This window comes from Sphingomonas soli NBRC 100801 (genome assembly GCF_001591025.1).
In the GTDB taxonomy this organism is placed as follows: domain Bacteria; phylum Pseudomonadota; class Alphaproteobacteria; order Sphingomonadales; family Sphingomonadaceae; genus Sphingomonas; species Sphingomonas soli.
Window position 1 is genome coordinate 111,213 of sequence record NZ_BCTZ01000001.1, and the last position, 111,879, is coordinate 223,091.

The 111,879-nt window shown below is 65.6% G+C and carries 107 protein-coding genes and 2 tRNA genes (2 of these 109 running past the window's edge); 71 read left to right on the plus strand and 38 right to left on the minus strand.

Going from position 1 to position 111,879, the window contains the following annotated elements:
- From SSO01S_RS00540 to SSO01S_RS00555, 4 genes are all read right to left on the minus strand, one after another.
- Nucleotides 1-590, minus strand: the 5' portion of a protein-coding gene (locus tag SSO01S_RS00540; RefSeq protein WP_066793591.1) for a GntR family transcriptional regulator. The gene continues 4 nt to the left of window position 1, outside the view; the window shows 590 of its 594 coding nt (coding positions 1-590); it begins with the start codon at nt 588-590; its stop codon lies off the left edge, out of view.
- A 10-nt stretch (nt 591-600) separates the two neighbouring features.
- Complete coding sequence (locus SSO01S_RS00545; protein ID WP_066793594.1) at nt 601-1,476, minus strand: phytanoyl-CoA dioxygenase family protein; 876 nt, start codon at nt 1,474-1,476, stop codon at nt 601-603.
- A 14-nt stretch (nt 1,477-1,490) separates the two neighbouring features.
- Nucleotides 1,491-2,111: an acyl-homoserine-lactone synthase gene (locus SSO01S_RS00550; protein ID WP_066794213.1), complete on the minus strand. Its 621-nt coding sequence runs from the start codon at nt 2,109-2,111 to the stop codon at nt 1,491-1,493.
- A gap of 89 nt (nt 2,112-2,200) precedes the next feature.
- Entirely contained in the window at nt 2,201-2,947 is a 747-nt protein-coding gene (locus SSO01S_RS00555) for a LuxR family transcriptional regulator (protein WP_066793596.1), read from the minus strand.
- A gap of 360 nt (nt 2,948-3,307) precedes the next feature.
- Between SSO01S_RS00555 and SSO01S_RS00560 the strand changes: the two genes are divergently transcribed.
- Nucleotides 3,308-3,547, plus strand: coding sequence for a transcriptional regulator domain-containing protein (locus tag SSO01S_RS00560; RefSeq protein WP_066793598.1), 240 nt, complete (start codon nt 3,308-3,310; stop codon nt 3,545-3,547).
- 10 nt (nt 3,548-3,557) lie between these two features.
- Entirely contained in the window at nt 3,558-4,097 is a 540-nt protein-coding gene (locus SSO01S_RS00565) for a DUF2285 domain-containing protein (protein WP_066793600.1), read from the plus strand.
- Between the two features lie 217 nt (nt 4,098-4,314).
- Here SSO01S_RS00565 and SSO01S_RS00570 read toward each other — a convergent pair whose 3' ends face one another.
- A complete protein-coding gene (locus SSO01S_RS00570; RefSeq protein ID WP_066793603.1) occupies nt 4,315-5,223 on the minus strand; it encodes an endonuclease/exonuclease/phosphatase family protein in 909 nt (302 codons plus the stop codon).
- Between the two features lie 459 nt (nt 5,224-5,682).
- Between SSO01S_RS00570 and SSO01S_RS00575 the strand changes: the two genes are divergently transcribed.
- Both SSO01S_RS00575 and SSO01S_RS00580 read left to right on the plus strand, forming a co-directional pair.
- Nucleotides 5,683-6,078 (plus strand): DUF2958 domain-containing protein, encoded by a 396-nt coding sequence (locus SSO01S_RS00575; protein WP_066793606.1) that lies wholly within the window; start codon nt 5,683-5,685, stop codon nt 6,076-6,078.
- Nucleotides 6,079-6,139: 61 nt separating this feature from the next.
- Nucleotides 6,140-7,900: a ParB/RepB/Spo0J family partition protein gene (locus tag SSO01S_RS00580; protein ID WP_066793609.1), complete on the plus strand. Its 1,761-nt coding sequence runs from the start codon at nt 6,140-6,142 to the stop codon at nt 7,898-7,900.
- A 122-nt stretch (nt 7,901-8,022) separates the two neighbouring features.
- Here SSO01S_RS00580 and SSO01S_RS17840 read toward each other — a convergent pair whose 3' ends face one another.
- Complete coding sequence (locus SSO01S_RS17840; protein ID WP_066793611.1) at nt 8,023-8,358, minus strand: excalibur calcium-binding domain-containing protein; 336 nt, start codon at nt 8,356-8,358, stop codon at nt 8,023-8,025.
- Between the two features lie 118 nt (nt 8,359-8,476).
- Between SSO01S_RS17840 and SSO01S_RS00590 the strand changes: the two genes are divergently transcribed.
- From SSO01S_RS00590 to SSO01S_RS00620, 8 genes are all read left to right on the plus strand, one after another.
- Entirely contained in the window at nt 8,477-8,911 is a 435-nt protein-coding gene (locus SSO01S_RS00590; RefSeq protein ID WP_066793613.1) for a Ros/MucR family transcriptional regulator, read from the plus strand.
- Between the two features lie 347 nt (nt 8,912-9,258).
- Complete coding sequence (locus SSO01S_RS00595; RefSeq protein WP_066793615.1) at nt 9,259-9,561, plus strand: DUF736 domain-containing protein; 303 nt, start codon at nt 9,259-9,261, stop codon at nt 9,559-9,561.
- A 173-nt stretch (nt 9,562-9,734) separates the two neighbouring features.
- A complete protein-coding gene (locus SSO01S_RS00600; protein WP_066793618.1) occupies nt 9,735-9,968 on the plus strand; it encodes a helix-turn-helix domain-containing protein in 234 nt (77 codons plus the stop codon).
- Nucleotides 9,965-10,492 (plus strand): S26 family signal peptidase, encoded by a 528-nt coding sequence (locus tag SSO01S_RS00605; RefSeq protein WP_083942749.1) that lies wholly within the window; start codon nt 9,965-9,967, stop codon nt 10,490-10,492. Before SSO01S_RS00600 ends, SSO01S_RS00605 begins: the two co-directional genes overlap by 4 nt.
- Complete coding sequence (locus SSO01S_RS00610) at nt 10,480-11,088, plus strand: lytic transglycosylase domain-containing protein (RefSeq protein ID WP_066793624.1); 609 nt, start codon at nt 10,480-10,482, stop codon at nt 11,086-11,088. Before SSO01S_RS00605 ends, SSO01S_RS00610 begins: the two co-directional genes overlap by 13 nt.
- Nucleotides 11,085-11,663, plus strand: a complete 579-nt coding sequence (locus SSO01S_RS17845) for a hypothetical protein (RefSeq protein WP_245646535.1) — start codon at nt 11,085-11,087, stop codon at nt 11,661-11,663. The genes SSO01S_RS00610 and SSO01S_RS17845 overlap by 4 nt, the downstream gene beginning before the upstream one ends.
- Before the next feature lie 264 nt (nt 11,664-11,927).
- Nucleotides 11,928-12,527 (plus strand): hypothetical protein, encoded by a 600-nt coding sequence (locus tag SSO01S_RS18050; protein WP_369404231.1) that lies wholly within the window; start codon nt 11,928-11,930, stop codon nt 12,525-12,527.
- Between the two features lie 6 nt (nt 12,528-12,533).
- Nucleotides 12,534-13,901, plus strand: coding sequence for a DUF3363 domain-containing protein (locus SSO01S_RS00620; RefSeq protein ID WP_369404232.1), 1,368 nt, complete (start codon nt 12,534-12,536; stop codon nt 13,899-13,901).
- 138 nt (nt 13,902-14,039) lie between these two features.
- Here the strand turns inward: SSO01S_RS00620 and SSO01S_RS00625 are convergent, their stop codons facing one another.
- Nucleotides 14,040-14,873 (minus strand): hypothetical protein, encoded by an 834-nt coding sequence (locus SSO01S_RS00625; RefSeq protein WP_157073567.1) that lies wholly within the window; start codon nt 14,871-14,873, stop codon nt 14,040-14,042.
- A gap of 170 nt (nt 14,874-15,043) precedes the next feature.
- Between SSO01S_RS00625 and SSO01S_RS00630 the strand changes: the two genes are divergently transcribed.
- The 4 genes from SSO01S_RS00630 (at nt 15,044) to SSO01S_RS00645 (ending at nt 20,307) form a co-directional block, all read left to right on the plus strand.
- Nucleotides 15,044-16,345 carry an SLC13 family permease gene (locus SSO01S_RS00630; protein WP_066794216.1) on the plus strand — a complete coding sequence of 434 codons (1,302 nt, stop codon included), beginning with the start codon at nt 15,044-15,046 and terminating at the stop codon, nt 16,343-16,345.
- 97 nt (nt 16,346-16,442) lie between these two features.
- Nucleotides 16,443-17,150 carry a trehalose-phosphatase gene (gene otsB, locus SSO01S_RS00635; protein ID WP_245646536.1) on the plus strand — a complete coding sequence of 236 codons (708 nt, stop codon included), beginning with the start codon at nt 16,443-16,445 and terminating at the stop codon, nt 17,148-17,150.
- Nucleotides 17,147-18,943, plus strand: coding sequence for a glycoside hydrolase family 15 protein (locus SSO01S_RS00640; RefSeq protein ID WP_066793635.1), 1,797 nt, complete (start codon nt 17,147-17,149; stop codon nt 18,941-18,943). Before otsB ends, SSO01S_RS00640 begins: the two co-directional genes overlap by 4 nt.
- Entirely contained in the window at nt 18,940-20,307 is a 1,368-nt protein-coding gene (locus SSO01S_RS00645; RefSeq protein ID WP_066794218.1) for an alpha,alpha-trehalose-phosphate synthase (UDP-forming), read from the plus strand. Before SSO01S_RS00640 ends, SSO01S_RS00645 begins: the two co-directional genes overlap by 4 nt.
- A 284-nt stretch (nt 20,308-20,591) precedes the next feature.
- On the opposite strand, the gene SSO01S_RS00650 is transcribed toward SSO01S_RS00645, so the two are convergent.
- Genes SSO01S_RS00650 through SSO01S_RS00660 form a run of 3 tightly spaced genes read right to left on the minus strand, consistent with a single transcriptional unit; the run spans nt 20,592 to nt 22,221 of the window.
- Nucleotides 20,592-21,377, minus strand: a complete 786-nt coding sequence (locus tag SSO01S_RS00650; protein WP_066793638.1) for a sulfite exporter TauE/SafE family protein — start codon at nt 21,375-21,377, stop codon at nt 20,592-20,594.
- Nucleotides 21,378-21,383: 6 nt separating this feature from the next.
- Complete coding sequence (locus SSO01S_RS00655; RefSeq protein WP_066793639.1) at nt 21,384-21,902, minus strand: rhodanese family protein; 519 nt, start codon at nt 21,900-21,902, stop codon at nt 21,384-21,386.
- A 4-nt stretch (nt 21,903-21,906) separates the two neighbouring features.
- Complete coding sequence (locus tag SSO01S_RS00660; protein WP_066793642.1) at nt 21,907-22,221, minus strand: ArsR/SmtB family transcription factor; 315 nt, start codon at nt 22,219-22,221, stop codon at nt 21,907-21,909.
- A gap of 72 nt (nt 22,222-22,293) precedes the next feature.
- Here SSO01S_RS00660 and SSO01S_RS00665 point away from each other — a divergent pair, with 72 nt between their 5' ends.
- The 14 genes from SSO01S_RS00665 (at nt 22,294) to SSO01S_RS00730 (ending at nt 35,506) form a co-directional block, all read left to right on the plus strand.
- Complete coding sequence (locus SSO01S_RS00665) at nt 22,294-23,163, plus strand: MBL fold metallo-hydrolase (RefSeq protein WP_066793644.1); 870 nt, start codon at nt 22,294-22,296, stop codon at nt 23,161-23,163.
- A gap of 274 nt (nt 23,164-23,437) precedes the next feature.
- Nucleotides 23,438-25,465, plus strand: a complete 2,028-nt coding sequence (locus tag SSO01S_RS00670) for a conjugal transfer protein TraG (RefSeq protein ID WP_066794220.1) — start codon at nt 23,438-23,440, stop codon at nt 25,463-25,465.
- A 2-nt stretch (nt 25,466-25,467) separates the two neighbouring features.
- Entirely contained in the window at nt 25,468-25,869 is a 402-nt protein-coding gene (locus SSO01S_RS00675) for a CopG family transcriptional regulator (protein ID WP_066793647.1), read from the plus strand.
- Nucleotides 25,866-26,852: a P-type conjugative transfer ATPase TrbB gene (gene trbB / locus SSO01S_RS00680; RefSeq protein ID WP_066793650.1), complete on the plus strand. Its 987-nt coding sequence runs from the start codon at nt 25,866-25,868 to the stop codon at nt 26,850-26,852. Before SSO01S_RS00675 ends, trbB begins: the two co-directional genes overlap by 4 nt.
- 56 nt (nt 26,853-26,908) lie before the next feature.
- Nucleotides 26,909-27,217: a TrbC/VirB2 family type IV secretion system protein gene (locus tag SSO01S_RS00685; protein WP_066794224.1), complete on the plus strand. Its 309-nt coding sequence runs from the start codon at nt 26,909-26,911 to the stop codon at nt 27,215-27,217.
- Nucleotides 27,214-27,486, plus strand: a complete 273-nt coding sequence (locus SSO01S_RS00690; protein WP_066793653.1) for a VirB3 family type IV secretion system protein — start codon at nt 27,214-27,216, stop codon at nt 27,484-27,486. The genes SSO01S_RS00685 and SSO01S_RS00690 overlap by 4 nt, the downstream gene beginning before the upstream one ends.
- Nucleotides 27,480-29,918 (plus strand): conjugal transfer protein TrbE, encoded by a 2,439-nt coding sequence (trbE, locus tag SSO01S_RS00695; RefSeq protein ID WP_066793656.1) that lies wholly within the window; start codon nt 27,480-27,482, stop codon nt 29,916-29,918. The genes SSO01S_RS00690 and trbE overlap by 7 nt, the downstream gene beginning before the upstream one ends.
- A gap of 5 nt (nt 29,919-29,923) precedes the next feature.
- Nucleotides 29,924-30,667: a P-type conjugative transfer protein TrbJ gene (gene trbJ, locus SSO01S_RS00700; RefSeq protein WP_066793659.1), complete on the plus strand. Its 744-nt coding sequence runs from the start codon at nt 29,924-29,926 to the stop codon at nt 30,665-30,667.
- A gap of 113 nt (nt 30,668-30,780) precedes the next feature.
- Nucleotides 30,781-32,091 (plus strand): P-type conjugative transfer protein TrbL, encoded by a 1,311-nt coding sequence (gene trbL, locus SSO01S_RS00705; RefSeq protein ID WP_066793662.1) that lies wholly within the window; start codon nt 30,781-30,783, stop codon nt 32,089-32,091.
- Nucleotides 32,091-32,888: a conjugal transfer protein TrbF gene (gene trbF / locus SSO01S_RS00710; protein ID WP_066793671.1), complete on the plus strand. Its 798-nt coding sequence runs from the start codon at nt 32,091-32,093 to the stop codon at nt 32,886-32,888. Before trbL ends, trbF begins: the two co-directional genes overlap by 1 nt.
- Complete coding sequence (gene trbG / locus SSO01S_RS00715; RefSeq protein WP_245646537.1) at nt 32,885-33,829, plus strand: P-type conjugative transfer protein TrbG; 945 nt, start codon at nt 32,885-32,887, stop codon at nt 33,827-33,829. Before trbF ends, trbG begins: the two co-directional genes overlap by 4 nt.
- Nucleotides 33,826-35,040 carry a TraB/TrbI/VirB10 family type IV secretion system protein gene (locus SSO01S_RS00720; protein WP_066793677.1) on the plus strand — a complete coding sequence of 405 codons (1,215 nt, stop codon included), beginning with the start codon at nt 33,826-33,828 and terminating at the stop codon, nt 35,038-35,040. Before trbG ends, SSO01S_RS00720 begins: the two co-directional genes overlap by 4 nt.
- Nucleotides 35,040-35,249, plus strand: a complete 210-nt coding sequence (locus SSO01S_RS00725) for a DUF2274 domain-containing protein (protein ID WP_066793681.1) — start codon at nt 35,040-35,042, stop codon at nt 35,247-35,249. The genes SSO01S_RS00720 and SSO01S_RS00725 overlap by 1 nt, the downstream gene beginning before the upstream one ends.
- Complete coding sequence (locus SSO01S_RS00730) at nt 35,249-35,506, plus strand: helix-turn-helix transcriptional regulator (protein WP_066793683.1); 258 nt, start codon at nt 35,249-35,251, stop codon at nt 35,504-35,506. Before SSO01S_RS00725 ends, SSO01S_RS00730 begins: the two co-directional genes overlap by 1 nt.
- Nucleotides 35,507-35,522: 16 nt before the next feature.
- Here the strand turns inward: SSO01S_RS00730 and SSO01S_RS00735 are convergent, their stop codons facing one another.
- From SSO01S_RS00735 to SSO01S_RS00760, 6 genes are all read right to left on the minus strand, one after another.
- Nucleotides 35,523-36,263, minus strand: a complete 741-nt coding sequence (locus SSO01S_RS00735; protein WP_066793686.1) for a hypothetical protein — start codon at nt 36,261-36,263, stop codon at nt 35,523-35,525.
- Nucleotides 36,264-36,476: 213 nt separating this feature from the next.
- Nucleotides 36,477-36,551: transfer RNA gene (locus tag SSO01S_RS00740), tRNA-Thr, on the minus strand.
- A 54-nt stretch (nt 36,552-36,605) separates the two neighbouring features.
- Complete coding sequence (locus SSO01S_RS00745) at nt 36,606-37,889, minus strand: tyrosine-type recombinase/integrase (protein WP_083942750.1); 1,284 nt, start codon at nt 37,887-37,889, stop codon at nt 36,606-36,608.
- Between the two features lie 275 nt (nt 37,890-38,164).
- Complete coding sequence (locus tag SSO01S_RS00750) at nt 38,165-39,028, minus strand: hypothetical protein (RefSeq protein ID WP_066793691.1); 864 nt, start codon at nt 39,026-39,028, stop codon at nt 38,165-38,167.
- 134 nt (nt 39,029-39,162) lie between these two features.
- The gene (locus SSO01S_RS00755) at nt 39,163-39,510 is read right to left on the minus strand and encodes an MmcQ/YjbR family DNA-binding protein (RefSeq protein WP_066793693.1); all 348 of its coding nucleotides are present in this window, start codon (nt 39,508-39,510) and stop codon (nt 39,163-39,165) included.
- On the minus strand, nt 39,503-40,822 hold the full coding sequence (locus tag SSO01S_RS00760; protein ID WP_066794227.1) for a replication-associated recombination protein A: 1,320 nt from the start codon (nt 40,820-40,822) through the stop codon (nt 39,503-39,505). The genes SSO01S_RS00755 and SSO01S_RS00760 overlap by 8 nt, the downstream gene beginning before the upstream one ends.
- Before the next feature lie 219 nt (nt 40,823-41,041).
- Between SSO01S_RS00760 and SSO01S_RS00765 the strand changes: the two genes are divergently transcribed.
- A complete protein-coding gene (locus tag SSO01S_RS00765) occupies nt 41,042-41,359 on the plus strand; it encodes a DUF2218 domain-containing protein (RefSeq protein WP_066793695.1) in 318 nt (105 codons plus the stop codon).
- A 4-nt stretch (nt 41,360-41,363) separates the two neighbouring features.
- On the opposite strand, the gene chrA is transcribed toward SSO01S_RS00765, so the two are convergent.
- Nucleotides 41,364-42,548, minus strand: a complete 1,185-nt coding sequence (gene chrA / locus SSO01S_RS00770) for a chromate efflux transporter (protein WP_066793698.1) — start codon at nt 42,546-42,548, stop codon at nt 41,364-41,366.
- Nucleotides 42,549-42,650: 102 nt separating this feature from the next.
- Nucleotides 42,651-43,802: a glycosyltransferase family 4 protein gene (locus SSO01S_RS00775; RefSeq protein WP_066793701.1), complete on the minus strand. Its 1,152-nt coding sequence runs from the start codon at nt 43,800-43,802 to the stop codon at nt 42,651-42,653.
- An 84-nt stretch (nt 43,803-43,886) separates the two neighbouring features.
- Between SSO01S_RS00775 and radA the strand changes: the two genes are divergently transcribed.
- The 6 genes from radA to SSO01S_RS00805 all read left to right on the plus strand — a co-directional run bounded on the left by radA (nt 43,887) and on the right by SSO01S_RS00805 (nt 49,350).
- Nucleotides 43,887-45,254, plus strand: coding sequence for a DNA repair protein RadA (gene radA / locus SSO01S_RS00780; protein WP_066793704.1), 1,368 nt, complete (start codon nt 43,887-43,889; stop codon nt 45,252-45,254).
- A gap of 323 nt (nt 45,255-45,577) precedes the next feature.
- Complete coding sequence (locus SSO01S_RS00785; protein ID WP_066793707.1) at nt 45,578-46,135, plus strand: lipocalin family protein; 558 nt, start codon at nt 45,578-45,580, stop codon at nt 46,133-46,135.
- Nucleotides 46,136-46,168: 33 nt separating this feature from the next.
- Nucleotides 46,169-46,735 (plus strand): CvpA family protein, encoded by a 567-nt coding sequence (locus SSO01S_RS00790; RefSeq protein ID WP_066793708.1) that lies wholly within the window; start codon nt 46,169-46,171, stop codon nt 46,733-46,735.
- A gap of 67 nt (nt 46,736-46,802) precedes the next feature.
- Complete coding sequence (locus SSO01S_RS00795) at nt 46,803-47,222, plus strand: iron-sulfur cluster assembly scaffold protein (RefSeq protein WP_066793709.1); 420 nt, start codon at nt 46,803-46,805, stop codon at nt 47,220-47,222.
- Nucleotides 47,222-49,015, plus strand: a complete 1,794-nt coding sequence (locus tag SSO01S_RS00800) for a cation:proton antiporter domain-containing protein (protein WP_066793711.1) — start codon at nt 47,222-47,224, stop codon at nt 49,013-49,015. Before SSO01S_RS00795 ends, SSO01S_RS00800 begins: the two co-directional genes overlap by 1 nt.
- Nucleotides 49,012-49,350 carry a DUF423 domain-containing protein gene (locus SSO01S_RS00805; RefSeq protein ID WP_066793713.1) on the plus strand — a complete coding sequence of 113 codons (339 nt, stop codon included), beginning with the start codon at nt 49,012-49,014 and terminating at the stop codon, nt 49,348-49,350. Before SSO01S_RS00800 ends, SSO01S_RS00805 begins: the two co-directional genes overlap by 4 nt.
- 4 nt (nt 49,351-49,354) lie before the next feature.
- Here SSO01S_RS00805 and SSO01S_RS00810 read toward each other — a convergent pair whose 3' ends face one another.
- The 3 genes from SSO01S_RS00810 to SSO01S_RS00820 all read right to left on the minus strand — a co-directional run bounded on the left by SSO01S_RS00810 (nt 49,355) and on the right by SSO01S_RS00820 (nt 53,117).
- Nucleotides 49,355-51,229, minus strand: coding sequence for a M1 family metallopeptidase (locus SSO01S_RS00810; RefSeq protein ID WP_066793716.1), 1,875 nt, complete (start codon nt 51,227-51,229; stop codon nt 49,355-49,357).
- A gap of 251 nt (nt 51,230-51,480) precedes the next feature.
- Complete coding sequence (gene aroB, locus SSO01S_RS00815; protein ID WP_066793719.1) at nt 51,481-52,581, minus strand: 3-dehydroquinate synthase; 1,101 nt, start codon at nt 52,579-52,581, stop codon at nt 51,481-51,483.
- A complete protein-coding gene (locus tag SSO01S_RS00820) occupies nt 52,578-53,117 on the minus strand; it encodes a shikimate kinase (RefSeq protein WP_066793722.1) in 540 nt (179 codons plus the stop codon). The genes aroB and SSO01S_RS00820 overlap by 4 nt, the downstream gene beginning before the upstream one ends.
- 86 nt (nt 53,118-53,203) lie before the next feature.
- On the opposite strand from SSO01S_RS00820, the gene SSO01S_RS17665 reads away from it, so the two are divergent.
- The 4 genes from SSO01S_RS17665 to SSO01S_RS00835 are packed head-to-tail and all read left to right on the plus strand — an operon-like array spanning nt 53,204 to nt 57,006.
- Nucleotides 53,204-53,341: a hypothetical protein gene (locus SSO01S_RS17665; protein WP_169798292.1), complete on the plus strand. Its 138-nt coding sequence runs from the start codon at nt 53,204-53,206 to the stop codon at nt 53,339-53,341.
- A 25-nt stretch (nt 53,342-53,366) separates the two neighbouring features.
- Nucleotides 53,367-55,133 carry a hypothetical protein gene (locus SSO01S_RS00825; protein WP_245646538.1) on the plus strand — a complete coding sequence of 589 codons (1,767 nt, stop codon included), beginning with the start codon at nt 53,367-53,369 and terminating at the stop codon, nt 55,131-55,133.
- Nucleotides 55,130-56,047: a tyrosine recombinase gene (locus SSO01S_RS00830; protein ID WP_281178657.1), complete on the plus strand. Its 918-nt coding sequence runs from the start codon at nt 55,130-55,132 to the stop codon at nt 56,045-56,047. The genes SSO01S_RS00825 and SSO01S_RS00830 overlap by 4 nt, the downstream gene beginning before the upstream one ends.
- 11 nt (nt 56,048-56,058) lie before the next feature.
- Nucleotides 56,059-57,006: an acetyl-CoA carboxylase carboxyltransferase subunit alpha gene (locus SSO01S_RS00835; RefSeq protein ID WP_066793725.1), complete on the plus strand. Its 948-nt coding sequence runs from the start codon at nt 56,059-56,061 to the stop codon at nt 57,004-57,006.
- A 297-nt stretch (nt 57,007-57,303) separates the two neighbouring features.
- Here SSO01S_RS00835 and SSO01S_RS00840 read toward each other — a convergent pair whose 3' ends face one another.
- A complete protein-coding gene (locus tag SSO01S_RS00840; protein WP_066793728.1) occupies nt 57,304-57,471 on the minus strand; it encodes a Flp family type IVb pilin in 168 nt (55 codons plus the stop codon).
- 131 nt (nt 57,472-57,602) lie between these two features.
- A complete protein-coding gene (locus tag SSO01S_RS00845; RefSeq protein WP_083942751.1) occupies nt 57,603-57,767 on the minus strand; it encodes a Flp family type IVb pilin in 165 nt (54 codons plus the stop codon).
- 85 nt (nt 57,768-57,852) lie between these two features.
- Between SSO01S_RS00845 and SSO01S_RS00850 the strand changes: the two genes are divergently transcribed.
- Nucleotides 57,853-58,254 (plus strand): (deoxy)nucleoside triphosphate pyrophosphohydrolase, encoded by a 402-nt coding sequence (locus SSO01S_RS00850; protein ID WP_066793731.1) that lies wholly within the window; start codon nt 57,853-57,855, stop codon nt 58,252-58,254.
- Here the strand turns inward: SSO01S_RS00850 and SSO01S_RS00855 are convergent.
- Entirely contained in the window at nt 58,226-59,071 is an 846-nt protein-coding gene (locus SSO01S_RS00855; RefSeq protein WP_066793734.1) for a methyltransferase domain-containing protein, read from the minus strand. The genes SSO01S_RS00850 and SSO01S_RS00855 overlap by 29 nt on opposite strands.
- Before the next feature lie 50 nt (nt 59,072-59,121).
- Between SSO01S_RS00855 and SSO01S_RS00860 the strand changes: the two genes are divergently transcribed.
- From SSO01S_RS00860 to SSO01S_RS00880, 5 genes are all read left to right on the plus strand, one after another.
- Nucleotides 59,122-59,841 carry a ComF family protein gene (locus SSO01S_RS00860; RefSeq protein ID WP_066794239.1) on the plus strand — a complete coding sequence of 240 codons (720 nt, stop codon included), beginning with the start codon at nt 59,122-59,124 and terminating at the stop codon, nt 59,839-59,841.
- A 34-nt stretch (nt 59,842-59,875) separates the two neighbouring features.
- Complete coding sequence (grxC, locus tag SSO01S_RS00865; RefSeq protein ID WP_066793736.1) at nt 59,876-60,133, plus strand: glutaredoxin 3; 258 nt, start codon at nt 59,876-59,878, stop codon at nt 60,131-60,133.
- Nucleotides 60,130-60,954 (plus strand): carbon-nitrogen hydrolase family protein, encoded by an 825-nt coding sequence (locus SSO01S_RS00870; protein WP_066793738.1) that lies wholly within the window; start codon nt 60,130-60,132, stop codon nt 60,952-60,954. Before grxC ends, SSO01S_RS00870 begins: the two co-directional genes overlap by 4 nt.
- Nucleotides 60,951-61,379: a DUF1178 family protein gene (locus SSO01S_RS00875; protein ID WP_066793740.1), complete on the plus strand. Its 429-nt coding sequence runs from the start codon at nt 60,951-60,953 to the stop codon at nt 61,377-61,379. The genes SSO01S_RS00870 and SSO01S_RS00875 overlap by 4 nt, the downstream gene beginning before the upstream one ends.
- A gap of 35 nt (nt 61,380-61,414) precedes the next feature.
- Nucleotides 61,415-61,491: transfer RNA gene (locus SSO01S_RS00880), tRNA-Arg, on the plus strand.
- A gap of 36 nt (nt 61,492-61,527) precedes the next feature.
- Here SSO01S_RS00880 and SSO01S_RS00885 read toward each other — a convergent pair.
- From SSO01S_RS00885 to SSO01S_RS00905, 5 genes are read right to left on the minus strand one after another with little or no spacing between them, the layout of a single operon-like run.
- The gene (locus SSO01S_RS00885; protein ID WP_066793748.1) at nt 61,528-62,517 is read right to left on the minus strand and encodes an alpha/beta hydrolase; all 990 of its coding nucleotides are present in this window, start codon (nt 62,515-62,517) and stop codon (nt 61,528-61,530) included.
- Between the two features lie 11 nt (nt 62,518-62,528).
- Nucleotides 62,529-63,293 (minus strand): hypothetical protein, encoded by a 765-nt coding sequence (locus tag SSO01S_RS00890; RefSeq protein ID WP_157073568.1) that lies wholly within the window; start codon nt 63,291-63,293, stop codon nt 62,529-62,531.
- Entirely contained in the window at nt 63,293-64,768 is a 1,476-nt protein-coding gene (locus tag SSO01S_RS00895) for a hypothetical protein (RefSeq protein WP_245646539.1), read from the minus strand. Before SSO01S_RS00895 ends, SSO01S_RS00890 begins: the two co-directional genes overlap by 1 nt.
- Before the next feature lie 35 nt (nt 64,769-64,803).
- A complete protein-coding gene (locus tag SSO01S_RS00900) occupies nt 64,804-67,509 on the minus strand; it encodes a TonB-dependent receptor plug domain-containing protein (RefSeq protein WP_066793754.1) in 2,706 nt (901 codons plus the stop codon).
- 28 nt (nt 67,510-67,537) lie between these two features.
- Nucleotides 67,538-69,016 (minus strand): carotenoid oxygenase family protein, encoded by a 1,479-nt coding sequence (locus SSO01S_RS00905; RefSeq protein ID WP_169798293.1) that lies wholly within the window; start codon nt 69,014-69,016, stop codon nt 67,538-67,540.
- A 215-nt stretch (nt 69,017-69,231) separates the two neighbouring features.
- On the opposite strand from SSO01S_RS00905, the gene SSO01S_RS00910 reads away from it, so the two are divergent.
- From SSO01S_RS00910 to SSO01S_RS17070, 4 genes are read left to right on the plus strand one after another with little or no spacing between them, the layout of a single operon-like run.
- Nucleotides 69,232-70,389, plus strand: a complete 1,158-nt coding sequence (locus SSO01S_RS00910) for a 2-hydroxyacyl-CoA dehydratase subunit D (protein ID WP_066793761.1) — start codon at nt 69,232-69,234, stop codon at nt 70,387-70,389.
- Entirely contained in the window at nt 70,386-71,684 is a 1,299-nt protein-coding gene (locus tag SSO01S_RS00915) for a 2-hydroxyacyl-CoA dehydratase family protein (protein ID WP_066793764.1), read from the plus strand. The genes SSO01S_RS00910 and SSO01S_RS00915 overlap by 4 nt, the downstream gene beginning before the upstream one ends.
- A 5-nt stretch (nt 71,685-71,689) precedes the next feature.
- On the plus strand, nt 71,690-72,895 hold the full coding sequence (locus tag SSO01S_RS00920; protein ID WP_066793767.1) for a CaiB/BaiF CoA transferase family protein: 1,206 nt from the start codon (nt 71,690-71,692) through the stop codon (nt 72,893-72,895).
- A gap of 37 nt (nt 72,896-72,932) precedes the next feature.
- Entirely contained in the window at nt 72,933-73,892 is a 960-nt protein-coding gene (locus tag SSO01S_RS17070) for a PaaX family transcriptional regulator (RefSeq protein ID WP_083942753.1), read from the plus strand.
- Here SSO01S_RS17070 and SSO01S_RS00930 read toward each other — a convergent pair.
- Genes SSO01S_RS00930 through SSO01S_RS00945 form a run of 4 tightly spaced genes read right to left on the minus strand, consistent with a single transcriptional unit; the run spans nt 73,807 to nt 79,984 of the window.
- Nucleotides 73,807-75,153, minus strand: coding sequence for an MFS transporter (locus tag SSO01S_RS00930; RefSeq protein ID WP_066793775.1), 1,347 nt, complete (start codon nt 75,151-75,153; stop codon nt 73,807-73,809). The two genes, SSO01S_RS17070 and SSO01S_RS00930, sit on opposite strands and share 86 nt — an antisense overlap.
- Nucleotides 75,154-75,175: 22 nt before the next feature.
- On the minus strand, nt 75,176-77,704 hold the full coding sequence (locus SSO01S_RS00935) for a pyruvate formate lyase family protein (protein WP_439646549.1): 2,529 nt from the start codon (nt 77,702-77,704) through the stop codon (nt 75,176-75,178).
- Nucleotides 77,625-78,392 (minus strand): OmpA family protein, encoded by a 768-nt coding sequence (locus SSO01S_RS00940; protein WP_066793780.1) that lies wholly within the window; start codon nt 78,390-78,392, stop codon nt 77,625-77,627. Before SSO01S_RS00940 ends, SSO01S_RS00935 begins: the two co-directional genes overlap by 80 nt.
- Complete coding sequence (locus SSO01S_RS00945) at nt 78,392-79,984, minus strand: hypothetical protein (RefSeq protein WP_157073569.1); 1,593 nt, start codon at nt 79,982-79,984, stop codon at nt 78,392-78,394. The genes SSO01S_RS00940 and SSO01S_RS00945 overlap by 1 nt, the downstream gene beginning before the upstream one ends.
- Nucleotides 79,985-80,189: 205 nt before the next feature.
- Here SSO01S_RS00945 and SSO01S_RS00950 point away from each other — a divergent pair, with 205 nt between their 5' ends.
- The 7 genes from SSO01S_RS00950 to SSO01S_RS00980 are packed head-to-tail and all read left to right on the plus strand — an operon-like array spanning nt 80,190 to nt 89,866.
- Entirely contained in the window at nt 80,190-82,658 is a 2,469-nt protein-coding gene (locus SSO01S_RS00950; protein ID WP_066793786.1) for a pyruvate formate lyase family protein, read from the plus strand.
- On the plus strand, nt 82,642-83,928 hold the full coding sequence (locus SSO01S_RS00955) for a spinster family MFS transporter (RefSeq protein ID WP_083942755.1): 1,287 nt from the start codon (nt 82,642-82,644) through the stop codon (nt 83,926-83,928). Before SSO01S_RS00950 ends, SSO01S_RS00955 begins: the two co-directional genes overlap by 17 nt.
- A gap of 36 nt (nt 83,929-83,964) precedes the next feature.
- Nucleotides 83,965-86,253 (plus strand): TonB-dependent receptor, encoded by a 2,289-nt coding sequence (locus SSO01S_RS00960; protein ID WP_083942756.1) that lies wholly within the window; start codon nt 83,965-83,967, stop codon nt 86,251-86,253.
- Nucleotides 86,253-87,242, plus strand: coding sequence for an aldo/keto reductase (locus SSO01S_RS00965; protein WP_066793792.1), 990 nt, complete (start codon nt 86,253-86,255; stop codon nt 87,240-87,242). The genes SSO01S_RS00960 and SSO01S_RS00965 overlap by 1 nt, the downstream gene beginning before the upstream one ends.
- A 7-nt stretch (nt 87,243-87,249) precedes the next feature.
- Nucleotides 87,250-88,233 carry an aldo/keto reductase gene (locus SSO01S_RS00970; RefSeq protein ID WP_066794243.1) on the plus strand — a complete coding sequence of 328 codons (984 nt, stop codon included), beginning with the start codon at nt 87,250-87,252 and terminating at the stop codon, nt 88,231-88,233.
- Nucleotides 88,220-88,948: an SDR family NAD(P)-dependent oxidoreductase gene (locus tag SSO01S_RS00975; RefSeq protein ID WP_066793795.1), complete on the plus strand. Its 729-nt coding sequence runs from the start codon at nt 88,220-88,222 to the stop codon at nt 88,946-88,948. Before SSO01S_RS00970 ends, SSO01S_RS00975 begins: the two co-directional genes overlap by 14 nt.
- Before the next feature lie 45 nt (nt 88,949-88,993).
- A complete protein-coding gene (locus SSO01S_RS00980) occupies nt 88,994-89,866 on the plus strand; it encodes an alpha/beta fold hydrolase (RefSeq protein ID WP_066793798.1) in 873 nt (290 codons plus the stop codon).
- A 4-nt stretch (nt 89,867-89,870) separates the two neighbouring features.
- Here the strand turns inward: SSO01S_RS00980 and SSO01S_RS00985 are convergent, their stop codons facing one another.
- From SSO01S_RS00985 to SSO01S_RS00995, 3 genes are read right to left on the minus strand one after another with little or no spacing between them, the layout of a single operon-like run.
- The gene (locus tag SSO01S_RS00985; protein ID WP_066793801.1) at nt 89,871-91,079 is read right to left on the minus strand and encodes a CaiB/BaiF CoA transferase family protein; all 1,209 of its coding nucleotides are present in this window, start codon (nt 91,077-91,079) and stop codon (nt 89,871-89,873) included.
- Entirely contained in the window at nt 91,076-92,314 is a 1,239-nt protein-coding gene (locus SSO01S_RS00990; RefSeq protein ID WP_066793804.1) for a CoA transferase, read from the minus strand. Before SSO01S_RS00990 ends, SSO01S_RS00985 begins: the two co-directional genes overlap by 4 nt.
- A complete protein-coding gene (locus SSO01S_RS00995; protein ID WP_066793813.1) occupies nt 92,311-93,198 on the minus strand; it encodes a maleylpyruvate isomerase family mycothiol-dependent enzyme in 888 nt (295 codons plus the stop codon). The genes SSO01S_RS00990 and SSO01S_RS00995 overlap by 4 nt, the downstream gene beginning before the upstream one ends.
- 78 nt (nt 93,199-93,276) lie before the next feature.
- On the opposite strand from SSO01S_RS00995, the gene SSO01S_RS01000 reads away from it, so the two are divergent.
- Nucleotides 93,277-94,215, plus strand: coding sequence for a LysR family transcriptional regulator (locus tag SSO01S_RS01000; RefSeq protein WP_245646540.1), 939 nt, complete (start codon nt 93,277-93,279; stop codon nt 94,213-94,215).
- On the opposite strand, the gene SSO01S_RS01005 is transcribed toward SSO01S_RS01000, so the two are convergent.
- The gene (locus SSO01S_RS01005) at nt 94,212-94,616 is read right to left on the minus strand and encodes an ExbD/TolR family protein (RefSeq protein ID WP_245646541.1); all 405 of its coding nucleotides are present in this window, start codon (nt 94,614-94,616) and stop codon (nt 94,212-94,214) included. The genes SSO01S_RS01000 and SSO01S_RS01005 overlap by 4 nt on opposite strands.
- Nucleotides 94,617-94,734: 118 nt before the next feature.
- On the opposite strand from SSO01S_RS01005, the gene SSO01S_RS01010 reads away from it, so the two are divergent.
- The 5 genes from SSO01S_RS01010 (at nt 94,735) to SSO01S_RS01030 (ending at nt 103,055) form a co-directional block, all read left to right on the plus strand.
- The gene (locus tag SSO01S_RS01010; RefSeq protein WP_083942759.1) at nt 94,735-95,697 is read left to right on the plus strand and encodes an ABC transporter ATP-binding protein; all 963 of its coding nucleotides are present in this window, start codon (nt 94,735-94,737) and stop codon (nt 95,695-95,697) included.
- Nucleotides 95,690-96,544: an ABC-2 transporter permease gene (locus SSO01S_RS01015; RefSeq protein ID WP_066793819.1), complete on the plus strand. Its 855-nt coding sequence runs from the start codon at nt 95,690-95,692 to the stop codon at nt 96,542-96,544. Before SSO01S_RS01010 ends, SSO01S_RS01015 begins: the two co-directional genes overlap by 8 nt.
- Before the next feature lie 253 nt (nt 96,545-96,797).
- Nucleotides 96,798-97,739, plus strand: coding sequence for a hypothetical protein (locus tag SSO01S_RS01020; RefSeq protein ID WP_066793828.1), 942 nt, complete (start codon nt 96,798-96,800; stop codon nt 97,737-97,739).
- Nucleotides 97,740-97,815: 76 nt separating this feature from the next.
- Nucleotides 97,816-100,134, plus strand: coding sequence for a penicillin acylase family protein (locus SSO01S_RS01025; protein WP_439646545.1), 2,319 nt, complete (start codon nt 97,816-97,818; stop codon nt 100,132-100,134).
- An 89-nt stretch (nt 100,135-100,223) separates the two neighbouring features.
- Entirely contained in the window at nt 100,224-103,055 is a 2,832-nt protein-coding gene (locus tag SSO01S_RS01030) for a M16 family metallopeptidase (protein ID WP_066793831.1), read from the plus strand.
- On the opposite strand, the gene SSO01S_RS01035 is transcribed toward SSO01S_RS01030, so the two are convergent.
- Entirely contained in the window at nt 103,056-104,219 is a 1,164-nt protein-coding gene (locus SSO01S_RS01035; protein ID WP_066793835.1) for a serine hydrolase domain-containing protein, read from the minus strand. It lies immediately after the preceding gene.
- 56 nt (nt 104,220-104,275) lie between these two features.
- Between SSO01S_RS01035 and SSO01S_RS01040 the strand changes: the two genes are divergently transcribed.
- The 7 genes from SSO01S_RS01040 to dacB form a co-directional block, all read left to right on the plus strand.
- Nucleotides 104,276-105,160 carry a LysR family transcriptional regulator gene (locus SSO01S_RS01040; protein WP_066793838.1) on the plus strand — a complete coding sequence of 295 codons (885 nt, stop codon included), beginning with the start codon at nt 104,276-104,278 and terminating at the stop codon, nt 105,158-105,160.
- 68 nt (nt 105,161-105,228) lie between these two features.
- Nucleotides 105,229-106,221, plus strand: coding sequence for an N-acetyltransferase DgcN (gene dgcN, locus SSO01S_RS01045; protein ID WP_066794252.1), 993 nt, complete (start codon nt 105,229-105,231; stop codon nt 106,219-106,221).
- Nucleotides 106,221-107,204 (plus strand): N-acetyl-D-Glu racemase DgcA, encoded by a 984-nt coding sequence (gene dgcA / locus SSO01S_RS01050; RefSeq protein ID WP_066793841.1) that lies wholly within the window; start codon nt 106,221-106,223, stop codon nt 107,202-107,204. The genes dgcN and dgcA overlap by 1 nt, the downstream gene beginning before the upstream one ends.
- Nucleotides 107,204-108,766: an N-acyl-D-amino-acid deacylase family protein gene (locus SSO01S_RS01055; protein ID WP_369404233.1), complete on the plus strand. Its 1,563-nt coding sequence runs from the start codon at nt 107,204-107,206 to the stop codon at nt 108,764-108,766. The genes dgcA and SSO01S_RS01055 overlap by 1 nt, the downstream gene beginning before the upstream one ends.
- A gap of 106 nt (nt 108,767-108,872) precedes the next feature.
- Complete coding sequence (locus tag SSO01S_RS01060) at nt 108,873-110,117, plus strand: dicarboxylate/amino acid:cation symporter (protein WP_066793844.1); 1,245 nt, start codon at nt 108,873-108,875, stop codon at nt 110,115-110,117.
- A gap of 10 nt (nt 110,118-110,127) precedes the next feature.
- Nucleotides 110,128-110,754 (plus strand): peptidylprolyl isomerase, encoded by a 627-nt coding sequence (locus SSO01S_RS01065; protein ID WP_066793847.1) that lies wholly within the window; start codon nt 110,128-110,130, stop codon nt 110,752-110,754.
- An 82-nt stretch (nt 110,755-110,836) separates the two neighbouring features.
- Nucleotides 110,837-111,879 carry the 5' portion of a D-alanyl-D-alanine carboxypeptidase/D-alanyl-D-alanine endopeptidase gene (gene dacB, locus SSO01S_RS01070; RefSeq protein WP_066793850.1) on the plus strand. Its footprint extends 388 nt past the window's final position, so the window shows 1,043 of its 1,431 coding nt (coding positions 1-1,043); its start codon is at nt 110,837-110,839; the stop codon falls past the right edge of the window.

Sequence of the window (111,879 nt, forward strand, 5' to 3'; positions counted from 1 at the left end):
CTTTGCGGGCGATAGACCTGCCGGACGATGTCAGGGACCGCGGCGATTCGCCGGCGGTGATAGCGGCCGAGCAGCCCGCGCAGGGTGCGGAGATCGGCTTCGAACATGTCGGCGAGTTCCTGGCCGACCTGGACAAGCACTGCGAGTTCGGCGCGGCGCACGGCATGGAGCCGGTCGTTGAGGCGCTCGATCGCAATCAGCTGCTCGCGATTGTTGGCGGCGGCGGCGATCGCCGCGAACAGCGCCTCGGCGATGTCGGCGGAATGCGCCTCGGGCGGCGGCGGGGGCAGGAAGCCTGCGCGGCTGCGCGTCGAGCTCCTGAGCGCGAGCAGCAGCAGCTGGTGGTTCCAGGCATAGAGGTCGCGCAGGTCCGGTTCGCTCAGCATCGGCACATGAAAGCCGTCGCTGGTCGTTGCCACGAGCCGTTCGCCTGCCAGCCGGTGCAGCGCATCGCGCACCGGCGTGATGCTGGCCGTCAATTGCGCGGCGAGCGGCGCCGGGTCGAGCCGCGTTCCCGGCACCGCCTGCCCCTCGTGCAGCATCGCCTTGAGTCCGGCATAGACGCGTTCGAAGACGGGGGCGGCATTCATCGTCCGTGCCTCATTCGACGCTGCGCCGGAATGCGGCCGCCATCTCGGCCTGGTCGGGCCGGAGCGCATCGACTGCGCCCCAGCGCTCGGGGAGCGCGTCCTCGAGCAGCACCGACGGGCATTGGCCTTCGACATTGCCGAGGTTGGGGCGGTGCTGGCGATAGCCGACCAGCGCGGCGAGCTCGGGCGGGAAGTGCCGCGCGACCGACGGCGGATAGGCGAGCCACTGATTCTCATAGGGCTTGAGCCAGCCCAGGCAGTAGGAAACGATCATGCCGCGGCGGATCGCCGGGGTGCGGTTGGCACCGGCGCCGTGGAGCGTCGAGCCGAGGAACAGCAGCGCTGAGCCCGGCGCCATTTCCGCTGCGAATGCGCCTTCCGGCTCGCCTTCGGTCAGCGCGCTTGCGCCGTGGCTGTCGGGATAGACGATCGTGGCGCCGTTCTCGGCGGTGAACGGCGTGAACGGCCACATCACATTGACCAGATACTCGACCTCGCCCTTCACGCCTTGCCACATATCCTGGTCGCGGTGGGGGAACTGGCGCGGCGCGCCCGGATGGATCTCGATCGCCTGGGTCAGGTTGAGCTGGACGGTGTCGCACCAGGGCGCCAGCACGCGCTCGACGATGTCGAGGACGTGGGGATGGCGGACAAAGGCGTCGGCATGCTCCGAGCGCGCCAGCAGGCTGCCGAGCCTTTTGGTACGGTGGCCGTAGAAGTCGCCCTTGCAGAACAGGGTGCGGTCGAAGGCGGGACGGAGATCATCATCGAGTGCTTGCACCAGCCCGGGCGGGACGGCATCGGACAGCACGCACCAGCCTTGGGCGAGCAGCTCTGCGGTCCAGCTGCCAACGGCATCGGGGCGGGGAAGGGGACGGCTTGCCATGGTCGTTCCTCCGTTCAGGCCGCGTGCCGCGCGTCGGCGGCCGACAGAACGGCGTCTGGCACGATCCCGGCGCGGCGGAGCAGCGCGGGTGTGTCGGGCGTGACCGCGATGCTGAGCGCCCCGAGCATCGTCTGGCCGGACCGGTGGGGGAGGCCGAGCGGTTCGCAATCCCAGCCGAAGGCGAGGATCTGCTGCAGCCAGCCGGTCTCCGCGACGCCGGTATAGCCGGTGAGCCCGGTCTCGAGCGCATGGGCGGCGAGTGCATGGACGAGCGTGTCGCGGGTGCGGCGGCGCTGGCGCGCATTCTGGCGCGGATCGAGGCAGAAGCGGGTGATCTCGCGGATGGCCGCGCTGCGCGGGATCGCACCCTCGCACAGTTCGGGGAACAGCGTGTCGAGGATGTGCGGGCGCGTCGTCTCGAGCAGTCGCGCCGAGCCGAGATGATTGCCCGCGGCATCGCTCAGGACGAGATAGGTGGCGTGCGGATCGTCGAACTGGTCGATCTCGTAGCGATCGGCGAGCACGGGCACGTCCCAGCCGAGCAGGTCGACGAACACGCGCTTGCGCGCTTCGAACATGGCGCGGAGGATCGCATCCCCGGTGCCGCCGGCACCGGATCCGATGGTGAGAAACATGTGATTGGCTCCCGTGGGATTGAGCGCCAGCACTCACCAGAATGGCGGATTTCGGGGTATCCCCGGAAATGGGGAAGGGCCAGGCGCCGCTAGCGTCCGAACACGTCGGCGAAGCTGATATGTCCGTCGAACAAGGCGCGGACCGCGAGCTGCGGCCGCTTGGCGACATCGAAGCGCTCGCGTGCCGTGTTGAGATGCTGGGTGCACGTCTCTGGACTGAGCCCGAGGATCTGTGCCATCTCCCAGTCGCTCTTGCCGCGGGCCATCCACAGCACGCAGTCGCGCTGGCGTTCGGTCAGGGTCGGCGAGTCGGCCTCGACCAGCCGGATCTGGTTGATCCGTCGGGCCGCTTCGAACGCGAAGGCGCCGACCAGTTGCGCGATCGGCAGATGGTCGTCGCAGACTTGGCTGGAAGGCGCGACCGCGAACGAGCAGGATCCGCTCGCCTCGCCCGGGATATGCGCCGGAACGGTGAAGCCGTCGCCGATACCTTCGCCGCGTGCCCTTTCGAGCACATCGCGATCGGCCGTGGTGAGCTTGATCATGCCCGGCACCCGGTCCCACAGGAACCCGGCACTGGTGATCTGGCTTGCGCGATGGACCGGGTCGGTCACGCCCAGCCCGTTCTCGTCGAACCACGCCACCCAATTGGGCGGATAATTGTGAAGCCGCACCGCATCTGTCCCGCGCGCGGTGAAGTCGACATGGTGGGTCAGCGCGAAATAGTCGAAGCCCATCGCCGCGCACACGATCGCCAGCGCCTCGTACAATTCATGGTTGGTCGTGGCATGCCGGACCAGATCGAGAAATTCCTTGGCTGCCGCCAGGTTGATCATCGCAAATATGATCGATCGAGGGGGCGTTTCCCAAACCGCCGTAGCCCATGGATCGCCTTGTTTGTCCCGGTCCGCGTCTCTCATCTCGCGGACTGGAGGACGTTACGCTTACTCGCCTATGGCGTTCTTCCTTCGAATTCTACCGCATGCCGCAGTGCACCATCGCTCTCGTCATCCCCATTTCCGGGGAAGGCGCGCATTCTTCCAATGTGTTCTGGCTGGGACGCCTCGCTTTCAAGGTATGTATGATGCGTTCTTCAGTGCCATTTCTTTCCAATCTCCCAATTTCGCCAATATTTCCAAGGGTTGATATCCCAACCGGCGTGAATCCGGCACATCCGGTCGTCGGAGCGCTGGATCATGGCTGAGGGCCGTCAGGTCGGCGTCCCTGACGGCGCCGACGGTGAGGCCTATCGCTGGCTCGAGCGGCTCGACCGCACGGGCTGGGCCTGGGAATGGCTGCGCCGCGATCTCGGCTATCGCGGCGGCGCAGGGCGGCGCGAGGCCATCCCCTGCGGACCAACGATCGTTCCGCGCGACGCCCCGGACCCAGAGCGGGGGCTCCTCTTTCGCCGAGGATCCCGCGCTTCCTGCCTCTGAGGCGACCATCTTGTTCGACGCCGCGGTCGATAGCTCGGTGCTCGCCTGCGAGGTCGTCGAGGCCGATATGGAAGGGTTCGACCTTTGCCGTGCGGGTTGCTTCTCCGCGCTGTTGCGGGGCGACGATCCGCGGGAGCATCTCGTGCTCGGCGACGGCCTGCGGCGGCTGCGGCTCGACATCGCCGGCGGGTCGCTGCTCGGCGGGCCGGTGCGGCTGCGCTTCCGGCTCGAGGGGTTGCGCGCGATCGAAGCGCCGCTGCTGACGCTTCGCCGGCTGGTGGCGTTCGACCGGCTTGGCCGGATGCCGCAGGGACTGTTTCCCGCACAGCGCCCCGTCCGTCGCTGGATCGCGGCGCTGCGCGCGTTCGATGCGCATCGCGCCGGCGCGTCGCAGCGCGAGGTCGCCGAGACCGTGATCGGCGCTGGCCGGGTTCGGTCCGACTGGAATGCCGGCAGCGACTATCTGCGCTCACAGGTTCGCCGCCTGCTCAGGGGCAGCGAGCGGATGACCCGGGGCGGGTGGCGCAGCCTGTTGTCCAAGGGCGAGTAATTGTCCTTGGGGGAACGCGGGGGACCAAGGGAGCGCACACTGGCGGACTTCTGCGAAGCCGCCAGGGGTCGCGCGTCTATCTGGCCCGCGTGGCACGCTCGGCGCGCCTTGGGGACGCGGCGGCGGCTGGCGCACGAGGTGGCGCGCGCACGCCGCCGCGCCTTTGGCGGCGCTTTTCGAGAGTGCGTTGCTTGTTGGCGCGGCCTGTGGCCGCGCGTCAGCGGGCGAGCTGGACCGCGATGGGGCAATGGTCCGAATAGCGGGTGGCGGTGGCGTAGGGCGTCTCAGCAAAGGCATTGAAGTCCAGGGTGGCGCGCCGGTCGAGGACGATATGGTCGATAAAGTCCTGGTAGCGCGGATCGCATTTGGGACGGATGCCTTGGTCGGCAAGCATCAGGTCGGCATTGGCGGGGTCGCCGTCGTCGAGTTCGGCCCAGACTGGGTCGTTTGGACCGGCGAGGCGGCGGTTCCAGTCGCCGAGCACGATGAAGCGGGTTGGCCCGGCCGCAGCGGTATCGATCCAGCGTTCGAGGACCGGGACCTGGGGCAGGAAGCTCTCGCACGCCGGACCCTGACTGCCCGCGAAGCAGCCTGACTTGAGGTGAATGGACAGCAGCCGCAGCGGCTGGCCGTTGGCGGGACGCACGGTGATGTCGACGGCGGAGCGCAGGTTGGGATTGCCGAGCTGCAGGTCGGTCACATCGGCGTGGCGGTCGAACTTCAGGTCCTTGCGGATCGCGAAGCCCACGGCCTGGCGGATGAACATCTGGCTGGCATTGTTGCCGCCGCAGGTTCCGCTGACCACGCCTGGACGCTTTTCCATGACGATCGTGTAGCGCTCGGGATCGAAGACGCGCGCCGCGGCGGCGATGCTCTCGGCTTCCTGGAAGGCGATGACATCGGCGTCGAGGCCGTCGGCGATCGCGCGCATCGCGGCATAGTCGGCGCCGGTGCGCGGCTTGCAGCCCGCGCCGTCCTTCTCCGCCAGGAATTCGAGATTCCAGCTGGCGACCTTGAGACCTCTGGCCGGAGCCTGTGCGCTGTCCTGCGGCGGCGGGGCAGGGGGGATGGCGCAGCCGGCAAGCAGGGCGGCGAGGGCGAATGCGAGGGGCAGGCGGGCGATCATGGATCGTGATTAATCGCTGGGAGCCCTAGGCGGCAAGGTGGCAGTCACGGCGCCTCGCGCAGCTTCCCCTTGCGCGACCGCGTGCTACGGCGCTCGTTGGCCTGACGGCCCTGCGCGCCGCCGAGCCCTTCGGTCTCGGCCATGCGGTGACGCCCGCTGGCGCAGATGCGGTGGCTGCTGGCGCAGCCGCGTTCTCGGTTGTGCCTCTCCCGTCGAGCGGGAGGTGGCCGGCGCTCCCGGCTAGGCCCGCAGCGCCCGGCGGCAACCCGGCCTTGCCGGGTGCTCCACTGCGTTTCGCCCTGATCGGTGCCGCCCGCCGCTTTGCGCGGGCCTTCTCCGTCCGCCTCGCCGCCCACCCCCCGCTCTTCCGGCGAGGCATGTTTTTGGCGGCGTGGAGGATGCGATGCGCAGAGCCGCTGGCCGTGATGCCCAGACCCAAGCGAGGGAAGGGGGCGCGGCATGATCCGGCTCCCCGACGATATGTTGGCCGCGCTGCTCGCCAATGGCGCGGCGACCCGCGCGGCGCAGCGGCGCGATACCCGCGAGCCCGACCCGGTGCCGGTGTTGAAATTGTTCAATCCGGTGGGTGCCGCGACATGGCTCGCGACCGAGCTGGACGAGGACGGCGACACGCTGTTCGGCTTGGCGGACCTCGGTTTCGGCTGTCCCGAGCTTGGCAGTTTCAGCCTGTCCGAGATCGGCTCGGCCCGGCTCCCCTTCGGCCTCGGCATCGAGCGCGACGAGGATTTCTCGACCCCGTTCGCGCTGTCGGTCTGGGCCGACCGGGCGCGCCGCGAAGGCTCGATCATCGCAGCCGAGGCCGTGCTGCGCAGCGAAATTCCACCCGGACCCTGAGTCCGGCGGAGCGGCGCGTGGCGCGCCTTTCCGCCGCATCCACGTTCAAGGAGTGAACCTCATGAAACTCGCCTTCATCGCGCTCGACCGGCTCTCGGTCAGCAAGTCCAACATGCGCCACGCCAAGGCCCCGCCCGACGTGAGCGATATCCTCCCGACCATCCGCAAGCGCGGGGTGATCCAGTCGCTGCTGGTGCGGCCCGGCCCGGAGGAGGGGCATTTCCAGATCGATGCCGGGAGCCGCCGCTTCCACGCCGCCGGGATCGACGCCGCCGAAAAGGAGATCGCGCCCGCCGACTATCTGCTGCCGTGCGGCATCCTCGAAGACGGCGACGATGCCGCCGCGCTCGAAGCCTCGATGATCGAGAACATGGCGCGGCTCGACCCCGACGAGGTGCGCCAATGGGTCAGCTTCACCGGCCTTGTGAAGGGCGGGCAGACGCCTGAGGAGATCGGGCTGACGTTTGGGATTCCGGAGTTGGCGGTGCGGCGCATCCTCGCGCTTGGCAATCTTCTGCCGCGCATCCGCGATCTCTACAGCCGGGACAAGATCGACCGGGTGACCATCCGTCATCTGACGCTTGCCAGCAAGGCGCAGCAGAAGAACTGGCTGGCGCTGTTCGACGACCCCAAGGCCCATGCGCCTACGGGTGCGAATGTGAAGTCGTGGCTGTTCGGCGGATCGACGATCCCGACCGCGAATGCGCTGTTCGACGTCGCAGCCTATGGCGGCGCGGTGGTCGCCGACCTGTTCGGCGAGGGCGGCTATTTCGGCGATGCCGATGCCTTCTGGACTGCCCAAAACGCCGCGATCGATGCGCGCCGCGCCGCCTATCTGGAGCAGGGCTGGGGCGAGGTCGTGCTGCTCTCGCCGGGCGAGCATTTCCACAGCTGGGAATATGAGAAGACGCCCAAGAAGAAGGGCGGGCGCGTCTATATCGTCGTGCGCGCCAATGGCGAGGTTGCCTTCCACGAAGGCTATCTCAGCCGCCGCGAGGCGTCCAAGCGCTCCAAGGGGGAGGCCCCCGATGCGGCCAAGCCCGCCCGCGCCGAGATCACGAGCGCCATGCAGGCCTATCTCGACCTGCACCGCCACGCCGCCGTGCGCGCGGCGTTGCTCGCCAAGCCCGGCGTGGCGCTGCGCATGATGGCGGCGCATGTGATCGGCACCGGCGCGGCGCAGTGGAACGTGCGCCCCGATCCGCGCAGCGCGCCGAGCGATGCCATTGCCGAAAGCGCCGAATGCGCGCCGGGCGAGGCGCTGTTCGACACCAAGCGCCGCGCGGCGCTCGCCGTTCTCGGCTTTGGCGAGGACGAAGCCAATCTCGCGCACGGCTATGGCGTCGGGCACGAGGTGACTGCCGTGTTCGAGCGGCTGCTGAAGCTTCCGGACCCCGTGGTACTGGAACTGGTCGCGGTGGCGATGGGCGAAACCCTGGCGCGCGGTTCCGCCGAGCTCGAGGCGCTGGGGCTGTGCCTGGGCGTCGACATGGCCGACTGGTGGGAGGCGGATGCGGCCTATTTCGACCTGATCCGCGACAAGGAAGTGCTGGGGTGCATCGTCGCCGAGGTCGCGGGCAAGCAGGTCGCCGACGCCAATGCAGGCGAGAAGGCCAAGACCTTGAAGACCATCGTCACCGCGCATCTGGAAGGCGCGGACGGACGTCCCAAGGTCGAGCGCTGGGTGCCCCGCTGGATGGCGTTCCCGCCCGCCGCCTATACCGCGCGCGGCGGCGTCGGCACCGTCAAAGCGCATGCCCGGATGATCGGGGCACGGTCCACCGAACCGGACCCCGAGGTCGAGGAGAAGCTTGCCGCCTGAGCGACGTGCGGGGGCGGTTTTGCCGTCCCCGCATTGCCGGAACCCACGAAAAATCGGCCGCGCCGCGCACCCCTTCGGGGACACGCGGCGCGGCATTTGTTTGTGTGGGTCACGGGTCTGGGTCAGCGATAGGGTTCGCAGGCGATGCCGTCCAAATCGCCGTCCATCGCCTCGCGATAGCCTGGCTGGCCGCGATAGATCGGCGCGGCGCCCGCTGCTCGCGCCGCGTCGCAATTGCGGTAATAGGCCGACCGCTCGACCTCGGCGCGCTGCTCGGGCGTCATCGCCATGCGCTGCGACACCGCCGCCAGCTGCGGCATCCCGAACCAGATCGCCGCCGCGATTATGGCCCACAAGGCCAGCGCCCCGATGCAGAATTCGCCGCGCGTCTCGCGTCGGCCGCGCGGTCGGTAGCGGCGCGGGCGTCCGCCTTGCCGGTGATGAAGTCGGCTTGCCATGGCTCGCGAGCATTGCACCGCCCACTTGCCAATCGCTTAAGACGGGCCCAGGCGTTCGCGGCGATCTGCTCGGCTTTGGATGCGTTTCCAAAGGGCCGGCGACAGTAAAGGATTCCCGATGTCCGAAGATAGCGACGAGATGCTGTTGACCCTGACCGCTGACATTATTTCGGCGCATGTCAGCAACAACACCGTCCCGATCGCCGAGCTGGGCGGGCTGATCCAGAATGTACATGACACCTTGTCCCGGCTCGGATCCGTCGCCGCCGCGCCGGAGCCTGAGGCCGACCAGAAGCCAGCCGTTTCGGTCCGCTCATCGGTCAAGCCCGACGCGATTACCTGTCTCGACTGCGGCCGGAAGCTCAAGACGCTCAAGCGCCACCTCGCGACCGACCACGGCATGACCCCGGCGGAGTATCGCGGCAAATGGAAGCTGCCCGCCGACTATCCGATGGTCGCTCCCGCCTATGCCGAGGCGCGCCGGACCATGGCGAAGAAGATCGGCCTGGGCCGCAAGCTTGGCGAGAAACGCAAGCCGGCCAGGCGCAAATAGTCCAGCCCGACCGCGCCGCCACCATCGGGTGGCGGTGCCGCGCCTGCTCATGCCGGGCGAGGCTATCACCCGAACGAGGCCGTGAGGCTAGGATCGGCCGGCAGACACCGAAGCGGTGCGGTTGTGCGCGGACCCGCGCCGAACCCTCCCGATAATGCTGGCTTCAGCCGCGAAGCGTCCTCCTCGAGATGGCACTTGGCGGCGCGCGGCCTTCATGCCTGCAACGGCTTCGCCGTCCTCCACTGCGTTTCGGCCCTTCGGGTGCACGCAGGCCGCTTGCCCCGCCGGTCAGATGCCATCGAGGCCGCAATTTCGCGGGCTTCGAGACCAAGCATCTGGAGGTTCACATGGCACAGATTGGCAGCTTCACCCGCGACGATGCCGGCGTCTTTTCCGGCACCGTCTGCACCTCGGTCCTCAAGTTCAAGGCGGTGATGAAGCCTTGCGCGAGGGACAATGACAAGGCGCCCGACTACCGGATCACCACGTCCAATGGCGCCGATGTCGGGGCCGGCTGGACCAAGGCGGCACGCGAGACCGGCGCCGAATATGTCTCGGTCAAGCTCGACGACCCGGCCTTCCCCGCGCCGATCTACGCGACGCTCGTGCAGGGCGATGGCGGTGAGCACAAGCTGATCTGGTCGCGCTGATCCCGCCGCCGCGGCGCTCCCTTTGGGGGTGCCGCGGTCAGGCCTGTCAGGGGTGTCGAATAGGGCTGTCGATTTCCGGGGGGTGGCGTTTTCGACCCTCCGCCGATCCTCGCCCGTCCGGCAACTGCTCGCGTCAGCCGGGCCCCGAGCCCGCCACTGACGGGACTTGCTTCATGGACGCCGACGAGCATGACCGGGCCGAGCGCGCCAAGCGCGGCAGCCCCTATCTGACCACCGCCCAGGCCGCGCATTATCTCGGCATTTCCGAGCGCACGCTTCAGCGGATGCGCGGCGGGAAGCTCAAGGACCCTGGTCCCACGCCGCGCCGCCATGCCCGCATGGTCCAATATCATATCGACGATCTCGACGCCTGGTCGCGCGGCTCCTTCGAAGGGAAGAAGGCATGACCCCGCAGGAATCGCGCGAATTCGCGCGCGCCTGGCGCTGGATCCTGGCCGGCCTTGCCTGTTTCTGGGCGACGGTCGCGACGATTGTCTTTCCGCCCGCGCCGCGACTCATCTGGAACGCAAGCGACAGCGCGCCGCGCGGGCTCTACCGCGTCTTCCCCGGCGTGGCGCCGGGGCGCGGCGACATGGTGGTCGCCTGGGCGCCGGAACCCTGGCGCAGCCTCGCCGCCGGGCGCCATTATCTTCCGTCGAACGTGCCGCTGGTGAAGCGGGTTGCGGCGCTGGACGGCGACCGGGTCTGCGCGATCGGCCCTGCCATCCTCGTCAACGCCCGCCGCGTCGCAGCCCGGTCGGCCACGGATGGCCGCGGCCGCCCCATGCCGTGGTGGGAGGGCTGCCGGACCCTCAAGCCGGGCGAGTATCTGCTGCTGATGCCTGCGCCAGCGTCGTTCGACGGGCGCTATTTCGGGATCAGCCGCGAGGACCAGCTGGTCGGCAAGGCGAGGCTCCTATGGGCCCGCTGAGACTTGTCCTGGCGCTGCCCGCACTTGTCCTCGCGGTCCCCGCCGCCGCCGATCCGGTGGCGCGCTGGCAGCCCTTCATCGCCGAGGCGTCGCTCCGCTTCGGCATCCCAGAGGCCTGGATCGCGCGGGTGATGCGCGCCGAAAGCGGGGGAAAGACACACATCGGCGGACGCGCGATCCGCTCGCCCAAGGGCGCGATGGGGCTGATGCAGCTGATGCCGGGCACTTGGGGCCAGATGCGTGCGCGGCTCGCACTCGGCACCGATCCCGATGATCCGCGCGATAACATCCTCGCGGGCACATTCTATCTCAGGCTGATGTACGACCGGTTCGGCTATCCCGGGCTGTTCGGCGCCTACAATGCCGGGCCCGCGCGCTACGCCGCCTTCCTGGCCGGGCGGTCGAGACTTCCAGCCGAGACGATCGGCTATCTGAAGAGCGTCGCACCGCGCGCGGAAGGCGCGCGCGAGCCCGCCGTGCCAGCGCCTCCGCCGACATTGTTCGCGGTCCCGAACCAGGCTGCCGCGCCCCGCGCCGCGACCGGGATCGAACCGCCAGTCCCGAGCCTGTTCGCGGTCCGGAAGGAACCGCAATGACGGTCCGGTGGGGAAGGGGCTCGTCGTGGTCGTCCCAGCATGACGGGCGCCGCGACAGCTATCAAGGCCTGCGGGTACCCCCCAATTTGCTGCGCAAATCGGTTCCCCCCGCATCCGCTTCGCGGCGCCTGCGCTTCGCTCCGGCGGCCCTGACAGCCGCCGCGCCGCCCGTCGTCGAGGCCGCGTCCTCATTCAAGAGGGCGTTCAAGCGGAGACGGAACATGACCTATCAACCCATCGGACAAGCGGCGGATCGCGTGGTTTCGACGCTGATTTCGGGGCTCGAACTCGAGTTCGGACGCGGGGCCGGCGAGGCCTTGGCGCAGCGGTTTCTGGCGGCCGAGGAGGTCGAATTTCACTGGGATGCGCGCGTGGAAGAGCGCTGGATCGGGACGTTCGAAGGGTTGCCCGAGGACGTTCTTGAGCTCGATCGGATACGGATCATGGGGCGCCTGGATGGCCGCTGGTTCGTCGCGGTGATGATCGTCGACGGCGACGGAAATGCCCATGGGATGATGGGCAAGCGCGTGTTTTCCAGCCGGGCCTACGCGGTCCGGGCATTCGCGGATGCGTGACGGCAGAAGGCCGGGATGCGGTGCCGGACAGGCGTTCGCGTCCCGGCCTATTTTTGCGCGCCGAGGGGAGAGAAGGGGTGGCAGGAGAGGGAGGAAGGGAATGCAAGAGAAAGGCAATGTCTCGCGAGACTTGCTATGTGATTGTCTGCACATCGTTTTTTCGCGAGACATGCGATCTGCGGCGCGAGACATCCTCGCCAGAAATGGCGGAAATCCGCCATTCTTCATGGCCGTTTGCGAGACTCTGCCCGTGGGTTCGCCGGCATGAGCGAGGACGACGATTTCACCCCGCGCCTGGGCAAGATCCGCAACCGGGGCGGCGGCAAGCGCGCCCGGCGCTACCTCGCGACCGTGGTCGTCGCCGCGGTCCGCTCGGCCGAGAAAGGCGCGATACGCAGCCGCCGCTTCGACGGCAGCCGGATCGGGCGCGGCGCGAGCATGGGTAGGCTGTTGTCGAGCCGCGACCGGCTGGCGGCGTTCCGGTCGCGCCGCGCAGTGGTCAAGACGCGGCTGGTCCGGCTCGGCGGCAAGGGCCTGTCGGCGGCGCGCGCGCACCTGCGCTATATCCAGCGCGACGGCGTCACGCGCGAAGGCGAGCCGGGCCAACTCTATTCCGCCGAGCGCGACCGCGCTGACGGCAAGGCGTTCCTCGAACGCTGCGACGGCGACCGCCACCAGTTCCGCTTCATCGTCTCCGCCGAGGACGGTTCGGAATATCCCGACCTCAAGCCCTATATCCGCCGCCTGATGACGCAGATGGAAGCCGATCTCGGCACGCGTCTCGACTGGGTCGCGGTGGACCATTTCAACACGGCGCATCCGCATACCCACATCATGCTGCGCGGCGTCGACGACCGGGGCTAGAATCTTGTGATCGCCCGCGAGTATATCTCGCACGGAATCCGCGAGCGCGCCGCCGAGCTGGCGACGCTCGACCTGGGGCCGCGGACGACCCAGGAAATCGAGGCGCGCTTGCGCCACGATATCGGCGAGGAGCGTGTGACCGCGATCGACCGGCGGCTGCTCCGTTCGATGGACGCCGATCGCATCGTGTCCTCGGCCGACCGCGATCCATTCCAACAGTCGCTTCGCGCCGGCCGGTTGCAGAAGCTGGCGAGCCTCGGTCTTGCCGAGAGCCTGGACGGTGGGCGCTGGCAGCTCGCCGGCGATCTCGAGGCGACGCTTCGGACGATGGGCGAGCGCGACGACATCATCCGGACCATGCAGCGCGAGCTGACGGCGCGCAGGCTCGAACGGCCTTGGATCGGGCGAAGCCTGCTCGGTAGCGGAGATAACGAGCCTGTTATCGGGCGCGTCATCGCGCGCGGCTTCGCCGACGAGCATCGAGATCGCCATTTCCTTCTGGTCGACGGCGTCGACGGCCATGCTCATTATGTCGATATCGGCCGCGGCGATGCGCTAGGTCAGATCGCCGAAGGCGCGATCGTGCTGGTGAGCGCGCGCAGCCTCGAGGTTCGCGACGTCGACAGGGTCGTGGCCGAGGTCGCCGCCGCCAATGGTAGACGCTATTCGGTCGATCTCCATCTGCGGCACGATCCGACCGCGACCGAGGCGTTCGCGGAGAGCCATGTCCGGCGGCTCGAAGCTATGCGCCGGGCAGGTGCCGGCGTCATACGCGAGCCTGACGGCAGTTGGACGATCCCGGCGGATCATCTCGACCGTGCGGCGGCCCATGCGGCGCGCTACTTCCGCGATCACCCGGTCCAGGTCGAAACCCTCTCGGCCGTGCCGCTGGACCAGATGAAAGGCGCCGAGGCGGCAACCTGGCTCGACCGAGAACTTGCCGATGGGGCGCCGCATGCCGTGCGCGATGCAGGGTTCGGGCGGGAACTGCGCGGTGCGCTGGCGGCGCGCAGGCAATGGCTGATCGAGCAGGAACTTGGCGGCGGGGAGGGCCGTCGCTTCCGGCTGCGCGCCAATGCGCTGGCGATCCTCCAGCGGCGGGAATTGCTGCGGGTCGGGGAACGGCTAGCGGAAACTCTGGGCAAGGCATTTGTTGAGGCGCAGACCGGTGCCGCGATCGACGGGCGCCTCGCGCGTCACGTCGATCTCGCCAGCGGGCGGTTCGCCGTGCTGGAGAAAAGCCGGGAGTTCACGCTGGTGCCTTGGCGCCCCGTACTTGAGCGGCAGCTGGGCAATCAGGTCGGCGGAATCATGCGGGCGGGCGGGGTTACCTGGCAGCTCGGGCGCGGACGGCTGGGGCCGGAGGTCAGCTAACTCTGATGGATCTGGCTGCTTTGCGCCCCAGTTTCGGCCGCTCAACGTCGATTGTGGCGACCCAAAAAGCAGCCGATGTCCGATATTGGCGAAGAGGCCTTCACCTGGCGGGCGGGCGTTATGGCAGGCGTGGCTCACTTATTCCGATTGCCGCGCTCCCGCCACCGCCCACGTCACCAACGACTCTCCGCTAACCGGATTTTCGATTGTTACTTTGTCCAACGTCGTTGCGATCAGGCAGATTGGCCGCTGTTCCGGGCCGCCAGGCTGACGGCATGCTGTCGCGCCGCCGCCTGGGACAGCGGCGATATGGCCGGTCAACTGGACACGGAAACCCTGTTCCGGTCGGAAAGCCTCCGTCGCCACGCGCACAACTGCTGTATAGGGTCTCCCGTCGCGGCGGCGTTGGCGAGCACCTCCGGCAGCAAAGAACTGACCGATCGCCAGGGTCTGCCCGGGCAGTGTGACCGGGTCGGTAGCGTTCGGTGCGCCCGTGTCGCCTCCGGATGGGCATGACTCGCTCAGGGTCCAGGGCCGCGCGATCCAGAAGCCTTCGATCGCCTCGATATCGGAACGGGCAGCTTCCGGCCACCAATCGGTCGGCGCTAACGCCACGGGAGCGACATGAAAGCGGAGGGCTTCCGCCTCTTCGTCATACCGCCAGCGCATTGGAGCATTGCTCGACTCGCCGGCCGGGCCACCGCATCCAAACGGCAAGGCGATCGAGAAGCGCTTGCCGACTGCCTCGTCGAGTTCCGGTGGTCGTGCCGCGCCCTGTGCCGTCGCATCGGCTGCAATCGACGCCAGCGCTATCAGGGCGGCGCGATCCAGGGTGCGGCTCGGCGGTTCGGCGGGAGTGGCGGTCGGCACCGGCGTAGCCAGAGGCGCTGGCGTGGGTGCTGGCACCTGATCCTTCGCCGCGCGTTGTCCGAACAGGAACCCGCCTCCACCGACCACGATCACGGCGGCCAATCCTGCGGCGAGGGCAAGACGGCTGGCGCGGGGACTTGGTTCATTCATGGACATGGCATAGCAAATTTCGGCAATAGCTCCATCATGAAGCCGTCTTTTCTTGAGCCGGAGCGGGCCGGGCAGAGATGCTCGCTGCGCGCTCGCCCCTGTCGCAGCGCGAAGTTCAGCTTGTGAATATCGATCAGATCCTGACCTTGGTCGTGCTGGTCTGCGTCGTCGCGGCGCTGATCTGGGACAAGGTCCGCTCTGATGTCGTGGCCCTGAGCGGCGCGGCGGTATTGCTTATGACCGGCGTCGTCCGTCCAGTGGAAGTGCAGGGCGCGTTCGCCAGCCCCGCAATCCTCGCGCTCGCCTCTTTGTTCGTGATCGCCTACGCACTCGAACTGTCCGGACTGCTCGATCTGGCGATCGCGGCTGCGGTGAAGATGTGCAAGCGGATGGGCGCGGCTGGGCTTTGGATGCTGCTCGCCGCGATCGGCTGCTTTTCCTGCTTCCTCAACAGCACACCGATCGTGGTGTTGGGGGCACCCGTCGTTCGCGACGTGGCGAATGCCTTGAAGCTGTCGCCGAAGCGCTATCTGATGCCGCTTTCCTATATCACGGTGCTCACCGGCTGCTGCACGCTGATCGGCACCTCCACCAATCTGCTGGTGGACGACATGGCGCGCGTTGCGGGACAGCCCCGCTTCGGGATGTTCGAGATCACCCCCGTCGGCCTGCCGATCGCGCTGGTCGGCGGGTTATTCCTGTTCCTGTTCAGCGGCAGGCTGATGGGACGGGCGCTGACTGATGCGCCGATTGAGCCGCGCGCGGTGGATGTCCCGATGCGCGGCGCACAAGTCGGCGATGCCAGCCTGTTTGCCGAGCCGCGCCCCTTCCAGCCGGCCAAGGCAGCGGCGGCGGCGGCGATCTTCGTAGGGGCGATCGCAGTCGCAGCGCTGAACATCGCGCCGATCGCGGCATCGGCCTTTGCCGGTGCGGTACTGCTGATCCTGTTGCGCGTCATCACGGCGGACCAGGCTTATGGCGGGCTCCGACCCCAGATTCTGATCCTGATCGCCGGCATGGTGGTGATCGGGATTGCGATGGAGGAAAGCGGGCTGGCCGGCGCGGCGACCTCTGCGCTGGTGGGGTCGCTGCACGATTTCTCGCCCTTGGTTGCGTTGATCATCCTCTACGCGTTGACGATGATCCTGACCGAATTGCTGTCGAACGCGACCGTGGCTGTACTGGTGACGCCGATCGCGGTGGCGCTGGCCGAAAGTCTGGGCGTCAGTCCGCGTCCGTTTCTCGTCGCCGTGATGATGGCGGGGAGCGCGGCGTTCGCAACGCCCTTTGGATACCAGACGAACGTGATCGTCTATCAGATGGGCGGGTATCGCTACATGGACTTCTTGCGGGTCGGGCTGCCGCTCAATCTGGTGACGTTCGTGGTCGCCATCATTGCGATCGAGCGCTTTTTTCCCTTCTGACAAGGCCGGGCACGGTTCGCATTGGGCCGTTTGCGGCTAAGGGTTGCCAATGCCTTCCCCGTCTTTCCCCGAAGCGGTGCTCGCACCGCCGCCGCCGTTGATCCCGCTGCGACACACCCTGCTACTCGATTTCGACGGCACCCTGGTCGAACTGGCCGAACGCCCCGATGCCGTCGTCATCGATCGCCCGTTAAAGGCGCTGATCGGTCGATTGGCGGGAACCTTTCGGGGTCGCTTTGCCTTGGTAAGCGGTCGGTCGGTCGCACAGTTGGAGGGATTTCTGGGTGAAACGCTAGAAGGCGTGGCTCTGATCGGCAGCCACGGCGCCGAAATCCATATCGGGTCTAGCCGCGTGACGCCGGTGCGCCCGCCGGCATTGATCGAAGCGGAACATGCCATCCGGGCGATGTTCACAAATCGGGAGGGGATCGTCGTGGAGGTCAAAACGCTCGGCGTGGCGGTGCATTACCGCCTTGCCCCGGAAGCCGAGCCGGCCACGCGAGCGCTCGTCCAGAGCCTCGCGATCGATAACGGCCTGGCCGTGCAGGAAGGAAAGATGATGATCGAACTTCGCGCCGCGGGGCACGACAAGGGGAGCGGTATCGCCGCGCTGATGAGGCAGCCTCCCTTTGCGGGGACCGTGCCGGTGTTCGCCGGAGACGATGTGACCGACGAAGCGGGCTTCGTGGCGGTCGCTGTGCTGGGCGGACTCGGCGTGCTGGTCGGCCCCGAGCGAGAGACGTCCGCGCGCCATCGCCTCGACGATGTGTCGGCGGTCCGGGCCTGGCTCGAGCAGGCTGCATGACGGCGACGCTCGATCTCTGGCCGATCGGGAATTGCCAGGTCTCCGCACTGGTCGATCGTGCGGGCCGCTTCGTCTGGGGATGCACGCCGCGCGTGGATGGCGACCCGGCCTTTTGCTCGTTGCTCGACGATGCCCCGCCAGCCGGGGATACTGCGTATGGATTCTGGGAAATCGATCTCGATGGCGTCGTGGAGACGACGCAATCCTATCTCCGCAACACACCGGTGCTCGTCACCCGGCATGTCGATGGCCAGGGCAATGCGATCGAAGTGATCGACTTCTGCCCGCGCTTCAAGCGCAACGGCCGGATGTACCGGCCCGTCGCCTTCGCCAGGATCGTCCGACCGGTGGCGGGCAGCCCGCGCATCCGCGTGCGGCTGCGCCCGGCGCGTCAATGGGGGTCATCGCAAGCGGCGACGACGCGCGGATCGAACCATATCCGCTATCTGGTCGAAGACAGCGTGTTGCGCCTTTCGACCACGGCGGCGGTGGGCTGGATCGAGGATGAACGGCTGTTTCGCGTCGAACGGCCCCTCTATTTCTTCCTCGGCCCCGATGAGAGCTTCTCGGATGAGATCGGTGTCGCGCTCGAATCCATGCTCGACCACACCATCGATGAGTGGCGCCATTGGGTGCGCGGGCTGGCGACCCCGTATGAGTGGCAGCAGGCGGTGATCCGGTCCGCGATCACGCTGAAGCTGTGCCAGCACGAGGAAACCGGTGCGATCGTCGCGGCGCTGACGACGTCGATCCCCGAACATTCCGGATCGGGCCGCAACTGGGACTATCGCTACTGCTGGGTGCGCGATGCATATTATACCGTGCAGGCGCTCAATCGGCTCGGCGCGCTCGACGTGCTCGAAGACTATCTCGAATATCTGCGCAACATCGTCGATAATGCGGCGCGGGGCCATATCCAGCCGCTCTACGGCGTCGGCGGCGAGGCAAGGCTGGTCGAGTGGGACGCGGCGGCGCTCAACGGCTATCGCGGCATGGGGCCGGTGCGCGTGGGCAACCAGGCATATGAGCAGGTCCAGCATGATGCTTATGGCCAGATCATCCTGTCCAACGCCCAGGCATTTTTCGACCATCGCCTGTTGCGGATCGGCGGCGTCGAGGATTTCAAGGCGCTCGAGCCGATCGGCGAGCGGGCGTGGGAAAAGTTCGACCAGCCCGACGCCGGATTGTGGGAGCTGCGGACCAAGAGTCATGTCCACACCTATTCGGCTGCGATGTGCTGGGCGGCGTGCGATCGGCTGGCGAATGTCGCGGAGGTGCTGGGGCTTCCGGATCGCCAGGCATTCTGGCGCGACCGTGCGACGGCGATGCGGACGCGGATCGAGGATGCAGCATGGCGCCCGGACAGCGGAAGCTTGTCGGCCACCTTCGCCGGCAATGACCTGGATGCCAGCCTGCTGCAATTGCTCGACCTGCGCTTCCTGGCACCGGGCGATCCCCGTTTCCTGGGGACGCTCGCGGCCGTCGAGGGCGGGCTCCGGCGCGGATCGCACATGCTGCGCTATGCGACCGAGGATGATTTCGGCCTGCCGCACACGGCGTTCAACGTGTGCACCTTCTGGCTGATCGAGGCGCTGCACTTCACCGGGCGCAATGCGGACGCGCGCGCGTTGTTCGACGAGATGCTGTCGCGCTGCACCCCGGCCGGTTTGTTATCCGAAGATATCGATCCGGTAACCGGAGAATTATGGGGCAATTATCCGCAGACCTACTCGCTGGTCGGCATGATCAATTGCGCGGTGTTGCTGAGCAAGCCGTGGAGCGCGATCCGGTGAGCCGACTGATCGTGATTTCCAATCGGGTTTCGGTGCCCACCGCGGAGCAGCCCGGCGCGCAGGGTGGCCTGGCCGTCGCGCTGACCGCTGCGCTGCGCGAGGCCGATGGCATCTGGTTCGGTTGGTCCGGCGAGACCGGCGAAACCGGCGACCTCAAATTCGAAACCTATGACGGCGTCACTTCCGCGACGATCGACCTGCCCGAACAGGACGTCGAGGAATATTATGACGGCTATGCCAATCGAACGCTGTGGCCTTTGTTCCATTATCGCCTGGGCCTGACCGAGTTCGAACGCGATTTCCAGGGCGGATATGAGCGCGTCAATCGCGTGTTCGGCGAGGTCATCGGGCCGCACATCCTGCCCGACGATCTGATCTGGGTGCACGACTATCACATGATCCCGCTGGGCTGGGTGTTGCGCCAGCGCGGGCTGACCAACCGGCTCGGCTTTTTCCTGCACATCCCCTGGCCACCCACGCGGCTGCTGACCGCTTTGCCGGAACATCGCCGCCTGGTGGAAGCGCTGTTCGCCTATGACGTTGTCGGTTTCCAGACCGACGAATGGCTGGAGACCTTTCACGATTATGTCGTCCGCGAAATGGGCGGTTCGATTGGCGAGGACGGACATATCACTGTCGGAGGGCGCACCATTCGTGCGATCGCCTGCCCGATCGGCATCGACGCGCAAGAGTTCATTGCCAGTGCCAGCAGTCCTGGGGCGATGGCGACGCATGCCCGGATGGTAGAAAGCTCCATCGGCCGCAGCCTGATCGTCGGCGTCGATCGCCTCGATTACTCCAAGGGGCTCGAAGAGCGCTTCAACGGCTATCAGCGCTATCTCGAGACGCGGCCAGACGCCCATTCCAATGTCTATCTGCTGCAGGTCGCGCCGCCATCGCGCGGGACGGTCCAAAGCTATCAGGACATCCGTGCGCAGCTCGATGCCTTATCCGGGCGGATCAACGGCGCCTTTGCGGATATCGACTGGGTCCCGCTGCGCTACGTCAACCAGGGATTCCCGCGCGACGTGCTTGCTGGAGTCTATCGGGCGGCCCGAATCGGCCTGGTGACTCCGCTGCGCGATGGCATGAACCTCGTCGCCAAGGAATATGTCGCTGCGCAGGATCCCGAGAACCCGGGTGTTCTGATTCTCTCGCAATTTGCCGGCGCTGCGGCCCAGCTCGACGGAGCGCTACTGGTCAACCCATATAGTCCCGATGACATCGCAGATGCTATCGAACGCGCGCTGCTCATGTCGCGCGAGGAACGGATCGCGCGGTGGAAGCCCATGTTCCAAAATGTCCGCGACCAGGACGTGGTCTGGTGGCGAAAACGCTTCACGGACAGTCTGATGAACGCTTGAAGGCCGCAACCGGGGGATGCAGTGACCAGTGCCCTCGACTTGGCAAGTCCGTCGAACCGCCGCTACGCGAGCAACGCTGGCTCACCTCCCGCGGTAGCGATGCCGGAGCTTTGTAGTCCGGCCGCAGGTCCGCTTTAGCGGTCTCATCATCTGAGAGCCGACAGTCCGGAACCGGCCCAAGTGCGGCCAGACTGCTTCTGGCGAATCCCATCATTCAGCGATGTGCCCTATAATTGGTCGCTTGCGGTTTGGATCGGAACCCCCAAGGCTGCCGCTCAAAATTGTCAGTAAGGTAAAGATGACAGCGAGACATAACTGCCAACCGCGATGACGATACCGGCAAAGCCGCGCTCGAGCAGACCTTTGCGGGCGCCAAGCCGACGACCGAGAGCGATGCCCGCCATCGTGCCCGCAACACCGCCCGCGATCAGCAACGCCGTGAGCGGCCAGTTGACTAGGCCCGACAGGGCATAGGATAGCGCGGTCGTCGCGCCGAGCGCGCTCACCACCACCAGCGATGTGCCGATGGCGAAGTTGAGCGGCATGCGCGTCGCGAGCACCAGGCCCGGCACGATCAGGAAGCCGCCGCCAATCCCGAAAAAGCCAGCGGCAAATCCCACCGTCAGCCCGATCGGCACCAGCCGTGGCAACAGCACACCGGCACTTTCACGCGTCAGCCGAACATCAGGCGCGGGCGCGGTGCGGCGGGGGCGCAGCATCGAGAGGCCCACGGCGATCATCAGCAGGCCGAACAGCAGCAACAGCCGCTGTCCATCGACCGATTTGCCCAGTTCCGCACCCAGCGCCGCGCCGGCTATGCCGGCTATCGCGAACACCCCGGCGCAACGCCATTTGACGCGCCCGCCACGCGCATGGCCGATCAGGCTTGCCAGCGCATTGGCGCTGACCGCGACTGCCGCCGTGCCGATAGCGGCATGGGTCGATCCCACGCCGACGAGATAGACGAGCAATGGGACGGCGAGGATCGATCCCCCGCCGCCGACCAGCCCCAGTACGAGTCCGATCAGCGCGCCCGCGCCCAGTGCCGCGCCGATGGTGGCCGCGTCCATGATGGGTCAGGCCGCTGCCCGGCGGTTCCACGGCATCACGCGCAGCAGCCGCGCCATGCCGCACCAGCCCGAAACGCCGGCAAAGATCAGGCCCGCGCCGACGAACGCTGCGAGCGCGAAGAACCCTGGCGCGACGAACAGGCCCAGCAGCACGCCGATCACCACCAGCGACCCGGCGGTGATCTGTACCTGGCGCATCACCTCGATCGGCTGCGAAGCGTCGGCGATGATCTGGTGACCGGCGCGGCGCCAGGCATCGATGCCGCCATCCAGGATATAGGCGTCGCAGTCGCACGCCGCCTGTTGGAGCTGCGCGGCATTGCCCGCGGTGCGCATGCCCGACCGGCAATGGAACACCACCGGACGGCCGTCATTGGCCAGCTCGCCAATCCGCTCGAGCGGGAGGTGAATCGCGCCGGGAATGCGCTCACGCGCATGTTCGTCAGCACCGCGAATGTCGACCAGCTGCGCGCCGCCGTCGATGATGGCCTGTACTGCGCGCGGATCGAGAGTCTTGATCGCCATCGTGTCAGTCCTTGCAATAGAGTTGGTAGAGTGTGGCTAGCAGGGCTTCGACGCGCGGATCGGCGATGCGATACCAGAGCGTCTGGCTCTCCCGGCGATAGGCAACCAGGCCCTCCTCCCGCATCCGTGCGAGATGCTGCGAGCAGGCCGATTGCGACAGCTGCGTTTCAGACGCGAGATCGCCGACCGGCATCTCGCCATGCTCGACCAGTTTGCACAGCAGCATCAACCGCCGGGCATTGCCGATCGCCTTCAGTGTCGCGGCGACCGCTTCGGCCTTCGCCTCGAACGTCGCCAGATCCATCGGGGGCTTGATCATCTCATCACTCCGTTAGCACTTGCTAATATAGAATATTCTAATATATAGTCAAGTATCAGATTGGAGGCGAACATGACGACCCCGCAGATCGAGGCGTTCTTCGACGAACCGACCAACACGGTGAGCTATCTGGTCGCCGACCCGATTCAAGGCGTGGCTGCGGTGATCGATCCCGTGCTGGATTTCGACCTGGCGAGCGGAGATGCGGATAACCGCTCGGCCGAGCGGATCCTGGCCCATGCCGAGGAACAGGGCTGGCGGATCGAAATGGTGCTGGAAACCCATGCCCATGCCGACCACCTGTCTGCCGCGCCGTTCATCAAGGCGAAGACCGGCGCCTGGATCGGTATCGGCGCGCATATTCGCGACGTTCAGCGCATCTTTCGCCCCGTCTTCGCGATGACCGATCTCAAGACGGACGGCTCCGATTTCGATCGGCTGTTCGAGGATGGAGAGCGGTTCGCGATCGGCAATCTGTCGGTGGAGGTTATGCACGTGCCCGGCCACACCCCGGCTGACCTTGCTTATCGCATCGGCGACGCTGTGTTCGTCGGCGACACGTTGTTCATGCCGGATTACGGCACAGCGCGCGCCGACTTTCCGGGCGGCGATGCGCGTACGCTCTATCGCTCGATCCACCGGCTGCTGACGCTGCCGGATGAGACCCGGCTGTTCATGTGCCACGATTACAAGGCGCCGGGCCGCGATGACTATCGCTGGCAATCGACCGTCGGGGAGCAGCGGCGCGCGAGCGTTCATGTCCATGAAGGCGTCAGCGAGGAGGATTTCGTCGCGATGCGCGAAGCGCGCGATGCCGGGCTCGCGGTACCCAAGCTGTTGCTGCCGTCGATCCAGGTGAACGTGCGCGCAGGCCGCTTCCCCGCAGCGGAAGCGAATGGCGTCAGCTATCTGCGAATTCCGGTGAAGTTGAGAACAGCCTGACGCCTCTGGCGCGTCGCATTTCCAACCTCCATGTCCATCATAGGCCTATCGCCAGCGGGCCGAACGCCGTGGAGAAAGCGCGACTTCGCAATTGAATGTTCGCACCAGGAATATTCTGCTCAAAACCTGTCAGTCCGCAATCGGCCCAAAATCCGACGCCTAGCAACGTTGGCGAGGTCTGGCGTAGTCAGGCGCGATTGGGCCAATCCAAAGGAGAAGCTCAATGTGAAATCTAGCTCTCGCCCGTGTCCAAGTGGCCGCGGGGGAGAGCACTGTGACACCCACAAAACTCCTTATCGGCCAGATCTTTGTCGTCTTCGCGATCGTGCTCGGCGGAATCGGGCTGGCTACCCAGTGGGCGGCGGCCGAGCTGGCCTATCAGCCCGAGCTCGGCGCGCCATGGTTCCATGCCCTTGGCCGCCCAATCTATCAGCCATGGGCGCTCTTTGTGTGGTGGTATCATTTCGACGCCTACGCGCCTCACGTGTTCGACCGCGCCGGCGGTGTCGCGGCCGCGAGCGGCTTTGCTGGATGTGGCGCCGCCGTGTTTGGCTCGATATGGCGTGCGCGCCAGCGCAACAACATCACCACCTATGGCTCGGCGCGCTGGGCCAGCGTTTCGGAGATGCGCCGCGCGGGCCTTTTTGAGCAGCAGGGCGTGTTTCTCGGTCGCAGCGGCCGCGACTATCTGCGTCATGACGGCCCAGAGCATGTCATGGCCTTTGCGCCGACGCGTTCGGGCAAAGGCGTCGGCCTGGTCGTGCCGACCTTGCTCGGCTGGACCGGCTCGGCAGTCGTCCACGACATTAAAGGCGAGAATTGGCAGCTGACCGCCGGCTGGCGGGCGCGGTTCTCGCACTGCCTGCTGTTCAACCCGACCGACGCCCGTTCTGCTCGGTACAATCCCCTCCTTGAGGTCCGCCGCGGCGCCGAGGAAGTCCGCGACGTCCAGAACATCGCCGATATCCTGGTCGATCCCGAAGGGGCGCTCGAACGGCGCAGTCATTGGGAAAAGACCAGCCATTCGCTGCTGGTGGGGACGATTCTCCATATCCTCTACGCGGAGGAAGAGAAGACACTCGCGCGGGTCGCAACCTTTCTGTCCGACCCTCAGCGACCGTTCAAGACCACGCTGAACCGGATGATGACGACAAATCATCTGGGAACACCCGACGCACCGCGAGTCCACCCCGTTGTTGCGTCAGCTGCGCGCGAGGTCCTCAACAAGTCCGAGAATGAGCGCTCGGGTGTGCTCTCGACCGCGATGTCATTCCTTGGTCTGTATCGCGACCCCACCGTCGCCGACGTTACGTCGCGGTCCGATTGGCGAATTGCCGACCTCGTCGAGGGCAAGTCACCGGTCTCGCTGTACCTAGTCGTGCCGCCGTCGGACATCAGTCGGACCAAACCGCTGGTTCGCCTCGTACTCAACCAGATCGGCCGCCGGCTGACCGAGCATCTCCACGCCCAGAACCAGCCGGGCCGGCACAAGCTGCTGATGATGCTCGACGAGTTCCCGGCGCTGGGACGGCTCGACTTCTTCGAGACGAGCCTTGCTTTCATGGCAGGCTATGGCGTGCGCGCTTTCCTGATCGCCCAGAGCCTCAACCAGATCGAGAAGGCCTATGGCGAGTACAATTCGATCCTCGACAACTGCCATGTCCGCATCGCCTTCGCGACCAATGACGAGCGGACCGCCAAGCGCATCTCGGATGCACTCGGGACCGCAACCGAACAGCGTAGCATGCGCAACTATGCCGGACACCGGCTCGCGCCCTGGCTCGCCCATGTCATGGTCAGCCGCCAGGAGACCGCTCGCGCGCTGCTGACGCCAGGCGAAGTCATGCAGCTGCCGCCGACCGACGAGCTGGTGCTCGTCGCCGGGACCCCGCCGATCCGTGCGAAGAAGCTGCGCTATTTCGAGGACGCGCGTTTCATGTCGCGCGTCCTGCCGCCGCCGCTGTTGATGGTTGGCGGCTATGTCGATCGACCCACGCCGCGCGATGACGACTGGGAAGGAGTTGTCCGCGGCGTCGATGCCCGGCTTGCCGAAAAGGATGATTCGGACGCAGTTGGCGAAGCCGGTGCTCTTGAGCAGGCCCGGCAACCCGAACTTGAACTTGATCGGCCAGCGGCGCCCGCGCCCGAGGTCGCCGGCCCGCTCGGTCTGGGTGAAGACGAAGGCGACGAGGCGAGCGACAAGCGCGCGATGGATCAGGCGCGTGCGCTGGGCACCGCCCGCACCGTCTATGCGATCGAAGCGGGTAAGGGTGACGCTAACGATCTGCAGCTGGATCGGTGACCATGATCGAGAAGGTCCGCCACCAGCTCTTCCTGCCGCGCCCCGTCAGCGACCGGCTTGAAGCAATCGCCGCCAAGCCAGGCGCATCCAAGTCCGCGATACTCGCCGACGCGGTCACCGCCTGGCTGGACCGGCGCGGCAAATCCGAGCTTGATGATCGGTTCGGCCTTCGGCTCGATCGCCTGACCGCGTCACTCGGTCGCACTGAACGGCACAACCATATCGTGCTGGAAACCCTCGCGCTGTCGATCCGATACCAGCTTTCGATTCATGCACCACTGGCCGAGAATGACGTGGCTGGCCGCGCGAAAGCGCGCGAGCGCTTCGAAGCCTTTGTCGCTCAGGTTGGGCGTCAGATTGCAGCTGGCCGCCATACCTTTGGCGACGATGAGTCCGACCGATGACTGGTACGGCTTCCGCCAATCGTCGCCGAGCGATGCTGCGAACCGCGATGGGTCCCGACATCGCCGCAGCACTGGCCGATCCGCTCGTCGTCGAGATCATGGTCAACCCCGATGGCGCACTGCGTCTCGACCGGCTGGGCCAGGGCCGAACCGATACCAGCATCCGCCTGGACCCGGCACAGGTGGAGCGGATCCTCCGGCTGGTCGCCAGCCATGCGCGTGCCGAGGTCCATGGCGAGGCACCGATCGTGTCGGCGGAGCTGCCGCCGCATATCGAGGGGCGGGCAGGGGAACGGTTCGAGGGCGTGCTGCCGCCGGTCGCGGTCGGGCCGTGCTTCTCGATCCGCAAGCCGGCCGAGCGCCTCTACAGCCTCGACGACTATGTGAGCGACGGCATTATGGGCCGGGCGGCGGCGGACCGACTGAAGGCAGCCGTTGTCCAGCGCTTCAACATCCTGGTCGCGGGCGGCACAAGCTCGGGCAAGACGACACTCGCCAATGCGCTTCTGGCCGAGATGGCGTGGATCGATGAGCGAGTCATCCTGATCGAGGACACGCGCGAGTTGCAAAGTCCCGCACCCGACACGGTCGCGTTGCGGACCCGGCCAGGTATCGTGACGATGGCCGATCTTGTGCGCTCGACGCTGCGGCTGCGGCCCGACCGCATCATCGTCGGCGAGGTTCGCGGTCCCGAGGCGCTGGACATGCTCAAGGCGTGGAATACCGGGCATCCGGGCGGCATCGCCACCGTCCACGCCAATAGCGCCGCATCGGCGCTCCACCGCATCGAGCAGCTCGTCCAGGAGGCCGTCGTCACGGTGCCGCGGCGCCTGATCGTCGAGGCGATCGACCTTATCGTCTTCATCTCGGGTCGCGGACTCGATCGCCGGATCGAGACGATCGCCCGCGTCGCCGGTCTCGACCCAGACGGAAATTACCGTCTCACCGACCTTCTCGACCCGTCCCACCAGCAAGGAGAGTGAACATGCATATCCTCATGCCGTCGAATTCCCGCACGCGGCGCAATCAGATCCGGCTCATGAAGATCGGCGCCGCATGCATTGGCTTGGGGCTGGCACTGGGCATCGCCGTGCAGGCACAGGCAGCCGGGTCAGGAATGCCCTGGGAGCAACCGCTCCAGCAGGTGCTGGAATCGGTGCAGGGCCCCGTCGCGAAGATCGTGGCGGTGATCATCATCATCGTCACCGGCCTGACGCTTGCGTTCGGCGAGACCGCGGGCGGGTTCCGCAAGCTCATCCAGATCGTGTTCGGGCTTTCGATCGCCTTCGCCGCGTCGAGCTTCTTCCTGAGCTTCTTCAGCTTCGGCGGCGGAGCGCTGATCTCGTGACCGGCAGCGGCGGGCATATCGAAGGCTTTGAGGCGCCGATCCATGCGAGCCTCGGCTCGCCGATCCTGCTCGGCGGCGCGCCGAGGGCAATCGCGATCGTCAACGGGACGATCGCAGCGGCGGTCGGACTGGGCCTCCAGCAGTGGATCACCGGCTTCGCCCTCTGTGCGGTCGGACACAGCCTCGCCGTCTTCGCTGCCCGCCGCGACCCTGATTTCGCGCCGGTCCTGCTCCGCCACCTCCGCCAGAAAGGCCATTTCGCGTGCTGAACCTGTCCGAATATCGCAGCCGCGCCGACCGGCTCGCCGATCGCCTGCCCTGGGCGGCATTGGTCGCGCCGGGCGTGATCCTCAACAAGGACGGCAGCTTCCAGCGCACCCTCCGGTTCCGCGGTCCCGATCTGGAATCGGCGACCGAGGCCGAACTCGTCTCCGCTTGCGCGCGAGCCAATAATGTCCTCAAGCGATTCGGCACCGGCTGGGCGCTGTTCTTCGAAGCCGAGCGCCGCGAGGCCCTGGCCTATCCGGAAAGCAGCTTCCCCGACCCGGCGTCCTGGCTGGTGGATCAGGAACGGCGTGCCGCCTTCCTGGCCGAAGGCGAGCATTATGAGAGCCGCTATCATCTGACCCTGGTCTGGTTGCCGCCCGCCGATGCGGCCGATGCCGCCGGGCGGTCGCTGGTTGAACGACCCGAGGCAGACCATGGTCGCGACTGGCGGGCCGCGCTTGCCGGGTTTGTCGCCGAGAGTGATCGCGCGCTCGACCTATTCGCCGGGTTCATGCCGGAGATCCGCGCGCTGGACGATGCCGAGACCCTGGCCTTTCTACACGGAACGATCTCGACGCGTCGGCACGCCATCACCGTGCCAGGAACGCCCATGTATCTGGACGGACTGCTTGCAGACACGCCGCTGACCGGCGGGCTCGAGCCGATGCTCGGCAATCTTCATCTGCGCACCCTGACCGTGATGGGGTTCCCCAACCTCAGCCGTCCGGGGATCCTCGACGCGCTCAACCATCAGGATTTCGCCTATCGCTGGGTCACGCGCTTCATCGCGCTCGACAAAAGCGACGCGACCAAGGTGCTGACCAAGCTGCGCCGGCAATGGTTCAACAAGCGCAAGTCGGTGACCGCGATGCTGCGCGAGGTCATCTACAATCAGCCCGTCCAACTGCTCGACAATGATGCCGACAACAAGGTGGGCGACGCCGATCTCGCCTTGCAGGAGTTGGGCGGCGACCATGTCGCGTTCGGCTACCTGACAACCACGATCACGGTATCGGACGAGGATCGGATCCGGGCCGAGGACAAGGTCCGGCAGGTCGAGCGGATCGTCAACGGGCTCGGCTTCACGACCATTCGCGAAGGCGTGAACGCAGTCGAGGCCTGGCTGTCGTCGCTGCCGGGACAGGTCTATGCCAATGTCCGCCAGCCGCTGGTGCATACGCTGAACCTTGCGCATCTGATGCCGCTCTCGTCGGTATGGGCGGGACCGGTGCGCAACGCGCATCTGGACGGGCCGCCGTTGCTCTTTGCGCAGACCGCGGGATCGACGCCGTTCCGGCTGGCGACGCATGTCGGCGATGTCGGTCATATGCTGGTGGTTGGTCCGACCGGTGCAGGCAAGTCGGTGCTGCTGGCGCTGATCGCGTTGCAATTCCGGCGCTACGCATATGCCCAGGTCTATATCTTCGACAAGGGTTTCTCCGCGCGCGCCGCGGTGCTGGCGATGGGCGGGGCACATCATGCGCTCGGGCTGGGCGCCGATGGTGGCGAGACGCTAGCCTTCCAGCCTCTCCGCCGCATCGACCATGCAACCGAGCGGAGCTGGGCAGCGGAGTGGATCGCGGCGTTGCTTGCGCACGAGAAGGTCGTCGTCACCCCCGAGATCAAGGACCAGCTCTGGTCTGCGCTGCTCAGCCTGGCCTCCGCACCGCCCGAGGAGCGGACGCTCACCGGCCTGGCGCTACTGCTCCAATCCAATGCACTTCGAACCGCGCTTGGGGCCTATACGCTCGATGGTCCCTACGGCCGGTTGCTCGACGCTGCCGAGCAGAACCTCGCCTTCGCCGATGTCCAGTGCTTCGAGACTGAAGCGCTTATGGGACAAGCGGGCGTGGTCGCGCCGGTGCTGACCTATCTGTTTCACCGGCTCGAGGAACGCTTCGACGGGCGACCGACATTGCTGGTGCTCGACGAGGCCTGGATCTTCCTCGACCACCCGCTCTTCGCCGCGCGGATCCGCGAATGGCTGAAGGTGCTTCGCAAGAAGAATGTCGCGGTGCTGTTCGCGACGCAGAGCCTGGCGGACATCGCGTCGAGTTCGATCGCCCCGGCAATCATCGAGAGCTGCCGGCAACGCATCCTGCTGCCCAACGACCGTGCGATCGAGCCGCAGGGGCGTGAAGCCTATGAGCGCTTCGGATTGAACGACCGGCAGATCGAGCTGGTCAGCCGGGCGACCCCGAAGCGCCAATATTATCTCCAGTCTGCGCGCGGCAACCGCCTGTTCGAGTTGGGGCTCGGACCGGTGGCGCTGGCGCTGTGCGGCGCATCCGATCCCGCAAGCCAGGCCCGGATCGATGCGCTGCTCGCCAAACATGGCGCCGCCGCTTTCGCCGAGAGCTTCCTTGCCGATGCCGGCCTCGACTGGGCGGCCGGCCTCCTCGCCGATTTTCCGTCCCCCCACGCACAGGAGTAAGTTCAATGCGTATTGCTGCCCGAAAATTGATCATCTCGACCGCGCTTGGCTTTGGCACCCTCGGTTCGCTCGCGATGAGCCTGATGATGGCAACGCCCGCCCATGCCCAGATCACGGTGTTCGATCCGGGCAACTATAGCCAGAATCTGCTGACGGCGGCGCGGACGCTCAGCCAGATCAACAACCAGATCCAGTCGCTCCAGAACGAAGCGGCGATGCTGATCAACCAGGCGAAGAACCTCTCCAGGATCGACTTCCCGCAATTGCAGGCGATCATGGCGAAGCTCCAGCAGATCGACCGGCTGATGGGTCAGGCGCAGGGGATCGGCTTCCGGGTCGACGGGATCGAGCAACAATATCGCAGGCTCTTCCCGGAGCAGTTCGACGCGGCGCTTAAGCGTGACGGTCAGGTCATGGCCGCACGAGCGCGGCTCGATGCCGCGATGGGGGCCTTCCGCCAGACGATGAGCGTCCAGTCCGAGGTGGTCGAGAATGTCCAGGAGGATGCGCAGACCTTGAGCGCGCTCGTCGCGCGAAGCCAGGGTGCCGAGGGCGCATTGCAGGTCGGCCAGGCGACCAACCAGCTCCTCGCACTCGCCGCCAAGCAGCAGTTCCAGATCCAGACGTTGATGGCTGCACAATACCGGGCGCAATCGATGGAGCAGGCGCGGCGCACCCAGGCCGAGATCGATGGGCGCGCTCGCACGCGGCGCTTCCTGGGCGCCGGCTCGGCCTACACCCAGCGCTGACGAGACCGGGCGCGGACGGCACGTCCCCGACCGTCCGTGCCCGCAGCCCGCGGGGCTTCGGCACCGCTCCCCTCGCCGGAGCCCCGCGGCACCATTTTCATGAGGACAGATACGTGAACGATCTCGGTGTCATCGACCGCTTCATGCAGGCCTTTATCCGCTACATCGATAGCGGGTTCGGGCTGCTCGGTGGCGACGTCCATTTCCTGACCGCCACGCTGATCGGCATCGACATCACCCTTGCCGGCCTGTTCTGGGCGATGGGCGGCGACGACAATGTCATCGGCCGCTTCCTCAAGAAGATCCTCTATATCGGTGCGTTCGCGTTCATCCTGAACAGCTTCCAGCTGCTCGCCGATATCATCTTCAAATCCTTCGCACAGGCTGGCCTGACCGCCGGTGGCGGGACGCTCAGCGCGGATGACTTGCTGCGCCCGGGCAAGGTTGCCGAGACCGGTTTCTCCGCTGCCTGGCCTTTGCTCGATCAGGCCTCCGAGCTGATGGGGTTCGTCAGCTTCTTCGAGAATTTCCTGACGATCGTGGTGCTTCTCTTCGCCTGGCTGGTCGTCATCCTCTCTTTCTTCATCCTGTCGGTCCAGATGTTCGTGACGATCATCGAGTTCAAGCTGACGTCGCTCGCCGGCTTCATCCTGGTGCCGTTCGCGCTGTGGAACCGCACCAGCTTCCTCGCCGAGCGCGTGCTGGGCAACGTCGTCTCGTCCGGCATCAAGGTGATGGTGCTTGCCGTCATCGTCGGCATCGGCTCGAACTTCTTCGCCGAGTTCGTCACCTCGATGCAGGGACAGGAGCCGGACCTCGGCGCCGCGATGAGCCTCACCCTCGGGGCACTCTCGCTGTTCGGGCTGGGCATCTTCGGCCCCGGCATCGCCTCGGGTCTGGTCGCGGGTGCGCCGCAGCTTGGTGCCGGTGCGGCACTTGGCACCACGATCGGTGCGGCGGCCGTGCCGATGCTCGCAGGCGGTGCGGCCATGGGTGCGGCGCGCATGGCGGGTGGCGCCGCGATGGGTGCGGTTCGCGCAGGCACGTCGATGGGCTCGGCCGCTTCCACGGCCTACACGCTGGGCAAGGAGACTGCGGCGAAGCCGAGTGCCGCAGCGGGGATCGGCGGCGTCGCGCAGGCCGCGGGCAATGCGATCAAGTCGCGCGCCTCCAACGCCCTTGGTCTCAAGGAGGCTTCCACCTCCGGCCGGCAGGGCGCGTGGAATGCGCTCAATCAGGCCGGCTCGACTGGTTCGGCGGCATCGTCGCCGTTGGGCGCCGAGAACGGCGCCCCCGCCTGGGCGCAGGCGATGCGCTCCCAGCAGAACGCCCGGCACCACCGCCAGATGGCCGCGCATACGCTCAGCCAAGGCGATCGCGGCGGCGCCTCCGCACATCCTGACATCAAGGAAAGGGACGAGTGATGATTTTCAAACGTGCCGTCCAGCGCTACGGACGAACCCCCGAACCCGAGACGCCCTATCAACGCGCGGGCCAGCTTTGGGATGAGCGGATTGGCTCTGCTCGAGTGCAGGCGCGCAACTGGCGGCTGATGGCATTCGGCAGCCTGATGATCGCGGGCGGTCTCGGCGGCGGCGTGCTCTGGCAATCGCTTCAGAGCCGGGTCGTGCCCTATGTGGTCGAAGTCGATCGGCTCGGCGAGGCGCGGGCGGTGACCGAGGCCGAGGCCGGGTTCCGGCCGACCGATCCCCAGGTCGCGTGGCATCTCTCGCGCTTCATCCGCAATGTGCGCACGGTCTCGCTCGATCCAGTCGTGATGCGACAGGACTGGCTGGACGCCTATGCCTTCGCCACGCAGCGGGGGGCGCAATTCCTGGGCGACTATGCCCGCACCGCCAACCCCTTCGCCCGGATCGGCGAACGGACCGTGTCGGTGCAGGTGACGAGCATCGTCCGCGCATCGGACAAATCGTTCCAGCTCAAATGGACGGAAACCACGTTCGAGCGCGGGTCGTTCGCGGGCCGGTCGAACTGGACCGCGATCCTGACCGTCGCGACCAAGGCGCCGGCCAATGCCGAGGTGCTGCGCAGGAACCCGCTCGGCATCTATGTCGATGCGATCGACTGGAGCCGCGAACTCGATGTTCCCGCGCCGCCCGCACCCAAGCCGGTGCCTGACGCCATTCCTAGCGGCTCGCCGCTCGACCCCAGTCTCGCGGCCGAACCGGCTGCTCCGATCAGCCAGGAGAATCAGCAATGAACCTATGGAAACTCATGCCGTTTGGCGTGCTGCCGCTGCTTGCGCTCTGCGCGCCGGCCTATGGCCAGGCGGTGCCGGGTAAGCCGTCCGCAGCGCCGGTCGTGGTTGCCAAGCCTTCGGCCGCTCCCCCGCAGAGAGCGTCCGCGCATCGCAAGAAACACGTGCGACGCCCGTCCCGCGCCGAGGCCGATGTGGCGATCGCGAACCGGGCCGCGACCCGCAAGCCGGTGGTGGGAGGATTCGTCAATGCAGTGCAGGTCTATCCCTATGCCGAGGGCACACTCTATCAGGTCTATGCCGCTCCCGAGCGCGTGACCGACATCGCGCTTCAGCCGGGCGAGGGGCTGATCTCGGTTGCTTCGGGCGACACGGCGCGCTGGGTCATCGGCGACACAGTGAGCGGCAGCGGCGCTGACAAACGGACCCATGTGCTGGTCAAGCCGTTCGCGGCGGGGCTATCGACCAATCTGGTTATCGCCACCGATCGGCGCAGCTATCATCTGGCGCTGACGAGTACCGGCGGGACTGCGATGGTCGCATTGTCCTGGACCTATCCGCGGGACGCGCTGCTCGCGCTCAAGCGGGTAAGCGAGGAGCGGGAGGCAGCGGTCCCTGTCGCTTCCGGCTTCGCCCCGGATCGGCTCCGCTTCAACTATGCCGTGACTGGCGACAAGCCGGCCTGGCGCCCGCTGCGCGCGTTCGATGACGGCCGCCAGACCTATATTGAATTCCCGGAAAGCCTTGCCGTGGGCGAGGCGCCGCCGCTCTTCCTTGTCGATCGCAAGGGCGAGGTGAGCCTCGTCAATTACCGGCTGCAGGGCCGTTTCTATGTTGTCGACCGGATCTTCGATGCCGCTGAGCTTCGGCTCGGGCTGAAGCGCCAGGACGTGGTTCGGATCACGCGCACCATCGAAACGCCGGCCAAGGGGAGGAAGTCGTGAACCAGGCCGGTCTCGACGCCATCGCGCCCAAGGTCGATCCCGAGACACTGGCGATCCGCGCGCGTCCGCGCCGACCCATCCGATTCCGGCGCGGTGTTATCATCGCGATCTCCGCGGTCGGTTCGGTCAGCCTGATCGCCGTTACCTGGATGGCCCTCAGCCCGAAGGTGTTCAACCAACTGGCGCGGGAGGAGGCGCTGTCGCAGCCGAGCGGGAAGGGGGCGGCGGATGCGCTGAGCGGCCTGCCGACCGGCTACGGCGACGTCCCCAAGCTGGGCCCGCCGCTTCCCGGCGATCTCGGGCGGCCGATCCTCGAGCATCAGCGCCAGCTCGCCGCGGAAGATCATGCGCCGATGGCGACCGAGGCCGGTCCGGATCAAGCGGCTGCGGCGGAGCGCGAAAGGCTGCTTGCCGAACGCAAGGCGGCGCGGGAATCCGGGCTGCTGGTCTCGCGGTCGCAGGGCGCGGCACCGGGGGCTGAACCACCCGCAACTGTCGCGACGGTCGCCTCGCCGACACCGAGTGCCAAGCCTCCTCTCGACCAGGCCAACGATCCCAATGCGCAGCAGCGCAAGCTGGACTTCGTGGCAACGGTCGATCCCAAGGGCGACGTGAATCCGCACGTACTGGTTGCCGCGCCTTCGCCCTATGTCCTGACTGCGGGCAGCGTGATCTCGGCCAGCCTGATCACCGGGCTCCGCTCAGATCTGCCGGGCCTGGTCATCGCGCAGGTAACCGAACGGGTTTATGACAGCCCTACCGGCCGCACCTTGCTCATACCTCAGGGCGCTCGGCTGATCGGCAGCTACGATAGTGTGGTCGCGTTCGGTCAGAAGCGTGCGCTCATCGTGTGGCAGCGGATCGTGATGCCGGATGATAGCTCGCTGCGGATCGACAATGTTCCGGCGACCGACCCTTCCGGCTATGCGGGCCTGGAGGACAAGGTCGACATGCATAGCTGGCAGCTGCTCAAGGGCGTCACGCTGTCGACTGTGCTCGGCGTCGGGTCCGAGCTGGCGTTCACAGGTGACGGCGATCTGGTCGAGGCGATGCGGCGATCGACACAGGGAAATGTCTCCCGCGCGGGCGACCAGATCACCCAGCGCAATCTCAATATCCAGCCGACGATCACGATCCGGCCGGGCGCGCCGGTGCGGCTGGTCGTGCACAAGGATCTCGTTCTGGCGCCTCAGCTTGGGGGAGGGCACTGATGGCCGATCTCAAGCTCGCGAAGCTTCCGGATCGGACGCCGGTGAAGCTGTCGATCAACGTGATGCCCGAGCTCAATGAGCGGCTGGTTGCCTATGCGGCCGCCTATGCCGAGGCTTACGGTCAGCAGGAGCCGGTCACCGAACTGATCCCGGCGATGCTTGCAGCGTTTCTCGACAGCGACCGTGAGTTCGTGCGTCGGCGGCGGTGATGGCCGGGAATCGCGGCTCTGACCGTCCGGGCGGCCCGGCAAGCGTGAACCGCGAGCTTCCCCGGTTCATCACGCCGGACGAATTTGCCGAGATCGCGCGCCTGTCGCGGCGGCAGATCGATCGGCTCCGCGTCTCGCGCCCCGCGGGTTTCCCGCGCGAATATGAGTTGGGGAGCGGCCGCGCCAAGCACGGCCACTGCCCACGTTTCAAGCTCGAAGATGTGCTCGCGTGGATGGAAAGCCGCGCGCTTTGGTAACTGCCAAGCGCGATTGTCACCCGCGCTTGAGATTGCCGATCTCGGCGAGCACGTCCGAAAGCGAGAGATGCTCCGTCAGTGCTTGCTTATAACTCTCGGCGGACTCCTTGAGTGCGGCCAGGCGCTCAAAGGGCTTTTCGACCTCGAAATAGCGTTCGAGCTCGACCATGAACGCTGTTCCGTCGGAGGCATGGACGTCGATGATGTCCTTTTCAGTGCCGTTGACGGGGTGGAGATATCGGCGCTCCTCGTCCCGGTCTTTGTCCGGCTCGAGCGGGCCAAGCCAGAGCGTCCGGTAGACCAGCCCATCTCCGTCCATCCACGGGACCGGGTGGTCCTCACCAATCGGCAACCGTGCTTGCCAAAGCAGATATTGTGCATCGAATAGAATGCCGAATTTGCCGGGAAACATCGCGCGGTAATTGGCTTCGAACGAGGGATCGAGCAGCCGAATCTCCGCATAGAGGTCTCGCAGCAGGCGGTCGAGTTTCTCTAGATTATCGGCTTGGCGCCTGAGCAGGTTCGCTGTCCAATGCGCATTCACACTGATGATGTGGCGATCGCCGTCCTTGCGATAGCTCTTCAACGCGGCATTGAGGATATCGAGCAGGGTCTCCTGGACATCAACAATTTCGTAGGCTGCAATCAAGGCCAGATGAAGTCGAGCGGCTACTTTGCGGTTGTTCCGGCCCCGCTGAAGCTCAGCGATCTTGACGAAATCGATGTGCTCGAAGAGCCATTTGAGAAGGGCCAGCATGCCAAATGAATAGCGTGCTGGCCGTCTCGCGTCACGCCGCCCAGACCTCGTTTAGGATCTTCGCTGCCAGCGCGACTTATCCTGCGGCAAGAACCGGCCATAATGTTTTGGCGACCAGCTCGCGTGCCTTGGATCGCATATGCGAGCCATCGCACCATAAGCGCTGCGGCGTTCCATCACGCTATCTTCAGGTGTGACGACCGGTGGGGTGGCTGGTGCCCGTTGTAGGATTTGAACCCACGACCTCCGCTTTACAAAAGCATTGCTCTACCACTGAGCTAAACGGGCGTTGGGGTGCTCATAGCTGTTGAGACGGCGCAGGCCAAGGCGATACAAGCACTCTTATTGGTGGGTATCGGGCGGCTCAGCGCTTACGACAACCTCAAGCGCGTCGCCAACGCCGGCAGCAATTGCCATTGCCCCCAATGCCTGATCCCACGCCAAGAAGCCTGCCGCCATCGCTCTCGCGCGTTTGTTGCGATTGTAAATCTCGGCCAGGCCGGTGAGCTTGTGATTGATCATTCGCTCGGCGAGGGCCTCGTCGATCCCATGATCCTCGATATGGCTACGCATCGTCCGTCGAAGATCATGCGGCGTGAAATGCGCGATTTGCCGTTCGCCGATCTCGGCCATGCGCGCGCGCACCCGTTCGATCACTTTCGGCCATCCGGAGAGCATCGGCTGCGTCGATTTCTTGGGAGAGGTTATGATCCATGCCTCGTTGGTTTGGATGAGCTTCGCCGTCCAAGGCGCGAGTGCGATCGGATGCTCTTCGCCGTTCTTGGTGCGCTCGCCCGGGATGATCCACCGGCCTTCGCGGAGTTCGGTCGAAGGCGCCTCGAGTAACTCGGATTTGCGGACGCCGGTCAGAACGAGAAGTAACAGGCAGCGGCGATGGAGCCGCTCAGGTTCCAGCGCGACAGCCTGGAGAAAGAGCGGAAGTTCGTCGTGATCGAGCCAGCGCTTGCGAACGGTCTGGGGGTTCCACAATTCGCCGATCCGTGCCGCGGGGTTGATCGTCATTCTGATACCGGCAGCTTCACCCCGGCGACTGCACGCCCAGGTAAAGAAAACGCGCATCTCGGCGCCGAGTCTGTTGGCCTGGGTCACGGCGCCCCGCCGCGTCATCCCGAGGACAATCGCATCGATTTCCTTTTCCGTAACACTATCGATTGGGTTGGTACCGAGGACTTTGCGAACGTTCCGATCATACAGGTCTATCTTCTCGGAGATCGTGCGAGGTTTGACTGGTTTGGCATGCTTCGTCCGCTTGGTCCGGTGCTGATTGAGCCGTACCGCTTCCATGTAGAGCCCGTGGCAAAAGTCGACGGTGAACTTTGCGCGCGCCTCGGCTTCGGCTTCCAACGCGCGGGGGTCTAGGCCGCCCTCAATCTGTTTGTTGATTGCTTCGGCCCAAGCTCTGGCGTCGGCGATGCTGAACTTCGGAAACCGTCCCAAGGTGCGCTTGAGCGACTCACCGCTGCCTACGATGCGGCGTCGATATCGCCAAACTCGACTTCCCTTCGCGCTTGCCACGATCAGCAAACCGGGGGTTCTGGGATCTAGTAGAATGCCCTCCTTCAGCGCGTCGATCGCTGCTGGCGTGAACGTAATTTTCTTAGACACGATCCGACTCCTGGCCGGCTCAGCACCTCAGAAATTCGGCAAGCCATGCTCGTCAGAGCACACTTAAACTTGGGCACAATCTTGGGCACAAGGGCTGTCTAAACCGGTCTAATTGATGCGAAATCAGACTAAGATTTGATGCGAAAAACTTGCCAAAAATCTTTGAAATCAAGCCGTAACTACATGAATTCGGCTGAAATTATGGATCGTTGGACAGCCTTACAAAACCGCTGCTCTACCAGCTGAGCTAAACCGGCACACGGCTCCCCCTAGCTTCAAGCGACGCCGAACGTCCAGCCCTCGGTTGCGGCGAGCTGGGGCGTGAGGGCAGAGGGGCTCCACAGCTCGGGTTGGCTGGTGGCGGTGCGGAGCCAGGCGGCGCTGAGTATCGCATCGGTGGCGTGGTCGTCATAGCGGGCAAGGAGTAAGTGTGGGTCGGACCCGAAGGCGGCGAGCATGGTGTCTAGCGTCTGGGCGTCGCGGATCTTGGATATGCCCTTGCGCATGCCGGCGAGGCGCGCGGCGAGGCTCGTGTAGATTTCGACAAGCAGCGGGCCGGTTTCGGGGATGGGGTCGAACGGCCACATGCCGATCCGGGCGCGCAGCCGGTGAAGCACGCGCATGCCGGTTAGGCTTGATTTGCCGACCTGCGACGCTCCGACAAGGTTGAAGCAGCTATAGGGCGAGAGCCGCATCGCTTCCTGGCCATGCTCGCAGATCCGGAAGCGGCCGCGCCCGGGCGGGAACAGATCGCCGCAGTCGCGCTGCTGGCGGAAATGGCGGCGGGCATGCGGGTGGCTGACGAAGCCGGTGGCAGCGAGGTGCGGATCATCGGCGCTGAGCTGATCCACCAATGCCCAGAGCGATTTGGCGTCGGGCGGCGACTGCTCCCAGCCGGGGAAATAGGCACCTTCGTCGTGGAAGGGGAAAGCGGGGGACAGATCGAGGCCAATCAGCGCGCGGGTGCCAGTGGTGGCGAGATCGCCGAGGTAATCGAGGATGTCGACGCGCGACCAGCGGCGGTGAATTAGCTCGGGCGCGGCGGTGCCAGCCGTGCAGCAGGCGACCGCGAGGCCCTTCGGTCGCTCGACCGCCTGGCCGGACCAGTCGATCGCAATGAAGGTGGTGAAGGGCTGCACCTAGATCCTCTCCCGGAGGGGGGGCGCCGAAGGCGGAGGGGTAGTCGCCACAGGAGAGGAGCCATTGCCAGTGGGGAAACCCTCTCCACCAGCTGCGCTGGTCCCCCTCTCCCTCCGGGGGAGGATGTGCCGGATCACGGCCGCTCTTCCATCCCCGCTTCCACGCGCTGGGGCTTTTTCGCGCGGTCCCACCAGGCGCGCTGAATGTAGAGTTCGATGCGCTCGCGGCTCCCCGTGCCGTAGCGGACGAGGAGCATCGGGTAATTGGCGTAATGCGCGGTTTGCCAGAAGGTGTCGGGATCGGTTTCGAACAGCAGTTCCTTTTCCGGCTGGGTGACCATCAGGCCGAAACTGCCCGGCTCACGGCCGGGGGACATCAGGCCCTTGCCGTTAATCTTGGGACAGGGTGAGCCCCACCAGCTTTCCATCGCCACGCCGGGGAGGGTGAGGGCAAAAGCGCAGGCATCGTCCCAATCACCCATCGCGCAATTTCTTCCGCATCTCGTCCCACCACGCCATGCGCTCGGCGATGCGCTTTTCCACGCCGCGATCGGTGGGCGTGTAGAAGGTCTGGGGGGCCATCTCGTCGGGCCAGTAATTGTCGCCGGAAAAGCCGTGTTCGGTGTCCGGATCATATTGGTAGCCCTTGCCGTAGCCGATCTCCTTCATCAGCTTGGTGGGGGCGTTGAGGATGTTTTGCGGCGGCATCAGGCTGCCGGTTTCCTTCGCCGATTTCCACGCGGCCTTCTGCGCCTTGTAGGCGGAAACCGATTTGGGCGCGGTGGCGAGGTAGAGGCAGGCCTGCACGATCGCGAGCTCGCCTTCGGGGCTGCCGAGGAACTCATAGGTGTCCTTGGCGGCGATGCACTGGACCAGCGCATTGGGATCGGCGAGGCCGATATCCTCGACCGCCATGCGGACGAGGCGGCGGAGCACATAAAGCGGCTCCTCGCCAGCGGTGAGCATGCGGGCGAGATAATAGAGCGCCGCCTGGGGATCGCTGCCGCGCACCGATTTATGGAGCGCGGAGATGATGTTGTAATGCCCCTCGCGATCCTTGTCGTACACGGCGACGCGGCGCTGGAGGAAGCCGCCGAGCGATGCCGGATCGAGCGGCGCATCGAACTGCACCGAGAAGAGCGTCTCGGCCTGATTGAGCAGGAAACGCCCGTCGCCGTCCGCACTGGCGACAAAGGCGTCGCGCGCTTCGGGCGTGAGGGGGAGGGGCTTGCCCTCCAGTTCCTCGGCGCGATCGAGCAGCTTGCACAGCGCCTTGTGATCGAGCCGGTGAAGGATCAGCACCTGCGCGCGGCTGAGCAACGCGGCGTTGAGCTCAAAGCTGGGATTTTCGGTGGTCGCGCCGACGAGCGTGACGGTGCCGTCCTCGACGAAGGGGAGGAAGCCATCCTGCTGGGCGCGATTGAAGCGGTGGATTTCGTCCACGAACAATAGCGTCTTGCGGCCGGTGCGGGCGAATTCGCGCGCTTCGGCGAACACCTTCTTGAGATCGGCGACGCCCGAGAAGACCGCGCTGATCGAAACGAATCGCAGGCCCACCGCATCGGCGAGCAGGCGCGAGATCGTGGTCTTGCCGGTGCCGGGCGGCCCCCAAAAGATGATCGAGCTGAGCTTGCCCGCCGCGACCATGCGGCCAATCGCGCCTTCGGGGCCGGTCAGATGCTCCTGTCCGACAACCTGATCGAGAGATTGCGGGCGCAGGCGATCGGCGAGGGGGCCGCCCAGTGCTTCCTCGACAAGCGGTTCCTGTTCCTGGGGTCCGAAAAGATCAGCCATGTGGTGGCCAAGATAGGCGCTCGCCGCGCGTTCGTCATCCCGCGAAGGGGGCTTCAACGGTTGCGACGCTCTTTGCGCGGCTGGCGCATCTCGCAAAGCATCAGGTGTGCACCGCTGGCGTGGCCCCGATCGTCGATAAGGCGGCACAGAAGATCGAATGGCTCTGAAACGGAGACGGGCGGCGGTGCGTTGCGGCTGCCTGATACGGAAGGAACGACAATGAGGACGGTGACCGCAAGCACGTTGGTGCCCACCGGAAGCGCGAGCCGGTATCTCCAGCAATTGTGCAAACATTGGAGCCATAATCTGCAGGTCGACTTCAACGCGGACCACGGCACCGTCGTCTTCCCCCGGGATGCGCGCGGGGCCGATTGGCCGGGCGATGCCGTGGTGACGTTCAATGTCGCCGGGGCGGGGCTGGAGGTGCGGATCGACGCGTCGAGCGAAGGGCAGTTGGAGGGATTGAAGGGCGCGGTAGCCCGCCATCTCGATCGCTTTGCCTTTCGCGAGGCGCCCCTGAAGTTCGACTGGGCTTGAATCGTTAGCCGAAGGCAAGCCAGCCCGCGACCCCACCGGACAGGACAAGTGCCGGGGCGGCGTACTGGTTCTTCCAGCCAAGCGCGATCGCGAGCGCTACGGCGAAGAGCAGGGTCGCCAGGAACATCTGCTCGGTGCGCGCGGCCAGCGCGACGCCGAGATCGATGCACGTGGCCGCGATGATCCCCACCACTACCGCCGCGACACCGTCGAGGAGGCGGTGCAGCGAAGGATTGTCGATGACCCATTCGAGGCGCTCGAAGAAGAGCAGCGAGAATGCGAAGGCGGGGAGGAACATGCCCGTGGTGACGGCAAGCGCGCCGGGCAGACCGCCCGCCAGATAGCCCGCGAAGGTTCCGAAGATCACCAGCGGCGTTGGCAGCATTCCTGCGAGCGCGACGCCGTCGAGGAACGCGCCGTCCGAAAGCCAGCCTCGCCCGACGGTATCCGCGCGGACATAGGGTATCGCGGTATAGGCTCCGCCAAAGGTCAGCAGCCCGCCCTTGAGCCCCGCGAGGAACAGGAGGATCAACTGGACATCCCCGGCCGGCTGGGCTGCGATGTGGGCGGGCGTTCCGCTTTGCGCGAGATATCCGATCGCGGCGCAAGCGCCGACCGCAGCCGCTGCGATCACCGGGCGTGCCAACAGGGCGTAAGCCGCGCCGCCCGCCGCGAGCAGCACCCAGAAGGGTATCCCGGCAAGCGTCCCCGCAGCACCGGCCAGCGCGAGCACGATCAGGAAGATGTTGGGAAGCGCGTGGCGCGCGATGCGCCGGACCGCGCCCACGATGATCGCGATCACGAAGATCTGGATGCCGAGCAATATGCCGTCAAACCCGCTCTGCCCGGCAATGAAGCGCGTATAGGCGGCCGCGCAGGCGAGCATCAGCGCGAGGCCGGGGAGCATGAAGCCCAGTCCCGCGAGAAGGCCGCCGATCCGCCCCCGCGCGATCATCCCGAAATGCACGCATAATTCGTGCGCTTCGGGGCCGGGCAGGATCTGCATCACCGCGAGCAGCCGGTTGAACCGTGCGGGCGTCACCCATTTTTCTTCGTCAACCAGCGCCTGACGGATCATCGCGATCTGCGCGACAGGTCCACCGAAGGCCAGGCAGCCGAAGCGCAGGAATTTGAGGAACAGCGTCCACAGGCTCAGCACTGGAGGTCCGTTGGGACTTTCGGTTTCCATCGGCCGACTCCCTCCTCGCGTCGGGGAATATTGCCAGCTTGTTTCGGCTGAAACTGGAAAAGCTATGTGCTGGTAGCCGGGCTTTTCCGAGGCTGAGGGTGCTTATTCGCCCCGGCGCGCCATCACTTCGAGATAAGTATCGAGCACGGACTGGTTGATCGTGTCCCACACATAGGCCTTGGCCTTTTCATGGCCCGCATTGGATTGGGCGCGGTGGAGATCGCGATCATTGGCCAATCGGGCGATGGCCCCCGCATAGGCATCCACATCGCGCGCGCCGACCAGGAAGCCGGTGACGCCATCGTCGATCAGGTCCATCGCGCCGGTTGCATTGGCGGCGACCACGGGCACGCCGGCGGCCATGGATTCGAGCGTAACGTTGCCGAAGGTCTCAGTGACCGATGGATTGAACAGAACATCCATCGATGCGACGGCGCGGCCCAGATCGTCACCGCGCTGGAAACCGGCGAACACCGCCTTGGGTACGCGTTCGGCGAACCAATCGCGCGCGGGGCCGTCGCCGATCACGAGAACCCGGTGCTTCACCCCGTCCGCCTCCAGCTTGCGGCAAACATCGGCAAAGATATCGAGGCCCTTCTCAAGGACGAGGCGTCCGAGAAAGCCCACCGCGAATTCATCATCGGCGATGCCTAGTGAGCGTCGCCATTCGTTGCTGCGGCGATCGGGATTGAAGCGATCATGGTTCACGCCGCGCGCCCAGATGCGGATCGGCGTCTTCACGCCCCATTCGCGCAGGATATTTGCGGTGGAGTTGCCGGGTGTCACCACCTGCTCGACGCGATTGTAGAAGCGGGTGAGGAGCTTGATCAGCAGCGGGACCGTGAAGCCCAGATTGTAATAGGCCGGATAGGTCTCGAACCGGGTGTGGAGCGAGGCGACGCTGGCGATGCCGCGATCGCGCGCCCAGCTGACCGCGCGGTGCCCGAGCACTTCCGGTGCGGATACGTGGACGATATTGGGCTTGTACGCCTCCAGATCCGCTCGCGTTTCCGGCGGCAGGCGCCATGCAAAGCGATATTCGCCGCGCCCGCCCGGGATCGATGCCGAGGGCACGCTGACCAGATCGCCCGCCGGTTCGAAAGCGGGCGTATCGGTGGTGGGCGAGTAGATGCGAACCGTGACGCCTTGTCGCAGCAGGAACTCGACGAGCATGTTCAGCGCCTGGTTCGCGCCGTCACGGACATAATTATAGTTGCCGCTGAAAAGCGCGACGCGGAGGTCCGTGGGCTTCATGGACAGCGGCGATACCGCGAGGGCCGGGGCGCGTCCACACAAGTAGCACTTGTTCCCGGCTTGTTCCTGTATTAGCGCTGGGGAATGGCGAAACCCCGCAAGCGATATGTGTGTCAGGCGTGTGGCTCGGTAACCGCGCAATGGGCCGGGCAATGCGGCGATTGCGGCGATTGGAACACGCTGGTGGAGGAAGCAGGCGCAAACGTCACGCCGTTCCAGGCGAAGCATAACCTCCAATCCGGCGGGCGGGCGATCCAGCTTACCGGGCTGAACACCGATATCGCGCTGCCGGAGCGGATGGCGACCGGCATCGCCGAGCTGGATCGCGCGCTGGGCGGCGGTTTCGTGGAGGGATCGGCCACGCTGATCGGCGGCGATCCCGGAATCGGCAAATCAACCCTGCTGCTCCAGGCCGCGGCAAAGGTCGCGAACCGGGGCCTCAGGGTCGTCTATGTCTCGGGCGAAGAGGCGGGCGATCAGGTGCGGCTGCGTGCGCGCCGGCTTGGGCTGGGGCAGGCACCCGTCATGTTCGCGGCGGCGACTTCGGTGCGCGATATCCTGACCACGATGGGCGAAGGCGCTGCGCCCGCATTGCTCGTGATCGATTCGATCCAGACCATGCACAGCGACCTGATCGAAGGCGCGCCGGGCACGGTGAGCCAGGTGCGGGCGTCTGCGGGCGAGCTGATCCGCTTCGCCAAGGAGCGCGGCACCGCGGTGGTGCTCGTCGGGCATGTCACCAAGGACGGGAATATCGCGGGCCCGCGCGTGCTCGAGCACATGGTCGATACCGTGCTGGCGTTCGAAGGCGAGCGCAGCCATCAGTATCGCATCCTGCGCGCAGTGAAGAACCGCTTTGGCGGCACCGATGAGATCGGCGTGTTTGCGATGGAGAGCGAGGGGCTGAGCGAAGTCGCAAACCCTTCGTCGCTTTTCCTCACCCAGCGCGACGAAAGCGTGACGGGTACGGTTGTGTTTCCCGCACTCGAAGGCACGCGCCCGGTGCTGGTGGAGGTGCAGGCGCTGGTCGTGCGGCTGGCGAGTGGCGCGACGCCGCGGCGCGCGGTGGTCGGCTGGGATTCGTCGCGGCTTTCGATGATCCTCGCGGTGCTCGAAGCGCGGTGCGGGCTCAGCTTCTCCACCTGCGAAGTCTATCTGAACATCGCGGGCGGGTATCGGGTGCAGGATCCTGCGGCCGATCTTGCGGTGGCGGCGGCGCTGGTATCGGCACTGTCGGAGCGGCCGCTGGCCGCAGACGCGGTGGCATTCGGCGAGATCGCCTTGTCGGGCGAAGTGCGGCCAGTGGCGCATGGCGCGCTCCGCTGTCGCGAGGCGGGCAAGCTGGGCTTCGCCAAGGCGCTCGCCCCTGCAGCACAGGCGGACAAGGGCGGGCTGGCGCTGACGGGGTTCAAGAATCTCGGGGCGTTCGTGGATCATTTGTTGGGCCGGTAGTGCGTGCCGGACCTGTTCGTGGGGGAACGGTGCCGCGCGGGCTTCTCGACCGCAGAATTGTCACGAGCGGACTGTCGGCTAGCGACTCCCTTCCTGACCTTGAATCTCTGTCACCCCGGACTTGTTCCGGGGTCCACGAAGCCGCGAATTTTTTAGGCTGGAACCTCTTGTCCATCGAGTGCCGCCCTGTGGATCCCGGAACAAGTCCGGGATGACGGGTGTGAACGTGGGGAATGTCGCCGGTCGCCGCTCGGCGGCCCCCGGCGTAAGGCGGGGTGGCAGGGAGCATTGCAGTTCCTCGCCCGCCAACGCAAAGTGCCCACATGAAGCAATCGACCGTTTTGAAAATTCTTGGCGGCGTCACCGTCGCAGCCATTGGTGGCGCGTTTGCTTATTCGCGGGCCACGCGCCCTCCGATGATCAATGCCAAAGTGCCTGAGCCAGCCAAGCCGGTGGAGATCGAGCGCTATCTGGGGAAATGGTATGAACTGGCGCGGCACGAAAACCGGTTCGAGAAGGGGCTGGACGCGGTGACCGCCGAATATGCAACGGGGCCGGGCGGCAAGATCCAGATCACCAATGGCGGCTCGCAGGGCGGGCCGAAAGGCGAGCGCAGCTTTGTTGAGGGCAAGGCGATCATCGTCGACGACGAGACCAACGCCAAGCTCAAGGTCTCGTTCTTCGGACCCTTTTACACCGGCGATTACTGGGTGCTCGACCATGCCGATGATTATAGCTGGTCGATCGTCGGTGAGCCGGGCGGGCGCTATCTGTGGGTCCTCGCGCGTGAGGCGCATCCTGCCAATGCCGAAGCGATCATGAAACGGGTGGAGGAACTCGGCTATGATCGCTGGGCGCTAAGGGTGACGCGGCACGCCTGACGCGGTATCACCGCGTCGGGAGGGCCCTTTGTCATGACGCTTACCGGAATGGACATCATCGTGCTGCTCGCGATCGGCGGGGCGGGGGTGCTCGGCTTCCTGCGCGGCTTTGTCACCGAAGTGTTGGCGTTGCTCGCATGGGTGCTGGTGGTGCTGGCGATCAAGCTGTTCCATGCGCCACTGGCGGAGATGCTCGCAGACTTGGTGGGCACGGTTCAGGGCGCATCAGTGCTGGCCTTCGCGATCCTGGCGGGCGCGACCTATTTCGGCGGACGGCTGATCGCCAATTCGGTGGGATCGCGAACGCGGGACAGCTTCCTTGGACCGATCGACCGCGCGCTTGGGCTCGGCTTCGGCGCGCTAAAGGGGCTAATTCTGGTCAGCATGGCGTTCCTGCTGCTGGCGTTGATCTTCGATACGATGCGGGGCGGCCCGGCCAAACGGCCCGAATGGATCACGACCTCCATGACCTATCCGCTGCTCAACGCGACCAGCGCGGGCATCGCCGATGTGGTCGATCGTCGCCGCAAGGGACTTCCGGTGTTCGGCGAGGAAGAGGGCAACAAGGTGGGCAACGCCGCGGCGGGCAACTCCAACTAAGGTGTGGCCGTCTCGGTGGGGATTAGGGGATGCGCTTTCGCCGCTGATTCCCTAGATCGGAGGGGCAATGAACGCGCCGCTCTATAATGTGGAAATCCTGCGGCTGGCCGCGAGCCTGCCGTTTCAGGAGCGGCTGGCCGAGCCGATGGGCACGTCCGAGAAGCGCTCTGCGGTGTGTGGCAGCCGGGTGACGATCGATGTGAATTTGGCGGATGGACGGGTTAGCCAGCTAGGGCTGCTCGTTCGCGCCTGTGCGCTGGGCCAGGCCTCGGCGGGGATTCTGGCGGCGAATATCATCGGCCGCACGCCCGGTGAGATCGCGCAAGCCCGGGATGCGCTGACGGCGTGGCTGGCGGGTGAAGCGCCTGCGCCGGAATGGCCCGGGCTCGAAGTCTTTGCGCCCGCGCTGCCGCATCGGGGCCGTCATCCTTCGATCCGACTGGCGTTCGAGGCTGCTGCGGACGCCGCTGCACAGGCGGCGCGCTGATGGATCATAGCGAAGTCTCGCTGGTCCAGGACGCGGTTCCGCTGCTCGGCTTCGCTCTCCTTTTCGTACTGATCTTTCGCAAACTGGGGCTGGGCGCGACGCTGGGCTTCCTCGTCGCGGGCGCTTTGGTGGGGCCACAGGTTCTGGGGCTGGTAGGCGGTGCGGAAAGCAAAATGGGGATCGCCGAACTAGGCATTGCCCTGTTGCTGTTCCTCGTCGGATTGGAACTGAGCCCCGGCCGTTTGTGGCGAATGCGGCGCGACATTTTCGGACTGGGCCTGCTCCAGGTGGTTTTGTGTGGCGTAGCCGTGGCGGGAATCGTTTGGTTCGTGACGGGATCGACGCTGGCGGCGGCGCTGTCCCTGGGACTGCCGCTGGCGCTGTCATCGACCGCGCAGGTGCTTCCGATGCTGCAATCGGCGGGGCGCCTGCGGACGCCGTTTGGCGAGCGGGCCTTTGCAATCCTGTTATTCCAGGACCTTTCCATCGTCCCGCTGATCACGATCATCGCGGCGCTCTCGCGTAACCCGGCGGATATGAGCGGCCCGCCCGGCTGGCTGCTGGGGCTTTATACGTTCGGCGCGATTGTCGGCCTGATCCTGGCTGGGCGCTATCTGTTGCGGCCGTTGTTCAGGGTGATCGGCAATCTGGGCGAGCGCGAGATGTTCGTCTTCGCCGGACTGTTTACCGTGATTGCCGCTGCGGCGCTGATGGAGTCGCTGGGGCTGTCGCCAGCGCTAGGGGCATTCATCGCCGGCGTGATGCTGGCGGATTCGCCCTACCGGCACGAGCTCGAGGCCGATGTCGAGCCGTTCCGCACGATATTGCTCGGCCTGTTCTTCCTCGCAGTGGGCATGACGCTCGATCTCCATGCCATTGCGGATAGGCCCTTTTTCGTGGCGGGCATGGCGATCGCGCTGATCGTCACCAAGATGGCGATCATCATGGGGCTCGCGATGCTCTTCGGCGTGAAGCCCCGCCGCGCCTTTGCGCTGGGGCTCCTGCTGAGCCAGGGAGGCGAGTTCGGCTTCGTCCTGTTCGCCCAGGCGCAGAAGGCGCTCCTGATCGAAGCGGAAGCCGCGAGCGTGTTCGGTGCGATCATCACGCTTTCCATGGCGACGACGCCGTTCCTGATGATGATCACCCAGAAGTTGCGCGCTGAACCCGAGCGCAGCGCGGAAGGGCTGCAAGGGCCGCAGCACGATGGATCGAATGCGATCGTCGTGGGCTATGGCCGCTTTGGGCAGACCGTGGCGCAGATGCTGATCGGGCAGAACATCCCCGTCACGCTGATCGATACCGATGTCGAGATGATCGAGACTGCGGGCAGCTTCGGCATGAAGGTCTATTATGGCGACGGCACGCGAACCGACCTGCTTCGCCAGGCGGGGGCGGCGGATGCTGAGCTGATCCTGTTCTGTCAGGATGGTGACGGGCTCGATACCGAGATATTGGAAGGCATCCATCATGCGTTTCCCAACGCCAGCATCTTCGTGCGTGCGTATGACCGCCGATCGGTCATGAAGATGAAGGGCGCGCCGGTTGCGGGGATCGTTCGCGAGATGCTGGAAAGCGCAGTGCGCATGGCGCGTGAGGCAATGGAGGCGGTCGGCGTCGACGGCCAGGAGATCGACCGGACCGAAGCCGAGTATCGCAAGCGCGATTCGGCGCGGCTGAAGGAGCAGAAGGAAAGCGGCGACCTTCGCGCCGGGATCACGCGCATGTTCAGTCAGGACGCGCAGGCCAAGGCTGCCGCGAAGGCGGATGCCGAAGCGCAGGTCGTGAAGGAATGAGGCTGGTGACCGCGCTCGCCGCGCTATCGGGCGCGCTTGCAGTCGCGGCCGGGGCATTCGGCGCGCATGGCGCCGAGGGACAGGCGGTGGAGTGGCTCAAGACCGGCGGGCAATATCAGCTGGTTCATGCTGTCGCGGCGTTGATTGCGATCCGGATGGGCCAGCGCATCTCGCCCTGGCTATTCGTGGGCGGCGGCGGGGTGTTCGCAGGCACGCTCTATCTGATGGCGCTGGGGTTACCGCGTTGGCTGGGGGCGATCACACCGATCGGCGGGATAATGCTGATCGTGGGCTGGCTGTATCTGGCGATCGGTGCCGCGCGCGCTCGCGACTGAGCCGCTATTTCGCCACCAATTTCTCCACCCGGCCCGCGACATAGGGGTGATAGGTCGCTTTGGACTTGGCAAACAGGCGGATGGCGATCGGTTTGCCCCAATCGCCCTGCGCGATCAGCCCTTCATAGATCGGGAAGATCAGCAGCCCGCGCCCGACCGTGCCGGCGAACTTTTCGATCCCCGGAAGCGCGGGCTCATAGCGGTTGGCGATCGCCAGCACGGCCCAGGCAGAGCGGACATAGGCGTTGGTGGAAACCGACAGGCCAAGCGTCTCGTCCAGTTCCTTCAGGCGCTCAGGGCTTTGCTGGCGCGGCAGGCCGTTCAGGAAGCGGAGCCATTGCTGTGTGTTCCAACCCTTCGGGTTCACCGTCGAGACGGGCGCACCCTTGCTGATCGCGGCGAGCTTGGCATCGACCTGCGCCAGCGTCGCCGACTTCACATGCACCGCGTTGGCGGGCAGGCCGGGTTCATAGACCCAGCGGTCGAGCTGGAGCTTCGCCTCCAATGCCTTGTCGCCCTTGATCAGCCGCTTGCGGATGTCGGCGAGGAAGCCAGCGCTGGTCTGCGGCTGGAAGGCGTGGCGATCGAAATAAGAGCGCAGATAGGCATCGAAACGCTTGCGGCCGACCGCCACTTCGATCGTGCGCAGCATCGTCGAACCCTTGAAATAATCGAGTTGCCCCGCCGTCGCACCGGGATCGCCGTGAAGCCGCGTGGTGGGTCCATTATTCTCGGCCTTCAGATCGCGCTGAAGCCCATCCCAGTCGAGATCGGTGTAAAGCGCGGCGCGCTCCTTGCCATAGACCGCTTCCATGATGCGGCTCTCGAAATAGGTGGTGAAACCTTCGTTGAGCCACGAATCCGACCAGGTCGCGTTGGTGACCAGATTGCCCGACCAGCTATGCGCCAGCTCATGTGCGACGACATCGGTGTTCGAGCGATCACCGGTCACGATCGTGGGCGTCAGGAAGGTGAGGGTGGGGTTTTCCATTCCGCCATAAGGGAAGCTGGGGGGCAGGACGAGCATGTCGTACCGGCCCCAGCGATATGGGCCGTACAGCGCCTGCGCCGCGTCGATCATCTTCTCCACATCGCCCACTTCATGCGCGGCGGCATCGAGCATCGAGGGTTCGGACCAGACGCCCGAACGCGGCCCCGTCGCCTTGAAGGCGAGATCGCCCACCGCCAGCGCGATCAGATAGGGCGGCACCGGACGGTCCATCCGGAAGCGATAGGTGCGGCTGCCATCGGCGTTCGCCTGGCCTTTTTCGCCATCCAGCCGATCGCCGCTCATCACCGCGACCAGATCGCCCGGCACGGTAAGGGTGGCCGACCAGATCTGGCGGATGCCGGGCGAATCCTGCGTGGGGATCCAGCTGCGATTGTTGATCGGCTGGCCCTGGCTGAACAGATAGGGCTTGGCTTTGCCCGCGGTCTGCTCGGGCGCGAGCCACTGAAGCGCGCTCGCATCCGGCTTGGTGTTGTAGAGGATGCGGATGCGCTTCGTGCCGGGATTGAGCTGGATCGTCAGCGCGGAGCCAAGGCCCTGCTCGGTCTCGCGCGGGCCGATCTGGTACGCAAGGGCGGGGCCATCCAGTTCGGAGACCGTCTGCACGTCGATATTGTCCACATCGAGCACGATCTCGCTGGCGCCCGGCGCGGCGAGCACATCGAGCACCGCGCTGCCCGCCAGCGTCTGGCTGGCGAAATCGACGCGGAGATCGAGCGCGACATGGGTCACGCGGGCGATCTCCGGGCGGGCGTGGGTCCACACGTCCTTCGCCTCGGGCGTGGTGAGGATCGGGGCGATGCCGGGCGCGGTCTGAGCGAGGGCAGGAGTGGCGACGAACGCGGCGAGCGCGATAGCAAGGATACGCATGGCGACTGGCCTATGACGATTGGCGATGAACGGCAACTGACGGACGGACCGGCCCAAAGGTGACACTAAGGTGACACCAAGAACGCGCTTCCCGGCCGCGAATGTTCCCAATGTTCGCAGTGACGAGGGGGTTCCGGCCAGCGATTTCAAAGAGCTGCCGACAATGCCGACCGGCTGAGCCAAGCAGGTGAAATCCTACATTGCAAGCGCGAATCTGGTGGGCGCGACGAAGCTGTGCCGGGGTAAGGCGCTCAGCGCGGCTGGGCGTCGAGGAAAGCGGTGACGTCGGCGAGATCGACGGTCTTGTCGAGGAAGGTCTGGCCGATTCCCCGCGTGAGCAGGAAGGGCAGGGTGCCGCCTGCCATCTTCTTGTCGTGCAGCATGTGCTCGACCAGCGTAGCGCCGCTGGCGGTGATGCCCGCTGCTTTCAGTCCATCGGGCAGGCCAACGGCGCGGAGATGCGCCGCGACGCGCTCCGCATCCTGGGTCGGGCACAGGCCGAGCCGTGCCGAATAGGCATAGGCCAGCGCCATGCCGGCGGCGACGCCTTCGCCGTGGAGCAGCTTGTCTGAAAAGCCGGTTTCGGCCTCAAGCGCATGGCCGAAGGTGTGGCCCAGATTGAGCAGCGCGCGCTTGCCCGTCGTCTCGCGCTCGTCCTGGCCGACGATGCGGGCCTTGGCAGCGACCGAGTGCGCGATGGCGTGTTCGCGTGCCTGCGGGTCGCCTGCCAGAAGCGCCCCGGCATTCGCCTCGCACCATTCGAAAAAGGCGAAGTCGTCGATCAGGCCGTATTTCACGACCTCCGCATAGCCCGCGCGCACCTCGCGCCGGGGCAGCGTATCGAGCAGTGCGGGATCGATCAGGACCAGCGCGGGCTGATAGAAAGCGCCGACGAGGTTCTTGCCCGCTGCCGAATTGATCGCCGTCTTGCCGCCGACCGAACTATCGACCTGGCTGAGCAAGGTGGTGGGGAACTGGACGAAGTTGCAGCCGCGCTTGAGGATGCTGGCGGCGAAGCCGGTGAGATCGCCGATCACGCCGCCGCCAAAGGCGATGATATGATCGCTGCGTTCGACCCCCAGCGCGATCAGCCAATCGGTGACGCGCTCGAGATTGGCCCAGTTCTTGGTCGCTTCGCCCGCGGGCAGCACAAGCGCCTCGCTGGCAATGCCGACGGCGCGCAGGCTCGCCTGCAGCACCGGCAGATGCGGCTTGAGATTCTGATCGGTGACGATCGGCATCGGCCGGCCATTGGCGAGATGCGCCAGCGCGGGCCCGGCACGTTCGAGCAGATTGGCCTCGATGCGGATGTCATAGCTGCGATCGCCCAGCGCGACGGGTACGATAGTCACTGGTGTAATGCTTCCAGAATGGCATCGACGGTGGCGTCATGCGGGGCGGCAATGCTTTCGACGCGGATCGGTGCGAGCGCGTAGAACGGGTTACGGATCTGTGCGAGCTCGGTGAGCACCTCCAGCGGGTCGCGGTCTCGCAGCAGGGGACGCGTGTCGCGGCGGCGGACGCGATCGGCGAGCACTTCGGGCTCGGCGTCGAGCCAGATGGTGATCGCCTGATCGAGGATCAGCGCGCGGGTCGCCTCGTTGATGAACGCGCCGCCGCCGGTTGCGATCACCTTGGGCGTGCCATCGACAAGCCGGGCGATGACGCGGCGCTCGCCATCTCGGAAATAGGGCTCGCCGAAGCGCTCGAAGATATCGGCCACCGTCATGCCCGCAGCCGCTTCGATCTCGTGATCGGCATCGACGAAAGGCAGCCGCATGCGCTGCGCAAGGCGGCGGCCCACGGTCGTCTTGCCCGCGCCCATCAGCCCTACGAGGACGATTGGCTTCCCGCCCCAGCGGTGTCTACGTTCGCTTGTTTGCAGCATCGTTGCGGGGGCTATACAGCTTGGGGGGCAGTCGGGCAAAAGGCTCGGGCATTGATTTTCCGCATTCACTTTTGACAGGCCTTTTCATGTCGCGTTCGCTGATAGCGTTGATCGTCGTTCTCGTGGTGCTGGTGGGTGGCTTGTTCCTCCTCGCCGGGCGCAGCTCGGTCAAGGAGCCGACGCGGATGGAGAAGGTGGTTCCGCTTGATAACCTCGCCAAGTAAGCGTTCGCGAATCCTGCTGGGGGCAGTGCTGCTGGCCGGCGCGGGGGTTCCCGCGCTGGTGCAGGGCCAGTCGCAATCGCAGTCCCGGTCGCAGGATGCGCCCGAATCGCTGCTACCGCCGGGTTTTGACGATCCGGCGCCAGCGCCTGCGCCGGCCCCCGTGGCAACGCGCGCGGCCGATCCGGCGCGCCCCGCCGACACCGCCGCAACGCCGCTCGCCGTGGATCCGCTGGGCAATGAGAGCATCGCGGCGGTGCCCGAGACGCTGGGGCCGGTCGATCTCACGCGATACGAGTTGCCCGAATACGCCAAGCATTCGCTCAACAAGGTTGGCGTTGTCGCCTGGGGCAACGCGCCCTTCCCAGCGAAGGGGATGGGCAGTGCGGACGGGCGCTACCTGGATACGCTGCTCAAGCGGCTGAACGCGCCGGTTGCGTCGCGATGGGTCTCGATCGCGCTGCGGCGCGCGCTGATGTCGCCGCTTGCCACGCCCAAGAATATCAACGGTGCCGATTTCGCCGCGAGCCGCGCCTGGGTGCTGCTGCGAATGGGCGAGGCGAATGCCGCGCGCGCGGTGATCAACGATGTCGATGCCGCGAATTACACCACCTCGCTCTATCAGGTGGCGATGCAATCGTCGCTGGCGAGCGGCGATCCGGCGGGCATGTGCGGCATCGCCGACGGCGGCGCGAAGGTTATAAAAGACCGAAGCTGGGCGCTGGCCAAGGCGATGTGCGCCGGGCTGGCGGGGAAGCCCAACGAAGCCGGACAACTGCTTTCGCAGGCCCGCCGCGGCACGAGCGCGAGCGATATCGACAATCTGCTGGCCGAAAAGGTGCTCGGTTCGGGCGCGCAGGGGCGGCGCGCGGTTACGCTGGAATGGCAGGGGGTGAACGCGCTGACCGCCTGGCGCTTCGGCCTTGCGACCGCGATGGGCGAGCAGGTGCCTGGGGCGCTTTATGCCACGGCGGGGCCGCAGGTTCGCTACTGGCAGGCGTTGTCGCCTTCGCTTCCGCCGGCGTCGCGCGCAGCCGCAGCCGAGCTGGCGGCGAGCGCAGGCGTGTTTTCAAGCGCCGGGCTGATCGACCTTTATTCGGAAATCGCACAGGATCCCGACGCGAGCGGCACCGCCGAAGAGGCGATCGCGCGCGATCTGCGCACCGCTTATATCGACGGCGACGTCGCCGATCGCGTGGCGGCGATCCACAAGCTCTGGGATCAGGCCAGGACGCCGCGCACCGCTTACGCCCGGCTGATCCTGACCGCGCGGGCCGCATCGTGGATTCCGGTTTCGAGCAATGTCGATGCGCCCGAGAAGCTGATCGCTTCGATGCTGAGCGCGGGTATGGAAGGCCCGGCGCTCGAATGGCGCAACGCGGTCAAGCGCGGGAGCGAAGGCTGGGCGTTGCTGACGCTCGCCGATACCAGCGAGGCCAGCGTCTCCTATGGCGATTTCGATGTGTTCAGCGATGTGGCGGGACGGCGCAAGGGGCAGTTGATGCTTGCCGGGCTGGCCGGACTGGGCCGTCTGGAAGCGGCGGACGCGCGGCGTGGGGCGGCGGCGCTCGACGTGCCGATCGGCGCGGTCAACAGCTGGACGAAGGCGATCGACGCGGCGGGACAACGCGGCGATTCGGCGCTGGTCGCGCTGCTGGCGGCCGTGGGCATGCAATCGCGTAGCTGGGATTATGTGACACCTGAGGCGCTGTTTCACATCGTCGCGGCGATGAAGGCCGCAGGCATGGGCAATTATGCGCGGATGATCGCCATCGAGGCGATCAGCCGGGCTTGAGCCGGGCCAGCGACCAGGCGCTGATCGAGCGCTTCCTGGAGATGATGCAGGCCGAAGCAGGCGCGGCGGGCAACACCATTGCCGCGTACGGCACGGATTTGCGGATGGCATCCGAGGCGCTGGACGGCGGCCTGGGAGATGCGGGGCGGGCCGAGCTGGAGAGACTGGCCGGCGAATGGCAGGCGCTCGCCCGGGCAAGCGTCGCGCGCAAATCTGCGGCGCTCAGGCGCTTCTTCGCGTTCCTGGCCGATGAGGGTCTGCGTCGCGATGATCCCGCTGGCGCCTTGCCCCGGCCCGGATCGGGGCGGTCGCTGCCCAAGGTGCTGAGCGCGGACGATGTCGAGCGGATGTTTGCGGCGATCACCGCGCGCATCGCTCGTGAACCCAAGGATCCCAACGACTTGCGTCTCTCCGCGCTGGTGGAATTGCTCTACGGTTCGGGGTTGCGGGCGACCGAGCTGGTTTCGCTGCCGCGAAACGCCGTCGCGCCGGATCGGCCTTATCTGATCCTCAGGGGCAAGGGCGGCAAGGAACGGCTCGTGCCGATCTCCGACCGGGCCCGTGCGGCGGTGGCGGCGTGGCGCGAACATGTGAGCAGCGACCGGGCATGGCTCTTCCCCTCGGGCAAGGGGCACCTCTCGCGCGTGCGGCTGTACCAGCTCGTCAAGGCGCTGGCGGCGGAAGCGGGAATCCCGCCCGATCGGGTGAGCCCGCACGTGCTGCGCCACGCCTTCGCCACCCACTTGCTGGAAGGCGGCGCAGACCTGCGCGCGCTGCAGGCGATGCTGGGCCATGCCGATATCGCGACGACCGAGATCTACACCCATGTCGACAGCAAAAGGCTGGTCGATCTGGTCAATGAGCGCCACCCTTTGGGCGAAGCGCTCGTTGACGTTACGAAGCGGCGGGACTAGCTCGCACAGCGATGACCACTTTCCTCGATTTCGAAAAGCCGATCGCCGAGCTGCAGAGCCGTATCGACGAGCTTCGCCAGACCGCCGAGGGCGGTGAGGTCGACATTGATGCCGAGATCGGGCCGCTTCAGGCAAAGTCCGACAAGCTGCTGCGCGACACCTATGCGAAGCTGACGCCGTGGCAGAAGACCCAGGTCGCGCGGCATCCCGAGCGCCCGCATTTCAAGCATTATGTCGCGGCGCTGATCGAAGACTTCATGCCGCTGGGCGGCGACCGCGCATTCGCCGACGATTCGGCGATCATCGGCGGGCTGGGTCGCTTTCGCGGACGCCGCGTAATGGTGATCGGCCACGAAAAGGGCGACGATACCGCCAGCCGGCTCAAGCATAATTTCGGCATGGGCAAGCCTGAAGGCTATCGCAAGGCGATCCGCCTGATGCAGCTTGCCGACAAATTCGGCATTCCAGTGATCACTTTGGTCGATACGTCGGGTGCATTTCCCGGTGTGCAGGCCGAAGAGCGCGGCCAGGCGGAAGCAATCGCGCGCTCGACCGAGCAGTGCCTCAATCTGGGTGTGCCGCTAGTCGCGGCGATCCTGGGCGAAGGCGGTTCCGGCGGCGCTGTGGCGCTGGCCGCTGGCAACGTCGTGCTGATGATGGAGCATGCGGTCTATTCGGTGATCTCGCCCGAAGGCTGCGCGTCGATCCTGTGGCGCACGGCGGACAAGGCAGCCGACGCAGCCGAAGCGATGAAGGTGACCGCGCAGCATCAGAAGGATCTGGGCGTGATCGACGAGATCGTGAGCGAGCCGCTGGGCGGGGCGCATCGCGAGCCGGGTGCGGCGATCGGCGCACTGGGCGATGCGATCGAGCGCGCGCTTGCCGATATGGACAGCCTCTCGCCGCAGGAACTGCGTCAGGCGCGCCGGGCGAAATTCCTGGCGATGGGCCGGGTCTAATCCGGGTAGCCGGCGGTGGCTGGTTGTGAACGAACCGATCCCGTACCTGTCACCCCGGGCTCGCCCCGGGGTCCCGCTTCTTTCCCGCCGGCCGGTAAGGCTTTCGGCACTCTGGACAAGCCAAGCCCCGCAAGAATTAGCGGGACCCCGGGTCAAGCCCGGGGTGACGAAGAAAAATCATCGTATCTTCTGCTTGCCGACCGACGGTCTACGCGCGCCTGCTGCACCCGAGCGGGCACGAAAAAGGGCGGCGAAACCGAGGTTTCGCCGCCCTTCCTTCGTTCGTTTCGTAAAGGCTTACGAAGCCTTCATGTTCGACGACACGTTGCCGAAGGTCTTGTTGAGCTGGTTGCCCAGACCCTGCATCGCGGCGATGGCGGCGACGGCGATCAGCGCGGCGATGAGGCCGTACTCGATTGCGGTGGCGCCCTTGGAATTCTTCAGGAAGTTACGAATCTTCTGCATTACCGGTCTCCAACGTTTGTCGTGTGCTTCATTCCCGACCGCGCCGGAAAACCGTTGCGGCACGTTGGAAGCTAATCCCCGTAAGTAAATAAACGGCTAAAGCGGACCATTACGAAGCCGTTACGACGAGATTATCGTGCGGCCTGGACCTTGGTGCTGAGATTGCCCCAGAGCGAGGATGTGCTTCCGCTGAGCTCGTTCAGCCCGACCATCAGCGCCATCACGACCAATGCGAGGATAAGACCATATTCCACCGCGGTTGCGGCGCGGCGGTCGGCTATCACCCTAATGATCATTTGTGCCAGGGCTCGCATGGCCGACACTTCTCCCCGAAGATGTTCGCAGTAATACAGAAAGATCCTTAACCGAGTGCTTAAGAACATGTCTGACTTGTTGCTGGTGGTGGCGGCGGCCCTGATCGACGGCGACGGACGCGTTCTCGTCCAGCAGCGCCCGCCCGGCAAGCCGATGGCGGGGCTGTGGGAATTCCCCGGCGGCAAGGTGGAGCCTGACGAGGTTCCGGAGGCCGCTCTGGTGCGTGAACTGGAAGAGGAACTCGGTATTTTCTTTGACGGGCAAGCGCTGACCCCGCTCACCTTTGCGAGCGAATCGCTGGGCGATCGGCATCTGATCCTGATGCTTTACACGCTGCGCGGCTGGGAGGGCGTGCCCGAGCCGCGGCATGCGACTGCTTTGCGCTGGGTACGGCCCGCCGAATTGCGGGCGTTGGCAATGCCGCCCGCCGATCAGCCCTTTATTGCGGTTCTTGAGGCTTTGACTTGAGCGCTTCGGCCAGCGACGTCGTAGCGCTGCCGCGTTTTGCGGGTTTGGGCTGCGATGCGTCGGGCGCCCAGCCGGTGAGATAGACGATCTCGAAACGCTCGGCGGTGCGGCCATCTCTATCGGCGCGCGCGGCGAACTCCTGCGCAGCGCGCGCCAGGGTTTCGCGGGTGAGCGGGGGCGTGCCCGGCAGCAGGTTGGTCGCCGCCATGCCGCGCAGATCGCGGAACAGGCCGAAGATGCTGGCATAGCGCACCGTCAGCGTCTCCACGTCCGAGACGGGGAGTGCGAAGCCCGCGCGCGAGAGAAGGTCTCCCGCCGCACGTACATCGATCTGGGGGTGGAAACGTGCGGCGGGGCGGTCGGCTTCCGCAGCCATGAAACAGGCGCGCAGCGTGGCGAGCGTTCCCGCGCCCAGGAAGGCGCCCAGAAACAGGCCATCGGGCTTGAGCGCGCGGCGGGCGAGGGCGAGCGCGCCGGGCACGTCGTTCACCGAATCGAGCACCCCGGCGGAGACGATCAGGTCGAAGCGTGCGTCGGGGAAATGGGGAAGGTCCTCCTCGCCCTGCACGCCGCCCGATGACCAGACACGCCCTGCATCCAGCCGCGTGATCTCTGCCCCGGGCAGTTCGAAGCCTCCGCCGAAGCTGCCGAGATCGAGCACCTGGCGGAATTGCCGGTTCACGCCCTCCAGCCGTTCCACAATCCCTTCGAGCATATGATCGCGGACGAAGCTCTCATAGCTTCGCGCCGCGCGATCGCGCCGCTTGCGGCGGAGCGCGCGGTCAAAGATCTCTGCGGGCGATTCGGGCTCGGGCATCCGCCGCGCTTGTGCAGCGCGCGCGGGCGGGGGACAAGGGAGCCGTGCTGATGACTCCGTTCGCCCGGCTCGCCGATCTCGCGCTACCGCCCCGTTGCCCGGGATGCGGCGAAATCACGCAGCACGATCATCGCTTCTGCACGCGCTGCTGGAGCAGCCTGCGCTTTCTCGGGCCGCCCTGGTGTGCGCTTTGCCACGCGCCGTTCGAGTATGATCGGGGGGAAGGTGCCGCATGCGGCGAGTGCATGGCGAATCCGCCGGTGCATTCGGGCGTTCGCGCGGCGGTGGCCTATGGCGAGGTTGCGCGCGCCGTGGCGCTCAAGCTCAAATATTCGGGGCGGCTGGCCTGTGCGGAGACGATGGCGGGCGCGATGGCGCGGCTGATGCCCGAAGGAGCCGATCTGCTGGTCCCGGTGCCCTTGCATCGCTGGCGGATATGGAGGCGCGGTTTCAATCAGGCGGCGCTGATCGCGAAGTCATTGTCAAAGATGCACGATGTGCCCGTCGATGCCGAACTGTTGCGGCGCGTGAAGGCGACGCCGGTCTTGCGCGGGCTGGGACATAATGGTCGGGCCAAGGCGGTGGCCGGTGCCTTTGCGCTGCGGGGGGACGCGGAAAGCCTGAGGGGCAAGACGATCGTGCTGGTAGATGATGTGCATACCAGCGGCGCGACGGCAAATGCCTGCACCCGCGTGCTCAAGCGCGGCGGTGCGGAAAAAGTGGTCCTTCTGTGCTGGGCGCGCGTTCTGGGGGATGCGCCACTGGATTGACAAGCAGCGGCACGCACCACAATTCGAGGACCTTATGGCCAAGATCGAAATCTACACCAAAGCGTTTTGCCCCTATTGCTCGCGCGCCACGGCGCTGCTCAGCAGCAAGGGTGCCGAATTTGAGGAAATCGACCTCACGATGGGCGGCCCACGGCGCGCCGAGATGATCCAGCGCGCGGGCGGCCGCACCACGGTTCCGCAGATCTTTATCGACGGCAAGCATATCGGCGGATCGGACGATCTCGCCGCGCTGGAGCGCGAGGGCGGGCTGGACCCATTGCTCGCCGCATGACGCGCGCGGCTTTGCTCCAGATGACGAGCGGGATCGATCCCGCTGCCAACGCCCGCACGTTGGTGCAGGGCGTGGAGCAAGCGGCCGCGGGTGGCGCGGCGATGCTCTTCACGCCGGAAATGTCCGGGCTGATCGATCGCGACAGGAACCGCGCGGCGGCTTCGCTGGCGCATGAAGGCGATGACCGCGTGCTCGCGGCGGTGCGAGAGGCGGCGGCGAAGGCGGGCATCTGGCTGCATCTGGGCAGCCTCGCGATCCTTCGCGACGACGGCAAGCTGGCCAACCGGGGCTATGTGATCGACGGCACCGGCGCGATCCGCGCCCGATATGACAAGATGCACCTGTTCGATGTCGACCTGCCGACCGGCGAGAGTTGGCGCGAATCGAACAGCTATGCGCGCGGCGAACGCGCAGTGACGGTGCAGACGCCGCTGGGCGTGCTGGGGCTCGCCATCTGCTACGACCTGCGTTTCCCCGATCTGTTTCGCGCGCTCAGCGATGCGGGAGCGACGTTGCTGTCGATCCCGGCCGCCTTCACCCGGCCAACCGGCGCGGCGCATTGGCATGTGCTGATGCGCGCTCGCGCGATCGAGGCGGGGGCGTTCGTGATCGCAGCGGCGCAGACGGGCGTGCATGAGGATGGCCGCGCCACCTATGGCCATTCGCTGGTGAGCGATCCGTGGGGGGAAATCGTGCTCGACATGGGTGAACCTGCCGGGCTGGCCTTTGCCGAGATCGATCAGGCACGGGTGGAGGATGCGCGCGCGCGCATACCGGTGCTCCAGCATCGTCGGGCCATCCCAGAGGTGGAAGCGCTGTGATCGTCTTCGACCTTCGTTGTGCGCGACATCACGTGTTTGAGGCGTGGTTCGGATCGAGCGTTGCCTATGAGGAGCAGAATGCAGCCGGACTGGTCGTCTGCCCGATCTGCGGCAATGCCGAGATCGAGAAAGCCGTGATGGCGCCCAACGTGGGCGCGAAGGGAAATCAGGGCCCAGCGGTTCCCGCCGAGGCACTGAAGGCCGCAATCTCCGCGCTTGCCGCCGCGCAGAGCAAGGCGCTGGAAAACTCCACCTGGGTGGGCACCGCTTTCGCCGACACGGCGCGCTCGATGCATCTGGGCGAGGCGCCGGTTATGCCGATTCACGGCCAGGCCACCGCCGATGAGGCCAAGGCGCTGGTTGATGAAGGCGTGCCCGTCGCGCCCTTGCCGCTTCCGGTAGTTCCGCCCGAGACGTGCAATTGACCCTGTCAGCGCCGCTCATTACGAGCGGCAGCGGCGGCCCCGTAGCTCAGCAGGATAGAGCAAGCGATTCCTAATCGAGAGGTCGGAGGTTCGAATCCTCTCGGGGCCACCAATCTCCCTTCGCCAGCCCGCAGCAGCGCTGCGACGTTCAGAAGGCCTTGCGGCCCACAGTCCAGGCCGGATCCTTGCACAGGCGGCAATCGGCCCCGCCGAACCATTTTGCCGCCTCTTCGTCGCCCTTAAGCTGCCAGTTCAGCCACCATGCGCCGACACGGCCCCATTCGCCGCCGTTCGTGTCCGCCCAGAACGTGCCGGTATGCCCTACCGGCAGCTCGCCAAAGAATACCGGCACGTGCTTGATCCGCTCGGCATTGTCGGCGGCGGGCAGGTGGCCGACATCGCCGGGGCCGCCAGCGAAATAGGCGATCGGCCCGCGGATCTTCTGCAACGCCTCTTTCTTCAGCGCGATCTTGCGCTCCGGGCGTGGTCCGTCGCGCTCAAGCACGCCTGCGTTGAACGAGACGGTGGTCTTGACGCGCGGGTCTGCCGAGGTGGCGATCGCCTGAACCGCGCCGCAGCTATGCCCCATCACCGCGATCCGGCTGGTATCGATGCGCTGGTGGAACGCGCTTCCCTCGCGCGCCGTCTCGCGGGTCGCCCAGTCTATGGCGTCCAGCATCTCGGTATATTCGGTCTCGTCATTGCCGGGCATATAGCCTGGCCGCGGGCCGGCATCGGGACTTGTCGGGCCGCGCACGCCCATTTCCGTACCGGGGCGTCCCAGCGCGATGACGAAATAGCCGTGCGACGCGATCTCGCGCAGGAACATCGCGTAGCGCAGCCCGTGGTTCCGGCACCCGCCATTGCCCCAGATAACCAGCGGCATGGCTTCTGCGGGCAGGCGTTCCGGGCGATAGAGCGTGTGCGTCTCAAGCGAAGCATCGAGCTGCGCAATCGCGGGCCATTTGCCCGTACCGGATGCCGAGCCGATCGGCCCCGGCGCCTGCGCGGTGGGTGCCGCTTGGGCGGTCGCTTCCTGGGCAAGCGCCGACCCCGCCAGCATCGACACCGCCGCCGCCAGCCCGGCCATCGCGAAGCGCATCGACGTATGGCGCGAGTGCACGGTCCGGCGGTTCATGGCGCTAGCTCCTAGGGTGTTACGGTGATCACCGCGCGACGGCGTGAAGGATCGTCGATTCCGTTCGCGGGCATCGGGGTTTCGGAGGCCAGGTGCTCGATACGCTCGCGATCCGCGCCGAGATCGACCAGGATTTCAACGATCCGCTCGGCACGGTCCGTTGCGATGGCATCGCGTTCGACGATCGTCGTGCCGTCGGAGAGCAGCGACGCGCCGCGTGTGGTTTCAATGCGAATGCGCCCGTTGCTCGCGCGTGCGTAGCGCAACGCTTCCTCCAGCCGATTGGTGTTGCGCCGCGCCAGGAAGATGCTGTCGAACTCAAATCCGAGCACGAACTGCTTCTCCACAAAGGGAGCCTGCGGTTCGGGGGGGCGCGGTGCCGGCGCGTGCGGGCGCACCGCCGGGCCCGGCCCGCGTGGAGAGACGGGGGACTCGTACTCCCCGGCCGGAAGGATCGTGCTACAGGACAGGTCGATCTCGGGCATCACCGAAACGCTCAGATTCTCGAGCGGTACGCCGCCGCAGACGCGCGGGCCTTTGCCCACCGTCGCTTCGATCAGCGCGCGATGCTTGAGCTGCGGCGAATAGAAGCTCGCCGCGCTGTCTCCCTGCGGGCCCAGATAATAGGTCTCCCCATTCCAATCCGCGAGCCAGCAGGGAAGGTGGGTGTCGCGCAGCACCGGGCAGGCAACGAAGCTCACACGTTTCGCAGACTGGGCATAAGCGGCCTGCGAAACAGACAGCGCGGCAAGCAACACGGCCCTACCCCAGCGCATCACAATGCCCCCATGAAATTGGTGAGATCCTCTTTTTCCTGCTCCGTAAGCTTCATTTCGAAGCGGCGATCGTAGAAATCGACGACCGCACGCAGATCGCGGGCGGAACCGTTGGCGAAATAGGGCGCGCGTGCCGCAAGTCCGCGCATCTGTTGCAGCGTGATCGCCCCGACATCGACGCACTTGCCGGTGATCAGCGCGCGGCCCGGATCGGTCGTGTGGATAACCCGGCCGAGATACGGATGCGGCGCTGCCTTGGGCGAACACGTTACCTTGAACAGCGGCAGATCGTCGGTGCGCTCGGCCCAGGGCAGGGTGTTGGTGCCCAGATCCATCCAGCCGGGAGCGCCATCGATCCCGACATGCTGCATGTTGTGGCACGTGGCGCACGTGCGCTTGATCGGATTGCCCATGCCGATGATCGTGTTCAGATGCGTCACGTCACGAATGTAGAACGGGCGCATCATGAAGATCTCTTCGCCGCGCGCGACCGAGGCGCGGAACGCCTTTTCCTGCTTCGTGCCTTCGGGCGATTTCCACGCCTCGAAATAGGGGAAGACGCGCCGCTCGATAAAGTCACCGAGCAGCGGCTTGCCCTCCAGGATCGACTGCACGCCTGCGGTTGCACCTGCCGCGTCCAACCTGCCGACGCGACGATTTTCCGTCGCCGCCATGTAGAGGCCGCTGGTGAACTCTTCGATTTGACCCAGTTGCGCCTGAGTCATCTTGCGCGTGGCACCGAGATGGACCGACGCGGCATCCTCTGCCTGGCTCTTCAGGGTAAGCAGCCGTGCGTCGGACATCAGGTTCATGCTGGTGCGCTTCCCCGAAGCAGCATCGAGCGTGACCGGATAGCCGGTCTTGATATTGAACAGGTTGGGGACTGTCAGAATATAGCGGAGGTTGGCGACGGGCCGGGGACGGCGGAAGACCGAGATCGTCGGCGACGCGCTGTTCATCCCATAGGTCTTGTCGAGATTGCATCCCGTCGGGTCGCGGACGACCTCGATCTTGATCTCCGGCTCGCCCTTGATGCTCTTCGATGGCCAGGGGAGGGGAATCCGGATCAGGCCGCGTTCCAGCAGCAGCGAGTGCGAACGCGGATCTTCGGGCTTCAGGTTCGCGCAATTGGCACCGTCCGTCATCGCGAACAGCGGATCCTTGCCGCCGGTTGCCGCCCATTGACGCTGCGCGGTAGCGGCCGACAGGCTCATGCCGTCGGCAGGCTGGTGGCAAGTGACGCATGCCCGGCCATTCTCGCCGAGCGGCTGGAAAAACGGGTGTGTGCCGACGTCGATGGGCTTCGACGTCCGCAGGATCGATACTACCGAGGTATCGTTGGGATAGGAGAGCAGTTCGGGCCATTCCCGCTGCTCGCCCGGACTCCACCAGCGATCCGGCGTGGGCGCGGCCTGCCGGGCGCCGGCGGAGAACAGGGTTCCGCTGAAGACAAATGCCGACCCGAGAAGCAGCAACGCTCCACCGCGGCCTCTCGGGTCGAACATTCTCATCAGAACTTGATGCGTGCGCCGACCTGGATCAGGCGGCCGACAAGGCTGGCCTTTTCCGGATCGAAAGCGAGCGTGCCGTTGAACACAACCGGCGGCGCACTGTCGAAAACGTTGCTGGCGTCAACCATCAAGGTCAGGCCCTTGACCAGCGCGCTCGCGTCATAGCGAAGCGCAAGGTCGAAGGTCGCGTAAGCCGGGATCTTCTGAACCGGAGCAACCGAATCGTTGGTGTAGCTGCTCACGAAGTTCGCAACGCCGGTGGCGCTGAAGCCGCCGCTTGCCCAGCCAGCTTCCGCCCGGCCCTGGAACTTGACCGGATAGTTGATCCGACCCGAGAAATCGACGAGCGGGTCGGTTCGCGTGAACTTCTGCTTGTAGTTGAAGGTGTACACAGCGCTTCCGGCGATGTGCCAGTTGGTGTTGGTGCCCCAGCCATAGCGAGCGTTGAATTCCAGGCCGTCGGTCTGCAGCTGTCCGATATTCTTCGGACGGCCATCGACGATCGCGAGGATGTTGGCCGGGTTTTCCTGCACGCCCGTATATTCGGGGCGGCTGAGGTACGACGTGACCAACGCTGCCGAAGGATTGCGGATGATATAGTCGGTGAGCAACGCAGCCTTGGTGAGCGGCGAGGTATCGTTGCCCGGGGCGGCGATACGATCGCGATAGTCCACGTTGAAATAGGTGACCGACAGTTCGGAGCCCGGCAGCCACGACGGCTTCAGATCGAAACCGGCCGACCAGGTCGTTGCGGTTTCAGGACGCAGGCCCTCTTGGCCGCTACGAACCCACAAGGTGCGGGTCGTGCCCGTCGGAGACGTGGGATCGACGAAGTTCTGGAGGCTGATCGAAAGGACATTCACCGCCGGAATCGGCGCCGGAGCCTTGAACGACGTGCCATAGCTGCCGCGGATCTTCAGATCGTCGGTGGGCTTCCAGACAATGCCGAACTTGGGGTTCGTGGTGGAGCCGACATCGCTGTAGGAATCATGCCGTGCGGCGAGCGAGAGGCTCAGTTCGCGCAGGCCGGGCATCGAATTGCCCGCGCCGAACACGGGAACATACAATTCTGCATAGCCCGATTTGATCGAACGGGTGGGGACGATCACCGTTTCCTGGAACAGCGTGTTGTTCGCGGTACCGGTATTGGGACGGTTGGCCGAATAAAGCTCAACGTGCTGATAATCGGCACCGACCGCGATCTTCACCGGGCCCGCAGGGAGGTGGAACAGCGATCCGCTCAGCGATGCGCCGGCATTCTTGTGCGTGAACTGACGCACGAAGTCCGTGCGCGCAGCGATCTTGTCGAGCGTCGCGCGGGGCGTGAACGACCCGTCGCCAAAAGGATTGAACGCGGTGGCCGGGTTGGGGTCGGCGAGTGCTGCGGCCAACTGGGCCGAATTGATTGCGTTGGTAAGCGTACGCTCACGATCGCGGCCATAGCTGGCATAGACCGACCCTGACCAGTCACCCCACAGATCCGCATCGATGCTGGCCACGCCGAAGCCGGCGGTGACGCGACCGTCGCGGACAACGGGGCCGTAATCGGCGCTGAAATCATAGAGGACCGAAACGTTCGCAGCAGCGGGATTGGTCGGGTGTACGAAGAACGCATTGGTGCGCGGCACGGTCAGGTTGACAGCGAAGGCGGCGACGCCCTGGGCGCGGATCGCGCGACGGTTCGAATAGAAGCCCTGGAAGTTGAACCGGACGCCATCGGCGATGTCCTGGTTGAAATTGATTGCGGCGGCGCGGCGGCGCTGTTCGGGCAGGATGTCCGCGCCTTCGTTCACGCCGGTCTTGTTGGTCGTGCCGGCGATGAGGCGCGCGGCAGTGAGGCCGACGCCATTCTGGCCGGTGGGGATCGCATAGAATACGTTGCCCACCTGGATGGTGCCGGGGTTCGAGTTGTTGATCCGCCGGTCAACGCCGCCATAGAGCGCGAAATTGTCGGTGAACTGGGCGCGCTTGGACGCTTCAAGATTGTCGCGCAGGCTGACGTCGAAGGCGAACATGATGCCGCCCGTGTCCCAGGTCTTGCCGAGCGCGCCGGTCACGGTCTTCTGATCGAAGCCGTCGGCAAAGCCGTAGCGTGCGGAGAATTCCGCGCCGTCGAACGGATTGCGCAGGAACATGTTGACGACGCCGCCCACGGCTTCCGAACCGTAGATGGCCGAACCGCCATCCGGCATCACTTCGGCGCTGCCGATGGCGGCCGTGGGGATGACCGTCGGATCGAAGCCGCCCGAGCCCGAGGTGGCGCCGACATTGTTGGCGATCGGCAGGCGGCGGCCGTTCAGCAGCACCAGCGTCGCGTCGGTGCCCAGGCCGCGCAGGTTGATGGCGGAACCCGAGCTGATGTTGCCGTTGGCGCCCTGATTGGTGTTCAGGCGGCTGTCGTCAGCGCCCAGGTTGAAGACCTGCGGCAACTGGCGCAGCACTTCGGTGGCGTTGGTTGCGCCGGTGGCCTGAATCGCTTCTTGGCCGATGCTGATGATCGGCGAGCCAGCCGGAGCGACGCCCTTGATGCGCGTACCGGTGACCAGGATTTCGCCCGAATCAAGTGCGGGTTCTTCCTGCTCGGCTGCGCTTGGTGCCGCTACTGCATCCGCATCCGCGGTCTGCGCCCAGGCGGCGGACGAGAAAACGAGCGATGTGGCCATCGCCAGGCAGCTTGCGCTGCGCGTCAGAGTGAAGGTCTTCATTTTTTTCCTCCCGTAATATTCTTGTTTTTCACGCCCCGGCGGGCAGTTCGTTCATCGGCACCCAGTTGCCGTGGATCGCGGCGGCCGAACGGATCGGCAGTCGGGCGATCCCGATCGGGCCCTCGTGCAGCTTTTCAGCATCGAGCACCGCGACTTCGGAGCGGCCTTCCTTGAGCAGGTTGACCACGGAGATCAGATAGCCTTCGCCTTCGCGGGCATCGGCGGATTTGGGGACGAACACCGGCTCCTGCGGCACCACGCCATCGGGCGGCATCCAGCGCGACACGACCTCGCCGGTCTCGACGTCGATGCGGCCCAGCGCCGCGCGCCACGGCCAGGTGGTCGCGGTCGTCTTGTCGTCGTCGAGCCCGATCTGCGGCTCGCCGCTTTCCGAATAGACAAAGAAGCCAACGCGGTAGCGCTTGCCTGCCAGACGGTCGTCAATGCGCGGCATCTCGCCAGGTGCGGGATTGATCACGCGCTCCTGGACTTCGTCCGAACTGCTCGTGAGGTCGCAAGTCCAGCGCGTGAGCGGCGATTTCGCGAGTTCCGGATCGTATGGCTTGCCGTTGATGTCCGGGAAGAAGGGGAAGGTCTGAATGCGGGCGACGCAGCAGTCCATATGGACCTTGCCGTCCTCGCTATAGGCATTCATCACGTGATACATCCACCGCGCCGGGCCCTTGAACCAGCGCACGTCCTCCGCGCTGCCATCGCGCGGCATCACGCCCAGATACATTGGTAGCGATCCGTCCCACGCCCAGATCGGGCCGCCGGCCTTCATGCGATCGAGATCGCCGGTCGTCGGCATCACGGCGAAGATCACATGCTCCTTCGTCACCGCGAAATCATGCATCATGCTGGCGTAGGGCGGCTTGAGCCAAACTTCCTTGGTCACCACGCCATTCTTGTCGGCAATATAGAAAGCCAGATCGTCGGTGGTTTCGCCGGTGGCGTTCGCGCCGAAGAACAGCAGCTCGCCCGTGTCCGGATCGATCTTCGGATGCGCGGTCACGGTCTTGCTGGTGACGCGGCCGTCATAGTCCCAGCGGCCGGTGGTTTCGAGCGTGATCGGGTTCAGCGCGACCGGCAGGCTCTGCTCCTTCAGCGCGAGCAGCTTGCCGCCATGCCAGATGACGTTGGTGTTCGCGGTGCCGCGATCCTTGCCCGCGACGCTGGGATCATCGGTGAAGGGGTTGCGATATGCACCGAACAGTGCGCGACGGGCTTCGCGCTCCAGCTTGAACTTCTCGGTCCGCACATAGCGAATCTTGTAGTCCACATAGCCGTTCTGGAAGCGCAGCATGCTGACCATGCCGTCGCCGTTGATATAGATGTCGTCGCCCAGCAGCGGGGGATATTGATGCTCGGGCCCGCAGCGGAAGAAGCAGCCGTTGAGCGCGGCGGGAATCTCGCCTTCGATTTCCAGATCGTAAATGTCGCACTCGACACGTTGCGGCCGCTGAAAGCCGCTGAAGCTGAACGTATCCGGAAATGGCTTGGTCAAGCTATCCTCCCCTTGGCGCGCCGCGCGGGGCGACGGGCTCAACACCCCGCGGACGAGCGCCGTTCGCGGGACATTTCGTTTGCAATGCGTCGGCATTTGAGAGCCGATCTGATGCAAATCGCTTTACCGCTATTCGACATAGCAATGCAACACTTTTAATTGCGTTCGATCGAATCATAGCATAATCGGCCCGTCGATAGATTTGAGGGGGATGGATGCCGATTGACAGTGTCGCAGCGGCGATGGAGCGGCTGCAGAGTCATTATTCGCTGCGAATCGATCCGCGCAGCCTGGTGCCGAATGGCGTTATCGGATGTCTTGGATTCGATGTTCCCCGGGAGCTAATTCTGGCATGCGGGCTGCGGCCTGTGCGGCTGGCGGGAAATCCGGCCCGACCGACGCCGCATACGGACAAGGTGATGGGCGGGATGGGCGATGGCGAGACGCGCTCGCGCATGGAGCATCTGCTCTCCGGCGAGTTCGGCGCGCTTTCCGGATTGGTCATTAGCCATGACGTAGAGGATCAAGTCAGAATGTTTTATGCGCTGCAGGAGTTGCGGCGTGTAGGGGACCCGCTGGCCGCATCCTTGCCGCAGATTCACTTCTTCGACTTGCTGCACATGAAGTACCGCACCACCTGGCTGTACAATCGCGATCGCATCGCGAGGCTGGCTGATTGGCTGGGCGGGATCGGCACGCCGTTCAGCGACGAATCGCTGGCGCATGCCATTGTCGAGTGCAATCGCAGCAGGACACTGCTTCACCGCTTGCGCGCGTATCGCGGTCCGGCGGAGACCCGTATCCTGGGCAGCGATGCACTCGCCGCGATCGGGGCGTCGTTCAGCATGCCTCCGGTAGCGTATAACCAGACGCTGGAGGCCCTTCTTGAGGGACTAGAGACCGCGCCGGCAATTCCCGGGCCGCGCATCTTCATCACCGGAAGCATCAACGACAGCCCGCTCGTCTATGAAATGATCGAGCACGCCGAGGGGGTAGTGGTGGGGGAGGACCACGACTGGGGTGACCGGGGCTATGACCGGTTGGTCGGCGAAGGGGAGGAGGATCCGCTGGGGGCGCTGGTCGATGCGTACCAGTTCGCGCCGCCGGCATCGGCGAAATTCTCCACCGTGGCGCGCGCCGCATATACCGCGAGCCATGCCAAGGCGACGGGCGCCGAGGCCGTTATCGCAGTGATTCGCCGCAGCGACGACGCCCCCCGCTGGGACATTCCGGCCCAACGCGAGGTGCTGGCGAAGGCCGGCATTCCGCTGCTGCTCGTCGAAGTGGACGGGTATCACGAGGACCAGCAGCGAGCGGCGCAGCCCGCCATCGCCGAGTTCATCGGACAAATTCGAGCAGGAGGCGCACGATGAGCGCGCAGAACACCAGCGCCGCGAACCGCCGCCGCATCAAACTGCCGACCGCAGGCAAAGCCAAGGCCTATCACCGCCAATGGTTCGATTCGCTGCGCGAACAGGTGGGGGAGGGCGGTCCCTTCGCGCTGGCCAGCATCGAGACGCCGTTCGAAATCCTGCGCGCCATGGATATCCCGTTCGTGCCGATCCAGTGGTGGTCGTCGATCGTGTCGGTGAAGCAGAAGGCCCCGGAGTATCTCAATCGCCTGCGCGCCGAGGGATATCCCGACGACCGCGCGCAATATTTCGGGCTGGGCCTGGCTTCGTCTTATGACGAAGATCCCGCGAGCATCCCCTGGGGCGGCTTCCCCAAGCCGACGCTGGTGATGGGCGATCCGCGCGACGACAATCTCGGCAAAATCTACGAGATCTGGGCACGGCGCTATGGCGCAACCTATTTCGAGCGCGAGATGGCGATCTTCGACCCCGAGCCGCGCGCCTGGTGGGACGAAGGGCAGCGTGACTGGGAAGGGCTGTATCCGCCCGAGATCGTCGACATTCTGCTGGAGGAATCCAAGGGGCTGATCCGCCACCTGGAGATGACCACGGGCAAGACGTTCAGCGAGACGCGCTTCCGCCGCGTGCTCGACCTGATCAACGAGCAGGAGGAACATAACCGCCAGGCGCGCGACCTGATCGCGCACTCGGTTCCGGCCCCGATCAGCGTATCCGACAGCTTCACCAGCGTCATGCTGCCGCAATGGCATCGCGGGACCGAGTGGGCGCGTGACGCAGCAGCCGAATTCCACAACGAGATCCGCACTCGCATCGATGATGGCGAGGCGGTGTGCCCGGACGAAGAAATCCGGCTCGGCTGGATCGGCGCCGGCCTGTGGTTCAACGTCGATTTCTACGACGCGTTCATCGATCGCTACAAAGCGGTGTTCGTCTGGTCGATGTATCTGGGGCTGGCCGCCGACGGGTACGCGAAATATGGCAGCGATCCGCTGCGGACGCTCTCTGCCCGCTATGCCGCGTTCAACCAGCATCTGACGATGGAGCCCTGGGGCTCGTCATGGCTGGTCAAGGAAGCGCGGCACAACCAGCTCGACGCGATGATCGGCCTGGGCAGCGGCAATTATTTCGTGGAGCGCGCCTTCCGGGATGCGGGCATCCCGATCCTGTTCATACCCGCCCACAACGTGGACAACCGCAAGTGGGATGGCGAACGGATGCTCGATTATGTGAGCGCCTTTATCGAGAATGAAGTCCGGCCGCGTGCAGAGGCGCGCCGTGCAAGCATGAAGGGTTGAGTGAAGTGACGATCAAGCCGCTCAGCGGGATCAAGGTTCTCGATTGCACGCAGGTGTTCGCGGGTCCGTTCGCGACGTACCAATTGGCACTGCTGGGTGCGGAGATCATCAAGGTCGAACCGATCGGCCGGGGCGATACCCTGCGCGGCTATTACCACGGGAGCGGCGCGGGCAATCAGATGAGCGGCTCCTTCGTAGCGATCAATTCGGGCAAGCGCTCGATCGCGCTCGACATCAAATCGGAAGAGGGCAAGCGCATCTTCCGCGCGCTGGTGGCGGCAAGCGACGTGCTGGTCGAGAATTTCCGGTCCGGCGTGATGGAGCGGCTGGGCTTTGGCTGGGACGATTGCCGCAGCATCAACCCGAAGCTGATCTATGCAAGCCTGTCAGGCTATGGCGCGACGGGGCCGAACGCTTCGCATCCGGCGCTCGATCATATCATCCAGGCCGCTTCGGGCATGATGTCGCTCAACGGGCAGGCCGATGCCGATCCGGTGAAGGTGGGCTTCCCGGTGATCGACAGCTTTGCGGGCTATGTCGCTGCGTTCGGCGTGATGGCGGCGCTGCTGCAGCGTGGCCATACCGGCGAAGGGCAGCGCGTGGACGTTGGCATGCTCGACGTCGCGATGGTGCTGATGACATCGATGGTGGTGCCGTACCACAACGCGGGCACCGAACCCCCACGGCTGGGCAATCGCGGCTATAGCGGCAGCCCGACCTCAGACCTGTTCCGCACCGGAGATGGAAATATCTCGATCGGTGCGAACGGGCCGGGGCATTTCGAGAAATTGTGCGACGCTATCGGCGCATCGCACATTTATGGCGATCCGCGCTTCGCGACGCCGGCCGCGCGGATCGAGAACACCCCTGCGCTCCGTGCCGAGATCGAAAGCGCGCTTGCCGCCCGCAGCGCGGAAGAATGGGAGCCGGTGATCGCCGCGGCCGGGGTGCCGGCAGCGAAGCTCCGCACGGTATCCGAAGCGCTCGGCAACCCGCAGCTCAAGAGTCGCAGCCTGGTCCAGACCGTGCCGCTGGCGGCGGGCAAGGCCGACCCGGTGACCGTGCTGAACCTGGGCTTCGAGGCAAGCTGGGAGAGTGGGGCGAAGGAGCCTTCGCCGCTGCTGGGCGAGCATAGCGACGCGATCCTCGAGTCGCTTGGCTACGACGCTTCGGCAATTGCGCAATTGCGTACGCTTGGCGTAATCGGTTGAGAGCTGCCCCGCGCGACAACCCCAGCATGAGTATAAAATGCCATCGATCGACATGCCGCGCCCACAGACGGGAAGTCAGCCGCAACGGCTGATCATGACGCTGCTCAGCCATTACTGGGATGATTCGGAAGAATTCATCCCGCCGGCTGCGATCATCAGGCTGTTGGAAGATTTCGATATCACCGCGCTGAGCACGCGCGCGGCATTACGGCGGCTGGTGCAGCGGGGCGCGCTGGAAAACGCGCCGTCCGGGCGGCGGCGCGGGGTGCGGCTGCCCGAGCATTACAAGAAAAGCATGGCAAGGACCCGTGAGCGGCTGCGGCTGCTGGGCCCGGGCGCGCCCCCTTGGGACGGGCTGTGGACGGTGGCGATGTTCTCGCTGCCCGAGGCTGATCGCGACGTTCGCCATGCCGCGAAGTCGCGGCTTCAGTGGATCGGCCTGGCGCCCCTGTTCGACGGATTCTGGGTCACGTCGCTCGACCTGGCCGACGCAGTGAAGGGGATATTCGAGGATCTGGGCATCACCGAATTCCTGGTGATGCGCGCGAGCGCGATCCCGGGGGGACGGCAACCGGCCAGTGCATGGAATTTCGACGACGCGCGCAACAATTACCTGCGCTTCATCGACCAGTTCGCGCCGCTGCGCGAGCGGGTCCGCTCGGGATCGGTAGGCGCGCAGGAAGCGCTGCTGGAGCGCACCAACCTGATGAACGAATGGCGCATCGTGCGGCATTCCGACCCGTTGCTTCCGGCCGAATTGCTTCCGGCCGACTGGCCCCGCAACGAAGCGCTGGCCCTACTCGAAGAGCTTCACGATTCGCTGGCTCCGCTGGCGATCATCCGTTTCCGCCAGGTGCTGGAGGAAACGGCGGCCGATCTGGTGCAGCAGGCGACGTTCCGCACCTTCCGCTCTAATCCTGCCGGGAAGGCTGATCCGGCAGATCGTAAAGCGCCACAGTCGAGCGAAACGGTGCGCGTGCGAAGCCGAGCAAGGTAATCGCCGCGACGAAGGCGGTGCCCGAGACGAGAGCGATGGATTTGCCGACCGCCGCGTCGTCCGCGAACACATATTGCGTTGCCGACGCCACCACGAGCGGACCGAAGATGCCGGCGGTCAATTGGACCGCCAGCATATAGGTGGCGGCATATTGCGCGCGGATCTGATTGGGCAGCATGCGCGCATGGGCGACGGAAATTGCCAGGATGCCGGTGTTTGCGAACATCACCACGAACACGCCCGCAAAGGCGCTTTGCTGCGACCACCAGAAGGGAAGCATGAGCACGCCGGCCAGCCCGATCATCGCGTAAGCACGCGAGAGGCGCAGTGGCGCATCGAGGCGGCCGGCATGCAGCCCGCGATCGATCCACCATGAATTGAAGGCCATGGTGCAGAGCGCGATGATAATCTGCGCCGAGCCCAGCGTTACGCCGACCGTGCCGGGCGAAACCTGGTGCGTGCGGATCAGGTAGGAGGGATTCCAAGCGTTGAACCCCAGCGCCGCGAAGGCATAGCAGATATAGCCGCCGGCCGTGCAGATGACGGTCATGCGCTGATCGCGGATGAAGCGCAGCACGCGGCCATAGGAAACCTTTTCCGGCACCCCGTCGGCGTCGCGCATCAGGCGCTGACGCTCGGGATCGCGCACGGTGAAGAACAAGAGCGGCCCGATCAGCAGCCCGGGAAGGCCGGCAAGGATGAAGACGAGCTGCCAGGCACGCAGCTCACCCAGAAGCGGGACGCTGACGTTGCCCGTATCCCCGCCCCAGGCGAGGATCAGGCCCCCGCCGGCAAGCGCTCCGGCGCTGCCGAGCAAGCCGCCCAGCGAAACCACGGCCAGCGCCTTTGACAGGTTACGGCGGGCGAAAAGATCCGCCACCATCGACGTGCCGCCCGGTGCCTCCACCGCCTCGCCGATCCCGACGAAGATGCGGGCGGCGAGAAGGTGCATGAACGTCCGCGCGAAGCCGGAAAGCATGGTCGCCAGGCTCCAGACGAGCACGGCGAGGCCGAGGATCTTCGGACGTGACTTCTGATCGACAAGCCGCGCGAGCGGGATGCCGAACAAGGCGAAGCACATGGAGAATGCAAAGCCGCTGAGCAGGCTGAACTGGACATCGGTGATGCCCAGATCGCCCCGTATGTCATCGACAAGGATCGACAGAACGTGGCGGTCCGTCGCTGCCAGCACCGACACCAGGAACAGGATCCCGAGCGTGTAATAGGCCGACCGGTTCCCGGTGCTGTTGCCAGAAGTCATGACATTCCCCTTGTGCGCCGGTTCAGTCGAAGCTGGTGAATTGGGTACGACGGATCAGTTCTTCCTGCACGTGCGGTTCGAGCATCGTGAAATAGACGCTGCACCCGCCGACGCGGACCAGGAGCTCCTTATAGGCTTCCGGATCGGCCTGGGCCGCGCGCATCACCGCATTGTCGATGACGTTGATCTGCAGATGCTTGCCGCCCGCGCGGAAATAATCGCGGATCATCTTCGATCCGGCAGCAAGCCCTTCCTCGCTGTCCATCATCGACGGATGGAGCTTCACGTCCAGCGACGTTGCCTGATAGGCCGACTGATCGATCTTCGCGGCGCTGCGCAGCATGGCCGAGAGCCCGGAGCGATCGAATTCGCGCATCGGCGTCATCGATTCATCGGCCAGGCACTCGCCGGCGCGGCGGCCGTCCGGCGTGGCACCTACCTGCGCGCCGCCGGGCCATTGCGCGGTGCCGATCGAGATCGCCCCGGGGATGCACTTGCCACCATAGGTGGTGCCCAGTTCGGCGGCGCGCTCTGCCCAGAAGCGATAGATCGAGACGGCCTGCTCATCGGCATAATCGTCGTCATTGCCATATTTGGGAGCGGCGAGCGCGAGCTGGTGAATTTCCTGGCCGCGCGGGCCGGCCCAGTCGCTGTTCAACGCCTCGAGCAGCTCCCCGGCGGTGACGACCTTATCGTCGAACACGAGCTTGCGGATCGCGGTGAGCGAATCCGCGACGTTGATCATGCCGATCGGATTGAGAACGTTGCCGTTCTCGAAGGGCAGGGTGCGGTTCAGGATATCACGATCGGCCTGGAGTCCGCCTTCCATCAGCGCGGATTCGAACGGCTGGGGATAGGTTTCGGCGAAGGCGCGCATCGTGATGTTGTTGAACTCGGCCTGCAGGCCGATGAAATGCGCGAGCTGTGTATCGAATGCGGCGCGGAATTCCTCCCACGTCTTGAAATCGGTGAACTTGCCGGTCTTCGGACCCGCCTGCTTGCCGGTGCGCGTGTCGAAACCGTCGTTCAGCGCGAACTGGAGCACCAGCGGGGCGACGAACATCGGATGGGCGACGCTGCGCGACTTGCCCGGCACGTTGATCGCCAGACAGCCGGCGACCGCATAGTTGCGCGCATCCTCGATGCTGACGTCGTGCTGCTGGAGGAAGCCGATGCACGATTCGTCGCTGAGGAAGGCGGGGAGGCCGGTGCCGGCCTGGATCAGCTCCAGCGCCTTGCGCATCAGCGGCTCGGGGGTGCCCTCATGCACGCGCATCGTGAGCGTGTGGTGCGGAACGGGGCAATCGCGGATCGCTTCGAGCACCAGGTAGCTCAGCTCGTTGGTGGCGTCGCTGCCGTCGGCGTTCTGGCCGCCGATCACGCAGTTATGCCACTTGGCCATGCCGCCATATTTGTTGCGATGGGTCTGCGGGGTGGCCGCGACCATCTGCATATCCTTAATGCGCAGCCATTCGAAGATCTCGACGACTTCCTCGTCGGTGATCCGCCCGGCATCGCGATCGGCGCGGTAATAGGGGTAGAGCGTCTGATCTATCCGGCCGAGCGACAGGATGCCTGAAGGCAGGACGAGCAGCAGCAGGAACCAGAGCGACTGGACCGCTTCGCGGAAGGTGCGGGCACCCTCTGCGGGGACGCGCGCGGCCATTTCGGCGAAGGAGAGCAGTTCGGCCTTGCGCGCGGGATCGGTCTCGGCGGCGGCTTCGCGGCTGGCCAGTTCGGCGAAGCGTGCGGCGAAGCGATTGAGCGCCTCATAGGTGATGATGACCGCGTCGAGCAGGTCCTTGCGCTCGACCGCGCCGGCGCTGAGCAGGCGGATCTTGGTGAGCTCCTCGCGCGCTTCGGCGAGAATCGCGTTGGTGCCGTTGGCGAGCACCTTCTCGAACTGGAAAACGCCGATCACCTGGCTGATTTCGTGGCGGACGCCATAGCCGTTGCCGCCCATGCCGCCGGGGCCCCAGCCTTCCTCCTTGTTACGGAAAGGCGGGAGGACCATGCCGAGCTGGGCATAGGGCCACAGGCGCTCGTCGTCATAGAGCGAGGTCATCCGCCGCGTCATGGTGCGGCCGGCCCAATATTCGTTGCTCTCGAGGATGCGGTCGCGCTCCTCGTCGCTCATCTGGAAACCGGCGGCGCGCAGCGTTTCCAGCTCTTCCTTCGGCCAGGGCGCCCAGAGGCAGGTGAGTTCCACGCCGCCGCGCTTCGCCGCCATATTGCCGACGAACAGATCGTCCTCTTCGATGAAGATCGGGATGTTATCGAGGACATGGGCGATGGCGAGCGCGTTGCGCACGACGGTGGGCTTGCCCTCGGTCGACTTGAAGCTCTCGGTAACCAGCGACGCCTTTTCGACGCTCACGGGGAATTTGCCCGTGCGCAGAACGTCGAGGGTCTTCATCAAGCGTTGGATTCTGGGGGTCACGTCTGGTCTTTCCTGTATGCTTGGCCGCGGATCACGGCATTTCGATGCGGATATCGACGCGGCGCTGACGCCAGTCCTGTTCTCCGGTTGCGGTGTGGGAGACGTCCGCAGTGCGGACCGTGATCGCCTCGGGCGCGACGCCCAGCGCGATCAGCACGTCGCGCACCTTTTCGGCGCGCAGCGATGCGATATCCTCAAGCTCGGCGAGCACGCCGCTCTCAAGCCGCACGCCGGCGCGGTAGCCGGTGACGGTCAGGCGCGGCGAGCGCGACGCGATCGCATAGGCCGCGGCATCGCGAAGCTGGTTGATCGTGCGATTGCGAAGCCGCTCGCTATCGAACGGATAGGGCACGGAATATGTCTTTTCGACAAAGGGCGGCGCGGGCGGAGGATCGCGCGGGGCAGGGGGGCCATGGCGCTCGCTCGGCCCCGCGCCACGAAGCGCGGGCGGCGCCTGGAACCCCTGCGCGGGTATGATCTCGTCGCACTCGGGCGATACTTCCGGCATCACCGATACGCGAATGTCGCGCAGCGGCGTGCCGCCGCAAATATCGGGGCCGCCCATGTCATAGCCCTCGACCAGGACACGGTGCTTGAGCTGGGGCGGATAGAATTCCGCCGCAAGATCCTGCTGGACGCCAAGGAAATACAGCTTTCGACCGTCGCTGGAGAGCCAGCAGGGAAGCGCGGTATCGCGCACCACCGGGCAGGCGATGAAGGCGACCGGGCGGCCGGAATCCTGCGCATAGGCCGCAGTGGAGACCGATAGCAGAGCGAGCGAGGCAGCGACCCGGCGCATCACAGCGCACTCAGGAAATTGACGAGATCGCGGCGTTCCTGCTTGGTGTAGCCGATCTTGTACCGCGTATCGTAATAATCGACGATCGCTTCGATCGTCTTTGCCGAGCCGTTCGAGAAATAAGGCGCGCGCGCGGACAGGCCCCGCATCTGCTGAAGCGTGATCGACCCGATATCCGCGCATTTCCCGCTGATCAGCGCGCGCCCCGGATCATGGGTGAACACGACACGGCCAAGATAGGGGTGCGGCCGCGCCTTGGCATGGCAGGTGAGCTTGAACAGCGGCAGATGGGGCATATCCGGCGCGGTCGGCTGGGTGGTGGTGCCCAGATCGATCCAGCCGGGGCCATTATCCATGCCGGTCATCTGTGAATTGTGACACGTCGCGCAGGAACGCTTGATCGGATTGCCAAGGCCGATCGAATTCAGGTTCGCGCTGTCGCGAATCCAGAAGGTGCGCTTGAGGAACAAATCAGAACCACGCGCGACCGACTGCTTGAACGCCGTGACGCTCTTCTTATCCTTTGGCGCTTTCGTGCGCCAGGCGTCGAAATCAAGGAACACTGAATTGTAGAGATTGTCCCCAAGCACGCCGGGCTTGCCGCCGGCCAGCGCAGCAGGGCCGAGCGCCGGAGGCGCCCCAGGAGCCGTATAATTCACCTGCTTCCCTCGCGATTGGGCAAAATAAATGCCCAATTGAAACTCGACCAAGCGGGAAAGGGTCTCCCGGCTCGGTGCGGTCCGCGCCTGGAGGTGAACCAGCGACGCCTCTACCGCCTGAGTGCGCAATGTCGGCTGGCGCGAATCCGACATGATATTTTGGCCGACCTGTTGGCCGGTCTCCGGATCGCGGTCCATCAGCAGGCCGGACTTGATGTTGACCAGCGCCGGAAGCGCCCAGGTAACATATTTCAGATTGCCGACGGGGCGCGGTCGCCGGAACACCGAGATCATCGGATTGGCGCTCTTCAGGCCATAGACCGGATCGAGATTGCAGCCGCTGGGGTCGCGCACGACCTCGATATCGAACTCCGGCTCGACAGGCTTTCCATCGGCGCTGCGACCCGGCCAGGGCAGGAATATCCGGAACAGCCCATGATCGAGCAAAAGCGAATGCGAAGCGCGCTCGCCCTGCGGCAGCGAGGGGCAGTTCGAGCCGTCAACCGCGGCGAAGAGACTGTCGCGGCCGTTGGTAAGGCGCCAGCGGCGCTGCACGGTTTCGACCGATACGCTCATCGCATCCGACGGTTGATGGCAGGTCACGCAGGCGCGGCCATTCTCGCCCAGCGGGGTGAAGAAGGGATGGCCGGCAGTTTCGGTAACCCCGGCGGCAAGGAAGCCGACACTGCCATTGGCGTTCGGATATTCGGCACTGGCGGGCAGGGTGATGGCCGCGCCGGGCTTGATCCAGTGCGGGTCGTTCCCGACGGTGTCCTGCGCTGCCTCCACGGGCGCGACGCGGGCCTGCTCCGCTTGTGAAGGCACGTGCCCCGGCACGACCGGACCGTTGGTCTGCCGGTACGCGCAGCCGATTACGGTAATGCCGAGCGCGCCCACCATCGCCGCCCGACCTAGTTGTTCAAGACTCGGCATCCCCGCCCCTGAATTGTGCTTATTATTCTCCGATCGTGATTAATGTGTATAAAAATGTCAAACGGGATTCGTGCTTCGTGCGGGAAATTGCGATTATTCGCCGCGCGAATGACGATCATCGGAAGATTGCATTACCCTAATGGCGAAAGCCAAATTAGCTCTGCGATAGAACAAATGCCGAAGTGGCATGGGTAGAGGATCGCGAATGGGCTTGTTGGTGCCGCCTGAAGTACGTGATGAATCGGCTGCCGCCGGGATGCGGGAGCGCATCGCCCGGCTTTTCGCGGCGCAGGAGGGTGGGCGCGCCGCCCGCTATCCCGTCAGCATCGTCAAATCCCGCCTGATGACCGCTTCGTTCCGCGCGACCGAGGGCGATCCGCAGGTGCTGCGCATCGCGCATGCGCTGGCAGCGGTGCTCGATCAGGTTCCCGTGTTCATCGAACGCGACGACCTGCTTGCCGGCAATCTGGCGAGCGTGCCGGGCGGCGTCGAACTGAGCAGCGTCTGGGCACCGTGGAGCGAGGAGGAACTCGATGCGCTGTGCGCCGCGGGCTTCGCGGTGCGCCCCGAGGACCGCGCCGAGATCGCCGAGATCAACGATTATTGGCGCACGCGCTCGCTGACTTCGCGGATGACCTCGCGCTATGACGAGCAGCGGCTCTGGCCCTATGCGCAGCTTGGCGTGGTCCTGCCCGCTTTCCGCAGCAAGGAAGAGGGCTGGGGCCCCGGCGGAATGATCGGCTGCGGGTGGGGCATTCATCACGAGATCAGCCAGATCATCGGCGTGTTCGATTATGGCCGTGTGCTGCGCGAGGGGCTGACTAGCCTGATCGCCGAGGCGCGCGAGAAGCTGGCCGATGTCAGGCTGATGTCTGCCGACGAGGTGGCGCGCGCCGAACTGCTGCAGGCGATGGTGATTTCGCTCGAAGCGATCGTGCGCTTTGCGGGCCGCCTGGCCGACGCAGCCGACGCAGCGGCAGAGGCCGAGGAAGATCCTGCGCGGCGCGAAGAGCTTCGCGCGCTGGCGAGCATGTGCCGCCACGTGCCGCTCAACCCTGCGCGCACCTATCATGAAGCGCTTCAGTCGCTGTGGATCATGTGGCTGGTGATCCTGCCGGCCGGCATCCTTTCCTTTTCGCGGCTGGATCAGTTGCTGGGCGACTATTACGACGCGGACCTGGCGGCGGGGCGCATCGATCACGATCGTGCGCTGGAGCTGATGCAGTGGCTGCGGATCAAGGATTCGCAGATCGTGATCACGTCCGGCCAGACGCATCGCAGCAAATATGGCGGGCTGGCCAAATGGCATAATTGCAACGTTGGCGGGCAGAAGCCCGACGGCAGCGATGCCACCAACGCCGTTTCCTTCCTGCTGCTGGAAGCGGCGCGGACCTGCCCGACCCCGCATCCGACGCTGACAATGCGCATCCATGACGGGACGCCCGATGCGCTGTTGGACGCCGCGCTCGAACTGATCGGGACGGGCATTGGGCTTCCCGCTTTCGTGGGCGACAATTCGGTGATCGAGTTCCTGACGCGCGAAGGCATCGGGATCGAAAAGGCGCGCGATTACGGCCTGGCTGGGTGCCTGGGCATCAACGTGATCGGGCAATCGCGCACGGTGGCCTGGCCGATGTTCGTGGCGCCGCGCGTGCTGAAATTTGCGCTGCATGGCGGCGTGGACCCCGAAACCGGCAAGCAGGTGGGTCCCAAGACGCCCCGGCTCGACGAATGCGCGGATTTCGCGGAGTTCGAGGCGGCGTTCCGCACCCAGCTTTCGCACTTCATCGCGCTCCAGGCCGAATTCAACAATATCACCATCCAGAGCTATGGCGAGCGTTTCCCCCAGCCGGTGGAATCCGCGCTGATGGATGGCGGGATCGGCGCGACCAAGAACATCCTAGGCCGCACCCTGCCGCTGGAGAACGGATCGGCGGTCAATCCGATCGGGCTGGTCAACGTTTCCGATTCGCTGGTGGCGATCCGGAAGCGCGTGTTTGAAGAGGGTGCGATCGGGGCTGGCGAGCTGCTCAACCACCTAGCTGCGAACTGGCAGGGTGAGGCGGGGCAGGCGGTGCGCGAGCTAATGCTGTCGGCGCCGAAATACGGCAATGACGACGCCGAGGCCGACGCCGCCGTGGTGGAGCTGTACCGCTTCTGTGCGGAGACCATCACCAAGCTCACCAGCACCTATGGCGGCAACCAGAAGGCGGCTTCGATCACCATCGGCACGTGCATCATGCCCGGCGGCAAGGCCAGCGGCGCAACGCCCGATGGCCGATACCAGGAAGAGGGGCTGGCCGACGAATCGCTGACCCCGATGCGCAATCGCGACAAGCGGGGGCTGAGCGCCCTGATCAACAGCGTGCTCAAGATCGACCAGGCGGCGTGGCAGGCATTGTCGCTCGACCTGCGCCTGTCGCCCGAGCTGTTCGCAACCGCAGAGAAGCGCGCCGAAGTTGCCGCAGTCGTCCGCGATTATTTCGAACGTGGCGGCAAGCATATTCAGTTCAACGTGGTTTCGTCGGAGCTGCTACTCGCGGCGCAGCGCGACCCGGAAAGCCATAAGGACCTGATCGTCCGGATTGGCGGGTGCAGCGCCTATTTCACCCAGCTCGCGGCGGAAACGCAGGACGAGATCATCCATAGGACCGAATATGCAAGCCTCGATTAAAGCGCCGGTGGCGCCTGTCAGCAGGCAGGCCTGGCTGACACTGTTCCTGCTCTATTTGCTGAACACCATGCTGGTGCTCGACAAGATCGTGTTCACGGTCCTGATGGAGCCGCTCAAGAACGAGTTCGACCTTTCGGACCTTCAGCTCGGGCTGGTCACCGGCGCTGGCTATGCCGTGTTTTTCGGTCTCGCCAGCATCCCGTTCGGCATCCTGGCGGACCGATATAACCGCCGTAATCTGGCGGCGTCGTGCCTGACGTTCTGGTCGGCGATGACGGCGTTGTGCGGCGCGGCGACGACCTTCCCCGCGCTGCTCGCCGCCCGTCTTGGCGTTGGCGTGGGCGAGGCAGGCGGCGGCCCCGCTTCGCTTTCGATGATCTCCGACCTGTTCGAGCATCGCCGCCGCGCGACCGCGATGGCGATCTTCTCGCTCGGATCGCCTACTGCGGCGCTGATCAACCTGACGATGAACACCAAGGTGGCGCACGATTATGGCTGGCGCACCGCACTCTATGCCAATTGCGTGATCGGGCTGGTTCTCGCGTTCGTCATCTGGCTGGCGGTGAAGGAGCCCAAGCGTGCGCCGCTTCCGGCGGATGCGAGCGGGAAGAGCGGCACCACGCTCAAGGCGACGCTGAAGCACATCTGGGCGACGCCTTCGCTGCGCATGATGATCTGTGGCGGCGCGATCGCCTATACGGTGGTTGCGGGCATGAGCGCCTTCAACTTCTCGTACCTGGTACGCGTGCACAAGGTGGACCTGCACGAAGTGGGTCCGGTGCTTGGCATCGCAATCTCGGTGGCGGGCGTGATCGGGCTGTTCACCAGCGGGCGCCTGGCCGACGTGCTGGCGCGGCGCGACGAGCGCTGGCGGGCCTGGGTTCCGGCGATCACGACGCTCGCTTCGATCCCGTTCGGCATGGGCGCCTTCCTTACGTCCAGCTGGACCGTCGCGGTGCTCTGCACGGCCGGACTGGCAGCTACCGTCACGCTGTGGCTGGCGCCGGGCTATGCGCTTACCCAGAGCCTCGCGCCCGAGCGGATGCGCGGCAAGATCGGCGCGATCCTGTTCCTGCTCGCCAATCTGGTGGGCTTCGGCATCGGGCCGCCCGTCGTGGGCATGCTCAGCGACCTTTACGCATCGAATGGTTTTGCAGTGCCCCTGCGTTGGGCTCTTATCACCGGGCTTTTCGTCAATTCGATCTCGGCACTGCTGTTCCTCCTCGCGGCCCGCACGGTCCGTGAGGATCTCAAACGCGCGAACGTTTGACCGCGCGAATAATAACAACCGTTGGGGAGAAGAAGAATGAAGAAAGAAGGTATTACAGCTGTTTCACTAGCAGCCATCGCGCTGGCGATGGCGGCACCCGCATATGCCCAGGACGCCGCAGTGGCTCCGGACGCACCGGCATCGGCGCAGGAGTTCGACAGCGAGGACATCATCGTCACGGCACAGCGCCGCGAAGAACGCCTGCAGGATACGCCGATCTCGGTCGTCGCGATCTCGGGTGAATCGCTGGCCGAACGCGGCGTGGTGAACCTCAAGACGATCACCAACTTCATGCCGAACGTAGAGTTCACGAACACCAACCGTCCCGGCGCCGGCGGCGCGGCTTATGCCGCCTGGATCCGCGGCGTCGGCACGGGCGACTATGCGTTCCCGACCGATCCGGGCGTGGGCATCTATATCGACGGCGTCTATCTCGCCCGTACGCTCGGCGGCCTGCTGAGCGTCGCGGATATCGAGCGCATCGAAGTGCTGCGCGGCCCGCAGGGCACGCTCTATGGCCGCAACACGATCGGCGGCGCGATCAACGTGCTGACGACCACGCCGAAGCTGAGCGGCGACGTGGAAGGCCGCATCACCGGCCGCTATGGCTCCTATGGCCGCGCCGACATCATCACCACGGTCAACCTGCCGGTGATCGAGGACAAGCTGGGCATCAAGCTTTCGGCCAGCTATTTCAGCATGGACGGCTTCGCCAAGCGCGTCTTCACTGGCGAGAAGCTGAACGGCGAAGACCGGCTGGTCCTGCGCGGCGGCGCGCTTTGGCAGATCGCACCCGACCTGACGCTCGACGTCCGCGCCGACTATAGCAAGCAGCGCAACCTGGGTTCGGTCGCGCAGGCGGCGTCGGTTCTGCCCGGCGCGCTTCCGGCGAACCTGGTGCGCTTCAACACGATCGCGGCGCCGGTGCAGAATGCGCAGCTCGGCCTGGCGGCCGGGACGACCTATCCGCACTTCTTCACGCATCCGGGTTCGTACAACACCTCCAGCGCCAGCCCGCTGCAGGACGATTACGACATCGGCGGCGGCGCGGCGACGCTGACCTATTCGCCTTCCGACGCGATTACGATCAAGTCGATCACGGCGCTGCGCGCGCTGCGCACGCACATCCAGACGGACGGCGACCAGAGCCCGTACACGATCTCGCACACCGCGGAGAAGATCAACGACCGCCAGTTCAGCCAGGAGCTGCAGTTCGGCGGCAAGCTGGGCAGCCTGCGCTACCTGGTCGGGGGCTTCTATTTCAACGAGACCGGCCGCTCGCGGAAGGACAGCCTGAACTTCCACGGCGTGTACCAGATCACCGGCACCGCGTCGGACGCGCGTGATACCTACACGTACCAGCGCTACCTCGCAAAGTCGTATGCGGCGTTCGCGCAGTTCGACCTGGAACTGCTGCCGAACCTCGAAGCGTCGCTCGGTGCGCGCTACAACCACGACAAGAAGTCGTTCACCGTGCTGGTGACGCTGCCCGAGCGCGGGAACGTCGTCCAGACGCCGTTGCAGACCCGGACCGCCGAGTGGAACTCGTTCACGCCGAAGGTTGGCCTGAACTGGAAGCCGAGCCAGGACGTGATGCTCTACGGAAGCTACTCGACGGGCTTCAAGAGCGGCGGCTTCGGCAACCCCACCGCGACCATGGCTTCGCCGATCTACAATCCGGAAAAGCTGTCGACCTTCGAACTGGGCACCAAGACCCAGTTCTGGGATCGCCGCGTGACGTTTAACCTGGCGGGCTTCGTGTCGCGCTGGAAGGACATCCAGCTCAACGTGATCGTCCCCGGCCCGACCGGCGGCGTGGTCAACCTGACCTCGAACGGCGGCACGGCCGAGCTGTACGGCTTCGAAGCCGAACTGGCAGCACGCCTGGGCGACGTCCGCTTCAACCTCGGCGCGGGCTATACGCACAACCGCTTCGTTGGACTGGCGGCAGGCGCGATTACGGCGGGCATCACCTACGGCACCAAGCTGCCGCACGTGCCGGAATGGTCGTTCACCCCCGGCATCCAGTATGAAAAGGAGACGAGCGTCGGCCGCTTCATGATCCGCAGCGATCTGAGCTATCGCAGCGATCAGTTCCTCACGATCGGCGATACGATCTCGCTGGAGAAGGGCTACGCGCTGCTCAGCGCGCGCGCCAGCTTCTCCCCGGCGGGCATGCCCAACCTGGAGATCGGCGTGGAAGGCACCAACCTGACCAACCATCGCTATCTGGTTTATCACCAGAAGGGCTCGATCTTCGGCATCGAGATCACCCAGCCGGGCGATCCGCGGCTTGTGGCTGGCACGGTCACGCTCCGCTTCTGATGCTGTACCGCACGATCAGCCCCGATCTGCCGCCGGTCTCCCGGTTGTCACTCGGATCGTGGAACACGTTCTCGCGCGTTTCCCGGTCCGAGCTGACGGGGCTGCTCGCGCGGGCCTTCGACCTCGGCATCAACCTCCTCGACGTCGGCTATTATTGGGACAAGCCCGACACCGAGGAGGCGGTTGCCGCGGCGCTGGCGGATATCGGGCGACCGCGCGATTCCTACCTGATCGCCCAGAAGCTCTGGCTGTGGGAATATCCGCATGAGAGCTTCAGCGATCAGCTGGATCGCTCGCTCGTCAAGCTGGGCCATGACCATGTCGACATGGTCCTGGTCTCGCGCCCCACTGAGGGGCTGGAGTTCGAAGCGTTCATCGGCGAAGTCGTCGCGCTGGTGAAGGCTGGCAAGGCGCGGGCATGGGGGGTGACCAATTTCACGCCCGAACAAGCCCGCGCAGCGCTGTCGCTGGCCGATGCCAAGGGCTGGCCGGCGCCCGCGATGCTGCAGATGCAGTATAATGTGATGCGGCGTGGCGTGGTCGAAGGGCCGGGCTATGCCGAGTTGTTTGCCGAAGGGCGCATCGGGCTGTGCGCCGCGCACATGCTGGAAGGCGGCATATTGGGCGGCCACCTGGAGCGCGACCGCGTCGATCCGCCGGATTATGCGGCGGGGGTGAAGCCGGTCGAGCGCAATATCGCGCGCGATTCCGGGGGCATTCGCGAAGAGATACGGGCACGGCAGCCCATGCTTGCCGAGATCGCGGCGGGCTTCGGCGCGAGCGCGGCGCAACTGGCGCTGGCCTTTACCCTGTCGCACCCGAACCTGGCGACCGGCCTGGTCGGCGCGACGCGGATCGAGGATGTCGAGGAAAATGCGGGCGCGCTTGCGCTGCTCGACCGTGCCGACGAAGTTCGTGCAGCCGTCGACGCCCTTCAGATCGAAGGCGTGGCGCATCCCAAATTGTTCAATCCACACAACGACATCTAAGGGAATGATGGAGCAGGTTCGCCTGGGCCGCTCAGAGCTGAGCGTGCCGCCGCTGATATTGGGTACGGCGACGTTCGGGGACCCGTCGGCGGCAGCCTGGAACATGGGAGGCGAGGCCGTCTGGCCGCTGATCCGGCATGCCTATGACAAGGGCATCAATTCGTTCGACACGGGGGCGACCTATGGACGCGGCCTGGCCGAGGCGCGGCTGGGTGATGCGCTGGCCCGTCTGGGAAAGCGCGACCAGGTGACGGTGACGACAAAGGTCTATTTTCCGACCGGGGACGGCCCCGAAGATCGCGGGCTTTCGCGCAAGCACATGTTGTCGTCGCTCGATACCAGCCTGAGGCGGCTGCGCACCGACTATGTCGACGTGCTGATGATCCATCGCTGGGATGCCGAAACCCCGATAGAGGAAACGCTGGAGGCGCTCGACGAGATCGTCCGGAGCGGCCGCGCACGCCATATCGGCGCATCGTCGATGTCTGCATGGCGGATGATGAAGGCGCTGGGCATGCAGCGGGCAGGCGGCCTTGCGTCGTTCGTGGTTATGCAGGGCCTCTATAACCTGCTGTACCGCGAGGAAGAGCGCGAGATGATCCCGCTCTGCGAGGAGGAAGGCGTGGGCTACACCGCCTGGTCGCCGCTCGCGCGGGGCTATCTGGCGGGACCGCAGGCCGACGCCACGCGGCTGACCCACGATCGGTTTGCAAGCGAGCGCTTCGAGGCGGAGCTGGATGCGCCGGTGCTTGCTACGCTGGACGAGGTGGTGGCGGAAACGGGCCTGTCCCATGCAACCGTGGCGCTGGCATGGCTGCGTGCGCGCGGCGCCGTATCCGTGATTGGTGCGACCTCGCCCGAACAGATCGACGTTGCGCTGGCCGCGGTGCAGACCAAGCTGGACGAAGCGACCGTTGGCCGCCTGGAAGCGCAATACCGGCCGCATCCCGTGGCTGGCTTCAATCCAAGGGAAGAACGTGCAGCCGTTTGAGGGACAGATCGCCGCCGTCACGGGCGCAGGTTCGGGAATTGGCGCTGCGACGGCGCGGAAATTGTCGCGGCTGGGCGCGCGCGTCGTATTGCTCGATATTGACGGGGAGTCCGCGAACCGTGTCGCGGCGGACTGCGACAGGGCCATCGTGCGGAAGCTCGATATCACCGATGCGGCGGCGGTATCGGCGGCCTTTCGCGAAATCGCCGACGAGGCCGGCGGACTGCATATGCTGGTCAACAATGCCGGCGGCGGGGCGGGGGCGAAGCTGCTCGATCTTAACGAGGCGCATTGGCGCCGGCTGGTGGCGCTCAACCTGGACGGGGCATTTCACTGCCTTTCCGCCGCTGCGCCGCTGATCGCCGCGCAGGAGAAGGGCGGGGCGATCGTCAACGTCGCATCGCTGGCGGCGCGGCACGTATCCCCGCTCGGTGGTGCCGGTTATTCGGCAGCCAAAGCGGGTGTTGTGGCACTTTCGCGGCAGGCGGCGTTCGAGCTCGCGGGTTCCAGGGTTCGGGTGAACACGGTGTTGCCGGGGCCGGTGCGCACTGCGCTGACCGAGGGTTCGGTGCGCCTCGATATTCAGTTTCCGCTGGGCCGCTGGGTGGAAGCGGAGGATGTGGCGGAAGCGATTTGCTTCCTGCTCGGGCCAGGCGCGGCTATGTGCACGGGCGCGGAGTTGGTGGTCGATGGCGGCGTGTCGCTACGGCTTTAGAGTCGGTTTCCGCGCGGTTTGATTGAAACGCCTTTGGGAAGCAGAATGAACGGACAGCTATGCGAAGTGGCACCGGCGTGGTTCGACGCGGCGGTGGCGCACGCGCCGGAGCGCACGCGGTTTGAAAGCGCAGGCGCGGAGATCGAGCTGCTCACCTGGGGCGAGCGCGGAAGGCCCGGCGTGCTGCTGCTGCACGGCAATGGCGCGCATGCCGATTGGTGGCGCTGGACCGCGCCGCTGCTGGCGCGAGACCGCCGGGTGGCCGCCATTTCGCTTTCCGGCATGGGCGGCTCTGCGCGCCGCGACCAGTATAGCGTCGCGCATTATGCGGGCGAGGCGCGCGACGCGATCGACGCCGCCGGGCTGGCGGAATCGGGCGCTGCGCCCTTTATCGTAGGGCATTCGTTCGGTGGGGTGCCGGCAGCGGCATGCACGGCGCGCTATCCGGACGCAGTAAGCGGGCTTGTGCTCGTCGATACGTTCGCGATCGCCAAGCCACGGCCGCCGCAGCCCGAAAAGGATGGCATGCCCGTCTATGCCAGCCGCGAGGAAGCGATGGCGCGGTTCCGGCTGATGCCGCGGCAGGAAGCGCCCCCTTATGTGACGCGCTTCATTGCCGAGCATTCGCTGATGCCGGCACCGGGCGGCTGGACATGGCGCTTCGATCCGAAGATCTGGCGCCAGCTCGATATTTCGAGCTTCAGCGAGGCGCTATCGTCAGTCACGCGGCCGATGGCCTGCCTATATGGCGAGCATTCGGTACTGGGCGACGCCGAGCAGCGCGCGGCGATGCGCAGGCTCGCACCCGCAGCGTTCCAGGTGGAGATACCGGACGCCGCGCATCACATCATGGCGGATCAGCCGCTGGCTCTGGTCGCGGCGCTGCGGGCGATACTTGCGGGCTGGGACGCCCGCTAGGGGCTCACCGCAATATGCCTGCCGCGTCGAGCTCCGCCACGCGCGAGGCTTCGTAGCCGAGCAGATCCTGCAGCACGAAATCGCGGTCGCGATTGAAATGCGGCGCGGTGCGCGGGTAGCGGGCCGGGGTTTCGGACAAAGTGTAGCGGCTCGCGTCGAACACGCTTTCGCCCCCCAGCGGGTGCGGCAGGGTCACGAAATGACCGCGCGCCTGAAGCTGGGGATCGGCCAACATGTCCTCGCTCGACGAGGCGCGGTGGGCGGGGATGCCAAGGCCCTGCAACTCGGCCTCGATTTCTGCGGCGCTGCGGCCTGCGGTCCAGCCCGCGACGATGGATTCGAGGCGGTCCTCATCCTGCTTGCGGCCCGCCAGCGTTGCGAAGCGCGCGTCGGTGGCGTCTCCGCCGATCAGCCCCGCGAGCGTTTCCCATTCAGCATCGTCGCGCGCAACGATCGCGATCCATTCGTCCTCGCCGCTGCAGCGGAACACGCCGTGCGGGGCGAAGCTGGCGTCGCGATTGCCGTTGGCACCCGGATATTCGCCCGTCGCCGCGCCGTGCGCGATCTGGGGGGCGAGGAACTGGACGCCCGATTCCGCCTGTGCGATGTCGATCCAGCAACCTTCGCCGGTGCGGCGGCGCTGATCGAGCGCGGCAAGAAGCGCGACCAGCCCGAAGCGCGGGCCGACATAATCGGTATAGGGTCCATAGGGGCCGATCGGCAGCGCGTCGGGCGAGCCGACGATTGTCTGAAACCCGGCGACCGCAGCGCCCATATTCCCATAGCCGCCGAAGTTCGCATAAGGGCCGGTCTGGCCCATCAGCGAGGAGCTGAGGCCGATCAGCCGGGGGTTGATCGCGTGCAACCGGTCTGGCGCCATGCCCCAGCGGGCAAGCTGGCCGGGGGCGAAGCTTTCTACCAGCACGTCCGCCCAGCGCACCAGATCCTCCAGCACCGCCTGTCCGCCTTCGCTGCGCAGGTCGATCGAGATGCCGAACTTTCCGGCATTATAGGTGCCGAACAGCGCCGAGCGATTGGGATCGGCGAAACCATCGGGGAAGGGCCCCATGAAGCGCGCGGTTTCGATCCGGGTCGAGGATTCGACGCGGACAACGGTGGCGCCATAATCGGCGAGCGACCGCCCGATTGCGGGGCCGGCGACCACCCAGGCGAGATCGAGCACTTTCAGCCCGGCGAGCGCGTTCGCCGTCATGCGTCAATTTCCTGCGTATTGCTAAGTTGAGCGAGGATCTCGGCGGTGTCCGCGCCGAGCTGCGGGGCGGGGGATGCCTGGGCGAACATGTCGTCCGGGCCGTGCGCGAAGGCCCAGGGGATGGTGCGCGTGCAATCGCCCTCGGTGACGGTCTGGAAGGCGCCGCGCGCGATCAACTGCTCGCTGGCCAGCAGATCGCCCACATCGTTGATCGGCGAGGCGAGGAGCTTGCGCGCCAGTGCTTCGGTCTGGATCTCGACCTTGGTCTTGTCCGCAAGGAAGCGCGCGACTGCGCCGCGCGCGAATTCGAGCGACTCCTCGTTCAATTCTCCTGATTCAAGTCGCTTGGGCAAGGTCACCCAGTTCCAGTCGTCGAGCTCGGCGGGGAGGGCGTTTGCCTCGCGCATCCATGCGAACAGGTTGTTGGTGCGCTCGCCGGTCGCCGGGCCCATTCCGAGATGCATCTCGACCAGGCCATCGCGCACCACCCATTTCGAGCGGCGCGTGCGCGATCCGCTGCCGGACAGATCGAGCTTGGCCTTGGTGCCCGGCGTCTGCGGCGGATTGAGGACGCTGAAGCCTGCATGGCCCACCGCCGCCGCGAGATGCGAGCCGATCGTTGCCTGGGTCACGCTTTGCTGGACCGAGATGTCGACATGCTGGCCCCGGCCGCTCGTCACCCGGGCGAGATGCGCGATGAGCGCGCCCGCAGCCGCGTCCGCGGCGGCGTGGAGATAGGCCTGGGGCACGCTGATCCGCAGCGGCACCCCATTATTGTCGCGATTGGGATGCAGCGGGCCGCCCGCCGCCCAGAGGATCAGCTCGGCATCGGCGAAGTGGCGCTTCGGCCCGTCCGAGCCGAACGGCGTGATCGAGACGTGGATCAGGTCGGGCCGCGCCGCGCGAAGCTGCTCACGGCTCAGGTCCAACGAGTCGAGATAGCCCGGCGTTTCGCTCTCGATCAGGAAATCGGCGGTTGCGACCAGCGCGAGGAAGCGTTCGCGGTTCCCTGCGTCGGCCAGGTCAAGCACCACGCTCTTCTTGCCGGCGGCGAATGCTGACCAGTAGCAGGAACGCCCCTCGGCATCGAAAGGGGCGGTGCGACGTCCGCGATTGCCATGCGGCGGTTCGACCTGGATCACCTCGGCGCCCAGGCGGGCGAGCATGCTGCCCGCGAGCAGGCCGCGCTCGTCGGTAAGGTCGATCACGCGATAGGGTGACAGCCAGCCATTCATGCGGCGGAGGGTCCTTCAGGTTCGGAGAGCAGATCGGTGCGGAGACGGGCGGCGGCAACCCGCTCCCCCGGGGCGGGCGGCAGGTGCGGCGGGCCGGCGAAGCATTGTGCAATCGCCATCCAATCCTGCGCGACCGCCCCGGTGACAGAGAGCCCGGTATCGGCGATATTGCGCACCTGCGTGATGACGCGGCAGAACTCCACGGCGGAACCACTGACGACATCGTCCTGGTTGTCAGCATGGAAAACCCATTCGGTGCCCGATGGCGCAGCGAGCCGAACCTGGGGCGCGCGTTCGGGCAGCAGCATGCCCCGATTGCGGAAGGTGAAGCTGAACGTATTGACCCCGAGGATCGCCACAGCTTCGATCCCGTCGGTTTCGCAGCGGTCCACGCCGACCAGATCATAGATCGCCTGACCGTGCGCCCATTGCTCCATCAGCCGCGCCGACAAAAGCGAGCGTGCGCTCATCGAGACGCCCGCCCAGGGCACGCGCTCTGCCAGATCGACGGTGAGGAACAGATCTACTGTGCGCGCGAGATTATCGAACCAGGCATCGACCAGCACCGGACCGGCGGCATGATTGGCGAAGGCCTGTTCCCGCGCGCGCCGCTCTTCGGCAGACAGGTCACGCGCGCCGCGCATCATCGCCTCAAGCGCCTGTGGGTCGGTGATCGAGAGCCGTGCGGCCTCATTTCCGCGCAGCAGATGGCGAAGGATATCGTTGGCGGTCCAGCCCTTAAACCCGGTGGGTTCGGTGAAGGCCGCAGGGGTGAGCCGGTCGAGCAAGGTTCGTAGCTGGACCGCATCTGCGAGCAGATCCAGCGCGCCGCGATTGCTCGCGCGGACCTCGCCTAGTGACTCCTGTCTCGCAGTCTCGGCCAACCTTCCTCTCTCCACCCAGGTGCACGGCACCATTGTTATGTGATGAAACTAGCGGCGGCGTCTGATATAATCCAATGCATGAGTAGCATGCTCGATATTCTCACAGCGAATGTTCGCAAGCTCGACATCGGTACGCTAATTGCGCTCCAGAAGCTGCTGACCGAACGCAATCTCAGCCGCGTCGCGCGCGAGATGGGGCTGTCGCAGCCCGCGATGAGTCACACGCTGGCGCGCCTGCGCAGGATCTTCGACGATCCGCTGCTGGTGCGGGACGGCGGCGGTTTCGCGCTTACCGCGCAGGGCGAAGCGCTGCGGCTGCGCCTCGATCTCGCGCTTCCGGCGATGGTCGACCTGTTCCGCACCGGCGAGTTCGATCCCGAACGATCGAATGCGGTGTTGAAGCTCGCGATCACCGATCATGCCGGGCAGGTGCTGCTGCCGGACATCGCGGCCACTCTGCGCGAGCGCGCTCCGAACATACGGCTGTCCGTCGCGGTCATCCCGAACCGGCAGACCGACCTCGCCTATCTGGATGCCGACCAGTACGACATGCGGATCGGATGGCTGCGCTCGCTACCGGGCGCGTGGCACCGGCGAAAGCTCCTCGACGACCGGATCGTTGTGATCGGGGCGAAGGATCATCCCGATCTACAGGACAAGCTGACGCTCGAACGGTTCCTCGAACTGGATCATATCGGGCTGGAAAGCGAGCGGCCGATCTACCCGAACCTGATCGACAGCTATCTGGCGGCCAAAGGCTTCGAGCGGCATGTCGCCATGCGCATCTCGCATTTCTCGATCGTGCCGACGATCGTCGCAAAAACGCGGATGGTCGCGATGTTTCCAGAGCGTCTGGCGAACACCTTTCTCGATTCGATCAGGATCGCCGACACGCCGCTCGATTTCCCTTCGCACGATTTATCACTGGCGTGGCATCCGCGCGTTCATACATCGCGCGAGAGCATCTGGTTGCGCGGCCTGATCGTCGAGTGCGCCCGCGCCCATCGCGGCGACTAATCGGGCAGGGGTTCGTGCCCGACAAAGCCCAGCCGGGTGATCCCCGCACGCTTGACGACGGCCAGCACGGCATCGAACCGGGCGTATCGTGCGTCGGGATCGGTATGCATCTGAAGCACCGCCCCCGGGCGATCCCGGATCGCGGCCAGCGTGGCGGCCAGCATCTCGTCAGGGATTGCGCGACCGTCGAGCGACAACGCGCCGGCTTTGTCGATATGCAAAAGATGCGGTTCCTCAAGCGCCGCCTTTGGCGGCCCGTTTGGCAGGTCCAGCGGGAGCTTGTGGGTGGCAACGGGCAGGCTGAGAAGCATGATCACGAGGAGCACCAGCATGACATCGATGAACGGCGTCACGTTGAGTGTCTTGAAGTAGGTGGGTTCGGAAGTGCCCACATTCGCCATGACATCTCTCCTCATCGTGTGATGATGCAACATATCATTTAATTCCGGTCACGCAACAGACGAGCGGGCCGCGTCTATGAAGGCGCGCGGGGTACTTTGGCGCTTGCGCTCGCGGCGAATGACGGCACACTCGATCGCACTGAGCAGGGAGCGCGGCGAATTGCAGATCGGTGAAGGTGCGGCGGTCCTGGAGGTCGCGGGACTGAGCAAGACCTATGGACGCGGCGGCGTGCGCGCGGTGCAGGACGTGTCGCTGACCGTGCGCGCGGGCGAGGTCTATGGCTTTCTGGGTGCGAACGGCGCGGGCAAGAGCACGACGATCCGGATGCTGTTGGGGCTGATCACGCCGACATCCGGCGCGATCCGCCTGTTCGGTGAGGACTTCCACATCGGCCAGCCGCTGCGGCGCGTGGGCTCGCTGGTTGATGGCGGGGCATTCTATCCGTTCCTTTCGGGGCGGCGGAATCTGGAAGTACTTGCCCGAACCGAAGGGCAAAATGACGATCGCATCGAGGGGCTGCTCGCGCAGGTCGGGCTCACGCGGGACGCGCATCGCAAGGTGAAAGGTTATTCGACTGGCATGCGCCAGCGGCTGGGCGTCGCGGCGGCATTGCTCAACAACCCCGACCTGATCATCCTCGACGAGCCGGCAAACGGTCTTGACGCGGCAGGCATCCAGGAGATGCGCGCGCTGATCCGCGGACTCGTGGCCGACGGGACGAAATCGGTGTTCCTTTCCAGCCACTTGCTCAACGAAGTGCAGCAGCTTTGCGACCGGGTGGCGATCATCGATCGCGGCATGCTGATCCGCGAGGCGACCGTGACGGAATTGCTCCACGAAGAAACCAGCCTGCGGATCGTGGCCACGCCACAGGAACAGGCGCAGACAGTGCTTTCGGCAAGCTGGCCGTGCGAAATCGCGGGGCAGGGGCTGCTGGTGCGTGCGGAGGCCAAGGACGCGCCCGATATCCTGCGCAGGCTGGTGGCGGCTCAAATCGAAGTGTTCAGCATGGCGCCGACCCAACGCTCGCTGGAGGAAGTCTTCCTTGCGATCACCAACAAGGAGGCGGCCGATGCGTAATCTGATCGCAGCCGAAAAGCGCAAGCTGCTGCCGCACAAGGCGACCTGGCTGCTCGTCTGGGTCTACCCGATCGTTATCACCGTGGCGCTGATCATCGGCCTGCTCTCTAAGCTGTGGGGCGCTCCCGCCCCAGCGGACGACCCTGTGACGGCCGCGGCATGGATCGCGGATACGGCCTTCGTCTGGCACATCCCGTCAATGGCGTTGTTCCGCTATTTGATCGGCGCCTATTTTGCAGTGGTGTTCGCCGGCGAATATGGCTGGAACACCTGGAAGCTGGTGGTGCCGCACGCGGCGCGATGGAAGCTGCTGACCGCCAAATATCTGGTCGCGACAGGCTTCCTCTATCTCGCCTGGTTCCTCGCCGCTTTAGCCACGGTGCTCGTGACGCTGGTGCGGGCGGGCCTGCTGCCCGAGCCGGTGCCCACAGACGTTACCGCGTTCGGCATCCTGAGCGGGCATTTCCAGATCCTGTCGCTCGGCATCATCCCGGTGGTGCTCACCGCGCTTTATGCGAGCCTGGCGGCGATCCTTACGCGATCGACCCTGGCTTCGTGCATCATCACCATCGTCGCGGTGACCATGGACGATCTGTTCGGCAAGATCGTGCAGGCGCTGAGCGCCCTTGGGATGACCTGGCTGGCTGTGCCCTATCGCGTGCTTCCGGGCTATCATCTGGAGAACGTCGCGAACTGGGCGCAAAAGGGAGCGGCGTTTCAACTAAAGCTGATGGACGGTACGGTGATCGTCTATCCCCAGGCATTTTCGTTCGCGGTGCTCGCCGCGTGGATCCTGGGGCTGGGGCTGATCACATTCGTTAGCTTCCGGCGGCAGGACATCAACTAGGCTGTTAGTCGAGCGTTACCGCGTAGATTATTGGGAAATCAGAATAGATCGCTGAAATTGTACAAATGAATGAGATGACGCAAAGCCATGCCTGAGCTATGGCGCTCTCCGGCCGGGGGGCTGGTTTTGGTCACGCACTGGGGGATGATTGCATCCTGCCAGGATGCGCCTTCGCACTGCACCCGGCAGCACCGAGTGGCGGAGTGTTTGAAACCTTGTCCCCAATCCCCAGTTTCCAAGCGATAGCTGCGCGATGATTGAGAGCGGCACGCACGCACCCGATGTGCCGCCGGCCGTCTTCGACGGTCCGCCCGGCACCGCTTTGCGGCTCGAACGCCCGGATCAGCGGATCGCCGACTATGTCAGCGAATATTACGTCCACGATTCCGACAACCCCAATCTGCTGGGCGCGATTGAATGGGCGATGCCGGGATCGGCCAATCTGCGCCTCTTCTTTGGCGATCGCCCCTATAATGTCTGGATGGCGTCGCGGGCCTTCAAGCCGGTGCCGGTCGCGGCGTTATATGGCCCGACGAGCCGTGCTTCGCGCTTCGAAACGTTCGGAGGGGCGACGGTGGGCATGAACATCACCGCGCCTGGTTGGGCGCGGTTGATCCGCAAGCCAGCGCATCAATTCCGCGACCGTATCGTCCCGATCGCCGAAGCGATCCCGGGCGATTTCAGCGCGCGGCTGTTCGCGGCGCTGGCGGCGTCGGACAAGGGGCCGGAAATAAAAGGGGTGCTCGATGCCTTCTTCCTTGAGGAATTGGGGCCGCCGAACCCGGACGAGCCGATGATCCGGCGGATCATGGCGCTTCTCGTCGACGAGACCGTCGATAGCCTCGCGGAAATCGCGGCAAAGGTGGATCTTACCGCGCAGCAATTGCGCACCTTGTCGCTGCGATATTTCGGCTTCCCGCCGAAGCGCCTGCTCCGCCGTGCGCGTTTCCTGCGCTCGTTGCTGAGAATGTACGCTGCGGGCGGGGAGGCGGATTACAGCCTGCGCTCACACAGCTATTTCGACGTCTCGCATTTCCTGCGCGATGCCGAGGAATTTCTGGGCATGACGCCGCGGCGTTTCATGGCGATGCAGACGCCGTATTTGCGCCATCTGCTGACTGCGCGACAGGCGGTCTTCGGCGTGCCGACGCAGTCATTGCTCTCCATCGGGGAAGATCCGAGCACCTCCGAATAGCGCCATAGCCTGCGCCTATGCCTGCCCAAGCGCTCGCAATGGCGCAATTTCCGCGCGACGCGGCTAGCGTGCTGCCATGGCAAGGATGACTAGCCGGCGCGCATTTCTCCTCGGCAGTGCCGCGACCGCGATATTGGCGCCGGCAGCGCCTTTGCTGGCACAGCGGCGCGTGGCGGCGGGGCTATCGACAACGATCGAGATTCTCGATGATCCCTACGGCGTTCCGCACATCCGCGCGCGTTCGATTCCCGACGCCTATTTTGGGCAGGGCTATGTGGTCGCGCGCGACCGGATGTTTCAGATCGATCTGGCGCATCGCCGCGAGATGGGCCGGCTGGCCGAAGTGTTCGGGCCCGAATTCGCGGCGCATGACGCGGCGGCGCGGCTGTTTCACTATCAGGGCGACCTGGCGGCGGAGCTTGCGCGGATTCCGGCCCGATATGTGGAGTGCGCGCGCGCCTATGTCGCGGGGGTAAACGCGCGGATCGACGAAGTGATCGCTAATCCGGAATTGCTGCCGCTTGAGTATCGGATCCTGGGCATCCGCCCGATGCGCTGGGCGCTGCGCGATCTGATCGTGGCGCGCGGCGTTTCGGCGGGGAATGCAGACGACGAGGTCCGCCGCGCCCGGTTGGCTGCGATGGGGCTGCTGGAACTGGACCAACTCCGCGCGCCCCTGCGCCCGGCATGGGAATTGCGCGTGCCGGAAGGGCTGGACGCGGCGGCGGTTTCGGAAGCGGATCTTGGGGTGCTGCGTCTGGGCGGGTTGCCCTATGGCGCGATCATCCCCGACGCCGTCGAACGGGCGAATGCCGGAAGCAATGCCTGGACCGTGGGGCCGGAACGCAGCGCGACGGGCAGGCCGATCCTGGCCAACGACCCGCATCTGGGGATCGGCAGGTTCGGCCCTCGTCATGTCGTGCATCTAACCGCGCCGGGCCTCGACGTGATGGGCGCAGGCGCGCCAGGCCTGCCAGGTATCATGCAGGGCCACACGGATCATTTTGCGTTCGGGAGGACAAACTTCCATATCGATCAGGAGGACTTGTTCGTCCTTGAGCTGAATCCAGAGGATCCGGAGCAATATCGGCACGAGGGAAGCTGGAAGCGCTTCGAACGGGTCGAGACGCTTATCGCCGTGAAGGGCGCGCAGCCGAAACAGGTCACATTGCGCTACGCGGTGCAGGGACCGGTGGTTTCGCACGCTCCGGCGAAGCGGCGGGCGACCGTGCTCGGCTCGATCGAGCTCCAGCCGGGCGCAAGCGGCGCCATTGCGATGATCGCGATCAACCTGGCGCGCGACTGGGATGACTTGCGAGAGGCGTTCGCCTTCCATCCGTCGCCGACCAACTTCCATTATGCCGATATGGCGGGAAATCACGGCTGGCAGGTGATCGGGTTTTCGCCGGTGCGCCGGAAGGGGGACGGGCTGCTCCCGGTGCCGGGCGACGGGCGGTATGACTGGACAGGGCTGCGCGATTATCGGGCGCTGCCGGGCGACTATAATCCGGCAAAGGGGTGGTTCGCCTCGGCCAACCAGAACAACCTTCCCGATGACTGGCCGCGCGACCGGATCCCGGCCTTCTCGTTCCGCGAACCCTATCGCTACGAACGGATCGCCGAGGTGCTGGCGGCGCAGCCAAAGCATAGCCTGGCGGACAGCGTCGCGCTCCAGCACGACACGCTCTCCGCGCCCGCACGCGCGCTGATCGCGCTGCTGCCCGGGCAGGGCGGCCCGGCGGCGGCGATGCTGCGCGGCTGGGATGCACGGGTGGATGCCGGAAGCGGCGCGGCTGCGTTGTTCGAGCTGCTATGGGCCGATCTCAACGCGCGCACGACCGCCACGATCGTGCCCGAGCGTGCGCGAGGGCTGATTGGAAACATCGCCCCATCGGTGATGCTGGAGCTGCTGGAGCGGCCCGATGCCCGGCTGGGCCCGGACCCGGCAAAGGCGCGCGACGCGATGCTGGCGGCGTCGCTCTCGGCTGCGTGGAGCAGCGCGTCGGCGCGCATGGGACCCGATCCCGCCGGATGGCGCTGGGGGGCTTTGCACAGGGTTCGGCTGACGCATCCCCTTTCGAGCATCCCGGCGATCGCAGCGGCGTTTCCGGTGATTGAGGGCGCGGATTCGGGCGGTGACAGCTACACTGTCATGGCGCGCGGGATCAGCGGCTCGCAGGTCGGCAGCGGCGCGAGCTATCTGCAGGTGATCGATGTCGGCGCGTGGGACAATTCGGTGATGCTCAATCTGCCGGGCCAATCGAACGATCCGCGCTCGCCGCATTACCGCGATCAATATGAACCCTGGGCGCAGGGAAAGATGCTGCCGATGCTGTTCAGCCGCGCTGCGGTGGATGCGAAGGTCATCAGCCGCACGACGTTGCATCCGCGCTGAAAGTTCAAGACCCCGGGCCGGAGGCGTATTGCGTCGATACTACAGTTGTGATGATCTGCGCGCCTGATCTTACCTGAAGGATTCTCCCGATGCCCCATCGCCTTGCCACAGCGTTTCTGCTTGCCGGCGTCGTGCTGCCTTGCGCGGCATCTGCCCAGACCGCGCCGGCGCCGATCGCCGTGCCCCCGCTGGCCTTTACCGAGCGGACGCTGCCCAATGGGCTGAAGGTGATCGCCATCCGCGACACGACCACGCCCACCGTATCGGTGCAGGTCTGGTACGATGTGGGTTCGAAGCACGATCCGGAGGGCCGCAGCGGCTTTGCCCATCTCTTCGAGCACATCCTGTCGCGCAAGACGCGCAACATGCCCTACAACATGATCAACCGGCTGACCGAGAATGTCGGCGGGGTGCGCAACGCATCGACCTGGTTCGACCGCACCAATTATTACGAGACCGTCCCCGCGCAATATCTGGAGACCATGCTGTGGACGCATGCCGAGCGCATGGCCCGGCCGGTTGTTGACGCGGACGTGTTCGAGACCGAGCGCAAGGTGGTGAAGGAGGAATACCGCCAGCGCGTATTGTCGCCGGCTTATGGGCGGATGCGGCTGGTGCTCGATGAGAACAGCTATGACACGCTGCCCAATCGGCGATCGGGGATTGGGAGCCTGGAGCAACTCGACGCAGCGACGCTGGAGGATGCCCGCGCTTTTCACGAGGCCTATTACGGGCCGGACACGGCGACGCTGATCGTCGCGGGCAATTTCGATCCCAAGACGCTCGATGCGCTGGTGAACCGCTATTTCGACAGCATCCCGCGCCGCAAGAATCCGATTCCGCTCGCGATCAGGGCGGTGGAGAAGCCACGGACCAGCCCAAGGCTCGTGACTGCTTATGCGCCGAACGTGCCGTTGCCGCAGATTGCATCGACATGGCGGATCCCGGGCTGGACGGACCCCGATATGGCGGCCCTGATGGTGCTGGACGGCATCCTGGCCACTGGCGACAGCTCCCGGCTGAAACAGGCGCTGGTGTTCGACAAGCCGATCGCGACTTCGGCCTATACCAATTTCTCGGACGTGGAGGATGGCGGCTTCCTCGCGCCGATCGTGACCCTTGCGAGCGGGACCAGCGTGGAGGATGCGGAAAAGGCGCTCGCCGCCGAGATCGCGAAGCTGCGCGACCAGCCGGTCACCGCCGCCGAACTGGCCGAAGCCAAGAACGAGATCCTCGCATCGGCGCTGCGCGGGCGCGAGACGGCTTCGGGGCGGGCGTTCGCGCTTGGCGAGGCGCTGATGCGGTCTGGTGATACCCAGGCGCTGGACAGGCAGCTCGCGCAGATCGGCAAGGTGACGATCGCCGATGTGCAGCGTGTGGCGCGCAAATATCTGACGCCGGAATCGCGCGTGGACATCCGCTATCTGGATGAAAGCAAGCGCCCCGCAGGCGAGAAGGACAATTGGGCGAACCCGGTGAAGATGCCCGTCTGGGCTTCGGTCCCGGCCGCGACCGGAAAGGCGCTAACGCTCGCGCCCGAAGGGGAGCGGCAGAACCCGCCCGAGCCCTCTGCCGCGGTGCCGGTGACTCCGCCTGCTATCGCCGAAAGCCAACTCGCCAACGGGATGAAGCTGGTGAGTGCGCGCACGGGCGATGTGCCGATCGCGACGATCGTTCTGGTGTTCAAGGGCGGCAATTCGACGGACCCGGTTGGCCGCGCCGGGCTAGCCGCGATGGCCGCGCAACTGGCGACCAAGGGAACCTCCTCCCGCTCGGCGAAGGAGATCGCCGCACAGCTGGAAGCGCTGGGTGTCGGTCTAGGCACAACCGCCGGCGCCGATGGCACGGTGCTCAGCATTTCGGGGCCGGTCGCCTCGCTCGAGGCCGCGGGCGAGATCCTGGCGGATATCGCGCGCAACGCGTCGTTCCCGGCCGACGAATTCGGGAAGGAGCGCAAGCGGACGATCGACCGGCTTAAGGTGAGCTTGAAGGACCCGGGATCGCTGGCGGGGATCACGCTAACCCGTGCGATCTATGGCTCTAGCCCTTATGGCGGCGTTAGTACCCCCAAGTCGCTGGGAAGCATGACGCGAGAGGATCTGCTGGCGCAACGCGATCGCTGGTGGCGGCCCGATAATGCGACGCTCATCGTCACCGGGGGCATCGAGGCGGCGGATTCGAAGCGAATTGCGGATAAACTGTTCGGTAGCTGGAAGGCTTCGGGGCCTGCACCCGCGCTGCCCGCAGCGCTGGGCGGCGACCCCGCCAAGCCGCGACTGATTGTCGTGGATATGCCGGGCGCGGGCCAGGCGGCGGTGGTGGCGGGCCTGCGCATCCCCGAGCGCAGCGATCCGTCTTTTCCCGATCTGATGGTCGCCAACGCCGTGCTGGGAGCGGGCTCCAACGGTCGGCTGTTCCAGGAGGTGCGCGTCAAGCGGGCGCTGTCCTATGGCGCATATAGCTCGCTCGCCGGGCGGGCGGGGCCGGGGGTGATGGTGGCAAACGCGCAGACCAAGAATGAGAGCGCGCCCGAGGTTGTCGATGTCATTCTTGCGGAGATCAAGCGGCTGTCGACGGAGCCGCTGGATGCAACCACGACCGCGCAGCGCGTGGCATTCCTGCAGGGCGGAATCGGACGCCAGTCGGAAAGCAGCGCCGGATTCGCATCGACGCTCGCTTCGCTCACGCTGCAAGGCTTGCCGCCCGCGACCGCCGCGACGCTGCACGACCGGCTCGGCGCGGTGACGCCCGAGGCCGCCGCCGCAGCAGCACGCGCTTCTGTTGATAGCAGCCGGGCGAGCATCGTCATCGTCGGCGATGCCAAGATGTTCCTCGACAAGCTTCGCGCGGCGCATCCCGAGGTGGAGGTGATTCCCGCAGGGTCGCTCGATCTGGATGCGCCCGTGCTGGGCGGGCGCTGATCAGTCGAACGGACGCGCCTGTGCTTCCTCGGTGAGGCTCCATGCCGAGCGCTTGCCGGGTGTGGCAGGCACATCGGTGGAGAAATAGGCGACGCCGGTTCCGCTCTTGCGATCGATCCACAGGCCGGATTTCAGGCCATAGGCTTCGCCCGCATGGCCGAAGCGGCGCACGCCATCGCCGAAAGGATCGTCGCGGCAGCCGGAGACCGGCGTGGCCAGGATCTCGGTCGCGAGACCATAGGTGCAGTGAAAGCCATTGTCGTTGTCGGCATTCGAGCCGTTGTACGTCCAGAGCGGGGTTTCGAGGATCGCGACCGAGCGGGGGTGGAGCAGGCGCACGCCGTCCAGCGTGCCGCGATTGATCAGCATGCGCCCGATCCGCGCCAGCCCGCGCGCGGAAATGCGCAGGCCGCCCTGCGGCGCGAAGGTCGCGCCGTTGCGGCCCGGCTTCCAGGCCGAGAGATCGCAGCTTCCGTCGGTGGCCGGGGTGACCGGGCAGGCGGGCAGGGCACCCCGGTGATCGTCCTTGGTCGGCTGGCGCGCGCGGTAGATCGTCACGGCGCGTTTGATGGCGTCTTGCGAGCAGGTGACGAACTGGAAACAGGCATCGAGCTTGAGCGGCTTCAGGACCAGCCGGTCCATCAGCCTGTCGAAGCGCTCGCCGGTGACCTTTTCCATCGCGGCCGCGACAACCGGCGTGTTGAAATTGGCGTAGTGAAACCAGGTGCCGGGGGCATGCGCCGCGTCCCACGCTTCGGGCTGTTCGAGGATCGCGCGCATGTCCGCATCGAGCGGCAGGACGTAATCCAGCTTGTCGGTAAGGCTAGACTGGTGGGAGAGCAGCAAGCGGAGCGTGATCGGCTTGTCCGGGAAAGCGGGGTTGCGCAGCTTCCAGCCGAGATAGTGTGAGACATCCGCATCGAGGTTCAGCCTGCCTTGCTCGACGAGGCGCAGCACGCCGATCGCGACGACCATCTTGGAGATCGATGCGACGCGCACCGGATCGTCCACGCCGATTGCTCGCCCGGCGGCGATGTCGGCCAGTCCCGAGGCGCGGATGCCGGTTTCGCCCTTTGCATCGAAGGCCACGCGGACCTGAGCGACGGGTGGTGCGGCGGGATCGGTTTGGGGCGCGGCCGCGGCGAGCAGGAGGCTGAGCAACATGCCCGCAACATGACTCCGCCTTTCTCTTTCCGCAAACTCCGATAAGCTGCCCACCTATGAACTTAAGGCATATCGAGATCTTCCACGCGGTGTACGTCAACGGGTCGGTCAGCGGCGCGGCGCGGGCGCTCAACGTGTCGCAGCCCTCGGTTTCGAAGATGCTGCGGCATGCGGAATCGCTGCTGGGGTTCCAGCTTTTCCAACGCGCATCGGGCCGGCTGGTGGCGACGGAAGACGCGCATGCGCTGTTCAGCGAAGTCGCGGAGATCCAGGACCGGGTCTATGCGCTGCGCGAGGCGGGGCGGAACCTGCGGCGGGGATCGGGCGGCATGCTGCGCATCTCAGCGCTGCCCAGCCTAGCGCTGAGCGTGCTGCCCAATGCCGTGGCGCAGTTCCTGCGCACGCACGAAAGCGTGAAGTTCGATCTCCAGACGGTTCATCACGACGATCTCCTGCGCAAGCTGTACGAGCGCGAGACCGAAATCGCGGTCGCCTATGAAGTGCCCTATGCCGCGCCGATCGGTGCCCGGAAGATCGGCACGGGCGAGCTCGTGGCGCTATTTCGCGAGCAGGACATTCCCAACCCGCCCGAGCGCATCCGGATCGAGGCGCTGGCGGGCAAGCGCTTCATCAGCGTCGCCCAGAGCGGCCCGATCGGCCAGCTTTTCACGCAGGAATTGCAGCGAACCGACCTGGAGCTGGACGAGGTCGTCTCGGCCCGGACCTTCTACATTGCATCGGCGCTGGTAGCGCAGGGCGTGGGGGTGACGGTGGTGGACAGCTTCACTGCGCACGCTTCGCTCGCGCCGGGGCTCGCGATGCGCCCGCTGGAAAATCCCCTGCGCTTTGACGTGAACGCGATGTTCCTGACCAATCGGCCGCCGACCGTGCTCGCTACCGACTTTCTCAAGGCGTTCGAACGCGCGGTCGCCGCCGTATAGCGAACGGTTATGGCGGAGCGCGCATAATATATGCCCGCTCGTTCGTGTTGCGGGATACGGATGTGGAGATGATCCCTGCACCGTATCTATTGTATCTCGGGCACAGCGCCGACTTTATTGGCATCAAGACCTCGCGCGGACTTGCGACGTTCCGGCGCGACGATTGCGTGGGCGAGTTTCGCCACGACGATTGCCCGCTGACGCTCGATCTGCCGCGCCTGACGATGGCGGAGGGCGCTGCGGCGGGCGCGAAGACGCTCGTGCTCGGCATCGCCAATTCGGGCGGCAGCATGGGCGAGGATCTGATCCAGGATGCGATCGCCGGGCTGGAGGCGGGGATGAACATCGCCTCGGGCCTGCACCAGCGGCTGCGCGACGAGCCCCGGCTGGTGAAGCTGGCGGAGAGCAAGGGACTGCAGCTTTTCGACGTTCGCGATCCGCCCGCCGATCTCAAGGTCGGCAATGGCTATGCGCGCGCCGGACGGCGGCTGCTGACGGTCGGCACCGATTGTTCGGTCGGCAAGATGTATGCGACGATCGCCATCGCGGATGCCATCCGCGCGCGCGGGATCAAGGCGGATTTCCGCGCGACGGGGCAGACCGGGATCCTGATCGCGGGCGCCGGCGTGCCGATCGACGCGGTGGTGGCCGATTTCATCTCGGGCGGGATCGAGATGCTCGCGCCCGCGCGCGACGATGATGGCTGGGATGTGATCGAGGGGCAGGGCTCGCTTTTCCACCCGAGCTTCGCCGGCGTATCCACCGGCCTGCTCCACGGCGCGCAGCCCGAAGCGCTGGTGCTCTGCCACGATCCGAGCCGCGAACATATGCGCGGGCTTCCGGGGCGCAAATTGCCGAGCCTGGCGGAATGTCTCGAGGCCAACCTCCAGGTCGCGCGGCTGACCAGCCCGGACGTTCGCGCGGTGGGCATATGCCTCAATACGTCGGGGCTCGGTCGCGAGCAGGCGCTCGAGCTCTGCAAGATGACCGAGGCGGCGTTGGGCCTGCCCTGCACCGACCCGATCGCGTTCGGCGTCGAAGCGATCGTCGACGCGCTCTGATGCGCAGGACGCTGCGCGCACAGGCCGAACACTTCCCGCTCACGCAACCCTTCCGAATTTCGCGCGGCGTGAAGACGCAGGCGGACGTGGTAACCGTGTCGATCACCGACGGCGAAGTGACCGGGCGGGGCGAGGGCGTGCCCTATCCGCGCTATGGCGAGAGCATCGACACGACGCTGGCGGCGATCGTCAACGTGCGCGCGGCGATCGAAGGCGGGGCGGGCCGGCACGCGCTGCAGAAGCTGCTGCCGCCGGGCGCGGCGCGCAACGCGGTGGACTGCGCATTGTGGGACCTGGAAGCGCGCAAATCGGGCAAGTCGGTCGCCGAGATGATCGGCGCGCCCGAGCCGGCGCGGCTGGCGAGCGCGCTGACCGTGGTGATCGATACGCCCGAGGCGATGGCCGCTGCCGCGAAGGCGATTGCGGGCGCGCCGCTGCTCAAGATCAAGGTCGATGCGAACGACCCCGAGGCGCAGATTCGCGCGGTGCGCGCGGCGGCGCCGGATTGCCGGATGATCGTCGATCCCAATGAAAGCTGGGACGAGGCGCTGCTGCGCGCGATCGAGCCGCTGCTGGTGGAACTGCGCATCGATCTGCTCGAGCAACCGGTGCCTGCGGGCGCGGATGAATGGCTCGAAGGCTTCGCGTCCAAGGTGCCGATCTGCGCCGACGAGGCGGTGCACGTCGCGGCGGATCTGGACGTGGTCGCACGGCGCTATCAGGTGGTGAACGTAAAGCTCGACAAGGCGGGCGGGCTCACCGCCGCTCTGGAGCTGGCGCATGCAACCCATGCACGCGGGCTGGGGCTGATGACCGGCTGCATGGTAAGTTCTTCGCTGTCGATCGCGGCGGCGCTGCATGTGGCGCGTATGTCTGATTTTGTGGACCTTGACGGCCCCATATGGCTGGCGGAGGATCGCGCCGGTGGGGTACGCGACGAAGGCGGAATGCTGCTGCCGCCCGTTCAAGGTTTTTGGGGATAATGATGAAGGTCGCGCTGCTTCTCGGGACTTTGGCCCTTTCGCTGGGTGCCGCGACCGCACCGCCGCAGAAAGTCGATCTGCTGATCCGGGGTGGCACGGTTTATACGGGCAACGGAGCGCCGTTTGTCGGCGATGTCGCAATCCGTGGCGACCGGATCGTTGCGGTCGGCCGCCATGCCAATGTGATCCCCGCGCGGACGATCGAGGCGAAGGGGATGATCGTCGCACCGGGCTTCATCGATCCGCACACGCATATGGAGGGCGATCTCGCCTCGAAGGATCCGGCGCAGCGGCTGGTTCCGGCGTTCCTGATGCAGGGCGTGACGACCGCGTTCTTCGGCAATGACGGCGGCGGCGATCCCGATATCGCCAAGGTGCTGGGGCGCGCCAAGGACCACCCCGTCGGCATCAACTATGCGGCCTATGCCGGCTTCGGTGCGATCCGCGCGAAGGTGGTGGGGGCGGACAATCGCGCGCCGACGCCCGCCGAGATGGCGCAGATGAAGCGCCTGGTTTCGGATGCCATGTGTCAGGGTGCGCTCGGCCTTTCGACCGGTTTGTTCTATGCGCCACAGAGCTTCGCCAAGACCGAGGAAGTGATCGAACTCGCGAGGGAAGTGGGCAAGCGCGGCGGCAGCTATGACAGCCATATCCGCGACGAAAGTTCGTATACGGTGGGGCTGGCCGCAGCGATCGACGAGGCAATCCGGATCGGGCGCGAGGGCAGGCTGCCCGCGCATATCAGCCACATCAAGGCGCTGGGCGTCGACGTGCAGGGGCAGGCGGGCGCGATCATCGCCAAGGTGGAGGCCGCGCGCCGTGCCGGGCAGATGGTGACGGCTGACCAATATCCCTGGTCTGCTTCGGGCACGAGCCTGGTGGCTTCGCTGGTGCCGCTCTGGGCACAGGATGGCGGACGGCCGGCCTTGCTGAAGCGCTTCGCCGATCCGGCGCTGACGACGAAGCTGCGCGAGGGGATCGCGGAGAATATGCGCAAGCGCGGCGGCGCGGAGAAGCTGTTGATCGTCGAAGGGCGCTACCTCAACAAGACGCTCGCCGCCGTTGCCAAAGAACGCGGCGAAGATGCCGTGACGGCGGCGATTGAGACGATCAGGATCGGCGATCCGGGCGTGGTTTCGTTCAACCAGAGCGAGGCCGACATCAAGGCGTTCATGGCACGTCCATGGGTGATGACCGGGTCCGATGCATCGGGCGGGCATCCGCGCATCTATGGCAGTTTCGCGCGGAAATATGCTTACTACGTCAAGGATCAGCGTGTGCTGACGCTTGGCCAGTTCATCTATCGCAGCTCGACGCTGACGGCCGACACGTTTGGGCTTGCCGGGCGCGGGCGGCTGACGGCGGGGGCGTTTGCCGATGTCGTCGTGTTCGATCCCAAGACCTATGCCGCGCAGGCGACCTATGAGAGCCCCAAGCTGCTCGCCACGGGCGTGCGCAGCGTCGTGGTCAATGGTGTGCTGGCGGTGGACAAAGGCAAGATGACGGGCAAGGCTGCGGGGCGGGCATTGGCGCACACGCCGACGCGGGGGACCTGCGGCTGATACGTCGCTGCGGTGCTTCCGCGAAAGCCGGAGCACAAGATCATGGGCGAGCCGCTTGTCGCCTTAAGCTTCGGCGGTTGCGGGGGGACATCGGGGGGAGTGTTTGATGCTTAGGGCATGGTTCGCGATCGCGCTGTGGAAGCGGGTGCTGGCGGCGCTGGCGCTGGGGCTGGTGTTTGCGTTGGTCGCGCCCAAGGCGACGCCGTCGGTGATGTTCATGGGCGATCTGTTCGTCCGCGCGATCCGGATGCTGGTCGCGCCGATCGTGCTGGTGACGATCGCTTCGGGGATCACGGCGCTGGCCGATCCCAAGCGGCTGGGCAGCCTTGGCGGGCGGACGATCGGGCTGTTCGCTTTCACCACCGCAGTCGCGGTATCGATCGGCATGTTGGTCGCGACGTTGGTGCAGCCAGGCGTCGGTGCGCCGCTTGGCACGGCGACCGCGCACGCGCTGGGCGAGCCGGTGACGCCGTACCAGCAGCTCATGGGCATCATTCCGCTCAATATCGTCGATGCGCTGGCGAAGGGCGACATGCTCGCGCTGATCTTCGTGGCGGTGCTTGTCGGGGTCGGGACGGTGATCGCGGGGGAGGCGGGCAAGCCGTTCGCGGCGATGCTCCAGTCGCTGTCCTCGGTGCTGCTCAAGATTGTCGGCATCGTCATGGAGGCGACGCCGTTCGGGGTGTTCGCGCTGATCGCCAATGCGGTCGCGGCGAACGGCGCGGCGGTGTTCGTCAATGTCGGCTGGCTGGCGCTGGCGGTGGTGCTGGGCTCACTGATCCAGATCGTGGTGGTCCACAGCCTGATCCTCAAGCTGGTCGCCAAGCTGCCGCTGCTGCCTTTCTTCCGAGGCATCGTGGATGCGCTGGTGGTGGCCTTCTCGACGGCTTCCAGCTCGGCGACGCTGCCGGTGGCGATGCGCGTCGCCGAGAAGAATCTGGGGGTTGGGCGCTCGATCTTCTCGACCGTTCTGCCGCTTGGCGCGAGCATCGGCAAGGACGGGACGGCGTTGTATGTCGGTCTGCTGAGCATGTTCGCCTTGCAGGCGTTCGGCGTGCCGCTGACCCCGCAGGTCTATGCGGTGGTGCTGCTGACCGGCGCGCTGGCCGCGTTCGGGACGGCACCGGTGCCCTCCGCCTCGCTGTTCATGCTCGCAGCGGTGCTCTCTGCGGTGGGCGTGGCGCCCGAGCAGACGGCGCTGGTCGTTGGCTTCGTGCTACCGTTCGACCGGCTGCTCGACATGACCCGCACCGTGCCCAGCGCTTGCGCCAACCTGACCGTCGCCACGACTGTCGCACGGTGGGAAGGCGAGCTGGACGAAGCCATATATTGTTCAGCCAAGGACGACTAAACGCCGCTCCATGCGTTTCCTGACCCTGATTCTCGCGCTGTTCCTGCTCGGCAACAGCGCTCCGCAAGCCCCTGGCACCGTCCGCGTCCGGCTCGTCACTTCGGCGGGGAACATCGTGCTGGCGCTCGATGCGAAGCGGGCGCCGAAGACGGTCGCCAACTTCATGGCCTATGTCGATGACGGGCGGCTCGACGACACCGAATTCTACCGGGCGACGCGGCGCAAGTCCGATCCGCGCTTCGGCTTCATCCAGGGCGGCATCGCGCAGGACGCGCGGCGGATGCTGCCGCCGTTGGAGCTTGAGCCGACCAGCAAGACCGGGCTTCGGCACCTCGACGGCACGATATCGATGGCGCACGGGATCAACGAGAATGCGGCCAATGCCAACTTCTCGATCATGGTCGGCCCCAATCCCGGGCTCGACGCGAGGCCGGGCAATAATGGCTATGCCGCGTTCGGGCAGGTGATCCAGGGCATGGACGTGGTGAAGCGCATCCTGGCGCTGCCGACCGGGGGCGGGCGCGACGCGATGAAGGGGCAGATGATCCTGTCGCCGATCAAGATCATCCGTGCCGAGCGGATCGATGGCACGCCCAAGCCAACGGGCCGGGTGAAGCCCTGGCTGATCGGGCGATAACGCGGATCCATGCGCGGGGGTTATGCCCGCCCGACGCATCGCATGCTTGCCGTTGAGCGCGTTCCGGCTAGGCTCACACCCCATGAAACACGCGCTCTTCCTCGCTCTGGCGCTTGCCGCCGCCACGCCCGCCGCCGCGCAAGACCTTCGCAGCCAGGTGCAGGCAAAGCTGGAGGAGGCCGCGCCCGGCACGCGCTTCGGGCTGGTCGTCGCGACCGAGGATGGCACCGAGATCGTCGCGATCGACCCTGACGGGCGCTATATCCCGGCATCGAACACCAAGATGTTCAGCACCGCGGCGGCCTTTGCCACGCTGCCTCACGTCAACGCGCCCGACCCGTTGAGCGGCACCGGCGTGCGGATCGACGGGCGCAACGTGGTGCTGGTGGGCTATGGCGACGCGCGGGTTTCCAGCGCGGCGGACTGCAAGGTCAATTGCCTGATCGAGCTGGCCGATGCGGTGGCGGCGAAGACCAAGCGCGTGCACGATGTGATCGGCGACGATACGGCCTTTCCGGACCAGCGCTGGAGCCCCGGCATGAGCTGGAACAATATTCCGACCCGATCGGGCACCGGCATCTCCGCGCTGACGCTCGACGACAATGAGGTCGAGCTGACTGTGGCGCCGGGCGAGCCGGGCAAGCCGGCCAAGATCACGCTGGGTTCGGACTATTACACGATCGAAAACCTGACCCTCACCGTGGACAGCGGCGAGACGCGGATCGGCTATGACCGGCTGCCGTTCGAGCGGGTGGTGCGCGTGACGGGCACGATCCTGAAGGACGCGAAGCCCGATGTCTCGCGCATGGGGATCGACGATCCGGCGCATTATGCAGCGTGGCGGCTGAAGACGCTGCTGGAGGCGCGCGGCGTGAAGGTGAAGGGGCAGGTGCGCGTGGTGCACCGCCCGCTGCTGCCCGGCGACGATCCCGAGTTCCGCAAGGCGCCGTTCGCCCATGCGCGCGAGCCCCAATTGCTGGCGCGGCTGACGCCTTCGCCGCTGGCCGAGGATCTGAAGATCATCAACAAGATCAGCCAGAATCTGCACGCCGAGCTGGCGCTGCGCCGCGTATCGCGCGCGAACGGCAGCGGTTCGATCGCCGACGGGGTCTTCGAGGTGGAGAC

What these genes read in the sequence shown, in the direction of transcription:
- SSO01S_RS00545 (WP_066793594.1), bottom strand. Translation starts at nt 1,476, where the DNA reads ATGGCAAGCCGTCCCCTTCCCCGCCCCGATGCCGTTGGCAGCTGGACC.
- SSO01S_RS00550 (WP_066794213.1), bottom strand. Translation starts at nt 2,111, where the DNA reads ATGTTTCTCACCATCGGATCCGGTGCCGGCGGCACCGGGGATGCGATC.
- SSO01S_RS00555 (WP_066793596.1), bottom strand. Translation starts at nt 2,947, where the DNA reads ATGATCAACCTGGCGGCAGCCAAGGAATTTCTCGATCTGGTCCGGCAT.
- SSO01S_RS00560 (WP_066793598.1), top strand. Translation starts at nt 3,308, where the DNA reads ATGGCTGAGGGCCGTCAGGTCGGCGTCCCTGACGGCGCCGACGGTGAG.
- SSO01S_RS00570 (WP_066793603.1), bottom strand. Translation starts at nt 5,223, where the DNA reads ATGATCGCCCGCCTGCCCCTCGCATTCGCCCTCGCCGCCCTGCTTGCC.
- SSO01S_RS00575 (WP_066793606.1), top strand. Translation starts at nt 5,683, where the DNA reads ATGATCCGGCTCCCCGACGATATGTTGGCCGCGCTGCTCGCCAATGGC.
- SSO01S_RS00580 (WP_066793609.1), top strand. Translation starts at nt 6,140, where the DNA reads ATGAAACTCGCCTTCATCGCGCTCGACCGGCTCTCGGTCAGCAAGTCC.
- SSO01S_RS17840 (WP_066793611.1), bottom strand. Translation starts at nt 8,358, where the DNA reads ATGGCAAGCCGACTTCATCACCGGCAAGGCGGACGCCCGCGCCGCTAC.
- SSO01S_RS00590 (WP_066793613.1), top strand. Translation starts at nt 8,477, where the DNA reads ATGTCCGAAGATAGCGACGAGATGCTGTTGACCCTGACCGCTGACATT.
- SSO01S_RS00595 (WP_066793615.1), top strand. Translation starts at nt 9,259, where the DNA reads ATGGCACAGATTGGCAGCTTCACCCGCGACGATGCCGGCGTCTTTTCC.
- SSO01S_RS00600 (WP_066793618.1), top strand. Translation starts at nt 9,735, where the DNA reads ATGGACGCCGACGAGCATGACCGGGCCGAGCGCGCCAAGCGCGGCAGC.
- SSO01S_RS00605 (WP_083942749.1), top strand. Translation starts at nt 9,965, where the DNA reads ATGACCCCGCAGGAATCGCGCGAATTCGCGCGCGCCTGGCGCTGGATC.
- SSO01S_RS00610 (WP_066793624.1), top strand. Translation starts at nt 10,480, where the DNA reads ATGGGCCCGCTGAGACTTGTCCTGGCGCTGCCCGCACTTGTCCTCGCG.
- SSO01S_RS17845 (WP_245646535.1), top strand. Translation starts at nt 11,085, where the DNA reads ATGACGGTCCGGTGGGGAAGGGGCTCGTCGTGGTCGTCCCAGCATGAC.
- SSO01S_RS18050 (WP_369404231.1), top strand. Translation starts at nt 11,928, where the DNA reads ATGAGCGAGGACGACGATTTCACCCCGCGCCTGGGCAAGATCCGCAAC.
- SSO01S_RS00640 (WP_066793635.1), top strand. Translation starts at nt 17,147, where the DNA reads ATGACGGCGACGCTCGATCTCTGGCCGATCGGGAATTGCCAGGTCTCC.
- SSO01S_RS00650 (WP_066793638.1), bottom strand. Translation starts at nt 21,377, where the DNA reads ATGGACGCGGCCACCATCGGCGCGGCACTGGGCGCGGGCGCGCTGATC.
- SSO01S_RS00655 (WP_066793639.1), bottom strand. Translation starts at nt 21,902, where the DNA reads ATGGCGATCAAGACTCTCGATCCGCGCGCAGTACAGGCCATCATCGAC.
- SSO01S_RS00660 (WP_066793642.1), bottom strand. Translation starts at nt 22,221, where the DNA reads ATGATCAAGCCCCCGATGGATCTGGCGACGTTCGAGGCGAAGGCCGAA.
- SSO01S_RS00665 (WP_066793644.1), top strand. Translation starts at nt 22,294, where the DNA reads ATGACGACCCCGCAGATCGAGGCGTTCTTCGACGAACCGACCAACACG.
- SSO01S_RS00675 (WP_066793647.1), top strand. Translation starts at nt 25,468, where the DNA reads ATGATCGAGAAGGTCCGCCACCAGCTCTTCCTGCCGCGCCCCGTCAGC.
- trbB (WP_066793650.1), top strand. Translation starts at nt 25,866, where the DNA reads ATGACTGGTACGGCTTCCGCCAATCGTCGCCGAGCGATGCTGCGAACC.
- SSO01S_RS00685 (WP_066794224.1), top strand. Translation starts at nt 26,909, where the DNA reads ATGAAGATCGGCGCCGCATGCATTGGCTTGGGGCTGGCACTGGGCATC.
- trbJ (WP_066793659.1), top strand. Translation starts at nt 29,924, where the DNA reads ATGCGTATTGCTGCCCGAAAATTGATCATCTCGACCGCGCTTGGCTTT.
- trbF (WP_066793671.1), top strand. Translation starts at nt 32,091, where the DNA reads ATGATTTTCAAACGTGCCGTCCAGCGCTACGGACGAACCCCCGAACCC.
- trbG (WP_245646537.1), top strand. Translation starts at nt 32,885, where the DNA reads ATGAACCTATGGAAACTCATGCCGTTTGGCGTGCTGCCGCTGCTTGCG.
- SSO01S_RS00725 (WP_066793681.1), top strand. Translation starts at nt 35,040, where the DNA reads ATGGCCGATCTCAAGCTCGCGAAGCTTCCGGATCGGACGCCGGTGAAG.
- SSO01S_RS00730 (WP_066793683.1), top strand. Translation starts at nt 35,249, where the DNA reads ATGGCCGGGAATCGCGGCTCTGACCGTCCGGGCGGCCCGGCAAGCGTG.
- SSO01S_RS00735 (WP_066793686.1), bottom strand. Translation starts at nt 36,263, where the DNA reads ATGCTGGCCCTTCTCAAATGGCTCTTCGAGCACATCGATTTCGTCAAG.
- SSO01S_RS00755 (WP_066793693.1), bottom strand. Translation starts at nt 39,510, where the DNA reads ATGGGTGATTGGGACGATGCCTGCGCTTTTGCCCTCACCCTCCCCGGC.
- SSO01S_RS00760 (WP_066794227.1), bottom strand. Translation starts at nt 40,822, where the DNA reads ATGGCTGATCTTTTCGGACCCCAGGAACAGGAACCGCTTGTCGAGGAA.
- SSO01S_RS00765 (WP_066793695.1), top strand. Translation starts at nt 41,042, where the DNA reads ATGAGGACGGTGACCGCAAGCACGTTGGTGCCCACCGGAAGCGCGAGC.
- chrA (WP_066793698.1), bottom strand. Translation starts at nt 42,548, where the DNA reads ATGGAAACCGAAAGTCCCAACGGACCTCCAGTGCTGAGCCTGTGGACG.
- SSO01S_RS00775 (WP_066793701.1), bottom strand. Translation starts at nt 43,802, where the DNA reads ATGAAGCCCACGGACCTCCGCGTCGCGCTTTTCAGCGGCAACTATAAT.
- radA (WP_066793704.1), top strand. Translation starts at nt 43,887, where the DNA reads ATGGCGAAACCCCGCAAGCGATATGTGTGTCAGGCGTGTGGCTCGGTA.
- SSO01S_RS00785 (WP_066793707.1), top strand. Translation starts at nt 45,578, where the DNA reads ATGAAGCAATCGACCGTTTTGAAAATTCTTGGCGGCGTCACCGTCGCA.
- SSO01S_RS00790 (WP_066793708.1), top strand. Translation starts at nt 46,169, where the DNA reads ATGACGCTTACCGGAATGGACATCATCGTGCTGCTCGCGATCGGCGGG.
- SSO01S_RS00795 (WP_066793709.1), top strand. Translation starts at nt 46,803, where the DNA reads ATGAACGCGCCGCTCTATAATGTGGAAATCCTGCGGCTGGCCGCGAGC.
- SSO01S_RS00800 (WP_066793711.1), top strand. Translation starts at nt 47,222, where the DNA reads ATGGATCATAGCGAAGTCTCGCTGGTCCAGGACGCGGTTCCGCTGCTC.
- SSO01S_RS00805 (WP_066793713.1), top strand. Translation starts at nt 49,012, where the DNA reads ATGAGGCTGGTGACCGCGCTCGCCGCGCTATCGGGCGCGCTTGCAGTC.
- SSO01S_RS00810 (WP_066793716.1), bottom strand. Translation starts at nt 51,229, where the DNA reads ATGCGTATCCTTGCTATCGCGCTCGCCGCGTTCGTCGCCACTCCTGCC.
- SSO01S_RS00820 (WP_066793722.1), bottom strand. Translation starts at nt 53,117, where the DNA reads ATGCTGCAAACAAGCGAACGTAGACACCGCTGGGGCGGGAAGCCAATC.
- SSO01S_RS17665 (WP_169798292.1), top strand. Translation starts at nt 53,204, where the DNA reads ATGTCGCGTTCGCTGATAGCGTTGATCGTCGTTCTCGTGGTGCTGGTG.
- SSO01S_RS00835 (WP_066793725.1), top strand. Translation starts at nt 56,059, where the DNA reads ATGACCACTTTCCTCGATTTCGAAAAGCCGATCGCCGAGCTGCAGAGC.
- SSO01S_RS00840 (WP_066793728.1), bottom strand. Translation starts at nt 57,471, where the DNA reads ATGCAGAAGATTCGTAACTTCCTGAAGAATTCCAAGGGCGCCACCGCA.
- SSO01S_RS00845 (WP_083942751.1), bottom strand. Translation starts at nt 57,767, where the DNA reads ATGATCATTAGGGTGATAGCCGACCGCCGCGCCGCAACCGCGGTGGAA.
- SSO01S_RS00850 (WP_066793731.1), top strand. Translation starts at nt 57,853, where the DNA reads ATGTCTGACTTGTTGCTGGTGGTGGCGGCGGCCCTGATCGACGGCGAC.
- SSO01S_RS00855 (WP_066793734.1), bottom strand. Translation starts at nt 59,071, where the DNA reads ATGCCCGAGCCCGAATCGCCCGCAGAGATCTTTGACCGCGCGCTCCGC.
- SSO01S_RS00860 (WP_066794239.1), top strand. Translation starts at nt 59,122, where the DNA reads ATGACTCCGTTCGCCCGGCTCGCCGATCTCGCGCTACCGCCCCGTTGC.
- grxC (WP_066793736.1), top strand. Translation starts at nt 59,876, where the DNA reads ATGGCCAAGATCGAAATCTACACCAAAGCGTTTTGCCCCTATTGCTCG.
- SSO01S_RS00870 (WP_066793738.1), top strand. Translation starts at nt 60,130, where the DNA reads ATGACGCGCGCGGCTTTGCTCCAGATGACGAGCGGGATCGATCCCGCT.
- SSO01S_RS00885 (WP_066793748.1), bottom strand. Translation starts at nt 62,517, where the DNA reads ATGAACCGCCGGACCGTGCACTCGCGCCATACGTCGATGCGCTTCGCG.
- SSO01S_RS00890 (WP_157073568.1), bottom strand. Translation starts at nt 63,293, where the DNA reads ATGCGCTGGGGTAGGGCCGTGTTGCTTGCCGCGCTGTCTGTTTCGCAG.
- SSO01S_RS00900 (WP_066793754.1), bottom strand. Translation starts at nt 67,509, where the DNA reads ATGAAGACCTTCACTCTGACGCGCAGCGCAAGCTGCCTGGCGATGGCC.
- SSO01S_RS00910 (WP_066793761.1), top strand. Translation starts at nt 69,232, where the DNA reads ATGCCGATTGACAGTGTCGCAGCGGCGATGGAGCGGCTGCAGAGTCAT.
- SSO01S_RS00915 (WP_066793764.1), top strand. Translation starts at nt 70,386, where the DNA reads ATGAGCGCGCAGAACACCAGCGCCGCGAACCGCCGCCGCATCAAACTG.
- SSO01S_RS17070 (WP_083942753.1), top strand. Translation starts at nt 72,933, where the DNA reads ATGCCATCGATCGACATGCCGCGCCCACAGACGGGAAGTCAGCCGCAA.
- SSO01S_RS00930 (WP_066793775.1), bottom strand. Translation starts at nt 75,153, where the DNA reads ATGACTTCTGGCAACAGCACCGGGAACCGGTCGGCCTATTACACGCTC.
- SSO01S_RS00940 (WP_066793780.1), bottom strand. Translation starts at nt 78,392, where the DNA reads ATGCGCCGGGTCGCTGCCTCGCTCGCTCTGCTATCGGTCTCCACTGCG.
- SSO01S_RS00945 (WP_157073569.1), bottom strand. Translation starts at nt 79,984, where the DNA reads ATGCCGAGTCTTGAACAACTAGGTCGGGCGGCGATGGTGGGCGCGCTC.
- SSO01S_RS00950 (WP_066793786.1), top strand. Translation starts at nt 80,190, where the DNA reads ATGGGCTTGTTGGTGCCGCCTGAAGTACGTGATGAATCGGCTGCCGCC.
- SSO01S_RS00955 (WP_083942755.1), top strand. Translation starts at nt 82,642, where the DNA reads ATGCAAGCCTCGATTAAAGCGCCGGTGGCGCCTGTCAGCAGGCAGGCC.
- SSO01S_RS00960 (WP_083942756.1), top strand. Translation starts at nt 83,965, where the DNA reads ATGAAGAAAGAAGGTATTACAGCTGTTTCACTAGCAGCCATCGCGCTG.
- SSO01S_RS00965 (WP_066793792.1), top strand. Translation starts at nt 86,253, where the DNA reads ATGCTGTACCGCACGATCAGCCCCGATCTGCCGCCGGTCTCCCGGTTG.
- SSO01S_RS00970 (WP_066794243.1), top strand. Translation starts at nt 87,250, where the DNA reads ATGGAGCAGGTTCGCCTGGGCCGCTCAGAGCTGAGCGTGCCGCCGCTG.
- SSO01S_RS00980 (WP_066793798.1), top strand. Translation starts at nt 88,994, where the DNA reads ATGAACGGACAGCTATGCGAAGTGGCACCGGCGTGGTTCGACGCGGCG.
- SSO01S_RS00985 (WP_066793801.1), bottom strand. Translation starts at nt 91,079, where the DNA reads ATGACGGCGAACGCGCTCGCCGGGCTGAAAGTGCTCGATCTCGCCTGG.
- SSO01S_RS00990 (WP_066793804.1), bottom strand. Translation starts at nt 92,314, where the DNA reads ATGAATGGCTGGCTGTCACCCTATCGCGTGATCGACCTTACCGACGAG.
- SSO01S_RS01000 (WP_245646540.1), top strand. Translation starts at nt 93,277, where the DNA reads ATGAGTAGCATGCTCGATATTCTCACAGCGAATGTTCGCAAGCTCGAC.
- SSO01S_RS01005 (WP_245646541.1), bottom strand. Translation starts at nt 94,616, where the DNA reads ATGGCGAATGTGGGCACTTCCGAACCCACCTACTTCAAGACACTCAAC.
- SSO01S_RS01010 (WP_083942759.1), top strand. Translation starts at nt 94,735, where the DNA reads ATGACGGCACACTCGATCGCACTGAGCAGGGAGCGCGGCGAATTGCAG.
- SSO01S_RS01015 (WP_066793819.1), top strand. Translation starts at nt 95,690, where the DNA reads ATGCGTAATCTGATCGCAGCCGAAAAGCGCAAGCTGCTGCCGCACAAG.
- SSO01S_RS01020 (WP_066793828.1), top strand. Translation starts at nt 96,798, where the DNA reads ATGATTGAGAGCGGCACGCACGCACCCGATGTGCCGCCGGCCGTCTTC.
- SSO01S_RS01025 (WP_439646545.1), top strand. Translation starts at nt 97,816, where the DNA reads ATGGCAAGGATGACTAGCCGGCGCGCATTTCTCCTCGGCAGTGCCGCG.
- SSO01S_RS01030 (WP_066793831.1), top strand. Translation starts at nt 100,224, where the DNA reads ATGCCCCATCGCCTTGCCACAGCGTTTCTGCTTGCCGGCGTCGTGCTG.
- SSO01S_RS01035 (WP_066793835.1), bottom strand. Translation starts at nt 104,219, where the DNA reads ATGTTGCTCAGCCTCCTGCTCGCCGCGGCCGCGCCCCAAACCGATCCC.
- SSO01S_RS01040 (WP_066793838.1), top strand. Translation starts at nt 104,276, where the DNA reads ATGAACTTAAGGCATATCGAGATCTTCCACGCGGTGTACGTCAACGGG.
- dgcN (WP_066794252.1), top strand. Translation starts at nt 105,229, where the DNA reads ATGATCCCTGCACCGTATCTATTGTATCTCGGGCACAGCGCCGACTTT.
- dgcA (WP_066793841.1), top strand. Translation starts at nt 106,221, where the DNA reads ATGCGCAGGACGCTGCGCGCACAGGCCGAACACTTCCCGCTCACGCAA.
- SSO01S_RS01055 (WP_369404233.1), top strand. Translation starts at nt 107,204, where the DNA reads ATGATGAAGGTCGCGCTGCTTCTCGGGACTTTGGCCCTTTCGCTGGGT.
- SSO01S_RS01060 (WP_066793844.1), top strand. Translation starts at nt 108,873, where the DNA reads ATGCTTAGGGCATGGTTCGCGATCGCGCTGTGGAAGCGGGTGCTGGCG.
- SSO01S_RS01065 (WP_066793847.1), top strand. Translation starts at nt 110,128, where the DNA reads ATGCGTTTCCTGACCCTGATTCTCGCGCTGTTCCTGCTCGGCAACAGC.